This window comes from Paenibacillus typhae, from assembly GCF_900099765.1.
GTDB classification, from domain to species: domain Bacteria; phylum Bacillota; class Bacilli; order Paenibacillales; family Paenibacillaceae; genus Paenibacillus_AQ; species Paenibacillus_AQ typhae.
Genome location: NZ_FNDX01000009.1, coordinates 1 through 115,343 on the forward strand (window position 1 = coordinate 1; position 115,343 = coordinate 115,343).

The window sequence follows — 115,343 nt, forward strand, 5'->3', positions numbered from 1 at the left end:
GTTCACTGCATTATCTTTCAAACCATGCCGTTCCCTCTACGCCGGAGGGTTCTTCGCTGTTGTACCAAGTTCTTTACAGCTTCCATGGCCTTCGTCCAGTTTAGCGAGACTCGGCTCCCTCTTTTCCCCTTTGCAGGGCCTTTTTGACGACGCGGCAGGATTCACTTGATGTTGCGGCCTGGGTTGTTGCTCGCCCGGTCTCTGACCGGTACTTTTGTCGATGCGCTTTTACACACAGATTTCGCCATGCGCAAGCATCCTAGCTACAAGAGTGGCTTGGCCCCTCTCTTGGTTGGACTTGCACCAACTAGATAATGCGTGCCTCTGGGCACGCCCAAACAAAAAAGCCCCCGGAAAGCCCGGGAGCCTGTAGCTAAAATAATATTAGTGCACATCATTAGTTATTGCACATCATTAGTTATCCATGTTGCAGCATTGATTTAATAACATCCGTCTGTTTTCAGACATCAGTGTTCATACGTCGCTTACATTCCTCATTCACCGTACATCAGTTAACCGACTTATCATACTGCAGGTACACAACCTGAGTCTGCAGATACTCATTCAAGCCGTGTTTGCCGTCGGCACCGCCGATGCCGGATTTGCGCCAGCCGGCGTGAAAGCCCTGCATCGCTTCAAAGTTCTCGCGGTTGATGTAGGTTTCCCCGTACTTCAGCCGTTTGATTACCTTCATCGCCACATTCAGGTTCTGCGTATACAGGGATGAAGTCAGGCCGAATTCGCTGTCATTCGCCAGCTCGATCGCTTCATCCAGGGTTGCGAATGTTACAATCGGGATAACCGGCCCAAAGATCTCTTCCTGCACGATCTCCATCTTGTTGGTAGCATCGGCAATGACCGTTGGCTCAAAGAAGCTACCGGTGCCCTCAACCTTTTTACCGCCGAGCAGAACCTTTGCGCCCTCTTCAACTGCCCGGTCCACTTTCTGCTGTACGGAATCCTGGGCGGCCTTGTTGATTAGAGGTCCCATCTGGATGCCTGTATCCACTAAAGGATTACCGTACTTCACAGCCTTCATGGCTTCAACCAGACGGGAGGTGAATTCATCCTTAATCGATTCATGAACATACACGCGCTCGGCACAGTTACATACCTGGCCTGTATTGATGACGCGGGAATCAACGATCGCTTTAACCGCCAGATCCAGATCCGCATCAGCCATTACTATCGCCGGTGCTTTACCGCCAAGCTCAAGACTGACCTTGATAATGTTCTCGGCTGCGGCCTCCATGACCTTTTGCCCGGCCGGAACGCTGCCTGTCAGGCTGACCATGCCGACCTTCGGGTTGCTGGCCAGCTCATTGCCGACCTCGCCGCCTCTGCCTGTAACCAGGTTGTATACGCCCTTTGGCAGACCGACTTTATCTACAATTTTGGTAAAAGCTATCGCATTATTAGGTGACTCCACACTCGGCTTTACTACAATCGTATTACCGGTAATCAAGGCCGGTGCCATTTTTCTGGCAATCAGGAAAAACGGGAAGTTCCAGGGCAGAATCCCTGTGGTAACTCCGATGGCCCGCTTGAATACAAAAATATTCTCGTTATCGCGGTCACTCTGGACAATTTCACCCTCGTAGCGGCGTGCCCATTCAGCCATGTAATCCAGGTAGTCTGCGGTAAAATGGACTTCCACCGTGGATAGCTCCAGCGTTTTGCCTACTTCCTCAGAAATAAGTCTGGCAATACTGTCCGCCTCAGCACGGATTCCGTCTGCAATCGCATGCAGATACTTTCCTCTTTCTACTGCAGGGGTTTCTTCCCAGGCTGACTGTGCTGCATCGGCAGCATCGATCGCACGCACGACATCATTTTTGGTCGCTTTGGGTACCTGTGAAATGACTTCATCGGTTGACGGGTTGGTGACATCCATCCACTCTTGGGTTTCTGATTCGGTAAATTGGCCGTTGATGTACATCAAATGCTTTTCCACTGTTAATCCCCCTCAAGATAAATTATTCCATCACTTCCCTCCTAGTGTAAACGCTAACAACATTTTATGTCAACAACATACACATTTATCGTGTGTTTTTGTGTTGTTTTTCATTGACTTCTTGAGTTAAGCTATAACTATCAACATTGCGATTGGAGGAACAGGAATGAAAGTAAGCATCTTTTCGACTTGTTTAGTAGACCTTATGACCCCCTCAGCGGGAAAAGCAATGGTTGAAGTCCTTGAAAGGCTTGGCTGTGAGCTTGATTTTCCGGCTTCGCAGGTCTGCTGCGGCCAGCCCACCTATAACAGCGGGTATCTGGAGGATTCCAAGCTTGCCATGAAAAATATGATGCTCGCCTTTGAGCACTCTGATTATGTTGTCGGTCCCTCCGGCTCCTGCATAGCCATGTTCCATGAGTACCCGAAGATTTTCAAAGGTGATCCGGACTGGGAATTGAAAGCGGTTGCCTTAAAAGAGAAATCGTATGAATTCACCCAATTTATCGTCAGAGTGCTGGGAATCACGGATGTCGGGGCAAGGCTTGAAGGCACGGCAACCTATCACCGTTCCTGCCATATGACAAGATTGCTTGGTGAAAAGGAAACCCCTTATCTGCTGCTGGAGCAGGTCCGCGGACTGCAGCTTGAGCCGCTGAAGAACAGCGACAACTGCTGCGGCTTTGGCGGTACCTTTTCGGTGAAAATGCCGGACATCTCCAGCCAGATGGTGGATGAAAAATGCGAAAGTGTGGTTGAAACCGGAGCGGATATACTGATCAGCGCGGATATGGGCTGCCTGCTCAATATCGGCGGCCGTCTGTCCCGTAAAGGAGTTCCAGTAAAAATTATGCATATTGCAGAAGTGCTGAACCATACCGGCGAGACAGCCGCAGCCAAAGGAGGTATCCCCTCATGAGCCTGAAGACAGATAAAAGGGAGTTCGGGGAGCGGACAGCGGACGGCATCGGCAATACATTTATGCGCAGTGCCGTAAGCTCTGCACAGGACAGTCTCAAGACCAGACGGCTTACAGCCGCTACGGCACTCGGTGACTGGGAAGCATGGCGGCTTGTCGGCCAGACCATACGCCAGCATACCCTGAAGAATCTGGATTTTTATCTGAATCAGCTGGCAGATAATATTGAAGCCAGAGGCGGCCATATCTATTTTGCCGCAACCAAGGAAGAGGCCAGCAGCTATATTCGGGACGTTGTCGTCTCGAAGCAGGCCCGGAAAATCGTCAAATCAAAGTCCATGGTCACTGAGGAAATTGAAATGAACAAGGTGCTGATTGAAGCCGGCTGTGATCTGATCGAGACTGACCTTGGCGAATATATATTACAGATCGATGATTGGGACCCGCCGTCACATATTGTGGCTCCTGCCCTGCATAAGGACCGCAACCAGATTAAGCGCGTATTCACAGAAAAGCTTGGCTATACAGGGGATGAAAGCCCGGAGAAGCTGGCCCGCCACGCCCGAGCAGTGCTGCGCCAGAAGTTTCTGGAGGCGGATGTCGGGATTACCGGCTGCAACTTCGCTGTAGCCAATATGGGGGCGATCAATCTGGTGACCAATGAAGGCAACGGTGACCTGACAGCCGCTATTCCCAAGACTCAGATCGCTGTGATGGGGATGGAACGGATCGTTCCGACTATGGAGGAAATGGAGGTGCTGGACAATCTGCTCTGCCGGAGTGCTGTCGGACAGAAGCTGACCAGTTACATCACCGTCATGGGGCCCAAAGCCCCGGGAGAAAGCGATGGCCCTGATGAATTCCACCTCGTTGTCGTCGATAACGGGCGCTCCGAGATTCTGGGAAGCGAATTCAACGAGGCTCTGCAGTGCATTCGCTGCGGCGCCTGCCTGAACGTCTGCCCTATCTACAGGCATATCGGCGGGCATGCTTACGGCTCCATCTATCCGGGCCCGATCGGAGCGGTCATTACGCCGCTGCTCGGCGGATATGATGATTATAAGGAGCTGCCCTTTGCCTCCAGTCTATGCGGGGCTTGTACAGATGTATGTCCGGTCAAAATCCCGCTGCACGAGCAGCTGATCATGCACCGGCAGAATATCGTGAAGGAGAAGCGGACCGGTGCTGCCGACCGCTTCCAGATGAAAGCGGCAAGCCGCCTGCTCTCCTCCCCTTCGCTGTTCGGTAAGGTACTGCGTCTGGCCAATCCGGGCAGCCGGATGATGAGCAAGCATGGCCGGATTGTCAGAGGACCGGGACTGATCCAGGGCTGGGTCGGCGTCCGTGATTTGAATCAGCCGGTCAAGCAAGCGGACAGCTTCCGTACCTGGATGAAGGAACGTCAGGGAGGTACAAAACAATGACTACCAAAAATAAAAACAACAACAGGGAATCCTTTCTGAACCGGGTGGCTTCCAGTCTCGGCCGGGAGCGGCCCTACAACGTTCAGCGTCCGGATATCAAGAGTATGATGCCCGATAGTTATGGGACGCTTACGGGTGCCGATCTGATTGATATTCTGAAGGAGCAGTGCTTCTTCATCCATACCCAGCTGATTGAATCCACACCTGAGATTCTGCAGCAGACGCTTGATGATCTGATCGCCGCCAACGGCGGCGGTTCGGTAATAACTTCGGGTGATTCGAGGTTTGCCTGCTATGATCTGAGCTTTCAGGGTTCAACGGAATGGTCGGAAGCTGCCGGCCGCGAGGAGAATATCAGCCGTTCAGAAACGGCCAATACCGTAGTCGTATTCGCAGATTATGTACTGGCTGAATCTGGAACGATTGTCGTGGAAAGCCGGCCGGATCAGGGACGTGCCCTCCACTTTCTGCCTGAGCATTATATCGCCATAATTGAAAGAGAACGGATCGTGCTGCGTTCCACACAGGCAGCGGCAGCATTGAACCGGCGGATTGAAGCAGGCGAGCCGGTCGGCTCCTCCATCAACTTCATCTCCGGACCTTCCAATTCCGCGGATATTGAAATGCAGCTTGTTGTCGGTGTCCACGGCCCACTCAGAGCCACCTATGTCCTTATTTAACGATACTTAAAAAGAAATAACAGAGCAGAGTTCCTCCATAAGCGGAAGAATCTCTGCTCTGTTTTATTTTTACTGAAGCCGATTGTTAGGTAGGTTCCCTGTCATAGCCGGCTGAATGGGAGCAGGAGCGTAACCGTTCGCCATTTGCTGCATATCCTGCTGGGCCAGCTGCGGCACCTGGTAATAGCCGTTTTTATTCTGATAAACGGATATTTCATAAGCCATCTCTATACAGTTCGGCAAGGAATCAGCTAATACACGGCGCACAACCGGATTCGTTGTTTCGAGCGCTGCTGTCGTTTTGACTACTGCACCCTGCTTCAGCACATTCAGCATACTGAGCGAGATCGTCTGATCGTTAATCTCCACAGCCGTTTGCATAGGCATCATTGGAGAGCTTGGTTTCATGCCGTAGGTAAAATCATTCCCTTGTGTCATGGTATATCTTTCCGTATGTTTGGATGGATTCTGCCCTGTTTTGAAGCACTCCAGCGTGAGGTTGTATTCATCTGTAATGAACTGCTTCTGTCTCTGCAGAATGGCTTGGAGCTTCTATTCTGAATATTACTGCCAGAAATGCTTCAACCGCGTAAAACTCGTAAACCATAACGTGCAACTGGATGGTTTGGGTTGAACTATGTTATACTCTTTCGTATATCTTATGGAGGGGGGCGAACAATAATGGGAAGGCGATATTGCAAATGGATTGTGCTCCTACATTGATCCGCTTCTACGGCTGTATGAGTATCCCGGTGTTTATGTTTGAATCACAAATACGTCCTTAATTCAACTTGGAGGTGAATCCCTCTTTTGAGGGAAAGGATTGGATTTAATAACCTTAACTAACCTAATTATCCTTGCCATATTAATTGTAATGACGGCTTTTTTTGTAGCTTCAGAATTTGCAGCCGTAAAAATGCGGATGTCACGGATTGAACAGCTGATCGATGAAGGCAACAAAAAGGCAGTAATCGCTAAAAAAGTGGTTGGAGACCTGGACTACTATCTGTCCGCCTGCCAGCTCGGGATTACAGTAACTGCACTCGGTCTGGGTGCCATCGGTAAGCCGGCGGTAGAACGTATTCTCTACCCTGTTTTTGATTATTTCAATGTATCTGAATCTTCTGCTTCAGTAGCGTCTTATGCAATCGCATTTATATTTGTAACCTTTCTGCACGTAGTTGTCGGAGAGATGGCACCGAAGACACTGGCGATCCAGTTTTCTGAAAAGCTTACACTTCTCCTCTCCCCGCCCCTGTATTGGTTCGGCAAAATCATGCACCCGTTTATAGTGGCGCTGAACGGAACCTCCCGGGTCGTCCTGCGCATGTTCGGTGTCAAGCCTGCAGGCCATGAAGAGCATTACTCGGAAGAAGAGCTCCGGATCATTATGGCCCAGAGCTTTGAAGGCGGCGAGATTAATGAACAGAAGCTGGAGTATCTGGAAAATGTATTTTCCTTCGATGAGCGTATAGCCAAGGATATTATGATACCTCGGACCGGAATGGTCGCCCTGGACTATGATATGTCGAATGAAGATATCGTCAGCATACTCGACACCAATAACTATACCCGCTATCCGGTCATCGAGACTGGTAATAAGGACCGTGTTCTTGGCGTAGTTAACGTGAAGAAGATGCTTCCGCACATTATTGCGGGCCGAGACCCACATCTTAAGGAATTTGTACGGAGTCTCCCTACTGTATCTTCTGTAACGCCTATTAAGGAAGCGATGCTCAAAATGCAGCAGGAACAGATGCATATGGCTCTGGTTATTGACGAATACGGCGGTACCGCCGGAATTCTCACTTTGGAGGATATCCTGGAGGAGCTGGTCGGAGAGATCCGCGATGAATTCGATGCAGATGAGGTATCGGAGATTCAGCAGATTGATGAACAGACTTATGTTATCAGCGGACGAGTGCTGCTGGAGGATATTGAGGAGCAGTTCGGCTTTACGTTTGAGGACAGTGATGAAATTGACACGATCGGCGGCTGGATTCAATTCCGTGAAGGTACGTCTGTTGAAGCGGGATATGAATTCAAGGCCGGCGGACAAAACTGGACGATTATGGAAATGGATAATTTCCAGATCAAGCAGGTCATTCTGCACTACAAACAGCCGCAGTTACAGCAATAAAACAGCAATAAAACAGCAATAAGAATGTCTTATCTATTACTTTGGAGGTGAATCCCTCACGCTGAGGGAAAACTTTGGACGGAGTTATTACGATAAATTTAATTATGGTTGCGATCTTTATCGGTCTTACCGCTTTTTTTGTCGGAGCCGAGTTTGCGATTCTAAAAGTACGTATGTCACGGATTGATCAATTAATCAGTGAAGGCAATAAAAAAGCGGTCATCGCCAAAAAAGTGGCACATGATCTCGATTACTATTTATCCGCCTGTCAGCTTGGCATTACGATTACTGCCCTCGTCCTGGGGGCGCTCGGTGAGCCGACGGTAGAACGGATTCTGCATCCGCTGTTTGACCAGATGGGTGTACCGGCCGCGTTATCGACGCTGCTCTCCTATCTGATTGCCCTGTCGATCATTACCTTCCTGCATGTGGTTATCGGTGAGCTTGCACCAAAGACGCTGGCTATCCAGTTCGCTGAACGGATGACTCTGCTGCTTGCCCCTCCGCTGTACTGGTTCGGTAAAATCACATACCCGTTCATTGTAGCCCTGAACGGTTCCGCCCGCCTGCTGCTCCGTATCTTCGGGGTTAAGCCTGCCGGGCACGAAACGGTCCATTCCGAAGAAGAGCTGAAATGGATCGTTGACCAGAGCTACGAGAGCGGAGAAATCAACAAAACGGAGCTTGTCTATCTGAACAACATCTTTGCCTTTGATGAGCGCACACTTGGTGAAATCATCGTACCGGTATCGAATGTTGTAACATTACAGCATGATATGGCTGTAGAAAAGCTTATTGAAATCCTGGGCAGACATGATTATACACGTTACCCTGTAGTAGCTGCTGACGGCACCGGCCGGTATACCGGTTACGTCAATACCAAAGAGATGCTTACGAGCATCGCCGCCGGCCGGACAGCCAGCTGGCAGACGTTTATTCACGATATTCCGAAGTTTGCGTCCGGCAAGAACCTGCGCGATGTCCTGCTGCGGATGCAGCAGACCCGTGTACACATGGCTGCCGTTACGGACACATCAGGAGCTATCATCGGGATTGTAACGATGGAAGACCTTCTGGAGGAAATCGTCGGCGACATCCGGGATGAGAGCCTTAACGTGAACATGAATGTTTCCCCGAATTAATTGAACAGCTGCTTCTATAGGGCATAAAAGGAGCCTGCACATTACGTGCAGGCTCCTTTTTTAATCCCGAAGTCGTACATTCATCCGGCATGTATAAAGTGTCTATCCGGACTGGCGGTCTGCCCTTCCTGCCTTCACATGTTTAAGCTGGGCAACAATAATGACGCTGATGATAACCAGCAGAAACCAGGAGCTGATTTTGCCGAAGCCAACCATCTGCCATGTCTGATGCTGATCCGGATACTTCCAGGCATTAAAGAATGTCGCAATGTTCTCAGCCAGCCAGATAAAAAAACCGACGATTACAAACGCCAGCGTCAGCGGCATCCGGTATGTAACATTCCGGACCCGGTAGAGGATCCAGGTCCGCCAAAATACAATAAGCACGAGCCCGGTCAGCCACCAGCGGAAATCCGGAATGAAATGATGGGTAAAAAAGTTCAGGTAGATGGCTCCGCCCAGGAGCCCTGCAGGAAGCAGACCCGGCCAGCCGGTCATATCCATGCTCAGCCTGCGCCAGATCTGGCACATAAAGCTTGCGACACTGGCATACATAAATCCGCTGTACAGCGGTACGCCGAATATTTTGCTGAAGCCCGGTTCAGGGTAAGCCCATGACCCCATGCTTACTTTGTAAATCTCCAGCAGCAGGCCAATAATGTGAAAGACACAGATCACTTTGATTTCATCCATTGTCTCCAGTCCGCTGCGGTACATCAGGTACTGAACGGTTAGCAGGACGAGCAGAATGGCATCATAACGGTGGATAAAAGGGAGATTTACCGCCCCGGACAAAGCTAGCGTACCAAAGATAGCTACGGGGAAAATACAGCTCATCGCCTGATGATACCCGAAATGGAACAGCTGGGTAAAACCGTTTCTCACCTTTCTGTTCATTGCGGAGTTCACCCCGGATAATGAGTTCATGCGTAACACCTCGTTTATTTTTGTTGTCAGTATCATATCATTACATTTATCGTTATTCAATAAAATAATGTTTTATATAAATATATTATTATTGTAAATATTTTAAGACATATAAAAAAACCGCCATACAGGCGGTTTGAAGAGACTGTTTCTTACCGGGCCATTCCGGTCTCCGACAATCGCGTTGCTTTGACTACATACCTGGCCAGCCCCGGGAAAACCCGCGCCAGACCGGGGTACAGCCTGTTGGTTCTGGAAAAGGCCAACCCTTGAATTCTCCGTGCCCGTCTTAGAAGCCGGGTAAAGGTCTGGTCTGCTTCCGCTGAATATCCGTTTTGCCATTCCTCATATCCGATCATTCCTTTAAGGTAACGGTCAGTCCAGCCTGAGCAGATCAGCGCGGAACGCAGGGCGATCGACATTCCGTCGCCGCAGAGCGGCGGGATCATCAGCATGGCATCACCGATATGCGGAAATTCCGACCACGGCTCGGGAGTATCCGACAAACGTACCGGTGCAATGGATACCTGGGTACCGGCCACCGGTTTTCCTTCTGACAGTCGGTCTGCCAGCCGGCGGTTACTCCGTGCGGCCGTCTGCAGAATCTCCTGCACCGATTTCCCGCTGCCCTGGACGGAATCCAGAGTCAGCAGCGCCGCAACATTTACTTTCCCCTCTTCAATCGGGGAAATCCCGATATAGCCTCCTTCACAGAAGTACAGCTCCACCTGATCCGGTATGGTGATCCCGCTGTAATGGGATTTGATACCGATATAGACGGTATCGTCTCTTGTATCTTCAGCTGAGGCAGCCACACCGCGCGGCTTCTTGGTTCCGTAGGCACCGATCACAGCGCGGGCCTGATATGAGACCTTGTTGTCTCCCTCCCTGGTTTCCACCTCGTAACGGTTATCATCCAGCTTACGGATTCCTGTAACTACAGCTTTGGTTATAATTTCTGCCCCTGCCGACTGTGCCTTCTCATGGAGAATCCGGTCAAGCTCATACCGGCTTATTCCGGTTGCATTCCCAGGCAGCGGCGCCCCGATTTCCCCGCCGTGGGGCAGTATAATGCGGGCTTTGTCCATCCTCCCTAGGGCCGGTGTATGCTCCCCGAGATTAATGCCCAGCACCTGCAGCATTTCCTTCGTCTCGGGAGACATGAACTCCCCGCAGGTTTTGTGCCGGGGGAATTCCTGCCGGTCCAGCAGAATCGTCCGGTGACCCAGACGGGCCAGCTGAAGGGCACTGCTGCTTCCGGCAATCCCCGCACCGGCTACTATGACATCCGTCTGCTTCATCATCGGCTGATCACCTGCTTCGGGATTACTACTGAATAACGGAACAGCGGCTTCCAGGTATAGGTCATAGCATCGGCCTGAAGCCTTTGCTTCAGCTCCTGCCAGTCACTCCCCTTAAAGCCTTTCGCTACCGACAACGGCCCGTCATGCCGGATATACCGGTTGCGCGAGATCATCCGGGTCATAACCCATACTGCGGTGTAGGATACCGGATGACGGTGGATATCATTGATCACCACACCGTACCTTGACGCTCTCCGCATATGGTCCACCATATCCACCAGCTGCTGCCCGTCAAAATGATGTACAAACTGGGAGCCGGTTACAATATCAGCTGAGGCATCGGCAATCTCCTGCAGATCAGCCCGCATTACCCTTACTCTTGGTTCGTGCCGGAACAGCTGCCTGGCTTCTTCGCAGGCCTCCTCCGTCATATCGACCAGCATAATATCAAGCTCGATTCCTTTCCGGTCCGCCCACTCCAGCAGCTTCATATTAACATCCCCCGAGCCGGCGCCGACATCGAGGATACTGAGCTTCCGGGGCTGTCCGATCGCCTGCCAGAGCTTCTCTACCCCGTCCCTTGTAGGGCCGGGTGCAGCGAAAATCCGGTTCAGCCGCCGCAGATGCTTCAAGGCTTCACTGAGCTCCGCTCCGCCCATGGAAAAGTCATCCATCAGCTCATCCTCTTTGGCACGCACCGACAAGGTTCTAAAAAACGGCATGGCCTGCCTCCTGATAGGAAGGTGAATACGCCGGAACATAAGTGAAGGACATCAGCTCGGCGGTCAGGCCCGGCCCAAAGGCCATTGCGACTCCTTCCTTCGTCTGTTCGTTACGGGCTTCCATGTCCCGGCGCATGGACTCAAGCACAAACAGAATGGTGGCGGAGGACAAATTACCTGCGGTTCTCAGAATTTCCCTGCTGTACCGTGTCTGCTCGTCACTTAGCTTCATAACCTCCTGTACGGAATCGACAATGCCCCGTCCGCCCGGATGAATGGCCCACAGCTCCGGAAGCGGGCTGTCTCCCAGGAGCTGGCCAAGCTCTGCTTCGAGGTGGGCCCCCAGCAGTTTAGGGATCCGCGGAGATAAATATAGATCGAACCCGGTATTGCCTACCTCCCAGGTCATATCCTCTGTGGAATCCGGTAGCAATACTGAGTAACCCTTGCCCAGGCTGAGGCAATGCTTATGTTTAACCCCCGGTTCGCCTATCACACAGGCAGCAGAAGCATCGCCGAAAAAGGAGGCTGCAAACAAAGCTTCGCGTTCTTTTACCGGCTGAAAATGAAGCGTACACAGTTCAACGCAGACGACAAGCACCTTGGAGCCGGGAGCACCAAGCACCACATCCCGGGCCATCTGGATTGCTTTTAGTCCGGCTGCGCAGCCCTGAAACATTAACGGAAGCCGGTTCACACGCGGCGATAGCCCAAGCTCATTTATCAGCATGACATCCAGGCCCGGCAGATACTGGCCGGTACAGCTGACAGTAATCAGATGTGTGATTTCAGCTGGAGCCTGATTCGCGTCCTGCAGGGATCTCTTGGCGGCTTCCAGAGCAAGCGGAGGTGCTTCCTGCTGATATTTCTTCATCCGCTCCTCTGTCGTAGGAATATCCGTCCGGTCACCGGAGGGGAGATACCGGCACGTTTCAGCCGTTCCAAGGTAGCTGTCATCGCAGGTATAACGGTTCTCGACACCGCAGGATTTGAAGATTCTCCTGGCAAAGCGGGCCAGATCCGGATTGTCCTGCAGCGATGAAGCGATTAGCTCGGCTACATCTGCCTGTGCTATAGAATAAAGCGGCAGAGCTGTACCCATTCCGAGAATCGCCGCTCCGGTATTACTGTTCAGTTGTGTCATATCTCAGCCTCCGTTAATGAATTTTGGGTTGCGTTTGAGTTAACAATGTTTACCCTGATCAGGCCTGTTGTAATCCGGAATCATGCCGGACACCTGAATCAGGCTTGTAAGTTTTACAGTTTTCGTTTATCATGGTTTACACGTTGTAAATATTATCACCGTGTAAACCTTGAAGGAGGCAACCCTATGAGCAGCTTATCCAAATCTGCCAAATTCCCGTTATTCATTCTTATGCTGAATCTGTTTATTGCTTTGCTTGGTCAAGGCATGGTTATCCCCATCCTGCCTGAATACCTGAAGCAGTTCAACGCAGCCGGAGCCGCGGCCGGATACCTCATCGCCGCATTTGGGGCCGCGCAATTTATTTTCTCTCCAATCGGCGGTCAGCTCTCGGACCGTCTGGGCCGGAAGCCGATGCTGATAGCCGGTCTGCTTCTGACCGTCATTTCCGACCTTATGTTTGCAGTTGGTGATACACTCTCGATCTTATACATAGCCCGCTTTATCGGGGGAATCGGAGTCGGAATCATGGTTCCGGCCAATATGGCTTACGTTGCGGATATGACTACTCCGGATACCCGTGCCAAGGGCATGGGTTATCTGGGGGCATCGATGAACCTGGGGATGGTGCTGGGCCCCGGGTTAGGCGGGCTGATCGCGGAACTGGGTATCCGTATTCCCTATTTTTTTGCCGGAGGACTGGGCTTTGTCGCCATGCTGCTGTGCTTCTTCATGCCTGAAACGCTGCCGCAGGAGATGCGCGCCGCTGCCAGAGCTAGAGATCAGCGGGAACCGGTTACCGGCATGATCCGGAATTCCTTCCGCACCTCCTATTTCCAGTACCTGCTGCTTATCTTAATCATTACCTTCGGCCTGATGAATTATGAAACTGTGTATGCCCTTTTTGTAGAACAGAAATATGGCTATGATGCGGCGCAAATCTCGGTGCTGATAACGGTCGGCGCGGTGATCGGAATTATAGTGCAGGTGTGGCTGCTGGACCGTGTTATCAAAAGGCTCGGCGAAATGAAGCTGATCCGCATCTCACTCGTGATGACCGCAGCAGCTCTGTTGTTAATGCTCGTTACAGTTAATCTCGGGTATCTGCTGCTGGTGTCGGGTTTATTTTTCGCCTTTAATGCTTTTTTGCGGCCAACCCTGAGCACCATTATTGCCAACGCCGCCGGCGACCGTCAGGGATATGCAGCGGGTTTAAGCACAACTTATACGAGTATAGGAAGCATTCTGGGCCCGGTTATTGCAGGTCAGCTGTTTGACTGGCATATCCATATGCCTTACATTTTAGGGGCAGGCATTCTAGCCTCTGCACTCTTCTTAACGGTTCACGCTCCGAAAACCCACCAGAAACGGACGGCGGCCCATGACTGAAACCTGGCATAACAACCTCAAAACCCGAAACCGGGAAGACCTGATTGCTGCCGCAAAGGAGCTGTTTATCAGGGAAAGCTTTCTCAAAGTAAATGTAAAGGAAATTTGCAGTCTGGCAGGGATAAGCCGGGTGACCTTTTATAAGCATTTTCAGTCCATCGACGAGCTGGTCTTTGAAGTTCAGATTGAAATTCTGGAGAGCATGACCGGATATGTCAAAAAAGCAGCATCAGCCGGTATGAGCGGCAGGGAAATGCTTGTCTCCATGCTGAATGCATGGATTGAGTATGGTATTGCGCATCCGGGCTGCATCCGGTTCATTCTTCTGTTTGACCTGCATTACGAGGCTTATGAAGCGGGAACAGTACTGAAAGCACAATACGAGGCATTTATCGGGCGAGAAAAGGAACAGCATTTCTTAATGCATGCGCTGGAAACCGGTATGAAGGACGGATCTCTGCTGCAGGACCCGGAGCCGCTGGAGACCGCCCAATTTATTTTCACCTCGATGATGGCCCTGCTTCAGAAAATGTGCATGAGTGCAGGACAAGACGCCCAGACGGGGCAGCCGGAAATACGGATTGCCCGCCGTTTTGCGGGGATACTGATTGAGCATTTGAGTGCAGACTATTAAAAGTAACAGAATTCAGCAAAAACAGCTGCTTCCCGGACCTGTTCCCCGTCCTGGTCTGCAGCTGTTTTTGTGCAATCCTAGTACATCCGCTCTTCACCGGTAACCGGATTTTTGAAGGCCGATTCGATATCGCTGGTTGAAAGCTCGTCTGCAAACTCCGTTTCCTTCTTATTAGAAGGAATGGCTGAGGCCGAAGCTGTCTTGTTCGGATTATCCTTGGTAACCGGTGTCGCTTTCGTCTGTTTTCCCATTGTATGCACATCTCCTTTGAGGCATCATTTTGCCCCTATAGGGTACTGCGGTTTCAGGGTTTTTATACAGCCGCTTGTTCAAAGCAAAATAAAGATGATACGATGGCACTGTACCTTTAATCAGCTTAATCCCGATATGGAGTGAACCCTAGACATGATCAGTATACTCGTAGTGGAAGATGACAAGCATGTCAGAAGACTGCTTGAAGCAGTGTTGAAGCGCGAAGGCTATGACGTTTTTACAGCTGAGGACGGCCTTAAAGCCCTGGAAATGCTTGATATACAGCATATTGATCTAATCATTCTTGATATTATGATGCCGGGCATGGACGGCTACGAATTTGCCGCAGAAGTCAGGGCCGCGAACAGCCAGATTCCAATCCTGATGGCGACTGCCAAGCATCTTCCGGAGGATAAGAAGAAAGGCTTCCGGCTGGGAACCGATGATTATATGACCAAGCCGGTCGACACGGAAGAAATGCTGCTGCGGATTCAGGCCCTGCTGCGGCGTTCCCAGATTGCCACTGCCCGCAAGCTTGTGATCGGCAAGGTTATTCTCGATTATGAATCACTCACTGTAACCCGCGAGGATGAACGGCAAACCCTGCCGCAGAAGGAATTTTATCTGCTGTACAAGCTGCTGTCCTACCCGGACCGGATTTTTACCCGCATCCAGCTGATGGATGAAATCTGGGGTATGGATAATGAAAGTGCGGATACCACAGTAAATGTGCATATTAACCGGCTGCGGAAGCGTTTTGAAGCCTATCCGGAATTCGAGCTGGTATCGGTGCGCGGTCTCGGGTATAAGGCGGTGAATAAAGCTTGATTAAACTAGGCAGTACAATAGGCAAAAAGCTAGGCAGCAGGCTCAGCCTGCCGCTCCTCTTTTCGCTTGCGGTCTTCTTCATCTTTCTGATAACGGTCATTGTTACGGGACTGCTGTTCTATCTGGCCGATGTCTTCGGCCTGATCAATGAGGGGATTATCAGGGACAGGACTGTTCTCCCTCTGCTCATTCTGATTGCCTGCATTATCATCGGCACGGCTATATCGGCTGTAACCAGCCGCCGGATGGTCAAATCCATCCGAATCTTTATAGATGCAACAGACCGGCTGGCCAGCGGTGACTTCTCCATGCGGCTGAAGCTCACACGGCCGCCGGAATTCCGGATTCTATCCGAGAATTTCAACCGGATGGCTGAGGAGCTGGGCGGGATCGAGATTCTGCGCACCGATTTTGTAAACAATTTCTCGCATGAATTCAAAACCCCGATTGTCTCGATCAAAGGCTTTGCCGAAATGCTCAAGCATGACGACCTTCCCAAAGAGGAACGGGATGAATACCTGGATATCGTCATTGAGGAATCGGCCAGGCTGGCTTCGCTCGCTTCAAACGTCCTGGAGCTGTCCAAGATCGAAACCCAGACCATTCTGACCGACAAAAAAAGCTTCAACGCCGGGGAGCAGCTCCGCCAGTGCTTACTGCTGCTGACGGCCAAATTTGAGAAAAAGCAGCTTGCCCTGAATGTGGACCTGCATGATTATGAGCTTGAAGGCAATAAGGAGCTGCTCAATCAGGTCTGGCTGAATCTGCTGGATAATGCCATCAAGTTCACGCCGGAGGGCGGCGAAATCGGGATAAGCATGAACAGGAAGAATGGCCGTATCACTTTCGGATTCCGGGATAATGGCCCCGGTATTTCACCCGAGGCTCTGCCGAAGATATTCGATAAATTTTATCAGCAGGATACCTCCCACTCTACTGCAGGCAATGGCCTCGGCCTGACCATTGTCAGCAAGATCGTACAGCTGCACGGCGGAACCATTACATGTGATAGCTTCCTCTCCCAGGGGACATTGTTTACCGTAACGTTGCCCGCAGAACACCTTCAGCCCTGAAACAACAGCCCTGCTGCTTCAGGGCTTTTTTGCTGTTCTCAGCATAGTTAATGTTCAGTTTATCTTCCTCCGCTATGCTACTAGCAACATCCCATATTGTCTAAAGGAGTCACGCTTATGATTAAACTGCTTAAACATCTTGAGCCGAGGGAATGGGCCTTATTCGCTTTCAGCGTCTTGTTCATCGTTGCTCAGGTCTGGCTCGATCTGGAGCTGCCTGATTATATGAGCGATATCACCCGGCTAATCCAGACACCCGGAAGTAAGATGTCCGAGATAGCCGCCACCGGGGGCTGGATGCTGCTCTGTGCACTGGGAAGTCTGGCCACCTCCATCATTGTCGCAGGGATTGCGGCGAAAATTGCCGCGAACTTTTCTGCCAGAGTTCGTTCCAGACTGTTTAACAAGGTGCAGTCCTTCTCGATGGAGGAAATCAACAGCTTCTCAACCGCTAGTCTGATAACCCGTTCAACCAATGACATTACCCAGGTACAGATGCTGATTGTTATTGGCCTGCAGCTGCTGATTAAGGCTCCACTGCTTGCCGTTTGGGCCATTCTCAAAATTACCGGAAAAAGCTGGCAATGGTCGCTCGCCACAGGCACAGCCGTCGGTGTCCTGATCGTCATTGTCGGCATCTGTGTGGTACTGGTGCTGCCGAAATTCCAGAAGCTGCAGGTACTGACGGATAATCTGAACCGTGTAGCCAGAGAGAATCTTACAGGAATTCGGGTAATCCGTGCTTATAATGCCGAAAAATATCAGGAGGACAAATTTGGCACAGCGAACGATGAGCTGACCCGGACCAATCTGTTCGCAAACAATGTATTATCTGCCATGATGCCGAGCATTACCCTGATTATGAGCGGCCTTAGCCTGGCGATTTACTGGATCGGCGCAGTGATGATCCAATCTGCCGATGCCGGCGCCAAAATGGGCCTGTTCTCCGATATGATTGTCTTTTCTTCTTATGCGATGCAGGTCGTTATGGCCTTTATGATGCTGATCATCATCTTTATTCTCATGCCCCGTGCACATGTCTCGGCCAAGCGGATTAACGAGGTGCTGGAGACCCGGCCGAGCCTGACAGACGGTTCACTAACGGCCGCTCCTTCAAGCCACTCCGGCGAGGTGGAATTCCGGAATGTCAGCTTCAAATACCCGGATGCCGAGGATTATGTACTCAAGAACATCAGCTTTACGGCCAAGAAGGGGGAAACGGTGGCGTTTATCGGTTCAACCGGGTGCGGCAAAAGCACTGTCGTCAACCTGATTCCACGCTTCTACGATGCTACATCCGGTGAAGTGCTTGTCGGCGGCATTAACGTAAATCAGTATGAACAGAGCGCATTGCGTAATAAAATGGGCTATGTCTCGCAAAAAGCAGTATTGTTCGGCGGCACGGTAACCTCCAATATTGCCTTCGGTGATAACGGCCGTGATCTGAATTCCGATGTGGTGGATGCTGTCTATACCTCACAGGCCGCAGATTTCGTAGAGAAAATGGACGGCAGCTACGATGCCCATATCGCCCAGGGCGGAACCAATCTGTCCGGCGGCCAGAAGCAGCGGCTGTCCATTGCACGGGCCATCGCCCGCCGTCCGGAAATTCTGATCTTTGACGACTCCTTCTCGGCGCTGGATTACAAGACAGACCGTAAACTGCGCAGCGAGCTGAAGAAGGAATCCCGGGGCACAACCATGCTGATTGTGGCACAGCGGATCGGTACGATCAAGGATGCGGACAAGATCATCGTCCTGGAAGCCGGGCAGATCGCCGGTATGGGAACACATGAAGAACTGATGGAATCCTGCAGCATTTATCAGGAAATCGCCTATTCACAGCTGTCGAAGGAGGAGCTTGCCTAATGAAAAAGAAATCGGATCAGCCAAGCACCTGGAGCCGGCTACTCCAATATTGCCGTTCGCATATTCCTGTCATTTTGATTGCGGTCATAAGCGCAGCTGCGGGTACCATCCTCACTCTGCTTGGACCGGACCAGCTCTCGGAGCTGACCGATCTGATCACCGCAGGCATCGCTACCGGCATTGATCTGGATGCTGTTACTTCAATCGGATTTTTCCTGATCTTCATTTATGCGCTTAGCGCTGTGCTGTCTCTGGGTCAAGGCCTTATCATGTCAATGGTCACGCAAAAAGTGTCCAGGAGCCTCAGAAGCGACCTGTCCCGTAAAATGAACCGTCTGCCGATCTCTTACTATAATAAGTCTGCAACCGGCGATATTCTGTCCCGGGTTACCAACGACGTGGATACCATCGGGCAGGCGCTGAACCAGAGCGTCGGTACCCTGGTTACAGCAATCGCACTGTTCGCCGGCTCCATGATCATGATGTTCAAGACCAATGTGATTATGACCCTCACGGGAATTGCCGCAACACTGATCGGCTTTGGCCTCATGTCCGTCTTAATGAAGAAATCACAGAAATATTTTCAGAGCCAGCAGGAATTCCTGGGTAAAATCAACGGGCATGTCGAGGAGGTCTATACCGGACATACCGTTGTAAAAGCCTACAATGGGGAAGCGCAGATGCGCGAAACCTTCGATTCCCTGAACCAGTCGCTGAAGCAGAGCGTCTTCAAAGCGCAGTTTCTCTCCGGGCTGATGATGCCGCTGATGACCTTTATCGGGAATCTCGGGTATGTGGCCGTCTGTGTGGTCGGTGCTGTACTGGCGATCAACGGTTCCATCTCCTTTGGCGTCATTGTCGCTTTCATTATGTACGTCCGTTTCTTCACCCAGCCGCTTGCCCAGATGGCGCAGGCCGCACAAAATCTGCAGGCCGCTTCCGCTGCAAGCCGGCGTGTATTTGAATTTCTGGACGCAGAGGAAATGGATAATGAAGATCACAAGAAGACCAGGCTGGTTACGGCAAAGGGCCATGTTACCTTTGAGCATGTGCAGTTTGCTTATGAAGAATCGGAGAATCCGGTTATTAAAGATTTCTCAACCGAGGTACAGCCCGGCCAGAAGATCGCCATCGTCGGCCCGACCGGTGCAGGCAAAACCACACTGATTAACCTGCTGATCCGTTTCAACGAGCTGACTGGCGGGGAAATCTACATCGACGGTTCACCGATCAGCAGCCTGACCAGAGAGAACATTCACGATCTCTTCTGTATGGTGCTGCAGGATACCTGGATGTTTGAAGGAACGGTAAGAGAGAACCTGGTGTATAACAAAACAGGCGTAACCGATGCCGAGATCGAAGCCGCCTGCCGCTCTGTCGGCCTGCACCATTTCATTCAGACCCTGAGCCACGGCTACGATACGGTCTTGAGCGATAAGGTCAATCTCTCAGCCGGCCAGAAGCAGCAGTTGACGATTGCCCGGGCGATGCTGAAAAATGCGCCGATGCTCATTCTGGATGAGGCTACCAGCTCGGTCGATACGCGGACCGAGCTGCTGATCCAGCAGGCAATGGATAAGCTGATGGAAGGCAGAACCTCCTTCGTTATTGCCCACCGCCTGTCGACGATCAAGAATGCCGACGTCATTCTGGTACTGAAGGACGGCGATATACTGGAGAGCGGCAGCCACAGCGAGCTGCTGGCGAAGAACGGCTTCTATGCAGAGCTGTATAACAGCCAGTTTGAACAAGCCTCATAATTCTTGGATTCACGTAAAAAATAGGGTGTCCCGTCTGGGGACACCCTTTTGTTATGCTAAAGAATCGGTGACAGCAGCCTCGCTACCGCCTCTTTAAACTTCAGCAGCTTCGGACGGGCCTCATATCGTTCGAGTGTCAGCTCCGTACAGGACATGCTGTCCTTCAGGAACAGCTCATGAAGCTCGCTGGCAATACCTTCATCGCAGACAAGCGCGTTAACCTCGAAATTCAGACGGAAGCTGCGGGTATCAATGTTCGTCGTGCCGACCGAAGCAATTTCCTCATCGACAACGATGGTTTTGGCGTGCATGAATCCCTTCTCATACTGCAGGATTTTGACTCCGTACGGCAGCAGCTCACCGGCATGCGACAGCGTTGCCGGATATACAAACATATGGTCAGGCTTGTTCGGGATCATTATGCGCACATCTACCCCGGAGAGCAGCGCTATTTTGCAGGCATCCATAAAGCTGGCATCAGGTATGAAATAGGGGGTCTGGATGTAAATGCTCTTTTTGGCAGAGGCAATCAGCTTGAGGTACATATTCTTGAGATGCTCTGTCTGTGAATTGGGTCCGCTGGAGATAATCTGTACCACACTGCTGCCTGTGTGTTTCTCCATCGGGAGCGGGAGCTGCTCGGATTCTTCCTCGCCCCGGGGAGCTGCCTTGTTCCAATCCAGCAGAAACCGGCCGAGAATCTGATTGACCGCACTGCCTTTCATCCGGAAGTGGGTATCACGCCAATACCCCATTTTCTTGTCCAGTCCCAGGTATTCATCCCCGACATTAAATCCGCCGATATAGGCAATCTCTCCGTCAATGATACACAGCTTGCGGTGATTGCGGTTGTTGATCCGCAGATTGATGAGCCGGAACAGTGACGGGAAGAATACCTCTACCTTGCCCCCATGTGCGATCAGGTCTTTAAAAAATGCACGTGATGTCTGCCGCGAGCCGATCTCATCATACAGCAGCCTTACCGTTACGCCTGCTTTGGCCTTGGCGGTCAGCTCGTCCCGCAGTCTGCGGCCCAGCGCATCCGGCTGAATGATATAATACTGCACATTGATTTCCTTGGTTGCATTCCGGATATCCTGGAACATGGCATTGAATTTGGCTTCCCCGTCATCGAAGATTTCAATTTCATTGTCGGATGTTATAAGCGCGTTGGAGGAGCGCAGATTCATTTTGAGCAAATCTGCATATTTGGCAGTAAGCCCCCCCTGGTAATCAACCGTCATGACCTGCTCATCAATGGCCGCCTGCAGATAGATCCGTTCTTCTGCGCTGAGCGCATAGAAGTTGCGCTTCTTGAGCTGTCTTCCGAAAAACACATAGAAGAGAAAGCCGCCCACCGGAATGAAAAACAGGACCATGAGCCAGGCCCAGGTAGACCCGATGTCCCTGCGCTCAATAAAAACGACGACTCCGGCCAGAATAATATTAAGTACGGTGATAATAGATACAATTAGAGTGAAGATGCTGCTCCAATCCATTGCCGCCTGAACCCCTTTCTGCTGCATGTTGTGTCATTTCAAATTGTAGATATCATTGCTGTGCGGGTCAATAACATTTTGTGATAGCTATTTATAACCAAACAACCCCCTGCTCTAAGCATCGGCCTAGCAGGGGGTTCTATAATGAAGGTTTGATTCTCATTTAATCTATAAACCTAAATATTATTGTCCTGATAAACCTTCTACCACCTTGTCGATATTCCACTGCATCATCCCAAGGTAAGTATCCCCCTCTTCGCCGTCTTTGGCGACTGAATCCGTGAAAATTCTGGAATGAATCGGCACCCCAGTCTCCGCAGAAACCGTCTCCATCGTCTTAGGGTTTACACTCGTCTCGAGGAACAGCGCCGGAATGCTGTTATCTTCGATAATTCCGATAATCCGGCTCATCTGCTCCGGTGTTCCCTGGCTATCGGTGTTAATCTCCCAGATAAAAGCGGACTCCAGTCCATAGGCCTGCGAAAAGTATTTAAATGCCCCTTCGCTCGTTACCAGAATACGTTTATCTTCAGGAAGCTGCTGCACAGCATCCTTTGCATATTGATCCAGACTGTTCAGCTCAGCAACATATTTTTCCTGATTGCTGCGGTAATATGCTTCGTTGTCAGGGTCCTGCTTAATTACTTGTTCAGTTATGACAGATACATATTTAACAGCATTCTGGATGTCCAGCCAGGCATGGGGATCAACCTGTGATTCCTTGCCCTTTTCCGTCAGATAGATCGGAGTCACAGCTTCGGTCAGAGCAAACGCGGCACCGTTTTTATTGGTTACATCGAGCAGATCCTGGAACCAACCTTTACCAGTCTCCAGATTCATGCCGTTATAAAAGATCAGGTCTGCCCCGGATACCTTGCTTGTGTCCGCAGGCAGCGGATCATACATATGCGGATCGGTTCCGACAGGGACAAGGCTGTAGACCTCCGCCTTATCGCCGGCAATATTCTCAGCCATATCCGCGATGATGGAATAGGTTGCTACAATCTGGAGCTTATCCTTATCTCCTCTTCCGGCGGTAGTATTGGAGCAGGCAGCAAGCAGCAGGAGCAGCAGAGAAAGCGGCAGCAGCAATATTTTCTTCATCGTGTCTTCAATCCTTTCCCGAGGAAATTGTTTTTGGGCGATAAGATAAAGGAAACCGCAAACAGTGCCATGCCCACCAGTACAATTGTGGCACTTGTCGGCAGATTATACCGGAAGCTCACGATAACTCCAGCTATCCCGGATACGGCGCCAACCGCCGAGGCCAGCATAATCATGTGAAACAGCGTCTTGGTCCACAAGTACGAGGTAGCTGCCGGGATAACCAGCATTGCTATAACCAGAACGATGCCGACCTGTGACAACGAGGATACGGTAACTACAGAGAGCAGCATCATCAGCAGATAATGATAGAAGCCTGTCTTCAGCCCGTAAGCTTTGGCCACCACCGGATCAAATGAGCTGATCAGCAGCTCCTTATATAACAAAGTGATAATGGCAATGACAACAAGCATGATAATAAAAGATTGGGTAAGCTCGGATTGCGGAACCGCCAGAATGTTGCCGAACAGGATATGTGTCAGGTCAAGCCCGCTCCGCGCAAAGGTAATCAGAACGATGCCTAGTGCGAAAAAAGAGCTAAGAATGATGCCGATGGACGTATCGCTTTTGATATTGCTGCGGCTGGTTATAAATTGAATCAGTATGGCTGCCAGCAGTCCGAACAGGGATGCACCCAGCAGAATGTTGATGCCCAGTATATAAGATAGCGCAACCCCGGGCAGAACAGCATGGGATAAGGCATCGCCCATCAGCGACATTTTGCGGAGTACGATAAAGCTGCCCAGCGCGCCGGACACAATGCCGAGGATAACCGCCGACAGTCCGGCGTTAAGGGCATACACGGGAATGTCCAGTAAGTCGGATAAAAGATTAATCATGCGCCTCACCCCCCGCCCCTCGGATGATCACATTGCCCAAGGAAGCTCCATACGCTCTGCGGATATTACCGGTGGTGAACGTATCGCCAACATCGCCAAAGGCAATCAGCTTTTTATTGAGAATGATGATTTTGTCAAAATAGTCCTCGACCTCATGCAGGTCATGATGAACGATGAGGATGGTCTTGCCCTCAGCCCGCAGCTGCTTGAGCAGCTTGACGATAATCGTCTCGCTGACCAGATCAATGCCGACAAACGGCTCGTCGAGGAAAAAAACCTCCGCCTGCTGGGCGAGCGCCCTTGCTATAAACACCCGCTGCAGCTGTCCCCCTGACAGATTACTGATCTGCCGGTTCGCGAGATCCCCGATATCCACCATTGCCATGCAGCGCTCGGCGATCTCCTGCTCCTTTTTACCGGGACGCCGGAACAGCTTCAGGCCTGGGTAGGTTCCTGTTAAAACCGTATTGCGTACTGTAATCGGGAACGACAGGTCAATATCATTCTTTTGCGGTACATAGGCAATTCGCCGCTTCCAGCCGGATATATCTGTCCCGTTAATATTTACGGAGCCGCTCCGTTTTTTGACGACCTCAAGCAGTGCCTTGATAAAGGTTGATTTACCTGCGCCGTTCGGCCCGATAATGCCGACAGAATAACCCAAAGGGATGTTCAGATCAATGCTCTCCAGCACCGGGTTGCCGAAATAGTCCACATTCAGGTCTTTAATTTCGATCACAGTATTCTCTCCTGTCCGATGAACTTTTTCACGCACAACTATTTTATAGTGGGGTAAAATTATTTCTCTGTACAATATTTGTTTCCTTCAGGAAACTTATATTCTTAAGTACAATATATTTAACCCAGAGAAAATTGTCAATATTATTTTAAATTTTTCGGATCTCTGAGAATGAGAATATCGTTATGTTTGCAGCGCAAAAAAGCCCGGCCCGTCAAATCGACGGACTGGGCTTTAAGATGTATCAAATAATTATCAGTGCAGAGTTATCCCATTTTGATGACGGCCTTGACGACCTCTTCTTTGTTATCGATGACAAAATCAAACGCCTTTTGGGATTCTTCAAAGCTGAATTCGTGCGTAACGATGCCCTTAACATCGATTTTGCCGCCTGAAATCGCACCAATTGCAGCCGGATACAGGTTGCGGTAACGGAAGACCGATTTGATGTCAGCCTCTTTGAACATAATCTGCATGAAATCAAAGTCAATGATATCCTTGGCCGCCAGGCCCACAAGTACAATGCTGCCGCCCCGTTTGACCAGATAAGGCGTCTGTTTGACCGTATGCTCACTGCCGGCAGTTTCGATTACTTTATCCATGCCTGCCCCATCCGTCAGTGCAGCGACTACCCCGAGCACATCTTCCTGTCTGGCGTTGATGACTTGCGTAGCACCGAGGCGCTTGGCTGCTTCCAGCCGCTTCTCGATAATGTCGACCACTACGATGTCGGTTGCACCAAAGGCTTTGCAGGCCAGCAGCGTGACAAGCCCGATGCAGCCTGCGCCCAGAATAACGACACGATCGCCAAGCCTGATACCGCCTTGCGCTGCTGCATGGAGTCCCACCGACAGCGGCTCAACCAGTGCGCCTTCTTCCGAGGAGACGTTGTCCGGCAGCTTGAACGCCATATTTTCCGGGAATGCGATATAATCCATAAGGCAGCCGTGATAAGGCGGGGTCGCGAGAAATTGTACATCAGGACACAGATTATACTTTCCGCTCTTGCAGAACTCGCATTGGCCGCAGGTAATTCCAGGCTCCAGCGCTACCCGGTCACCAACCTGCAGATGCTTCACCCCGGAGCCAAGCTGAACCACCTTGCCCGCACACTCATGACCCAGGATAAAATCTCCCTCGACTACAAAATCACCGATCCGGCCATGCTCCAGATAATGTACATCCGAGCCGCAGATCCCCACATATTCCAGCTTGACTATAACCTCACCTTCAGCCGGCACCGGCATCTCGATTTCTCTCATTTCCATTTTCTTGAGTTCGGTCATATAAAAAGCCCTGTTCTTCATTATGGTCTCTCCTTCCGTAATTAGCCAGGTTGCGGGCCTGTATAGGACTCCCGATCCTGACGTGCTGTTAGTATATAAAGATCTATCCGCCGTCCGGCTGGTGAATGCCGTTGATGATCTTCATCAGGGTGGATTTGCCTGCACCGTTCTAGCCGCACAGCACATGCACCGACCTTTTTTCACAGTAAAGTTGATTTTGTCTAATACCTTGACCCCCGGAAAGGACTTTTCAATCTGTGACACCCGAAGCTTAATCTCTTGTTCCATTCCCTTGCCTCCATCGTTATGATACGTGTTGAGATAAGGTTTTCAATTAATCCAATCTTTACAAATGTACTTTTATAAAACATCCTAAAGAAGATTATAGCCAGAATTGTTTTGCTGTCAACAGAAATCAGCATGAGGTGTAAGCGGAATCATTTTTGTCATTTAATCAGACACAAAAAAGCCCCAACCGATAGCGGACTGCACCGTTATTCCGGCGCATTTCCGCTATGTCTGGGACCTGATTATGAAAATATACTGCAAACGATGCTTGTTCCCGCTTATCAGATGGTGTCAATGAACCCGGCAACAAGCTCCAGAGCTGCACCTACCGCAGTTGCCTCCAGCTTGTATTTGCAGACCCGCAGATAGGAGCCGTCTGCCTCGAAGGTATTCTTACTTGCTACGCGCTCCTGAAGAAGGTCGATGTATTCCTCCATGTACGCTCCGGCGTATCCGCCAAGGATCACATCGCAATCATAGAGCATCCGCAGATTGTTGATCGTCACCACAAGATAGACAAGGTACTCTTCCCAGAGTGCTTTCTGCGGCTCTTGACCGGTGCGCAGCAGCCGGAAGAATTCTGAGATGCTGCCTTGTGTACTGTCCGAGAGAATGCGGGCCGAGCAATAAGCATCGACACAGCCCTTCTGCCCGCAGTAGCAGGTATGGCCGCCGGGAACGATGGTCATATGGCCAAACTCCCCGCTGCGGTGATTCTGGCCGGTGTAAATCTGGTTATCGACAATAATGGAGCCGCCTACACTGTTGTTCAGCGAGAGGTAGACGACATTATTCAGGTCCTGCTCCCCCCACAATTCGGCGAATCCTGCTGCATTGGCATCATTGCTAAGGACGCAGGTGTATGGGATATGCTCCGCGAACTGCCGGACATTGCCGCCTTTAAAGTCGATGACTGTAGCATAGCTGACCGTCTGGCGGTCAGCTTCGAGAATCGCGGGCAGTGCTATGCCTACACCGAGGATTTTGCTGCTGTCTATGGCGCAATCAGCTACAAAATCGTCCACCAGCCTGCCCACTCCCTGAAAATAAGTCTCTGAATTGGCAAAAGGAAACTGATGACGGACATTCTTCACCATTTTTCCGCTGAGATCTATGGCGACTATTCCGACGTGATTCCGCGTTACATCCAGACCGATGCTGTATTTTGCCACACTGTTGCAAGCGATGGCCTTTGCCTTCCGTCCTCCTGTAGATTCGAACAACCCGGTCTCTATAATCAGATCACGTTCCTGCAGTTCTTTGAGATTCTGGGTAACCGTCGGAAGGCTCAGGTTAACTGCCGAAGCAATCTCCTGAATGGAAGTCGATGGATGGTAGTTCAGGTAACGGTAGATCGCGTTCCGGTTCATTTTTTTGACATCCATACTGTTTAAGCGTTGTGCTGCCATTGTGCAAACCCTCCGACTTTTATAAATGTATTTCTATTATCTGTTCTATTCATCATAATCTATGTTCATCCGGATTTGCAATGATTCGGGGCTTGTTTTGTGAATATTTTCACTATATTGATTCTATTGAACTGATCATCGTTATGCCGGCGCAAAATAGCCCGACCTGAGCCGCCATTGGAAGCAGACGGTTCAGAATCGGGCTATCCGGTCCATCTTAACTCAAGTATTTACCGGTAATGGATTCGGCCGCTTCCCTAATCCGGTCAGGCGTACCTTCGTACACGACCTGTCCTCCCCGGCTGCCGCCGTCCGGCCCCATGTCGATGATCCAGTCAGCCTGGCTGATGACCTCCAGATTATGCTCGATGACGATCACCGTGTTACCGCCGTCCACGAGCCGGTCCATGATCTCCAGCAGATGACCGATATCGGACATGTGCAGCCCGGTCGTCGGCTCGTCCATCACATAGATGCTGCCCTGCTTGTGCAGCTCGCTGGCCAGCTTGATCCGCTGGCACTCCCCGCCTGACAGGGTGCTGAGCGGCTGGCCGAGCGTAATGTAGGTCAGCCCGACATCGCTCAGCGCCTGGAGCTTGCGCCGGACCTCCTTCAGCTCGAAGAATTCCAGTGCCTGCTCCACTGTCATCTCGAGCACTTCAGCAATGGATTTGCCGTTCAGCTTGTAAGCCAGTACCTCTTCCTTGAAGCGTCTCCCGCCGCATACCTCACATGGCAGCTTTATCGTATCCAGAATGGCCATTTCGGCATAGACCACACCTAGACCCTGGCAATTCTCGCAGGCTCCTTTGGAGTTGAAGCTGAACAAGCCGGGACTGACCTTGTTGGCACTGGCAAACGCCTTGCGCACATCATCCATGATGCCGATATAGGTTGCCGGATTGGACCGGGTGGATACGCCGATAGCCGACTGGTCAATTACGATAGCCTCCGGGTGGCTGCTGAGAAAGACATCATTTATCAGTGTACTTTTACCTGAACCGGCAACCCCGGTCACTACCGTCAAAACCCCTGCGGGGATATCCACGGAGACCTTGTGCAGATTATGCAGGGAAGCCTCTCTCACCGGCAGCTTGCCGGTAGCCTGCCTGTACTTTTGCTTCAATTGCAGCCGGCGTTTCAGATGCGCACCCGTTAACGTTCCTGACTCCAGCAGACCCTCGTAGCTGCCTTCGTAGACAATGCTGCCGCCGCGGCTTCCGGCATTCGGCCCGACATCCACGATATGATCTGCCACCTTGATGACATCCGGATCATGCTCGACGACGATGACCGTATTCCCTTTATCGCGCAGCTTCTGCAGCAGCTCATTAAGGCGGTGTACGTCACGGGGATGCAATCCGACACTCGGCTCATCAAAGATATAGGTAACATCCACCAGACTGCCGCTGAGATGCTTCACCATCTTGACCCGCTGGGACTCTCCGCCGGAGAGGGTATCTGTCTCACGGTCCAGTGTCAGATAATCAAGCCCGATATCTACCAGATGCTGAAGCCGTTCGGTCAACGATTTGACAGCCGGAGCTGCCGCTGGATCACTGATCTCCTGTATAGTTCGGATCAGCCTGCCGACCTCCATTGATGACAGCTCGGCAATATTGTAACCGTTGATCCGGCAGCCGAGTGCCGCCTGGCTCAGTCTTGCTCCGTGACAGCTTGGACACGGGCCTTCGGTAATGAAGGGGGCGACCATCTTCTGGGTGCGCTCGGATTTCATTTTGACATCCTGTCTGATGTATTTGCCTGAGAATTTCTCAATGACGCCTTCTACGGTAATGTTGGTCGCTTTGCCTGCGAAATCCATTTTTACTTTTCTCGCTTTGGCGTACAGCAGCTGGTTCAGCTCCGCTTCCGTGTAGTCGCTCAGCCGCTTATCCAGATCAAAATCTCCGGCCTGGACGATCATATTCCACTCCCAGCCGCCTACTGAATAATCGGGCAGGAGAATAGCGCCCTCGTTCAGTGATTTTGACAGATCCAGCGCCTTGTCCATATCGACCCCAAGCCTGCGGCCAATCCCGCTGCATTCAGGGCACATCCCCTGAGGATCATTGAAGGAGAACATATTCGCCCCTCCGATATTCGGCTGGCCTACCCGGGAGAACAGCAAACGCAGAATCGGAGAAATATCAGTGATCGTACCCATGGTGGAATGGGAGCCTCCGCCCAGCCGTTTCTGATCCACAATGACAGCCATGCTCAGATTCTCGATTGCATCGGTATCCGGCTGCGGGAATTTGGCCAGAAAGGTGCGCACGAACATACTGAAGTTCTCATTCAGCAGACGCGAAGATTCCGCAGCAATCGTATCAAAGACAATCGAGGATTTGCCGGAGCCCGAGACACCGGTGAAAATCGTAATCCTCCGCTTGGGGATGCGCAATGAAACATTTTTGAGGTTATTTTCCCTCGCACCCGTAATGACGATAAATTCCTGGTCAGACCTGCCCATGTTAAGCATCCCTCCGGTTGGTGTTAGTATAAGCTGACATTGCTATTGTACCATCTAGAGCCAGACAAAACCGTTCACATTCAATCCACGGGATTTAAAATAGCGAGCACCTGATGGTCCTCCCACACGCCGTTAATTTTCACATTACGGACAGCAAGACCCTCCTTGTGAAACCCGGCCTTTTCCAGAACCCGGATCGAGCCTGGATTCTTGGGTGACGCCTCGCCGGTAATCCGGTGAAACTTCAGCTCCTCAAACGCATACTGCACGACGATTTTAACCGCTTCAGTCATGTATCCCCGCCCGTTAAACTCCTGATCCAGGCTGTAGCCGATCATACAGCTCTGCAGCGCTCCTCTTACCACAAATGACAGGCCAACACTACCGATAATCCGGCCGTCCTCCCGGCGGCATACTACAAAATCATACCTCCGGTCCGTTTCACGGTCTGACCTGCTGTTCGCTATCAGCTGACGCTGATACTCCTCAGTGTAGAATTCGTCGATGGCACTTGGTGAAAACTGCTCAAAAAATGACCGGTTACGCTTATAAATATCTGTTAACGCTGCAGCATCCGCCTCTTGCGGGAACCGGACGTAAATCCGCTGATCCGCTGCTGTTGTCTTGTCCACTGCCAGCACCACCCTGCAAAAGATAATAGTTATACTAACTGATTCACACGTCCTTACTCTAGTCCGGCAAAATATCCGATCACAGCCTCGCGGAACTCGCAGGCTGCCGGTGAAAGATAGCGCCCCTTATTCCACAGCAGAGCTATCTCCCGTACCAGCTTGTCGTTATCAACCTGCAGATAGCTGACCGCGCCTCGTGAATCCTTCGCTGTTCCGGGAATAAAGGCAATCCCGATTTCTGCTTCCACCAGCTGGATCAGCCTCGAAGGCTCATCCCCTTCATACACATAATTCGGGGTAAAGCCCACTTCGGTGCATACGGAATCAGCCAGATCCCGGGTTCCGTATCCCTTTTTGACACCTACAAACCATTCATCCTTCAGTTCAGCCAGAGAAATGACGGACTGGCCTGCCAGTCGGTGCCCTTTCGGTACAGCAAGCAGAAGCGGATCAATGTATACAATCCGGGTTTCAATCTCCTCCGCTTCAAAGGATGGCGAAGACAGACAGAAATCTACTTCTCCCCTCAACAGGCAGTCCGTCATCTCCCGGGTTGTCAGCATCTGTACATGAAAATGAATGTCCGGCCGCTTGTGCCGGTAGGCACGCAGAATATTGGGGAGTGCGCTTGCCGCGGTTACAGCCAGCTCCAGGGTAGCGGGCTCCTGATTGGCTAGTTGCTGCAGCTCCTGCTTACCCTGTGCCAGCTCAAACAGTGCACGCTCTGCACGCAACAGAAATTTGCTGCCGTAATTATTCAGCTTCAGCCGCCGCCCGTTCCGGTCAAAAAGCGGGACACCAAGATCCTCCTCCAGCCGGGCGATGGTTCTGCTTAGTGAGGATTGCGTAACGTGAAGGCTGTGCGCAGCCTCTGTTACATGTTCAAGCCGGGCTACCGTCACGAAATATTGCAGTTGCAGAAGCTCCATAGCGCCTCCCTTCATTCCTTATAGTCAATGAAATCATAACATAAAATGCATTGGAGTAAATATCGAATTTCCTTTACGATAACATTACTTTCACAACAAGGAGGACACTGAAATGAAGAACCGTAACAGGTTGTTATTAATAGCGGTAGGATTGGGGGTCCTGCTGAATCCGCTGAATTCTTCCATGATTTCGATTGCTTTAGCCAGACTCCAGGAAGTCTACCGGCTGGATTATACTGCTGTATCCTGGGTGGTTTTTGCTTTTTATATTGCCAGCAGTGTCGCCCAGCCGGTCATGGGCAAAGCCAGCGATCTGTTCGGCCGGCGGCGCATTTTTCTTGCCGGACTGGTGGTTGCCTTCGCAGCCTCCATGCTTGCTCCCTTTTCGCCGGGGTTTGGCTGGCTGATCGTTTGCCGTATTATCCAGTCCATCGGGACAAGCATGATGGTTGCGGTTGGTATGGCCATTGTGCGGATACATATTAAGGAGAACCAGGCCGCTGCCCTGTCTGTACTGTCCGTCTTTTTATCTGGCGCTGCGGCAGTAGGACCTTTTATCGGAGGCGTTATTATTGGGCGGTGGGATTGGGAGTCGGTGTTTTGGGTCAATATTCCATTCACGGCTGCCGGCTTTGTGCTGGCCTGGAGGAGCATTCCTGCGGATCGCCCGGAGGGGTTTGCGGTGAATAGCAGACCACTCTTACATTGGCTGGTAATTATGGACGTTAAAGGAATTATACTGTTTGCAGCCGGTCTGACAGCCTTGCTTCTTGGTGTGCTGTCCTTTGAGTCCTCCGAAACCGCAGCGTCCTGGCAGATCCTTACGGCTCTATGCGGACTTACGCTGCTTGCCGGTTTTGTAATACATGAGCTGAGAACAGCTTCGCCCTTTATTCCCCTGCGCACCTTTGCCCGCTACCCGGCAATGACCCGGGTTAATGTAGAATACATGCTGGTTAACGTGCTGTATTATGCGCTCTTCTTCGGGCTGCCCTCTTATCTGCAGACGGTACGGGAAGTCAGTGTCTTTGAGACAGGCATTCTTATGCTGAGTCTCGGACTGTGCTCGCTAGCAGCCGCCCCGCTTGCAGGACGCTGGGTAGACCGCTCTGGTCCGGGGCCGGCCCTCTTGCTGTCTGCCCTGCTGATGACGTTCGGTTCACTGTGGCTGGTAATGCTGAACGGAAGCTGGCCGGTTGCCAGCATATGTATAGCTTTGGCCGCATTCGGAATAAGCAACGGGCTAAGCGGTGTCGGACTGCAGGCCGCCCTGTTTCAAAGCTCTCCCAAGGAAATCATCGGTGTTGCTTCAGGTGTGTTCAATACCTCAAGATATTTCGGGACCATCCTGTCCTCTCTGCTGACTGGCCTTATTATGGGCGGACAGCTCAGCTCCGGCGGCTTACGGCGGCTTGCCGTTGTTCTTACTGCAATCGCGCTTCTGCTGATATTTCTGAACCGGCAGCGCCTGCGCGCAGGGTTCCGATAAAGTTCACCGCAGCTTTGCTGAGGAACGGCTGCTTCAGCCAGATTACGGCCGAGCTGGATACAGCATAGGGATCATCGATCCGGGAATAACGGAGGCTCCGGCCGGTATGCCTGCCAAGGGAAGTCTCAGGAAGGATTGACGCACCGAACCCGGAGGATACCAGCTCAATAAGCATTCCGATGTCAGAACATTCGCCAATAATAATCGGGGATAATCCGCGGGAGCGGAAATGCTCAAGGATCAGGTTATAGAGCCCCAGCCCTTCCGTACTTGGAAGAAGCAGCGGGTATCCGGCAATTGCTTCGTAAGATACGCTTTCATGCTTACAGGTCAGCGTACCGGGTTCTGCATCACCCGTAACAAAATAGAGCGGCTCATCACCAAGCATCAGGCAGTCAAAATCCTCCAGATCTATCGGCAGGCGGACAATAGCCAGATCGAGCGTCTTATCACGGACCAGCTGAATCAGCGTATTCGTTTCGTTCTGCTGGATTTTGAATGTTACCTTCGGGTACTTTTCCCGGAACAGGCTGAGTGCACCGGGCAGCCGGGAATCGGACAAGGTATTAACCCCGATTGACAGTTTTCCGCGGATACCAAGTCCGCTCTCACGGGTTTCAGCCTTCGCTTCATCCATCAGGCGGGTTATCGTGAGGGCATGCTCAAATAGCGTCCTGCCAGGAGCGGTCAGTTCCAGCTGCCGGCCGTTACGGTGAAACAGTTGCACGCCAAGCTCCGTCTCCATCAACTTAAGCTGCTGGCTTAACGGAGGCTGGGACATATGCAGCTTCAGCGCGGCAGAGGTAACCTGCCGTTCCTCCGCAAGGGCAATAAAATAACGCAGCTGCCTGATATCCATAATCTCGGCTCCTTTAACACAAAAGTATATGATAATCATATACTTTTGCTACAATCTTAATATTATTCATATAGTTTACTTCATGTTACCATGCTTATGTAAGATTAACGCAGAAAGCTGGTAATATACCTATGCATTGGAACAAGTACAAGAGTAACCTGAGCTTATTGCCCACAGGCGTGCAGTGGCTTTTCTTTTTGTTTACCAATACAGTGCTGGTCCCGCTGTCAGTGGGCCATGCGCTGGGAATGAACGCAGCTGACATTACCGCTTCAATGCAGCGTTCCTTCATTCTGACCGGCCTGTTATGTATTGTCCAAGCCGTGTGGGGACACCGTTACGCCCTTATGGACGGTCCTGCCGGCATTTGGTGGGGACTGGTTCTCGGAATCATCTCCTCCGCTCCTGCGATGGGCATGAATCCCGCGTCCGTAGCAGCGAGTCTGACCGGCGGTTTTCTGCTGGCCGCTATTATTGGAAGCCTCCTGGCTCTGCTAGGCTTCCTTAAGCTGCTGCAGCGCATATTTACTCCAGTTGTAATGGGCATCTATCTGCTGCTGCTTACCTTTCAGCTGGCGAATACGTTCTTCAAAGGGATGATCGGCTATAATGCCGGCGGCACATGGGATTTAAAGCTTGCCGGCCTGTCGCTTGTCATCATCCTGTTTGTTTCCTTTATTCATTTGAAGGCGAAAGGCAAGCTCAGCCAGTTCTCTCTGCTGCTTGGCATCATAGCAGGCTGGATCGCCTACGCAATCTGCTTCGGCAGTTCCGGAAGCATGGGAGCAGCATCAGCTGATAACACTGCTGTCTGGCAATGGATGCCATGGGGCAGGCCAACCTTTGTGCCGGGCATCGTCATGGTCGGTCTGCTTGCCGGGCTGGTTAATATGACCAACACCTTAACCAGCCTGCTGGCTGCAGATAAGCTGTATCAACAGCAGGCTACAGAGAAGCAGTATATCCGCTCGCTGCTGTTCACCAATCTGTTCTCGGTTGCCGGCGCCTGCTTCGGGCTGATTCCGTTCGGCACGTTCGCTTCCTCAATAGGATTTCTAGAGAATACGAAGGTGGTGCGACGGTCTGCACTGATAACCGGTGCTGCACTGCTCATGCTTGTCGGCCTCATACCGGCTTTGAGCGGCTGGCTGGCGCTGCTTCCGATGTCTGTCGGCAGCACAGTGCTGATTGTCGCCTACCTGCAAATGTTCGGCACGGCGCTGAATCCCCTGGGCCGCACCGCACTTAATTCCAAAACGATTTACCGTGTTGCACTCCCTGTATTGACCGGTATCGGAATCATGAATATTCCCGCCTCCGCCTTTGCCGGCTTCCCGCCGCTGCTGACTCCGCTCGCTTCCAACAGGCTGGTCGTTGGTGTCATACTGGCTTTGGGAATGGAGAACCTTGTCCCTTGGAGCCAATTCGAGCCCAAGGCTACCAGCCTGCCGGCATCCAAATAAGCTTAACTAAACCGGTAAGTCCAAAACTGTTCAATGCCGTAACGGCTGCGGATTTCCTCATCGGTTAGAACCCGGCTGCCCACAAGCTCCGCTGCCTGGAACTGTGAACGGTGCGACTGAATGGATGCCATTTTTGAAGACAGGAATGCGGTAACATCTACGGTTACGTCCGCTTTTCCGATCATCTGTTCATGATTGCTGGAGAAAGCACTGCATAGAACAACCGGCCGTTCTTCCGCAGGAAGCCGCCCGATGGTTCTTACGACAGCAGCTCCGGTCGCATCATGATCGGGGTGAACGCTGTAGCCGGGATAGAATGTTATCACGATCGAAGGTTTCAGCTCCAGCAGCATGTCCAGAATGGTTCCATCCAGCAGTTCCTGGTCCTCGAACTCTATCATCTTGTCATGGAAGCCAAGCATTCTGAGGTCCTGGATGCCAATTGCCCGGCAGGAGTCTTCCAGCTCCCGCTTACGGATGCCCGGAAGAGTAACCCGGTTAGCAAAGGGCGGAATGCCCATATTCCGGCCCATTTCGCCAAGAGTAAGGCAGGCAAAGGTCACCTGAGCGCCTCCTGCTATGTATTTGGCCAAAGTGCCCGCTGCAACAAAGGACTCGTCATCCGGGTGCGGGAACACGGCCAGAATGCGCAAAGCATCAGCTTGATTATTGCTCATATTCATAACTTCATCCATATTCATCAGAACGCCTCCAGACTCAGCTGCAGGGCGATAACCAGCTTGCCCATGCTGTCATGTCCGGCCAGAATAAGACGCTGCGTATCCTGCTCATCTATATGGGTAAGCCCTTCGGCGTAAATCCAGCCCTGTTCGGTTTTTAACCCGACCCGGTACGGACCGGTGCCGGAGATGGAGCCCTGGGTGTAACGGATAACCGCATTGCTGATAAAAGCGGAGGCCGAATGACGGCTGCTGTCCAGATGGTTGGCATATGCCCCTGAAGTAAGTTCAAGATGGAGATATAACTCCCTGCCGGATAATTCATTTATCCGTGACTGTATATGTTGTGGTTGTATCGGCTGCATAGTATACTCCTTCATTAGTAATAAGGCCTCGGTGACTGCACTTCATAATTATCCTTCTACAATATCTGCCTGAAGATCGGTGGCAATCTCAATCATTAAAGGAACGACCGCCTCTGCGGATACCGCCACATAGAGATCTCCGGAATACAGACGAAAAGGAATTTCCGTTTCACCGTAAGTCCACATGAAGAAATCCCCCTCAATGGTCATAATGCTCTCAGGTCCTTTAACGGTAAAAGTCTGCGAATAAGCAAAATCAGCCCGCTGTGCGAAGTACTGCTTGCATTCCTCCAGAGTGATCGCCTGTGCCGCGTTGTCCTCCTGCATGGAACGGGTAATACGAAAACGCTGATTCATGTTATGCCTCCAAAAGAACAAATTTCTGCAGCGGTAGAGGGCCTTTATGCCTTACATCCCGCTGTCCCGAAACCCCATTTTCTCATTCCCTGTGCTCCCTGTCAAAACAATGCATGTTCATTCATGCAGATAATGACAAATTATCTTCGCATATATCCTTTCTGATATATCAAAAAAGTGCATAGCCGCCGCTACACACTCTTTCAAATCCTCTTCTGTTTACTCCTGATTCAAAAAAGTCCGGGTCCGCTCCAGCTGCGGATTGCCGAAGATTTGCTCCGGTGTTCCGGATTCAGCTATCTCCCCGTTGTCCATAAAGAATACCCGGTCTGCCACATCACGGGCAAAGTTCATCTCATGGGTTACGATGATCATCGTCATGTTCTCCTCGGCCAGCTGGCGGATTACACGGAGCACCTCGCCGGTCAGCTCGGGATCGAGTGCAGATGTCGGCTCGTCAAACAGCAGAATGTCCGGATTCAGCATCAGCGCTCTGGCGATAGCTACCCGCTGCTTCTGCCCGCCGGACAGCATGGACGGATATACATCCGCCTTGTCAGCCAGACCGACCTTAGTCAGCAGCTCCGTGCTTCTCGCAGCAATGACCTGGCTGCTCTCCCGCTTCAGCGTTCTGGGGGCCAGCTCCAAATTTCCCCGTACCGTCAGGTGCGGGAACAGGTTGAAGTGCTGGAATACCATGCCCATTGTGGCGGTAATGTCCCTGATCGCCGCGCTGCCGGCGTATTTCCCGTTCTCGGCCAGCGTTTTACCGTGGATGAAGATGCTCCCGCCGGTAATTTCCTCCAGATGCACAAGACTGCGCAGCATGGTGCTTTTACCGGAGCCGGAAGGTCCAATGACGGCCACAACCTCACCGGGTTTCACTTCAAAGGTAATTTGCTTCAGCACATCCAGGCTGCCGAAGGATTTCTGTAATTGTTTTACTTCTATAATACTGCTCATAATCGGACAGCCCTTCTACTCAAATTTGAAACGTTTCTCCAGCAGTTTGAAGAACAGCGTCAGCACAAGTGTCATCAGCAGATAGATGATGCCTGCCACAACAAACGGCGTCACCGTAAAGTCACGGTTCACTGCGGTCTTGGCATAATTCAGCAGCTCCGGTACGGCTACGGCATAGAGCAGTGCAGTGTCTTTGACCAGGGTGATCGACTCATTCGCTACTGCCGGCAGCGCCACCCGGAACATCTGGGCGAGAATAACCTTGCGCAGTGTCTGCCATTTGCTGAGTCCCAGCACCTTGGCAGCCTCATGCTGTCCTTTGTCAATGGACAGCAGGCCCCCGCGGAATATTTCCGCGAAGTAGGCTCCATAGTTCAGGATAAAGCCGAGGGCAGCGGCAGCAAAACGGTCCATGACCAGATACTCTCCGATGACCGGAATCTGCGGCAGTCCAAAGCAGAAGAACAGCAGCTGCAGCAGCAGCGGAGTGCCGCGCATCACGTAGATATAGGTGTGGGCCAGCCAGGCTAACGGCTTAATCCGGCTTTTGGCCACCAGGGTGACCAGCATCCCGAGCGGGATGGACAGGACGATAACGATCAGGAACAGCAGCACCGTTGTGCGTGCCCCCTCCAGCATCGGCCCGGCAATCTGGATAATATAATCAATACTCATTTCTGTAACCGACTCCTAAAGGAAGCTATCTAGTTCAATACTTTGTTTTCGCCAAACCATTTGGTAGAAATTTCGGCGGCTGTGCCGTCACTGCTGAGCTCATCCAGCGCCTTCTGCAGCTCATCGAGCAAAGCCTGATTGTCCTTCTTGATGCCAACACCATATTGCTCAGGGGCGAGGGATTCATCCAGCAGCTTGTATGTGTTCTGCTCAAGGGACATATAGTATCTGGCAACTACTTCATCAATAACTACGCCGTCAAGACGGCCCGATTTCAGGTCAGTCAGGGCCAGCACGTTATCCGGGAACTCGGATACACCGGCAACCTCAGCCTTGATTGGGCTTGCATCCAGTGCGTCAGCGGCGGACGACAGGCTCTGAAGCCCCAGCTCTTTGCCGGCAAGATCCGCAAGGGTGGCCAGCGGAGAATCAGCAAGCACGACTACTACCTGGCTGTTTTCAAGATAGGGTCTGGTGAACAGCACCTTTTCCTTGCGCTCATCAGTGATCGTGTATCCGTTCCAGATCATATCGATACGTCCGCTGTTCAGCTCGGACTCTTTAGCTGACCAGTCGATTGGCTGGAAAGTAACCTTTTTGCCCATTTTCTCGGCGGCAGCCTTGGCATAGTCAATATCGAAGCCGACAATTTCATTGTTCTCGTCACGGAAGCCCATTGGTGCGAACTTGTCATCAATCCCGATAACCAGCTTGTTATCATCATTTCCTGATCCGGAGCAGCCTGCAATCACTGCAATAATCATTACCGTTAAAAGAATCCATACTCCCTTGCGTCTCATCTCTCTAATCCCCCTAGTAAAATTAAAATGTCCACACGCGCTTTAGTTCGTTAACACGTTATCAGGCTATCATAATAACATAGGATGTGAATTGCGTCGATAAAGGAGTGATCGGTTTCGTTGTCAATGGATAAATTGCAAACAATTAATTACAGCAAAATATAGCTGTGTTCCGGGTCACTATAGCGCTGTCATTTCAGCAGGTATAATGGAATAAGGCTGATATTACATACCCGTGTAACGATACCTTGTTGTAGGAGGAGAAAATGCTATGAGGAAGTATATACCCAACCAGCACGGCGCCTGGGCCATGCTGATCCTTCCCTTTCTGTTCGGAATTGCTTCATCGGCGGGAAAAGCCATACATATCCCGCTGTTTATCTGCTGGCTGCTGATCTATCTGTTCAGCTTCCCGCTGCTGCAGGGAGTGAAGACCGGGAAACTCCAGCGATACGCCAAACCGCTCAAGCTGTACGGGCTTCTGCTGGTGCCGTTTGTTATCTATCTGATTATCGCCGAGCCAGCTCTGATCTGGTTTGTGCTTCCGCTGCTGCCGCTCTTTGCAGTCAATCTCTATTTTGCCAAAACAAAAAATGAACGCGCATTGGTGAACGATATTTCAGCGATCATTGCTTTTTCCCTGATTATATATCCGGTCTTCTACGTCGGACAGGGAGAGAGCTGGCGGTCAGCCACAGAGCTGTTCCTCTTGTCGGCCCTGTACTTTACCGGTACTGCCCTGTATGTCAAAACAATCATCCGTGAGCGGAACAATGCCCGGTATTATTACATATCCGTCGCTTATCATCTGCTGTTTGCGGCAGCAGGCCTGGTGCTCTTCCCTCCGCTGTTTGTGCCCCTTCTGATCCTGCTGCTCCGGGCAGCCATCCTGCCCAAGACGGGGATTACAGCTAAACGTACCGGCATCACAGAAATCGGTTTTTCAGTCATGTTATACGCTGCCGTGCTGATTCTTTACTTTTAGAGAGTACAGAAGAACAATAAAAAAGGATGCTTCCCTATCGGCCATTCGATAGAAAAGCATCCTTTTTTAATGTAAGCATTAAATGTCTATTCCACAATCATATCCTGATTGCTCGATCCCGGCGGAACGATCGGATACACATTTGTCTCCTCGGTAATGTCGAACTCCATAATCACGAGGCCATCTGTATGCAGCGCCAGATCAATCATCTGCTCCGCTTCATCCATTGTACGTGCCCTGAAGCCGTGAGCGCCGAAGGATTTGGCCAAGGCAACGAAGTCCGGTGAGCTGATCTTAACTGAAGAGTAGCGCTTGCCGAGGAACAGCTGCTGCCACTGTCTTACCATCCCAAGATAGCCGTTTTTGAAAATGGCCACCTTGACATTCAGGCCCAGATCAACTGCTGTCATCATTTCCTGCATGTTCATCTGAATGCTTCCGTCTCCTGTAATACAGACGACAGGGCGGTCAGGATACGCAACCGCTGCGCCGATTGCAGCCGGCAGGCCGAACCCCATCGTGCCCAGCCCGCCCGATGTCAGGAAGGAACGCGGCCGGGTGAACTGATAATGCCTTGCTGTCCAGATCTGATGCTGTCCAACATCTGTAGCGATAATGGCGTCGCCTGCAGAGGCATTTTGCAGACATGCTATCACATCCTGCGGGGCCAGCTTCTGCTCAGCTTTGCGTTTCACTTTCGCAGAACGGCTGCGCCAGTCCTGGATTTGACGCTCCCAGTCCATCCGCTCTGCTGTATGTACATTACCTGTTAACCGTTCGAGCATTTCGCCGCATGAACCGGTAATGGCAAGGTCAATATGTATGTTTTTGTTCAGCTCGGAGGTGTCAATATCGACCTGGATTTTGAAGGAGTCCGGCGAGAAGGCTTTGCGGTTGCCGGTTACACGGTCACTGAACCGGACACCAAGGCACAGCACCACATCTGCGCTCTGCAGCGCACGGTTGGCAGCTACACTGCCGTGCATCCCGACCATGCCCAAATGCAGGGGATGTCCGGAAGGGAAAGCCCCCAGACCCATCAGGGTGCTGGCAACAGGCAGGTGGTAACGCTCGGCAAACACACGTACCAGCTCCGGTGTATTATCGGGAATACATCCGCCGCCTATCAGAACAAGCGGGCGCTTGGCCCTGCTGAGCTGCTCCGCGGCCAGCTGAATATCAGTCTGGGCAATGGAATGGTCGGGCTGATACCCACGGATATAGGGGAGGTTCATCGTTTCAGCAGTATACAGGTTATCCGGAACTTCCGCATTCATCACATTCTTGGGAAGGTCAATCAGTACCGGGCCTGGCCGTCCAGTTGCCGCTACATAGAAGGCTTCATGTATAATCCTCGGCAGGTCAGCGATTTCCCTTACAATATAATTATGTTTGGTAATCGGCATCGTCATCCCGTAAATATCTACTTCCTGAAAGCTGTCGAGACCGATGAGCTCCGTCGAAACCTGGCCAGTAAAGACAACTAGCGGAACAGAGTCCATAAAAGCCGTGGCGATTCCGGTCACTGCATTGGTAGCACCCGGTCCGCTGGTAACCAGCGCTACACCTGTCAGTCCGGTTGCCCGGGCGTAACCATCTGCGGCATGCACAGCAGCCTGCTCGTGCCGGACCAGAATATGCTGTATCCTGTCACAATCATATAACGCATCATACAAGGGCAATACGGCTCCGCCCGGGTATCCGAATATCGTCTCCACATCTTTTTCGATCAGCATTTGAATCAGCAGCTGGGCTCCGTTCATAGGTACAATTCGTCTCCTGTCTCATTAAATATGTTTTAGGGATATCAGATTATGGGTAACATGTTGTGATAGATTATACTGAGAGGATGATCTCCATTGGCAAAAGATAGCGAACAGCAGGTTCCCCTTACGCGTGAAGAACGCGAGCAAATCGGCCGCAGAACGAATGCCGGCTTCGCCAGAGTCGAGCGGGCAGCAGTGGATGAAGGCACGGAAGCCATCCCGACCGGATCCATCGGCCAGCCGCTCACCGAAGAAGAAATCCGCCGCCGGGTTGGTTCGGGTAATTTCGAATCAGCGAAGAATGATCTCCAGTCCGGTTCCATTAACAGCTGATCTCGTAGCCTATAGCCTAGCCTCCGATATAGGACATGCCTATCTTCGTTCTGCTGCGGGCAGTCTGCTCTGTCCGCTCATCGGAGTAACGGTCGCTCCGCTGCTCCCATACCGCCCGGATTGCCTTCAGCAGGCTGGCATCATCTGCGCCGCCCCGGAGCAACGCTCTGAGATCCAGTCCGCTGGAAGCAAATAGACAGGTGTAGAATTTCCCGTCGGAGGACAGCCTTGCCCGCGTACAAGAGGAACAAAACGATTCTGAGACAGAGGTAATAAAGCCCACCTCTGCCCCGTTGTCCTTATATCTGTAACGTTCGGCAACTTCCCCGAAGTAACTATGGCCAAGCGCCTCCATTTCAAAGCTGCTTTGGAGGCGCTCCAGAATTTCTTTTTTGGTGACAACCTTTTTAAAGCTCCAGCCGTTGTCATTGCCCACATCCATGAACTCAATGAACCGCAGGGTGATCCGCTTTTCCTTGAAATACCGGGCCATCGGCTCAATCTCCGATTCATTGACTCCCCGCTGCACCACCATATTCACCTTAACCTCAAAGCCTGTGTTTACGGCATGGTCAATGTTCTGCAGGATAATCCCTGATTTTAAGCCGCGCCCGTTCATTTTCCCGAATAATTCCGGGTCCAGTGCATCCAGGCTGACATTGAGTCTGCGCAGCCCGGCAGCATATAACGGCTCCGCCTGCTGTCCCAGCAGCACTCCATTCGTGGTCAACCCCATATCCTCTACCCCGCCCATTGCACTGATACCTTGAACAAGTACTGGAAGCTCACGTCTCAGAAGCGGTTCTCCGCCGGTAAGACGGATTTTGGTTACGCCTAAGGAGACGAACAGCCGGGTAAGCCGGCGGATTTCATCAAAGGTCAGCAGCTCACTGCCGGGAAGAAACGCATAATCATCCCCGAACAGCTCTTTGGGCATGCAGTAGGAGCACCTGAAATTGCACCGGTCTGTTACGGATATCCGCAAATCGCGCATTGGACGATGCAATTGATCTTGTATGAGTAATGTTGTCATCTGTCGGGTCCTCCCCTTTCTGCAGGCTTACAGCAGCCATTCATCCGTTCCTTCTTCGACGCCCAGAAGCAGCACATCTACAGCAGTACCTGCCGAGTATCCCCTGGTCCCTCCCGGCAGCACAATCAGGGAATTCCCCCGTGCGATCGAGGATACGGCGTTGGATTTGTTAAATCCGGCCGGGCGCACCGAGAAGCCGTCGTACACCGCCCTGATAAACCGGGTGAACGGATTGGCTTTGGAGAAATCCTCAGCAAGCACTGCCTTGGTGTAAGGCAGATATACCTTATCCGCTCCGGTCATTTGCAGGAGTGCCGGCCGGACAAACAGCTCGAAGCCCGTGAAGCAGGCTGAAGGATTGCCGGAGAGGCCAAACAGGAATTTGTTGCCCGAGACGGCAACCGTTGTTACGCTGCCTGGACGCATCGCGACCTTGTTGAACAGCACTTCAGCCCCGATCCGGGAATAGATTTCAGGCAGATAATCATAATCACCGACGGATACCCCTCCGGTAGTTATCAGGCAATCTGTTTCCAATAGTGCCTGCTGTACAGTCAGAAGGCTTTCCTCCAGCTGATCTGCGGCAGTTTCGTACATTTTGAACGGAATGCCCATCCGGGCTAACTGGGCAGCGATCATCGGACCGTTACTGTTGCGGATCTTGCCGGGTTCCAGCGGAGTAGCAACGTCAAGCAGCTCTGTTCCGATGGACAGGATGCCGACAACCGGCCGCCTTGCCACCTTGACCTGCGCATAACCAAACGTGGCCAGCAGTGCTATCGTACCGGGCTGGATGAAGCTGCCTGCCGGGATTATCTGCTCCCCGGCCTGCATGTCCTCACCCTGCAAGGACAGATTCTCTCCAGACGCAAAGGCTTTACGGATCGTGAATCCCAGCGGACCGGCTTCAGCCGTCTGCTCGAACATCACCACCGCATCCGCACCTGCCGGAAGCGCCGCTCCCGTCATCAGCCGGACTGCTTCATAAGCGCCGACTGTTACTCTCGAGACCTGCCCTGCACCGATATGATCCACGACAGTGAATGTTACACGGTTGCCGCCGAATGCTTCAGCAGAATCAGCCGAACGGATCGCGTAGCCGTCATAGGGTGAGCGGGTGAAATGCGGCACATCATGAGTCGCAGTCAGCGGCTCCGCCAGAATGCGGCCATAGCTTTCGGCAAGCGGTACACTTTCCGTGCCTGTGCGGACAGCTTTTGCAATAACTCTGGCCACTGCTTCTGCCACACTGACCGGATTTCTCGTCTTCTCCACCTTCATCTGCTCCTAACTTCGCTTTACTGGAATCCGGCACTTCCGCCGGCTATTTATTCGTAATATCGCTGAATGTGCCCACATAACGCACATCCTCACCGGTCTCATCCTTCACCGCGCTGATGTTGAGCCATTGCAGATACTCCTGACCGTTCTTGCGCTTATTCCAGATTTCGCCCTGCCACATCCCTTTAGCCTTGATTTCACTCCACATGGAGCCGTAGAATTCCTTGGATTGCCGGCCAGATTTCAGGATGCTCGGCTGCTTGCCGAGGACTTCCTCTTCCGAATAGCCTGTAAGCTTGGAGAAGGCCGGATTAACCGACTTGATCAGTCCGGTTACATCTGTGACCATAATCCCTTGCCCGGTTGAATTAAAAACTTCTGAAGTAAGAGCCAATTTGTCATTAAAATACAGCCATACCACCAGCACCAGACTGGCCAGTGCAACCTGGGAGAGCAGCATAAAGCCGATTGAATACTGGCCGGTTGCCGCATGGATGATGGACAGCATAATTGGAGGGAAGAATCCGCCCAGGCCGCCCATCATCGACACGATCCCGTTGGCAATCCCCGCCTGCTTGTTGAAATACAGCGGAACTAATTTGAAAATAACCCCGTTGCCGATCCCCGCACTCACAGCAATAGCAAGGCAGCCAACGGTATAAAGCCCCATAGAAGGCATAAACGCAAGGATAATAGCTGCCACCGTATAGATGCTGAACGTGCCGATCAGCAGAAACAGCGGCTGGAACTTGTCTGCAAGCCATCCGCCTACCGGACGGAAGAATGTTGCTACCGCGATGAAACCGGCGGTACGCATCCCTGCATCCACTTTTTCCAGTCCAAAGTTGGAAACAAGGAAATTGGGCAGATAAATCGTAAACGCTACAAAGGAACCAAAGGTAATGAAGTAGAACAGCGAGAACAGCCAGAGCTTTTCATTTTTCGCTACCCCTTTAATCTGTTCAATGATCGGTGTCTTCAGCTTGGGCTCATGACGATCCCCGAAGAAGAAATTCAGGGCAATGAAGATAAGCAGCAGAATCAGATACAGCTTTACTGCAGGTCCCCAGCCGATCTGTGCTGCGATCATCGGAGCCGAAAAAGTGGTGACTGCCGTTCCGAGATTGCCGATCCCGTAGATCCCGTTCACCAGCCCATGCTTATCCTTGGTGTAATATTTAGGCAGTGAGGTTACCCCTACCGAGAATACCGCGCCCCCTATTCCAAGGAACGTTCCTCCGATAATCAGGTGCGCCATCGTGGTTGCTTCACTGATGAAGTAGACCGGGAACAGGAGCAGAATGAAGCTGCACATAAATATGATGCGTGCCCCCAAAATGTTGGCATAATAGCCAAGCGGTATCCGCAGGATCGAGCCGAGTACAACCGGTATGGCAGTGACCATGGCCAGTTTGCCTGACGGGATACTGATGTCCTCGGAAATAAAAGGCATCAGTGAAGAGATAATCACCCATACCATAAATCCGGTAACCAAGTTTAGTGTTTGAAGCGGTAACTGCATTTTTTTGATCATTCAAATCTCACCTTTTTCGCCAATTATTCTCCTGATTGTCTATGTGAATATTTCCTGTTCTCATTGTATCTGCCGATCCCCCGGCTCAGATATAGGGGAGTACCCTGTCCCTGACAGGGTAAACCCTGAAAATAGAGTAAGGCGGTATTTCTGTTGCCTCCCGCCAAGAAAACAGCCACGCAAGTTAAGGGATTCCACTATTTAGTACATTCAGAGCAACAGCAAAACAGCTGCTCCTAATGGAGCAGCTGCCTGGTTCAGGTGATCAGTGTATTCAGTTTACCGGACAGCCGCTCCCGGTCTCGGGGGCTCAGCAGAGTCTCTGCCATAGGGAACACTACCGTCTCCTCTTTGACAAAATGCACGGTCAAAACCTCGAACGCCTCCCCCGCATCCCTTGCAGCTGCACGGATATCCTCCACTGAGTTCAGCTGGGTACCCTCGGCGGTGTGATGCAGGAAGTGTCCGATATACCCGTCGATCTCACGGTGCTCTTCCTGAATACCGACGAGCGGCCCCTGCTCAAAGCCGATGTACTGGCCCAGCAGCGGGAAGAAATGCTCCTCTTCCTTCGCGGTATGCTTATTGAGCGGTATGATAAAATCCATGATTGCCCCGCGCAGCTCCTGAAGTCTGGCCCTGCCTTCATCCAGGCTGATGTTGTCCTGCTCGAACCAGAGCACGGCAGTATGCCATTGCCCCATCAGATAGGATAAATAGCGGTGCTCATTCTCAAGAATACGCATGGCGGGTGTTGAAAACTTCAGGCCAGTATCATTAGACACGGGCTCCCCCTCCATTCGCCGTTCAGAAATCCAGCATTTTTTTACGCAACGCATATTCAACCAGCTCGGGCCGGCTCTTCAGGTTCAGCTTCTCCATGATCTTGGCCTTATGCGCTTCGACTGTCTTTACGGAAATAAACAGCTTTTCGGCAATTTCCTTGTTTCCGTAGCCCTTCGCAATCAGCGGCAGAATCTCCAGCTCCCGCTTGGATAACAGCTCAAACAGATCCTCGGTTGTGACAGTCTTATCCTTCTTAATGAATTCACGGACAAGTGAGGTCGCCATCTTGGGGTGAATATAGGTCCCGCCTTCATAGATCGTCCGGATCGCCAGCAGCAGCTCCTCATCCGGAGCGCTTTTGAGCACATAGCCGGATGCCCCGTTCTTCAGCACATGAAACAGGTATTCCTCGTCATCATGCATAGTCAGGATCAGAATTCTTGTATCGGGATAATCCTCCTTGATCTTCCCGGTCGCGATCAGCCCGCTCTCCCCCGGAGGCATGCTCAGATCCATAATCAGAATATCCGGCCGGTGCTTGGCAACCAGAGCATACGCTTCCCTGCCGTCTGCCGCCGTTCCGATTACTTCAATGTCATCCTGAAAATTAAGGATCATCGCAAACCCGCTGCGTACGATGGCATGATCGTCTGCAATAACAATCTTCATTCAGCCGCTCATTCCTTCCCTTATAACTTTTCTGCAGGTACCAGCAGCAGAATTCTCGTCCCTTTACCCCGCTGTGATTCCACGCTGAACGTGCCACCGACCAGCTCTGCGCGTTCCTGCATGCCAAAGAGGCCCAGCCCGGTTCCGCCGGGCTCATCTCCGGGATGGAAGCCTATGCCTTCATCTTCGACCTGCAGGCGCAGGATACCGTCCTTTTCGGTCAGCATAACTTTGACCGTGTCCACCTGGGCATATTTGAGCGCATTCAGCACAGCCTCCTGGCATACCCGGTAAACGACGGTTTCAATCTCGCTGCCATAACGCTTCTCGGACAGGCGGGAATCGAAATCAATCGCAAGGCCGTAGCTCTGCTCCATCCGCTTGAAGTGGGAACGAAAGGCTGCCTCCAGGCCGAAATCATCAAGCGCAGCCGGCCGCAGCTCCACCGAGAGATTGCGGATATCACTGAGCAGCCGGGTCATGGATACCTCGGTCTGCTTCACCTTCCGCAGCAGCTTCTCGTCATCGGTCATATATTTGAGTACACGCAGGTCAATGACCGCACTCATCAATTCCTGGGCTACACTGTCATGCAGCTCGCGGGATATCCGTTTGCGCTCCTTCTCCTGGGCTTCAATAACATGCTTCATCATTTTATTCTGATAGAATTTCTCCTGGGTTTTGAACTGCCGTGTCAAATCCCTCAGCATGAAAACACGGATTCCCTGCTCGGCATCAATCGTATGAAAAGTGGCTGCATAAGGGACGATTCCCTTATCCCTTGTTTCAAGGTAAACCTGATAAGAGGTGAAGTCCTCAGTGCCCGGTGTATTGAAATAGCAGTTCAGACAGGTCCGCAGCTCAGTCTCGCTGGTATATCCCCGGCAGGTTCCGCATAAAGCCAGGGGATTTCCCTGATACAGCTGGTTCAGAATATTCTGGTCAACAATATTTTCAGCAGCCGGATTCATCGCGAGTGCCTTGCCTTCCCGGTCAAAAAAGAACATGGCCTCGGTGCTGTTCTCGAACAGCCTGCTCATCAGAAGATTTGTCAGATCTTTTCCGGGTGTAATCAACTCAGCAACAATTCCTTCCCGTTCAAGTCTCCAATCCCGTTTCGCGCCGTGGCTTCCAGAGCCTGCACCATCTCAAGGGTAACCTGCCGTTCACCTCTGAATCCTCCCAGCAGCACACCGGCTACACGGGCATCACTCCAGATAGGTACAGCGGCGATGCTGCGCAGATTCTCCATTTTGGTAATAGGATAAGTAAATAAGGAATCAGGCTGTACGTCTTTCTCTACAGAAGGCAGCAGAAACGGTTTTCCGGTCTTGAACACGATTCCGGCTATCCCTCTGCCTGATTGCAGAACGATCCGTTTGTACCGTTCATTCGTGTTCCCTGAGGCGTACTTCCAGCGGATCACATAATCATATTCCGCTGGTTCAGCAAGCGCCAGTGAGATGAAGTCGTAACCGAGCGCCATACGGATCCGGTCGAGCTCCCCCTGGTAATCCACCTTCTTTTTCATCGTTCCCACTCCTAATTGAACAGGGAAAGAACCAGCGGCTTCTTTCCATTAATTCGTTTTATTTCTTCTGTATAGAATATAACTTCTGCCTATATAATTCAACGGAACACTCCAGACATGGACAAGGCGCGTAAACGGCCAGAAGGCAAAGATAGCAAAGCCCGACAGGATATGCAGCTTGAACGAAAACGGCACATCCGCCATCAGCGCAGGGTCGGGACGGAACATGAACAGTCCGCGGAACCAGACGGAAATCGTATCCCGGTAGTCAAACTCAGGCTGTACAGCATTCGTCACAATAGTGGAGTACATCCCCATAAACACTATAAATAGAAGCAACGAGTTGACAATCAGGTCAGATGCGCTGCTGAGCCTGCGGACATTCTTGATCGTAAAGCGCCGAGAAGTGAGAATCAGCATACCGGCCAGTGTAGCAAAACCGAAGATTCCGCCGATATACACCGCCCCGATATGGTACATGTGATCGCTCACACCAACGGCCTCCAGCCACGATTTGGGAACGGCAAGACCGCCGATATGGCCGAGAATAACCGGCATAATCCCGAGGTGGAACAGGATGCTGCCGAATTTCAGCTGCTTTTTCTCAATAAATTCACTGGATTTGGCTGTCCAGTTAAACTGATCCTTGCGGTACCGGAAAATATGCCCGAATATAAAGACCACCAGACACATATAGGGGAAAATGACCCATAAAAACTGACCGTACATATTCATTGACTCAGGGCCTCCTGTTCAGCACAAGCTTTAAATGTTTCGCGCAGCCCCTTGATAAGATGAAAATAGGGACTGTTATTTTTCTCAAGCGCCTTGAGGAGATGGTAAGTGCCGTCCTCCAGAATCGCTATCAGCATCCTGAAGTTTTCCGGCGCATCCGGATTATCCAGCCACTCTGCTGCGTAGAGAAACTCACACATCAGCGGCAGGAAATCGGGCAGCTCCCCTTCCGGCATTTCCAGCCCGAACATTTCATAGAGGAGCTTCAGCTTAGCGAGCATTTGTCCGCGTTCCTTGGCATCCTCAAACTTGAAATAAGTCATATATAAGGCGCAATCCTTCTGAAAATCAAAGGTCGCCGCATAGCTCTCCTGAATCTCTTCCAGACTAAAGCTCTGCATCAGTGTCCAGTATGTGTGCACATGGTTGTAGCCGGGATGATCCGGGCTGAACGCCTCCTCCAGAAAAGCCGGATGAAAATCCAGCTTCTCGGGATACATGAGCTGCAGGGCGAAATATCCGAAGGAGTCTTTATAACTGTACAATTTGGTCAGATCAATCACGCCAAATCCCCCCGTAGAAATTCTCCTCGTACATGTCTTTACCGGTCTTCAGGCTTTCGGTGATCGAGCTGGCGGCACCACAGCCGTCACAGCCGGAGCCGGTACCCATATCGCCCATTCCATTGCCGTAGCCGGCTGAGCCTTGAGCGCGGTAAGGATTCATGTGCTGCTCTTTGTGTGAGGTCGGGATGACGAACCGGTCCTCGTATTTGGCGATCGCCAGCAGCCGGTACATCTGTTCCATCTGCTGGGCAGTCATTCCGACACGGTCCAGACGGCTCTGATCAAATTCCTGGCCGGAGGATTGGGCGCGCATGTAAGAGCGCATCATCGCCATCCGCTGCAGGGCTTCTTTGACGGTCTGTGTATCACCGGCGGTCAGCATATTGGCCAGGTATTGGATCGGTGTGCGCATTTCTTCAATCGCCGGGAAAATCATATCCGGATTCTTCAGCGAATCCTTGCCTTCAAAGTAGTTCATGATTGGGCTAAGCGGCGGTACATACCAGACCATCGGCAGCGTCCGGTATTCCGGATGCAGCGGGAAAGCCAGCTTGTGCTCGATCGCCAGCTTGTATACCGGTGAGTTCTGGGCGGCTTCCAGCCAGTCCTCGGAAATGCCGTCTTTTCTGGCCTGAGCAATGACCTCCGGATCATGCGGATTCATAAACAAATCGCATTGCGCCTTGTACAGATCCTGCACATCAGGTGTGGAAGCTGCTTCAAGCACCTTGTCGGCGTCGTACAGCAGAACACCCAGATAGCGGATACGGCCGGTACAGGTCTCCGAGCAGACTGTCGGCAGGCCTGCTTCCACGCGCGGGAAGCAGAAGGTGCATTTCTCCGCCTTGTTGGTCTGCCAGTTGAAGTAGACCTTCTTGTACGGACAGCCGGTCATGCAGTATCTCCAGCCGCGGCAGGCTTCCTGGTCAACCAGGACGATCCCGTCCTCTTCCCGTTTGTACATCGCTCCTGAAGGACAGGAGGCGACGCAGCTCGGGTTCAGACAGTGTTCGCAGAGGCGGGGCAGATAGACCATAAACGATTTCTCGAAGTTGAATTTAATCTCTTCCTCGATTTTCTGGATGTTCGGGTCGAGCGGACCGGTGACATGCGCACCGGCCAGATCGTCTTCCCAGTTCGGGCCCCATTCCAGGTCCATCTTTTCACCGGTAACGGCCGAATGGGCCCGTGCTACCGGTGAATGCTTCTGTTCCCCTGCATTGGTCAGATGCTCGTAATTGTATGTCCACGGTTCGTAGTAATCCTTCATTTCCGGCATATCCGGGTTATAAAAGATTTTACCGAGCGCGATCTTGGACAGCTTGTTGCCGGACTTCAGCTCAAGCTTGCCTTTGCGCAGCTGCCAGCCGCCCTTGTAGAGCTCCTGGTCTTCCCAGCGTTTCGGATATCCGATCCCCGGCTTCGTTTCCACATTGTTGAACCACATGTATTCCGCACCCTTGCGGTTCGTCCAGGTTGTTTTGCAGGTAACGCTGCAGGTATGACAGCCGATGCATTTATCCAGATTCATTACCATTGCAACTTGCGCTTTAATTTTCAAGCCAGTTAACCTCCTTCATTTTGCGTACGGCTACGTAGACATCGCGCTGGTTGCCGATCGGGCCATAGTAGTTGAAACCGTAGCTGAGCTGTGCGTATCCGCCGACCATCTGGGTAGGCTTCAGGTGAATCCGTGTTGGCGCATTATGGCTTCCGCCGCGGGTATCGTTAATCTCCGACCCCGGAACCTGAATATGTTTGTCCTGGGCATGGTACATGAACATGGTGCCTCTCGGCATCCGGTGGCTGACTACCGCCCGAGCAGTAACAACACCGTTACGGTTGTATACTTCCAGCCAGTCATTATCCGCAATGTTATGGGCTGCAGCATCCTCATTGTTAATCCATACGGTCGGGCCTCCGCGGAACAGGGTCAGCATATGCTGGTTATCCTGATAGGTGGAGTGAATGTTCCATTTGCCGTGCGGTGTCAAATATCTCAGCACCAGCGAATCCTGGCCGCCCTTGACTGCCTTGTCGCGCGGTCCGAAGACCATCGGCGGCAGTGTCGGCTTAAATACCGGCAGGGATTCCCCGTACTGCAGGAAAATTTCATGGTCAATATAGAAATGCTGTCTTCCGGTCAGCGTTCGGAACGGCACGAGACGTTCGATATTCGTAGTAAACGGAGAATACCGGCGTCCCTGCTTGTTCGAGCCGCTGAATACCGGCGTCGGAATGACCTCACGCGGCTGTGCAGTGATGCTCTGGAAGGTAATCTTCTCTGCTGCACGGTCTGCTGAAATATCCTTCAGCGGAACTCCGTGATCCTTCTCGGCCGATTCATAGGCCTTCTGGGATACACGGCCGTTGGTTGCCGAGGACAGATGCAGAATCGTATCCGCCGCCTGGCGGGCTGTTTGCAGCTTCGGCAGGCCGTTTTTGATCGACTCGTCAAAGTACACGCCGCTAAGCTTCTTCAATTCCTCATATTCCTCGGCAACCGAGAAGCTGACGCCGTGTGCGCCGGCTTTGCCGACTGCCAGATTTGGTCCAAGGGAAATGTATTTATCATGAATTTTGGTATAATCCCGTTCCACAATGCTCAGGTTCGGCATTGTTTTACCCGGAATGGCCTCCACTTCACCTTTGGCCCAGTCTTTGACCAGACCCATCGGCTGGGAGATTTCGCTGATCGAGTCATGACCAAGCGGTGAAGCAACGATGTCCTTGTATACGCCCGGCAGATGAGTTTTCGCCATCTCGGAGAAGACCTCCGACAGCTGTCGGTAAATATCCCAGTCCGAACGCGATTCCCACAACGGATTGACCGCCGGGTTGAACGGGTGAACGAACGGATGCATGTCGGTCGATGAAAGATCTGTTTTCTCGTACCAGGTTGCCGCCGGCAGTACAATATCTGCATAGAGCGGAGTTGTGGTCATCCGGAAATCCATCGCAACCATCAGATCCAGCTTACCTTCCACATCCTCGCGCCAGATGATTTCCTCCGGCTTCTGCTCCTCATTCGGCTCGGCAAGCAGGCCGTCGGAAGCGCCGAGCAGATGCTTCATGAAGTATTCCTGGCCTTTAGCCGAGCTTGAGATCAGATTGGAACGCCAGATAAAGAGCGAACGCGGGAAGTTCTCCGGTGCGCCCGGATCTTCCACCGCAAAGCGGGTTTTGCGCGATTTGATCTCCTCCAGCGCATGGCCGATGATCTCGCTGTTGGATTTCTTGCCTTCCCGGGCCGCTTCTTCCGCGAACAGCAGGCTGTTCTTGTTGAACTGCGGGAAGGACGGCAGCCAGCCGAGGCGTGCAGCCAGCACGTTGTAATCGGCCGGATGCTGGTAAGCGAGCTCGCCGCCGGTCGGAGATTTAAGCGAATCAGTGCCGCTCTCTTCATACCGCCACTGCTCGGTGGCGAAATAGAAGAACGAGGTCGCATTCTGCTGCCGCGCCGGACCCTGCCAGTCCTTGGCGAATGCCACGGTGGACCAGCCTTCGATCGGACGGCATTTCTCCTGGCCGACATAATGCGCCCAGCCGCCGCCGTTAACGCCTTGCGATGCAGTCAAGACCACCAGGTTCAGAATCGAACGATAGATGGTATCACTGTTGAACCAGTGATTAATCCCGGCGCCCATGATGATCATGGAACGGCCGCCCGTATCAATGGCATTTTGGGCGAATTCGCGGGCGATCTGCACCACGACGCTGGCTTTCACCGTCGTAATCTTTTCCTGCCATGCCGGAGTGTAATGGGAAGACTCGTCATAATAGTCTTTGGCGTTAAGCGGGCTGGCGGTACGGGCAATCCCGTACTGGCTAAGCATCAGATCGTAGACAGTAGCTACATAGCGCTCCGTTCCGTCAGCCAGCCGCATTTTGCGGGCCGGAATCATCCGCCGGAATGTGCCGTTGCCGGAGTTGTCAAAGAACGGGAATACGATTTCCGTCCACTCTTCGCCATGGCCTTCAATACTAAGTGCCGGTTCAACCTTGCTGCCGTCTTCATTCTCAAGAATCAGGTTCCACTTCTTGCCTTCCTCCCAGCGCTGGCCCATCGTGCCGTTAGGGACAATCACCTTACCGGCTGCCTCATCATAGATAACTGGCTTCCAGTCGGAATGCGGCGTGCTGTCCCCGAGGTCGCTTGCCCGCAGGAAGCGTCCGCCTTTCCAGGCGTCCTCATGCGGATCGAGCAGAATCAGGAACGGCATATCTGTATATTGCTTGGCATAGTTCAGGAACATCGGCTCCTGCCGCTCCTGGTAGAATTCATTCAGAATGACATGGGTCATGGCCTGGGCCACTGCCGCATCTGTTCCCGGATTCGGAGCCAGCCAGTTGTCGGCGAATTTCACATTCTCCGCAAGGTCAGGTGCAACAGAAACCACCTTGGTTCCTTTATAACGGACCTCAGTCATAAAGTGCGCATCCGGTGTCCGTGTCAGCGGGACATTCGAGCCCCACATGATCAGATAGCCGGAATTGTACCAGTCCGAGGACTCCGGCACATCCGTCTGCTCGCCCCAGATTTGCGGGGAAGCCGGCGGCAGATCGGCATACCAGTCATAGAAGCTCAGCATCTGGCCGCCGAGCAGCGAGATAAAGCGTGCACCGGACGCATAGCTGACCATCGACATGGCCGGAATTGGTGTAAAGCCGGCGATCCGGTCCGGTCCGTATTTGCGGATCGTGTAGATCAGCTGTGCCGAGATCAGATGCAGCGCATCATCCCAGTTAACGCGGATATGGCCGCCTTTGCCGCGCGCTTTTTTATACTGGCTGGCTTTCTCGGGATCTTCCACAATACTTGCCCAGGCATCAACATAATTGCCGTGCTCCTGCAGGGCCGCTTGCCACAGCCGCCACAACTTGCCGCGTACATATGGATATTTCACACGCAGCGGGCTGTACTCATACCACGAAAAGGTCGCACCGCGCGGACAGCCGCGGGGTTCAAACTCCGGCATGTCCGGTCCGCAGGAAGGGTAGTCAATCTGCTGATTTTCCCAGGTGATAATTCCGTTCTTCACGAATACCTTCCAGCTGCAGGAGCCGGTACAGTTAACGCCGTGAGTAGTGCGGACGACTTTATCATGAGACCAGCGCTGGCGGTACATATTTTCCCAATCTCTATTTTTCTCTTCAAGAATGGACCATTTTCCGGAATAGCTCTCAATCGGTTTAAAAAAGTTAAGGCCGAATTTCTTCTTCATCGGTTACGAACACTCCTTTGCAGAATGAAGGACATGGTAGCGCAAATCTATTCAATCATTCAATTAATACCATTATGGATCCGGAGGCCGGCAGTTCCCATTAGGGAAACACCTATTGCGCCGCGGGAAATCCCTTGATCTGCTTAAACGGCAAATACGCCCTCCCCAAAACCGGGAAAAGCGCTGCTATAGCCCTCTTTCTTCACTGCCGGAAGCCCGCATAGGGAGTTCCCTCTTTGTTGTACGGGGAATACCTTACCGGGGATTTCACTACCAGCCAATATGCTATACTGATCAAAAATACGGAGAGGATGAACGACATGGGAGGACCTTCATTACGCCAGCTGCATGCCCATCATGCCATTCATGAGGGCGGTCTGTCCGGTGCAATCGGCAAAACCGAAGAAGTAGAGGAGCTGCTTGAGGCTAAGGAATTCGAGGTGGCCCGCCAGGCGGCCGAGCATCTGCTTGAATACTGGGAGACGCGGATTCTAAGTCACGCCGATGCGGAGGAAGACGGCTTCTATCAGGAAATGGAAGAGAAACAGCCGGACCTGCATAACGCAGTAATCCGGCTGACCCGTGATCATGAAATATTGAGGATTATTGTTAGAGACACCAAAGCCCGGCTGGCCCGGGAAGGGCTCACACCGGAAGTGCTTCACCAGTTTCACGCCCTGCTGGTTGTTAATGCTGTTCATAGCCGGGATGAGGAGCGTCTGCTGTTCGGGGAGGCATAACCTGCTCCGGCTGCACCAGAAGAGCCCGCAAATCATCTTTGTTGATAAGCAAATCCTGCAGCGTATATTCATCCAGTACCTGCAGATAAGCTTTGAGCGCCTTGCCCAGCACGCCTTTCAGCCCGCACACCGGAGAGATCGGACAATGGCCGCCTGAAGGATGGAAGCATTCGACGAGATACAGATCGTCTTCCATCCGCCGGACGACCTCCCCGATGTTAATGTCTCCGGGTGCCAGTGCGAGGCGAATCCCGCCTCCCCTTCCCCTAACCGTTTCGATGTAACCCGCCTTCCCCAGTTCATGGGAAACCTTCATCAGATGATTTTTGGAGATTTGATAAGCATCCGAAATCCCTTGAATCGTTGACAGCTCATCCCGCTCCTTCGCTCCAAGATATAGAAGAATCCGCAAAGAGTAATCTGTATATAAAGTCAGCCTCATAACCAGCCTCCAAACCGCATGCATAGTAAGTGATATTTATTACAAATAATATTAATAAAATTGTCTATTTTGTTAAAGTGGTATTCTAAATATATCTTTTAATTAAAATTAGGTATATATTAATTTTGGATTAATTGAGAGGGGATGAACATTATTTTATCACAACACACACGTGACATTGTTAAGTCGACAGCGCCAGTATTGGCAGAGCACGGGACAACCATAACAACCGTTTTTTACCGGAATTTGTTCGAAGCCCACCCGGAACTATTGAATGTATTTAACCATGCCAACCAGGCACAAGGCCGTCAGCAGGCCGCACTCGCGAACGCAGTGTATGCCGCAGCCGTACACATCGATAACCTGGAGAACATTCTGCCGGCGGTAGTCCAGATTGCCCACAAGCATGTAAGTCTTGGCATTAAGCCTGAGCATTATCCGATTGTCGGTGAATTTTTGCTGAAAGCGATCAAGGAAGTGCTTGGCGATGCCGCTACACCTGAAATTCTGCAGGCTTGGGAAGAAGCTTACGGTGTTATCGCTGATGCTTTCATCGGTGTTGAGGACAGCATGTATAAAGAAGCCCGTGAGCAGGAAAACGGCTGGAACTTCTTCAAACCCTTCACCGTTGCCCGTAAAGTACAGGAGAGCGGGAATATTACCTCCTTCTATCTGAAGCCTGCGGATGGCTCGAACGTTCCGGACTACAAGCCGGGCCAGTATATTTCTGTACGCGTGTTAATTCCAGGCGAGAAATACACCATGATCCGTCAGTACAGTCTGTCCCAGGCGCCAAAAGCGGACGAATTCCGCATCTCCGTAAAACGCGAGGAAGCGAACGATCCGAATGGGGTTGTGTCCGTATACCTGCACAATCAGGTCAACGAAGGCGACACTGTTGAGGTTAGCGCCCCTGCAGGTGAATTCATGCTTGATGTCTCCAAAACCACACCTGTAGCGTTCATCTCCGGCGGCGTAGGCATTACCCCGATGATGAGCATGCTGGAAACTGTAGCCAATGTCACACCTGACCGCCCGGTAGTCTTCCTGCATTCCGCGCGCAATGAAGCACTTGCCGCTTTCCGCCAGGATGTTGAGAAATACGCAGCGGCCATGAGCAACGCCAAGACCAAGACCTTCCTGTCCGGCGGACCTGACGGTGTGATTACAGGCGAAATCCTGAAAAGCTATGTGGATGTGACTGGTGACGCCTATGTGTGCGGACCCGTTCCTTTCATGGAAGCCATGATCCGGGAGCTGATTGCGCTCGGGATGAAGGAAGAGCAGATTCACTACGAGTTCTTTGGTCCGGCTCTGCAACTGGAGAACAGCTAGGCCTGTGCGTCTGGTCACCCTTGCTCCTTTCCGGCTTGCGCTATCCTTTGGTATAGAAGCCGCTTGAGCGGTATATATATTCAGGAGGATTGCACAAATGGAAAAAGTAGCTGTTGATTATGAGAAAATGTACTACGGGTTCCCGGTTATCCTGGTCAGCTTTTATGATGCGGACGGCAAGCCGAATGTGACGCCTATCTCCTCTTCCTATTCACTGAAGGACATGATGATGCTGGGCTTCAGCAGCAAAGGCTTTGCTGTCAGCCAGATCAAAGCGGTGCGGGATTTCGTCATTAATATTCCCGGCCGCTCGCTGATGGACGAGGTCACCTATTGCGGAGCACATTCTGGACAAGAGCTTAGCAAATTTGACCATGTAGCTTTGACGCATGAGCAGGCGCACACCGTCAATGCACCCGTTATCCGGGAATGTCCGGTTGCCATCGAATGCACTTTAATTGATGTCATTGAGCATGACCAGTTCAAGGGAATTACCAACATTCTGGCCAAGATCAAGGGCCGTTATGTTGCCGGAAATGTGCTGAATGAGGAAGGCGGCCTGCAGGCCTCGGAGCTCGACAATATTCTCTATTTCGGAGACGGCCGGCAAAAGAGCTTCCGTTTTATGCAATAGGCTGCCCATCAGGCTGCACATACAGCGGCGGCACCATCCCAAATGTATTGTTCCAGCGCACAGCAGCGCTTCCCCGGTTGCCGGAGAAGCGCTGTTTGTTTGTTATTTTTCAATTAAAAATAATCCGTTCCAGCCTCACTGTCCCTGACTTAACAGCAACTTTTAAGCGGGAACTGCCGGCAGCCGCCAAGCCTACCGCAGAAGTAGTCTGCATATGCCCCCCTGATTGAAGCGTTAATGAAGCTATTTCCCGATCATCCTGAAAAAGAGCCACAACCGCCGGCCCATTACAACTATAGGTGAATGAGATACTGCTGTCCTCCCGTGTATCGTTGATCGTATAAGCAGCGAACTCCCCTGTCTCCAGCTCGAGCAGAAACCGGTCCCACAAAATATCGAAGAAGAAACGCTTAGTCAAGTCGCCCCGTTGTATCCCCTCTACTATATGCATGCCGGTTCCTGACCGGTATTTGAACGGGTTACCTTGATGGCGCAGCCCGCTGAAGGACTGCCCTTTGCCCGGCAGCTGATCAAAATCCGTTGCACGGACGGTACAGCCCGGTGTCCTGAATACTGCGTCCGTTACTTCAGCGTTATACCGGCAGTTTTCAACCCGGATATTCTCAAGATACTGCTCCAGAATTGCAACTGCCTGCTCATAACCGGGATGAACGCCCCCTCTGGTGTAATCCATAAGCAGATTCCAGTCTTCCGGCAGATTAACGGAATACGGAGAGTTGGTGTTGTCCATCTTTTTCCACGGCCACAGATTGTAGCCTATATTCAGTTCCGCAGCCAGCGGATAAATGGCGGTATACCATTCATTCAGATTCTCACCGCTCTCCCCCAGCCACAGCGGCGCATTCAATCTCTCGGACACTTCAAGGAATTCCGTGAAGGAGCTGAGATCCGGGTAGCAGGCGTACCTGTGGAAATGAATGATCATGTTGTCATCATATTTTTTGTGAAAAATGCTGGTGTCCGTCGCCCAGTGATGCCCTTCAATAGACAGCATATGCTTATCATCGACTCCCCGGATGGCCGCAACCGCTTCTTCATAAAACCGGACAAGCTGCGGAACCAGATGGTCAAAATCCTGTCCGGCCGAAGGAGTCTTGATCGGTTCGTTCAGCAGGTCATAGCCGCCGACAATCCAGCGGTCCTTATACCGTTCAGCGAGCTGTCTCCACAGCGCAATCCCCTTATTCCAGTTGTCCTCATCCGTGAAGAGCCGCGGCACATCATCAACAGAATCGTCGATATTTGCACCCGTCTGGCCACCGGGAGCACCGTGCAGATCCAGAAAGGCATACAGCTTGAACTCCTCACACCAGTCCAGGCAGCGGTCAATGAGCCGAAACCCGTCCTCCTTCCAGACAATTCCCGGCTCATCCTCCATCAGAATACGCCAGTTGAACGGAATCCGCACGGAATTGTATCCCTGCGCAGCCATCAGCCGGATGTCTTCCCTTGTGATGTAGCTGCTGCGGAATGTCCTCCAGAACCGCTCCGCGAACTTTGATCCTGCAAGTTCACGGATCACAGCCTCAATCCTTGACGGCCGGTCAAACCGGCTGTTTCCGTCCGTAGTCCACATATACCCTTCCGGAAGCAGCCAATTGCCAAGTCCCCAGCCGCTTAGCAATACCTCTTCACCCTTGCCGTTTACAACCGTCCTGCCCTCAGCCCTAAGAAATCCGCTAACCCTAGATCTGCTCATTTTCTCATTCATCTGTAAGGTCGTCCTCCTGCAGCAATATATGAAGCGGTTACAACATTCGCATCCGGAGCTAATTTTCTATGTAATATGCGAATACGGTCTCAACCGGCTTGAAGTACAAATATCCGTCGTCCTCCCAGGGCTGGAAATGCAGATCCATCCGCGAATCCTCCCACGGCACCGGGGTTCCTTTGGTGCTCAGCCGTCCCGGAACTACAGGCTCTTCCACAACAGACGGAAATTCCTGATAGCCGAACAGCAGATTCTCATGCATGGCGATAATATCGTATTTATTGCCGTGGAACGCCCGTTCCTCCTGAAGCTGGTAGTGATAATAAATATAGCTGGCCACCTTCTCGCGCTTCAGGTGAGCAACTCTGCCCCCGCGCCGCTCTACTGCCGCTTTGCGCAGCCAGTGCTCATAGCCGGCCGGTTCATTGAAATGAAATACATCTATCATCTCGATCCACTTCCGCGGAGCCGCTTCGCCTTCCCAGTCTATCAGATATTGCCCGGCGGCACCGGCCACATTCACCGGTTCAACCTGTTCGCTGATGCACTCGTAATAAAGAAAGACATTATTTTGCCAGGAAAAAGCCGCTGCCGTCATTAGCACTCCGTCCTGTACGAGCTGTTTAGCCCGGATGTCTTCCTGCAATGCCTGCAGTCCGGCTGCTGCCTGTCCCTCTTTCCAGATTCCCCGGTAAATCTTGCGTGAAATCGTCAATTAAACTCACCTCTGTTATGAATGTAACTTGTTCTATTCCTGAAGGTTCCCAAACATTACTATAACATAGCTCGTTGTCAGCAGGTGGAATCAGAATATGCAGCGCCAGCCTCTTTATTCTTTAATCAGCCCTGATCAATCTGACTGCCATATAGGACCTGCCGGGAAGGTTGATCCGGAATGCACCCTCAAATGTGCCGGGCTGCTTTTCGACTGACATATTCCAGGTGTCAATCACTTCAGCCGTATAACGCACACCGGGCTCAAGCTCGAAATTCCGGAACCGCGGACGGTTAAAACCGAAATAGTACAAATAATACTGGCCTTCTACACCGGCACAGGGCACATCCCAGGCGGAAGGAAGCGGATCAAGCCTGCTGCCCGGACTTTCTTCCACAATCTTCCGGAGAAAGCCGATCCGTTCAGGACTGGTCCCGTTCAGTCTGCCGCCTTTGGACCACCACAATATCTCCTCAGGATCCAGATATGTCTCCCCGTGTCCCACGTATCCGCCGCGGACAGCCCCTTCCCAGAAACGCCGGGTCAGCTCTTCCCCGCTAATATTGCCCCAGCCCTGATCCACATCCCCTTCATATGCACATTCATCAATTACAACCGGCTTATTCCACCGGTTACGCCATTCTGTTGTCGATTCGGAGGTCTTATAGACATCCACCCGCTGAATACTGCAATGAGTAACCCAGGGTTTGCTGTAATCATAAAAGGCTCCGCAGTTATGGTTGGAGATCAGGTGACCGGACGGATCGCCGGCCGTAATGATTGCCGCGTAGCGTTCCCAGTCTTCCGGCTGCTTGCTCCGCATCAGATCGTATTCGTTAGCAAGGGACCACCAGACATTGTGAAAGGCCGACAAGCGCGAGATAACATAACGGAGATACAAGTCATCGGCTTCCGGCGGCATTTCAGCATAACCCCAGCGGTCATAAGGATGGAACAGGATCAGATCCGCCTCAATGCCCAGCCTGCCGAGATCGGCAATACGCTCTTCAAGATGGCGGAAGAACAGCGGATTCAGGCTGAAATAATCCCAGCCTTCTTCTAATGAGCCTGCGAACGGATACACCTCAGGTTCATTACTGTTGTACAAGTACGATTTCGGAAAGACACACATGCGTATTTTATTGAAAGGGGAGGATTTCAGCGTCTCCAGCGTCTGTTCTTCCAGCTCTCTCCCCTGGTGAGTCCAGGCATAGCAGGTTGTTCCTACAGGGACATAAGGCGCGCCGTCCGCATAGCTGAAATGAAAGGTGTCCTTTACCGATACCGGCCCGCGGTTACCCGGAACAGGTTCAACACACAGAAAGCTGCCTGTTATTCCATCCATTTCCTTCACGCTGCTGAACGTTCTGAAGCTCCATTGCCCTTGCATATCCGGCATAAAACGGATGTAATAATTCCCCCCGCCGTCATAGAAGCCAGCCATGCTCACCGTTCGGTCAGCAGACATAAACTCTGCACCCAGCGAAATTTCTGTAAACGGATTTCCGGATGACGGCCCCTGAAGACTAATCTCAAACAATCCCCATTGTCCGGTCTCTCCGTACACCTTAATATTTGCGTTTGCGTTGTCGTTGAATGTCATAATGCCATTCCTCCCTAGAGAATCTTCAACCCGCATAATTTCATTGTAATGATTTTTGTTTAGATTAGTTTATATAAACTTTCCCGAACACATCCTGTATAAGCGCTTACAAGAGGATATTAGCACTCATTTTTTTGTAGGTCAACGAAAATATGATTCTCTTCGCAACTAAACTAATATTTCACTTTAGTTTAGTTTTAGTGATTTTTTTCTACCTCCATGCTATACTTTAGCCAATCCTTTTTGTTGGAGTGATCCCTATGAAAATTGACGATATCGCCAGACTTGCCGGTGTATCCAAATCAGCCGTATCTCTTGCCTTTAACAATAAGCCGGGAATCAGCGAAGCAACCCGCCGTCATATTCTCGATATCTCCCGCAGCCATGGATATATTCCAAGAACGATGAGCGGAAATAAAGCCCCGCAGCCAAAAAACAATAACGTGCTGCGGTTTGTTGCCTGCAAAAACACCGGCATCGTAACGGAACACTACGAGTCCCAGCCCTTCTTCAACGAACTGATTCATCATGTTACGGATGCCGCGATACAAGCAGGGTATAGCCTTGTCATCTCAGCCCTGGAAATGCAGCAGCTGCAGCCGGAAATTGAAAAAATGGAAAAAGAGCAGCCCTCTGCCGGACTGTTGCTGCTTGGAACCAATCTGCCTGCCGGCTTCATTGAGAGCCTCAAATCCATCCATCCCTGCACGGTAATTTTGGATACCAGCTTCAGGCAGGTTAATGCCAGCTTCGTCTCGATTAACAATTATATGGGCGGCTATCAGGCCGCCAGGCATCTGCTTGCCTCCGGTCACCGCAGTATTGGGTATGTAGAATCAATAATCCGGGTAGTGAATTTCGAGCAGCGTAAGGAAGGATTTCTCGCCGGCCTGCAGGAGGGGGGGCTTTCTCCTGGAAACATGCCAACAGTGGCAGTTGATCCAACGCTGGTTGTCTCCCAGGAGCCGTTCATGGAGGCGGTAACCGCTATGCCCGCATTGCCGGCTGCACTGTTTTGCGAGAATGACTATATTGCGATCAGTGTCATTAAGTCGCTTCAGGAATTGCAGATCCGGGTTCCGGAGCAGGTGGCGGTTATCGGGTTTGATGATATCACTGAGGCGAGAATCATTAGTCCTGAGCTGACAACAATTCATGTTAGAAAAGACATACTTGCCAAATCAGCGATTGATCTGCTGCTGAAGAAAATAAGCGGTGACGGGCTAGATCATGTTCAGATACAGGTCAACACTGAGCTGGTCGTCCGTAAATCCTGTTGAACTGCTATACAAAAACGGCTGCATGATCCTGTAGATAGGACAAATGCAGCCGATTATGTTAAACCCTTACCTGCAGGATCGCCTGACGCATATCGCCGGTACTCACACTGATGACTCTTGAGGCTTCGTATACCTCCCTGATCTTCTCCAGCTGAAGATCGGTAAGCTCGCGGATCTGGCGGGTCTGCTCGGTAACGCCGCCGGCAATCATAGCCATGCTGCCAACAGTGGCGGCTACCTCCTCTGAACCAGCAGACAACTCCTCTGCTGTCGCAGATACATCAACGATCTGTTCCGCCACTTCCCGGAATGCGGCAGCTGCAAGCACCAGGGCTTCCTCTGCCCCTTTGGACATTCGAACCCCTTCTCCTACCTCTCTTGAAGCCTCCGTCATCTGCGTGCTTATGCCAGAAGACACTGTTCCGATATGTATCAGCAAATCTGCAACGCGCTCCACTGCCGAGGCAGAGCCTTCCGCCAGCTTGCGCACCTCGCCGGCAACGACGGTGAATCCCCGTCCGTGTTCTCCCGCCCGGGCTGCTTCTATCGAAGCATTGAGAGCCAGAAGCTTCGTCTGGTCGGCGAACTGCCTGATTGCCGCCAGAGCGCCTTCAATTTCTGCAGTATAGCCCTGAAGAAGGACAGCCATATTCATCGTCTCATCTGTTGATTCAGCAATGGATTCCATTTGCCGGCTCATCCGGGACATAGCGGTCTGGGAGGTATTTACCTTATCCAGCGCCTGGACGGCAGTCTCCGATACAGAAGCAGAGGCTGCCGAAATCCTTGCGATTCCCTGCGCCATCTCATCCATCGCCAGCGCGCTGCTCTGCGCCTCTTCCGTCTGCGTGCTTGCTCCGGAGTAAATATCTCCGATCTTTACGTTCACCGTTTCACTCATCCGCAGCACATCATCCGCATTACGGGCAAAAGTCTCTGAGGTACCGTACAGGTAATCAGATGCTGTTGATACATTCGAGACCATCCCTTTAACCCGGATATTCAATTCGCCTGACATTTTGAGCATAGCCTGATAGGCGGTTCCGATCTCATCCCGGGATTTGACCGGCCGTCCGTGCAGAATCCGGGAAGCCTCCGCCAGATCACCGCCGGCCATCGCCCCCGCACCTGCAGTTATCGTATGCAGCGGACGCAAGGAACGGGTTATAAACCAGGCGATAATGCCAAGCGCAACCAGAGAGACTGCAAGAATAATACTGTAGAGCGGCAGGCTCTGGAGCAGCACATCCCGGGTCAGTGAACTGACCACGGTAACATCCGTATCGATTCCCAGCGCTCCGATTAGTGCACCCTGTTCATTTTTGACCGGTACAAAGGCTGAAATGTAATCACCGTATTCAGGATTCTTGATCAGCTCAGAGCTGGCATTTTCTCCTGCGAGAACGGACTTGACAGCGGTATCCGGCATATCCGTCTGCTCATTGATCGGGGATGCCAGCGGGTCGCCAGGCGGTCTGCCGTCAATCATCAGCAGCGGCTGACCAGCTTCATCAATTTTCACGAAATAGACATACCGGGCTCCGATGGATGTACGGAACTGGTCCAGTTCATCCCGCAGCGACCAGTAGAGCTCCGACTCCTGCGGGTCTGCCAGAAACTCACTGTAGCGTCCGGCATCAAGCTGCGTTACATAATGGCTGGCGATGTTCATGTTGTAGCTGCTGATGGTTCCTTGAACGGCTGTCCCGGTATTCACCCATTGGATGGCGAGATTACCGGCCGTGATACCCAGGATAACTGCTGTGGTCACACAGAGAATCCGGGCTATCAGACTTTTTCGGATAAAAGCAAACATAGAAGCCTTTCCTTTCGCGCATGTCAGTTGCGTTTGTTATAGTGGGGATTTATTGAGTTGGCAATGACAAAAGTCCCTCTAACGGAAATTTTCGACAACTTTTATGAAAATCCTTTTTTTCCATTCAGAAATTGCCGCATCTACTCTGGAAAAAACGGAATGCTGCCGCTATACTTAAAATAACCCGACTATTCGACTTGGAAATGGAGAATGAATACATATGATTACTCATTCAGCTCCTTCTATAAAAAAACAGGTATATGACCGGATTTTCGAGCATGGTACCGTTTCGAAGGCTGATTTATTACAGCATTTTGCCGTGGCCAGCAGCAGTCTGACCAGGCTGCTGGAAGACATGATTTCACAGGGCCTGATTATCGCCTCCGGCTTCGGCAGCTCTACCGGCGGAAGGAAGCCGGTTCTGTTCCAGACCAACCCCGGCCACCGCTATCTGCTGGGGCTTGAAATATCCAGACTGTACTCCAAGCTTGGGCTGTATGATCTGCATCTCAAAACTTTATCTCTGACACGCTGGGAGATGGATGCCGGGATGACCCCGGAACGTCTGGTGGAGCTTGTCGGTAAAGCTGCGGATGCCTTTATGGCCAAGGAGGGGATTTCATCACAGCAGGTGCTGGGGATCGGCGTTGGTGCGGTGGGTCCGCTGGATCAGAAGAACGGGGTGATTCTGGAGCCGGAGCTCTTTCCTTCCCCTTCATGGAAGAACGTACCGGTATGTGAGATGCTGACTGCTCGGCTGGGAATTCCGGCCAAGCTGGACAATGGCGCCAACACGGCGTTAATCGGCGAACACTGGGCCTTCCGCGGGGAAAATGTCGAGCATGCGCTCTATGTCCATGCCGGAGCCAACATCCGTTCCGGGATGATGTCCGGCGGCAAAATCATCCGCGGTGCCGTTGACACGGAAGGAGCGGTCGGACAGATGATCATCCGGACTGAAGGGCCGCGGCTGAGGGATAAGGGGAACTATGGTGCACTTGAAGCCTTTGTATCTGTACCTTCGCTTGAGGAGCGGGTCCGCAGCGAGCTAAGCAACGGCCGGAGCAGCCTCCTGTCGTCGCTTGTCCCGGAGCGCGTCAATTTCACAGTATTGGTTGATGCCCTGTCAAAGGGTGATCCGCTCGTTAAGGAGCAGTTTACCGAAACGGCCCGTTATCTGGGCATCGGACTGGCCAACCTGATCAATACCTTCCATCCCGAATATGTCATTCTCGGCGGTCCACTGGTCAGTGCTGACCCGCTGGTGTTCCAGACAGCCGTAGAAGTTGCTAAGAAGAATACGTACCGCTACCCGGAGTACAGTCCCGTCTTCACACAGGGTGCACTTACGGATGAAGCAGTGGCAACCGGGGCAGCAATCATGCTGCTTCACGAATGGGAACTGAACTAAAAGCTGCGGTGACCTCTGCAAGTACATCATAAATGGATTTGTGATTTCATTAGCCGCTGACGCTTCATAAAAAAACAGCCTGCACCGGATTATTGATCCGGTGCAGGCTGTTTGGCATTAATTCAGGCAGTTAAACTATAAATCATCTGTTATTTAGTGAGTCTTTGTCTGATCAACACAGCCAGCTCCTCTGCCGTATCCCAGACCAGCGGACGGATGTCGTGCAGCTGGACATCAAGCTGGGCGGCTCCGCTGCTGTGTACGGTCCAGATTACTGGAATGCCCAGTCCAAGCGCATAGCCTGCTGCGAAATATACACCTGCTGAGCGGCCTGTTAAATCAGCTATGATCAATTTGCTCTCGGCAAGCTGCTCCAGCGGATACTGCCCGCTGTCATTCGCCGCCGGATGAGTAAGCACAGACGGCAGATAACCGTATTGGCCGATTGTGGACAATAAGTTTTCCTGCCACAAGGCAGTAAGCTCATCATTAGCGGAAAGAAGCACGGAGCAGGGCTTTAATTTCTTGCCGCCCGCACTTGCGGCAGCTTCATTCCATCCCTGCTGCGTAAGCTGAAAATTCATCCCTTCCCGGATGAGCAGCTGCTCGCTTCCAAGCTTGTCTATGATATATACCAATTCCTGCAGGTTAGGGGAATAGGTCAGGTTATAGCTGGCAGACAGCGGATGAATCATAACAGGGTCCCCCGGAGACTCAGAATGCCGGTACAGGAACTGCAGCAGCCGGTTTCCTTTGTCCTCAATCGTTACCGGGGTTTTGGGACTGCCTGCTATTGAATCCAGATCACCGGAAGAAAGATGGACGTGCTCGCCACAATCGGTCTTTTCCCTGATGTAGCCTGAAACAACATGCAGCAGATCCCGTTTGGCAGCGTGCGACAGTGCATTAATCGCATCATAGCTGTCCTTATGGAGGAAATAGAACCCGCCCGGAGAGCAGGAGCAATCCAGATAACGGTCATATTCCCCCTCCCGTTCGATCGGAACAATAGCATCACAGAACAAACAGTGTTTCTTAGTCATACAACTTATCACCTCGTATCCATTGCTACCCTCTACCATAACACTATTTTGCCGGCAGAAGACTGGTAAATGGCACCAGGGCAATGAGAGCGGACTACAACACCTTATCGGAACTGCATCTGAGGAGCTTCGGACAATTATCGAATAATCCGCTGCAGCTCGTCAATGGTTACCTCTGCCTCCGGATTAAATGCCTCAGAGCGCATGTAGCCGGTAAGACTGGACAGGAATTGTCTGCCCTCCGGAGTCTCAGCAGCCTTATCTGCATGGAGCGGACAAATCAGCAGCCTGCTTTCACCAACGCGGCATTCCAGCAGGAAGCCCAGCTTGTGATTACGCTCGAAGTTGTCGATGGTCTGGACAATCGGACTCCAATTTTGATCCGTACCATCCAGAATAAGTGATTTTGAATGCTCGATAATGTTCCACCAAGGATAAGTGGAATGCTCTTCACTCGGGAAGCTTCCGAGCGCAGGATGAGTATTATCAATCAGCAGACCCATCGTGCCGACCGGCACAGGACGGTTCATGCTCTCGGAGATGGAACGGAACATCGGATAACACCAGAAATCGGTGCTGTAAAAGCCTTGGACCGCATTCTTCAGTGAATTCGGGTCCGGCATCAGCAGGAGATCTGCCCCCTGCTCCAGCAGCGCCCGCGCTTCATCATCAAGCTCATGGCAAACATGCACGTCTTCAAGTCCGGTGCTGCCTGTATCGGGATAAATCCAAAGATCATAGCTCTTGCGGATATCTGTGCCGGTAATCTGCAGATTCAGCTTAACGGAGGTCATTGCCTTAACAACCGGAAGGTCGAGCTTAAGCTGGTATAGTTGAAAATAATTAGCATCTGCCGGAATCTCTGCAATCCCATTTCCTTCACTTAATGTTCCGCTGTCTGCCGTTAAGGACCAATCGAGTTCAAGCGTATCCGGAGTGCTGCTGCGGAACCAGCTGAGCTCAATATCCGCCTGGAACGGTTCCCCGGAAACGTAGTTATATTTCGGGAACCGCGCGAGCAGTACTGCATCATTACAGAAGGTGCGCCATTCCTCCGGTGTAATCATGCCCTTGGAGTCCATAAAAGCATCCAGGATACCGACTAGCGCAGTGCCCTGGCCGCTGAAATCCTGCAGATCCAGCAGCTGGAACCCCGCAAGCCGCTTCGTGCGGAAGGCGGCCTCCAGCTCTTCCTTGTAGCAGGCAGCCGCCAGCTTGCCGGAAGCTGCAAAATATTTGGCAGCAAGATGGCCAAGGCCGTTCTTTTCCAGGCGTTCACGGAAGACCTCGAAATTTTTGGCCTTGAGCGGTCCGCTGTATTTGGCTATTTCCTCGAAATCAGGGTAGGTCGCATATTGGCCGATCTCATGCGAGATGACCGGGATGTGCGGAATCCATTCTCCGGAAGCATCATCAGCCTGTACCGTTTTGGCTTCGGTGCCGTACTGGATCTGAATTTCACCTCCGGTTCCTGTTCCTCCATCCGCACCCGTTGCCATTGCAGGAGGTACGAACTGGTCGTCGTAATCCTTCATGGTTCCCGGCACAGCAGTCTGAACATGGCCCAGCGGCGCATCACACATTGCATAAGAGCCTCTGAACAGCCGGCTTCTGGAGAACCGCACTCCGCAGAAAAAGTCCTCGTGCTCCAGAATTTCCGGCACCCATTGGTGATTATTGGAACCCTGTGTATAAAGCGGTCTGCTGTCAAATTCCTTGTATTCCTTTAGAATGGAATCTATTTTGGCCCTGCTGCCCCACAGCTCATTGCCGAGCGACATCATAACGAAGGACGGATGGTTGCCGAAAGCCTGCAGAATGGCATAGCCTTCGCTCACCAGATAATCCTGCTCCGCCTGATTATGGTTATCGTCGGTCGGTTCAGTGACGGTGCCCCAGAAGGGCAGTTCCGGCTCCATATAGATGCCCAGCAAATCTGCCGCTGTAAAAGCCGCCTCAGGCGGACAGCAGGTGTGGAACCGGTAATGGTTGATGCCGTAGGATTTGGAAATCCCGAGGATTCTGACCCATTCTTCCACATCGGTCGGCGCATAGCCGGTCAGCGGAAAGATCAGTCCGTCATGCTTGCCGCGCAGAAAGGTCTTCTGTCCGTTTATAGCAAATTTATCGCCGTCCGCCTTGAACTCCCGCAAGCCGAAGACAAGCTCGTTGCGGTCAGCTACAACACCTTCTCCAGTACTTAGGGCAAGGCTCACATTGTACAGATTGGGTGCGAATTCACTCCACAGCAGCGCATCAGGGCCAAGGCTGTATTCTAAGTCAAAATCCCCCGGTGTGAGCACATACGTCTGTGCAGCCGCCACATGTCCGGCTGCATTCACAGCATCACCGTTGAAGCTTGCAGCGGATACAGTCAGCACTGCTTCTGCGCTGCCTTCAAGCTTAGCTGTGATGCGGAGCGAGCGGCTTGCCATATCCGGAGTAAGCCGGATTCCGCTCAAATACGATTCAGCGAAGAACTGCAGCTCCATCCGGCCGGTGATGCCATTCCAGTTCGTCTGGGTATCCGGGGAGGTCATATGTCCGCCTTTGGTAGGGTATCCGGTGTTGCTGACACAGACTGTAACGTTATGGCTGCCTGCCGTCAGGCGGCCCAAATCGTACACATGTGCTGTATTCAGGCTGTCCCGGCTGCCGATTTCCTTCCCGTCAATATAAAGCGTTGTCATCCGCGTGCGCTCCAGATACAACCGGCATGACAGATCAGCGGCCTCCTCAGTGATCTCAATCTCCTTTGAATACCAAGCCTGGCCTTCGAACAGATATTCGTCAGTCAGCGCGCTGATCAGAACCTCCTCGTTCTTGGGTCCTTTTCGGGCGTAAGAGGTCGTGCCCGGTAATTGAATAGTATCAGTGTAAGGCAATACAAGCCCCTTTTTGTCTCCATCCAGCTGCAGCTTCCATTCGCCTTCCAGCTTGATCATTGTCTGCAAGAATCCCACTCCCAATCGCATATTTCTGCTAATTCAATATAAAGGATGAATAGTATAGTCCTGTTGTTAATTATAGTCCTATATTTACATGTTATCAATTTATATAATTTTTATAATAACAATAATAACATGCGTGTAGAAATCCTAATAAGCCGTACGGTGATCCGTACGGCTTGCAGTCCTAAGTTATTCATTTTGTTCTCGCCTTAATACCACACTCATTTTACTCTAACTGCACTTCATACAACTATAACTGCTATTTTCTTCGTTCGACTCCTTTACGCGCCACGCCGGCCGGAACCAAACACCAGCCCGGCCGATTGCTTTGCCTGTTCAACGACCTGCATAACCTTGCCGCTGTGCTCCAGCATCTTGTTCACTGTGTTCAGGTCCCCTTCCCGGATGATCCGTTCAAATGCCTTGAATTCATCATACATCCGGTGAGGATGATTCTTCCGGTCTATCTTCACGGGCGGCTGTTTGCCCTGTACATATTCAAAGCTGTCAATCCCGTTTGCGGGCCCGGACATATGGATATATCCGCGGGTCCCCTGAATGTTCACTCCATTCTGCCCGGTGCTGTCCTTGGCCCCGATACAGACGCATTTGAATTCACCGTAATCCAGCAGCAGGATGCCGGAGGTATCAATGCCGCGGTCCATATTGGCATGATAGAGCACCTTCTCCGGACTCCCGAAGCAGCCGACTGCAAAATGGATATTATAAATATTGATATCCATCAGTGCCCCTCCTGCCAGCTCCGGATTAAAGGCAGGCAGCACCTCTCCGGCCAAAAAGGCATCGTACCTGGACGAATATTGGGAGTAATTGCATTCTACGATTTTGAGCGGGCCCAGCTTGGGCAAATGCTCCTTCAGAAGCAGGTAATTGTTAAGATACTGGTTGGAAATAGCCTCGGCCAGAACCAGCCTGTTCTGAAGAGCTAGCCGCTGCAGCTCCAGGAATTCCTCCAGATTCGAGGTGAACGGCTTCTCGCAGATCACGTGTTTGCCTCTGAGCAACGCCTCCCTTGCGTATGTGAAGTGCAGATGATTCGGAAGTCCGATGTAGACTGTATCGACATCCGTATCCGCGAGCATTGCATCATAGCTGTGGTAAATCTGCGGGATTCTGTGTTTCTTTTGCAGCAAAAGCAGCTTCTCCTGATGTTCGGGCTTGGAACAGATCGCCTGTATAGCAATCCCCGGTATTTCCTGCACAAAGCTGAGCAGATCCAGGACTATGTTCCCCGCTCCGGCAATTCCGAGCTTCATCAGCTGCACCCCTCGATCCCGCGTTCCAAAATTTCCATGACGGCAACCGTTTCATCATCCCTGATTGTTTTTTCCCGGCCGTTGACAATCGCCTCATAGATGTCGTCATAGACCCGGGCATAATCTCCTTTGGCGGATACAATCTTTTCTTCATGGTAGTTGCCCTCATCATTCAGATAGGTCAGCGTCCCGTAATGTTCAGGCGTATCCACCCCGAAATCGGCATGTCCCTGCGGCAGGTAAAATAATTTGAGATGCTCTTCCTGGCGGTCGATCGAATGCTTGACGAATACTCCCTTTTTACCGTAGACCACAAAGCTCGGCCGGGCCTTCAGACGGAAAAAGCTCGATTTGACCGATACCTTCAGCGTGGAATAATAAAAGTCGAGATCAAAATAATCGTTCATTCTGCCTGATCCGAGCAGCTGCCGCACATCATAATGCACCCGGTCCGGTGTCCCGAAGTAAGAGATCACCTGATCAATCGTATGAACGCCATGTCCGAACAGGTAGCTGCCATACCGGGAAAACTGCGTAACCGAATTCGGAGTCTCCGGCCGGTAATAGTCATAATTCATCTCAACCTCCAGCAGCTCGCCAAGCTTGCCCGATTCAATTACTGCTCTCGTAGTGAGGAAGTCTGAATCATAACGTCTGTTCTGGTAACACTGGATAATCAGCTTCTTTTCCCGGGCATACTCAAAGATCGACTTTGCCTCTTCGGCGCTCATCATAAAAGGCTTCTCTACCAGCACATGTTTGCCGTGGTCAAGCGCCAGCTTGGCATATGAATAATGCGAATCGATATGTGTGCATACGACGACCAGTTGGATCTCGGCATCGTTCATTACGGCTTGGATATCATCTGTATACAGAACACCGGGAAGCTTGTCCCATTCTGCTTTGTACGGATTGCGGGCGTAAATGGTTTTTACCTTCAGATAGTCCCGGTTCAGGGCAAACGGCAAGTGATAGCGGTTGGTGCTTTTGCCGTTTCCAATATAAGCGATGGTCAGCATGTGCATTCCCCCTGTGGTCTTTTTCGTTTATTATAAAGGAACTTGTACAGGCGTAAAGAATCTGGAGGCAAAACGGTACAAACGACCAAATCACAGCACCATCTGCCCTTCATGATTGAACAAAATGTTTATCGAGGTGAAAAGCTTTGAAGCTGCTGCGGCAATTATCAGAAATGCCCCATTTTACAACTAATGAGCAGAGCATCGCAGCCTATATCCTGCACCACAGGGAAAATATGCTGCAGCTTAACATACAGGAGCTTGCCAAAGCTACCTATACGTCCCACTCGGCAATCAACCGGCTGACCCGTAAGCTCGGTTTATCCGGGTTCAAGGAGTTCACGCTCCAGCTTGCCCGCGAATTTCAGCAGCAAACCCAGATTCCCTCCAGTGTCGATCCGAATTATCCGTTTGGCTATGGGGAGACCGCGCTGCAGGTAGCAGGGGAAATAGCCGGACTAATGAAAGAAACGGTCAGCAGAGCCTATGCCTATCTGGACGATGAAGTCCTTGCACAGACAGCGGGCATGCTGGATCAGGCGAAAAGAATCTTTATGTATGCCTTGGGGGATTCCCAGATCCGAGCCAGGAGCTTTCAGAACAAGCTGATCAAAATCAACAAATATGCTGTAATTGCAACAGAGCTGCATGAATGGGCATACCATACCGTTAATCTGACGCCGGAGGACTGTGCAGTCTTTGTTACATATCACGGGAATTCACCGGTTTATTTAAAAGCAGCCCGCCACCTCAGACGGCAGGGAGTCCCTGTTATTACCATTACCGCGGCCGCTCAAAGTGAGCTGGCACAGCTCAGTACGCATTGTATCTGTGTTCCTGATGACGAAGTCAAGCATGCCAAGATCGGAACCTTCTCCTCGCAGATGGCGTTTGAATATGTGCTGAATGTCATCTTTTCCTGTATCTATAAGATATCCTACAAGCATAACAAAGAGTCTGCCGAGCAGACGCTGAACAGCCGTTACATTAATGAGCTAATGGACAGTGAGTAGTACGGTCCACAGCATTCATTCTATACAAAAACAGCAGCTTGCGGCTGCTGTCCCTGTATTACAGGATACTCAGCCTTAGGCAGGCAGTGTAACACTTAGCCTTCATCCAGCGCAGACAGGGAGACGCGGTACAGCTTGTCATCCTCCTCCTGAGGAGTACCCCGCCCGTCGGTATTATTGCTGACAAAATAAAGCATGTCATCTGCAATCAGCACATCACGGACCCGGCCATATCCGGTTACAACTTCCCGTTCCCCGCCAGTTTCCAGATTAAATGCCAGTATGGCACTGCCCCGCAGAGCCGCTGCATACAGCCTGCCGTCAGCATAAGCCATGCCTGACGGCGCCCAGGTCGTATCACCGCCTGATGTGAATAAAGGCGTCACCATACCTTCCCTTTGTTCTTCCCCTTCGATAACCGGCCAGCCGTAATTCAGACCCGGTTCAATTTCGTTGATCTCATCATGGCTGCGGTTGCCATGCTCACTTGCATACAATACCCCGTCCTCCGTCCAGGCAAGACCCTGAGCATTCCGGTGGCCGTAGCTGTAGACATAGGAATCTGCAAACGGATTATCCTCCGGCACTGACCCATCGAGGTTCAGCCGCAGAATTTTGCCGCCCAGACTTCCGCGTTCCTGGGCAATCTCCGCATCACCGGCATCACCTGCCGTGGCATACAGCTTGCCGTCAGGTCCGATCCCAAGCCTTCCGCCATGATGCACAGAGCCGGCTGGAAGATTGTCAAGCAGCAGGTCTTCTTCCTTCCAGGCATCCTTCTCCAATCTGAGCGTTACGATGCGGTTAAAAATTTCCGGGCCTTCATCATAAGTGTAATAGGTATAAGCCAGTCCGGTCTCCGCAAAATCCGGATCAAGCGCAAGTCCCAGGAGGCCGGCCTCGGAAACGCCCGCCAGCTCCTTCTTCAGCTCAACCCGCTGTTTTACCGCAGTCCCGTCTTCAATTTTCACGATGCTTCCGGTCCGCTCTGTTATATACAAGACATCGCCGTCCTTGGCTATTGACCAAGGCACTTCAAGATTAGCGGCAAGAACCTCCGGTTCCGGTACTGCGTCTGTTTCAGGAGCTGCTGTCTGTACAGGCAGCGCTGATACTCGCGGAGCTGAAGCCGCAGGCTGTTCCTGAACCTGATTCTCCTGCGCTGCCGGCAGGGACAGCGGCGGCTCTTCTGCTGCGGACGAGCAACCGGCGGTTATAAAAGCTGTCAGTAACGATAACATCCAGATTTTTTTCAATACGATGCACCTCTGCTCTCCTGTTTATGGGCTTCCTCCTGTCAGCTGTCTGTATATGTATTTATAAACGGATGCAGGTACCCTAACTCAGGGAGCATTGCAGAGCTGCCGCCATCCTATTCTTCCAAAAGGATATCGCGCCGGCTTCTTGGAAGCTCGGCGACAACCAGATTATAGGAATGGTCGATCATGTCATAAATCTCAGCCAGTGATAAGGAACCGTCGACGATAACGGTATTCCAGTGCTTTTTGTTCATATGATAGCCCGGTTTGACGGCCTCGAGCTGTTCACGCAGGTTCCCGGCAATTACAGGGTCGCATTTCAGATTGATCCGGAATTCATCCCTGGTTCCCCTAAAGATCAGCGCAAACATTTTACCTCCGACTTTAATGACTTCCGATCCGGGTCCGAAGGGCTGCTCCAACCCCGCCCCCCGCTTGCTCAGGCAGTAAGCCGTAATCTTCTGCTTCATCTCAGTACCTCTCCCTTTAGCAGCAAGCTGCTTAATGCTTCTAATTATAAGAACTGGCGTTCTGCCAGGCAAGCCTGGAATTACGGTATTAAGGATAATAATCCGCGCGGCTATACATAATACCAGTAAACCTACAATAAAGGAGGCACGTATAATGCCAGAGAACCGGCTTTGGATTGGTGCACTGGGCGGCGTAACGGAGATCGGCAAAAATATGTATTTCATTCAGTACGGTGATGATATTATCGTGGTTGACTGCGGCTCCAAGTTCCCCGATGAAAGCCTGCTGGGTATTGACCTGATCATTCCGGATATTTCGTATCTGCTGGCTCATCCCGATAAAGTGAAGGCCCTGATCGTCACCCACGGCCATGAGGATCATATCGGAGGTATTCCGTATCTGCTGAAGCAGCTCAATCTTCCGCTGTATGCCTCCAGTCTCACGCTTGGTTTAATTGAAAGCAAGCTTAAAGAACACGGACTGCTCCGCCAGACCAGTCTGCACCGCATAGATTCGGAGTCCATTCTTGATTTTGGCAGCATTAAAGTGAGCTTTTTCAGAACCAACCACAGTATTCCCGATTGCCTTGGCGTTGTATTCGATACACCGGAAGGCACCGTTGTGCACACAGGCGACTTCAAGTTTGATATGACCCCTGTCAACAGACAGTATCCGGACATACATAAAATGGCCGACATCGGTAAAAAAGGCGTCCGTTTTCTGCTATCTGAAAGCACCAATGCCGAACGGCCCGGATTCACTCCGTCTGAGAGACTGGTGGGTACACACATTGAAGAAGCTTTTCAAAAAGCGGACCGCAGAATCTTCATCTCCACTTTTGCCTCGAATGTCCACCGCCTGCAGCAGATCGTTGATGCCGCCAGCCTGACCGGACGCAAGCTCGCCCTGCTTGGCCGGAGCATGGTGAACGTTGTAGGTGTATCCCAGGAGCTGGGATATTTGAATGTGCCGGATGGGATGCTGGTCGAACCCGCCGAAGCGGCCAAGCTGCCGCCGCATGAGATCGCCGTCCTGTGTACAGGGAGCCAGGGTGAGCCGATGGCCGCTTTGTCCCGGCTGGCAAATTCCAGCAACCGGCAGATGGAGATCAGTACCGGGGACACCGTGCTGCTCGCAGCCAATCCGATTCCCGGCAATGAACGCAATGTAGCCCGGATTATTGATAACCTCTACGTTCTGGGCGCCAAGGTCATCTATGGTTCGCGAAGCGAGCTTCATGTATCCGGGCATGGCAGCCAGGAGGAGCTGAAGCTGATGCTGACACTGATGAAGCCGGAATATTTCATCCCGATTCACGGGGAATACCGGATGCTCCATCATCACCGCCTGCTGGCTGAGGCTGTAGGGGTTGAAGGGGACAAGATCTTCCTGCTGAAAAACGGCGAGCTGGTCGAATCCGCAGGCGGCGTTGTCAGACAGTCGGGACGCGTACCCGCCGGGCAAATCTATGTTGACGGCCTTGGCATCGGCGACATCGGCAACGTGGTTCTGCGGGACCGCCGCCAGTTGTCTGCAGACGGTATTCTGATCACGGTGATCACCCTGAGCCAGTCAGACGGACGGCTGCTGAATGAACCGGATACCATTTCCCGCGGATTCATTTACGTCCGCAATTCGGACAAGCTGATCGAGGAGATTAATCAGCTTGTCGTAGCGACCCTCGAGAAATTGAACCAGGCAGACCTGGGCCAGTGGAATGTCATCAAACAGACCCTCAGAGAGGCTCTCGGGAAATTTCTGTACGAGAAAACCAAGCGCCGTCCAATGATCCTGCCGATTATTATTGAAGTGTAATATACTGAAGGCCCGCGAAATTTCGCGGGCCTTCAAATTGGTTGTCCTACCTCCTCCTTTTTGCGAATAGGCTAGTACTGGCCAGTACCCTAAAAAGGAGGAGAACAACATTCATTCGTTTGTCTCTTATATGCTTCTGGGTTTATCCCTTTCCGCACCCATCGGACCCATAAACGCGGCTCAGCTGGACAAGGGTCTGCGCGGGGGATTCCTTCATGCCTGGTCACTCGGGCTTGGTGCCGTCAGTGCAGACATCATCTATATGCTGCTCGTCTATTTCGGCATGATTCATTTACTGGATGCACCGTTTGTCAAAGCATTTTTGTGGCTCTTCGGGTTTTTTGTCCTTGTCTATACGGGCATAGACGGAATCAGGAGTTCACGGGAAGTATCAACAGCCGGTTTAAGAGGCGGCAGTGACACCTCTCTGTTCAGGTCCTTTCTGTCCGGCTTCCTGATGTCCCTGTTCAACCCCTTGTCCATTCTGTTCTGGTTCGGAATTTACGGCTCTGTGCTTGCCAAAGCAGCCAGCGAATTCCCCATGCAGCAGCTGCTCATTTACAGCGGAGGAATTGTACTTGGCATCCTGCTGTGGGATTTTTCGATGGCTGCCGCTTCAAGCGTATTCCGCAGACTGCTGACCACCCGTGTGCTGCAGGCTATTTCCGTCTTGTCAGGCCTCTCACTTATCGGCTTCGGCCTGTATTTCGGAGTACAGGCTGCCCGGCTGCTGTTCCTTCACTAAACCTTGCTTTTACGCAGCCGGATTCCCTTAATTCTGAATTCAGAGCCCAGGAGAGTCTGATGCCCGGAAATTTCAATGTCCTGCTGTTCCTGTTCCTGTTCCGCCGAGGCAGTTCCCTGTTTGCGCTTCACACGCTGGACAATAAAGTCACTTAGTGCGATTAAAGCAACAATCAGCAGGCTGATGAAGAAGCCCGGACGGCTTATTTTATGGAAAAGGGTGCCTGCAACCGCAGCTCCAATCAGAATAAGTCCGCTCCAGCGCTTCAGTCCGCCCAGCTTGCCGGATTTAAGCAGCTTGCCGGAAGATAGCAGAATCCATGACCAGTTATACAGAATCATGAGGCCTGCAGCAGTCGTGATGTATTCGTATACCCTGTCCGGCAGCCACAGCGACATCATAATGGCTCCGGTTAATCCGGCCGCAATCAGACAGAGCGCCAGAAACGGATACTTGTCCTTCCATTTCTTTGCGAACATCCGGGGGGCATCCCCCTCTTGGGCCAGGGTAATCATCATGGAGGTAATCGCATACAGGGATGCGGTCATGGTCGAGAAGCCGGCTATAATCAGCACCCCGTTAAAGATGTGAGGGACAAAAGCCAGCCGGTCGCTGCTCAGCGCCAGCATAAACGGGCTTTCTTTAGGATTAAACGCACTGAGCGGAACCATAATAACGGCGAGACCGATGGATAATACATAGACCGTAGCCAGCGACAGCAGCATGACCTTGCCGGCCTTGGGCGCTTCCTCCGGATTCTCCAGCCTGTTCGCCATAATGCCCAGCACTTCGATGCCGCCATAAGCATAGAAGGCAAAAATAAAAGCAGACCACAGGCCAATTCCTCCGGAAGGAAGCCAGCCCTTGAAGCCGTTCGGCATATCGGGCGCATACTTGGCGCCTCCAATCCATCCGGCCAGAAAAGCCGCTGCCAGTATCAGAAACATCAGGATCGCTGACACTTTGATAACGGCCAGCACATTTTCCACCCGGTCAAACCCCTTGTTCCCGAAAAAGACGATGAGCAGACTAAGAACGGCATAGCCCGCTGCAAAGGTCCACATCGGCACCACCGGGAACCAGAACCGGGAGAAAATGGACAGCGCCGTAAGCTGGCTGCCCATAATCAGCAGCTCAGAGAACCAGTATACCCAGCCGCTGCCGAATCCGGCCCAGCTTCCGAATGCTTTTTTGGCATAGGACCGGAAGGAGCCCTGTTCAGGATGCTGGGCAGTCATTTGCGCCAGCGCATCAAAGACAACATATGTACCGGCAGCTGCCAGCAAATAAACAAGCAGCACGGCCGGGCCTCCAATGGAAATGGCCAGTCCTGAACCGAGAAAATATCCTGTGCCGATCGTTCCGGCAACCCCAAGCAAACTTAACTGCCACCATTTCAGTTTCTTTTCCTGTGTTTTCTCTTTACCCGAAGCCTGATTCATGAATACCGTCCTCATTCTCTCTAGAATTTGAGCGTTTCCTCAAATTCTAGAGTTCCCGTTCAGCGGCATATTCATGAAACCAATTATTATCCTTTAGGCGGAAAAGGATCATTTCCATAGCTGACCGAGTCTGAAATTTTTCCGTCTTTATTATGGATCTTCAGCTCGGTGCGGGCTCTCTTCGCTTCTTCACGGCCGGCCTGCTCGGCCTCCTCCTTGGTGCGGTGATGGCTGAGCTTCCCGCCGCCGCTCTGATTATCCCAGCCTCCGTCAGGATTCGGTGTCGTATGAATGTTGTGTTTGCGCTGATCTGCCACTGGAAATCCTCCTTTGCTGATAAGTCTGCCAATCATTAACCGTATAAGGTCACCGGCAATCAGAGTCTTTCCGGTTCGAACGTATCACGCATTACAATACAAAAGCCGCGCTAGGGCGCGGCTGATCTTTTTAAGGACGGTAACTGATCTTGGAGGTTACAGGCGTTCTCTGCTTGAGCAGCGGAAGTTCATCCGGATAGCCGATGCCAAAAACACCGATAACATCGTAATCCTCCGGTACACCGATGATATGACGGTTATGAGGAAGTGCACCTAATGAAGCCCAATAGGCAGCTGCGCCTGCTTCATGTGCGGCCAGCAGAAAGTTCTGGGCAAAACAGGAAACCGCCATTACGTTCTCGTCACGCTCAAACGGGGTTGCTGCAGATTTGGATAATAACGCAAGGACAACCGGCGCTCCGCCAAAGTCCGTCTTATGCTTCAGCTCTGCCCTTGTCTCCGCTCCGAGGATTACAACCTCCCACGGTTCATTCATCCGGTGGTTCGGCGCATAGCTCGCAGCCTCAAGCCACGATAACAGGTCTGCTTCGCTGACAGGATCCGGCTTGAATTGTTTAACGCTTCTCCGGGTTTTGATGATATCGACGATACTCATTGCTGAATCCCCCTTCTAGTTGTTGTATTAAATCTGCTGCTCTATGGCTAAGCCAAGATCATAATCCAGCAGCTCTATGTCCGGGTTTAGTCCCAGAGCCAGCTTCGCCAGCTGGCTTCCGATAAACGGCCCCATCGTTAATCCTGAGGCTCCGAGCCCGTTGGCAGCAAGCAAGCCCTCCCAGCCCGGCACTGCACCGATCACCGGGAGAAAGCCGGGGGTAAACGGACGGAAGCCTACCCGTACCTCTTCAACTGTACTGTCTGCCAGTCCGGGAGCCAGCTCCAGCCCTTTGTTAAGAACCTCCTGTATCCCGCCGGCTGTTACACTAGTATCATAGCCTTCAATATCATTGTCATGTGTTGCCCCAATCACGATCCTGCCCCCGCCAAAGGACAGGAGGTACTGATCCGTAGGAGGGATAACTACCGGCCATGAGCCTGTATCCGCTTGATCCGCTGCCTTCAGGTGCATGATCTGACCCTTCTGATAGCTTACCTTAAATCTGATGCCGAGCGGTAGCAATAGCGGCCCTGCCCACGCACCGGCGCAGACGATTACACTATCTGCGGCGAAAATCTGCCCGTCAGCGACCGCTCCGGTAACACGGTTTCCGGTAAACTGCAGCGACGCATCCCCGTTCAGCAGCCGGGCTCCGCTGTGCCGGGCAGACCGCAGCAGCGCATCACGCAGCGCCCGGCCGTCCACCCGCGCAGCACCGCTGACCTGCAGGGAATGATAGCCTTCAGCCAGCAGCGGAACCTGTTCAAGTGTCTCCTGACTAGTCAGCATGTTTAATTCGCCAATCTCCGGCGCATCCTCCAGCCGCTTTCTTGCACGTTCTTCCTGCTGCTTGAGTTTATCCGTGTCCACATGGACACTGAGCGCACCAACCCGGGCATAGCCGGTTTCGGTCTCCCCCTCCTGCTCAAGCTCGTTGATCAAACCGGGATAAAAGCGGGCTCCCGCTTTGGCTAGCCTGTACCAGGCCTGATTACGCCGCTGCGACAGCCAGGGGCAGATGATTCCGGCAGCGGCATCAGTAGCCTGCCCCGGGTCCTTGCGGTCGATAATCAGCACCTCAGCCCCCAGCTTCGCCAGCTGGTATGCCGTTGAAGCACCTAGAATTCCTGCACCGATGACGATGACTTTTCTCATGATGACTTTCCTCTCCCTGGCAGACTTTCTATACAACTGCCGGATTATTTCAGTTTGTGGATCAGCTGCTCCAGCTTGGGAAAAACCCGCAGCGCATTTATGTAGAAGACATCTTCCCAGTGTACTTCAGGAATGAGGTGCTTCACAAATGTAATATAGGCCTCCAGCGGAATAAGCGGCCAGTCGGTACCGAACACCAGCCGGTCATACTTCTCGGCAAAGACAATGGCGCGTCGGAAATGATCGGTATACGTCTGCTCGCCCAGCAGCCTGTTTACCTTGGCAGAATCACCGACAATCCAGCCGGACAGGTCGCTGTACAGGTTCGGATTTTTCTCCAGGAGGGCTGCAGTATCCATTACCCAGGGATCTCCAAGATGGCAGAGCATAAAGGTAAGGTCACGGTGCTTCAGGAAGGTCTCCTCCATTGACAGCGGGTGGGAATACTTCAACAGCCCTTTATCCGCATAGGTAAGCCCTCCATGAATGACGACGGGCATATTGTATTGCGATGCCAGCCTGTAGACAGGAGCATAGATTTCGTCGCCTACATTGAAGTGATAGTAGCCTGCGTAAAGCTTGATGCCGACAACATGCTCTTCTTGCAGAGACTGCTCCAGTGCCTCCAGCTGTCCGTCCAGGTGCAGGGTAAGCGGGTTAATGCCCACACAGGTATACAGATTGTCCGGCAGCGTCTCAGCCAGATCAAGCCGCATCGGATTCAGGGACGCAGAATCGGGAAAAGCGCCTGGCAGTGTCTCTGTCACGCCCATTCCCACACCTGCTATGACACCGGATCGCCGGAATTCTTCGAGCAGCCCCTTTTCCGAATAATCAATATGCGCCAGCGTCTGCGCCGTTTCGTGAAAAGCTTCAATATTGGAATAATGGACATGTGCATCAATGATTTTCATAGATAAGTCCTTTCCTGGAATCTAAAGATTGAATTTGATGTTGAACAGGTCCCGGAAGGCCTCATCCGGAATATCCAGATCAGAGAGTATATAAAACTGCGGTGTGCTGAACCGGGTCTCCCCGTCTTTCAGGTACAGCTGCTCTGCCACATAAGAAGAAATGACATGGGTATTAACCATCAGCTCAGGTGTTGCTTTGTCCGGACAGGAAACCTGACTCATCCGCTGTTTCCGCTCATCTGAGCTAAACTGAATGATGCCGCTAGAGCTTTTAGTTTCATTTTGAACTCTCCCGGCCTTGTATGTGATTCTTTCACCAGCCGCATTCTTCACCGTCCCCCTGCTGCTCTTCAGCACGCTGCCGGTTTTATAAAAACCTAGGGTGTGCAATGTCATGGGTTGAAGCGGTGCACCAGTATTCTGCACGATTTGAACCACAGAAGCAAGCACCGGTACACCAGGCAGCAGCAGAAAGTAATGATTAAGCGTAAGCCCTTGTAATTTGCGATTATGAGTACCCTTGATGCTAACCCGGATACCAGACCATCCATTGCCCTTGCTGTCAGTCAACTCGGCAAAAGCAGCTTCCCTCGGCTCCTCCTGAAGGCTGAGGCGTGACAGACCCTCAACTCCGGTAAATACACCGCCGGTCCACGGATTCCACCAGGACTTGGGCTGCGGTAACGGATAGGAGGAATCGAGCCATTCCTGGCCCTGATATTGCAGGGAAAACAGAGCCGGTGCAAAGCTGCCGTCAGCCTTAATCTGCAGCACACCATTGTCTGCAGTAAGGACTTCACCCTGTTCTGTACGGCTCACCTGCCGCTTCACTTCACCCCCGGATACCGGGATCACCAGAAAGCTTTCAGTCGAATGATGAGTTTCCATATCAAGCTGCAGCTGAAGCATATCGGCCTCCCCCTGTCTGCCGGAAAGAAGCGGAAGGCTGATCTCTGCCAGCTGCTCAGCGGCACGGATCACCCGGCTATGCGGCACAATGCTGCCAGCAGCAGCAGACAAGGAGATTTCCCCTTCCAGGAAGCTCATTTTCTGCTCCCGCAGCTGCAGCTCAGACGCCGCGCTGATAAACGGATTTCCGCCGTTCAAGCTAATCTTCAGCTGAGCGGATGTATCCGGTTTCCGGGAAGGGGAATGCCCTTGCTGCAGTGCATAGGACCGGAAATCCTGCCAACTGCTCCAGGTGCCCAGCGCGATCCGCAGTGCCCCTGTCTCTAAGGTGCCGCCTGCCGCTAGGTGTTCAAACGGATGCTCCACTGCATATAGCCAGTGATCCCTTATTAAGGTGCGGTCAGCCGGCCAGGCAATGCCCCGGGTCATGTTACCGTCATCAGCATACAGCCAGTTTTCCGTCAGCTTCTGCACATCCCAGTAGTCAGGACTCGCGGCATTGACCCCATGCTTCAGATCAATATATTGCCCGCTGTAAGGAATGACGGCTCCTTCCAGACTGAAGCCAAAGCTTTCCTTGAGGTGCAGCGGTTCTCTAAAATCTGCACCCGACTGGTTATGAAGCTGGTGATACCGTTCAATAATACCATTCCTGTGAAGCCTGATCACCGTCGTTAAAAGCAGGCCTTCCCGTGTGGAATCCAGTTTATAACGAGCTTCCAGCACCATTGCTTCGCCATCCGGGTAAGTAGTCACCTGCTCTGCCGGAGACTTTTTGAATTCGTTTGTATACGGCAGGCCGAACTTCGGAAACATCAGCCCCAGCGCTTTTTGCCGGTCTTCATACAACTCCAGTGTATTACTGGATCTGTCCAGATGCGCCGAATACCGGCCGCTGCGGATAAGCCAGCCCTTGTCTGTCTTGCCGCCGAAGGCAGCCTCCGTTCCCGGAAATACCAGACTGACCTCCTGCTCAATTACAGCAGCTTCCAGACTTCCGGTATGGGCAGTAATGGCCAGCTTCTGGTTCCAGATCCCGCACTCCTTAAGCTGCGCGGATAGAGTCAGCGTCTTGCGGGCTTTTGCCGGAACCGTGATTTGGACAGCAGGCTGATCAAATGCCAGTATGGCATCCTCCTGCAGGCTGAAGCTGAACGATGCCTCCGTAGCGTATTCATTCTCGGCTGTGATATCCAGCTCAAAGAATTCTCCTTTATAAATCATAGTGCGGTCAGGCAGCGTAAGTCTGAGTTTAACCGGATATTTCGGCTCGATCCCAAGCTTGAACACTGCAGGCTGTTCATTAATGAGCAGTTCTGCTTCTACAACCGGGTGTGTCTGAAACGCATTCTGCTCTTCTTCCACCGGATGCACCCGGAACTGCCCCTCAACCCGCTCAGCTGCTTCAACAATCCTTGTCTCCTCCAGCTCGAAGCAGATTTTCGGATTGCTGATCCCCTTGATCTGCAGGGTAAGCGGCTTGCCGCTTTTGTTCACAGCCTCATAGATTACCGGATAGCTGCTTCCGAAGGGAAGCTGATGCTGCAGCGGTATGGAGGCCTGAATCAGATAATCAACCGTTTCAATCAGCCGTAACCCGCGTCCCGTGCGTTCATATTCCATTTTCAGCTTAAGCCCGTCTTTTTCCCAGGCATATGTAAAATAATCAAACCCGTTCTCCTTACGGCCATCCGGCGAAACAGATATTTCCCGCACACTGTCTCTATACCAGTCCAGCTGTTCAAAGAACGGCTTCACCGCAGCGGTCTGCAGAACAGACGGGATAAAGTTCATCAGATGCGTGGTATCATCGCGTTTTTCCCAGAAAAAACCGCTTTTCTTATAAGCCGGCACAGCCTTGGTATTACCCGGCCAGGTATACAGATCCAGACGGGGCCAGCCCCGTTTAATCGTTTCCTCCAGTGCGCGGAGGATGAGCATCTTGCCGACCTTGCGGCCATGGTAATCGGGCCGTACATTCAGCAGCGGGATATATAAGGCCCCGGTGTCTTCCTTGTAATGGGAAAAGCTGCAGTATCCGATAACCTCACCGGCGGCAACGGCAAGAAACAGCTTGAGGTGGGTTCCGTTCTGATGCTCCTCAATTACACTCTGTTCCGTCTGATACGAATTATCTCCTCCCCAGCTTTCATAACTTCTGTTCCACATTTCAGCGATAGATTTGGCGTGCCTGCTGGGTTCGTACTCTTCGATCACAATTTCAGGTGCTTGCAGCATGTAGTAATGTACCTCCTTCAAGGGCTGTATACTCCTTGCTCTCTGGCAAGGGAATGGATAATCTTGTATATTTCTTTTCCAGTATATATCAGAAAGCTCAGCTGGCGAAAGCGCGAGTCTTTTTTATAAAGAATATTTACTGTTTACTCTCCAGCTGTTAAATTGCGATAAGTTTACAGGCTGCATCAAAAACAAATGAGTTCGTGTCACTAAATTTAACATTGACAAATACAAGTCCGATGATTTAGTATTATTTATATGATAAATGTCACATTAAATAACATTGTCATTCTTGTATAAGCCCATTAATTGGAGTGGGCGTCTCGACCAGGCAACCGTAAATTGCCCCAGGCTACAAGAGGATGCATGAGCTGTTGCGGCTTGTATTTTGAACTTTTAAATACTGCCCTTCTTCCCTCTGCGCCTCTTTAACCTGGGGTTTATTGCATTTCCAAAACCTACAACCAAAAGGAGAGAACCTACCATGACAAAAACCAATGCGCTTGCCGAATCTCAGATGCAGCTTCCCCGTGACTGTACTTTTACACCGGGTGACTGGCAGGTTCTGTCCCAGTACTGGTATCCGGTTGCCATTGCTGAAGAAATCAAAGATAAACCGGTATCCGTCAAGCTGCTGGATGTTAAGCTGGTCTGCTACCGCAGTCACGGCAAGGTTGTGATCGCCCGGGATCTTTGCTTCCACCGCGGGGCCCCGCTCAGTCTCGGATGGGTCGAAAATGAAGAAATCGTCTGCCCGTATCACGGCTTCCGTTATAACTGCGAAGGTGCCTGCACCTCCGTTCCGGCACACCCAAATGCGAAAATCTCTCCGAAGCTGAAGCTCATCATGTATCCGGCCGTGGAGCGCTACGGGTTAATCTGGACCTCGCTGGCAGGAACGGAAGAGCAGCTTCCGGAATTCAGCGGCTGGGATGATCCGGACTTTATTAATATTTTGCCGCCCAGCTTCGATATTGCCGGCTCTTCCGGGCGCCAGATGGAAGGCTTTCTCGATGTTTCCCATTTTGCCTACGTTCATGCTGATTCATTTGCCGACCCCGAAAACACGGAGGTCCCGCAGTACAAAGTCAGACGGGAAGGCAACGAGCTGTTCGCCGATTACTGGAGCACGGTCAGCAACTACGGTAAAGGCCAGGAGAATCCGGCGCCGGAAGGCTTCATGTGGCTGCGGGCTTTCCGGGTATTCGCCCCTTTTGCGGCATCGCTCACGGTTCATTTTCCGGAGGACGGCAAGCTGATGATCTTAAACTGCGCTTCTCCTGTATCTGCCCGTTATACCCGGCTCTTCTGTCCGATCTCACGGAATTTTGACAAATCTGTACCGGTGGAAGACACGATCAAATTCAATCTTCAGGTGTTTTCGGAGGACCGGGAGATGGTTGAAGCCCAGACACCGGAGGATCTGCCGCTGGATTTGACCGCCGAGGCGCATATTCCTGCAGACCGGACCTCGATCGCCTATAGACAGCTGTTGACTGAACTGGGTCTTGGCCGCGATTATACTTCATAAGACGCATATCCGCTTTTCAGAAATGATAAGGGCGGCTGCATATGTTCTTCTTTTACAGAACATGCGCAGCCGCCCTTTTACTTGAATGCCGTTATATTAACTTTCCAGTATAAACCGGTTCCACTTTTGCTGCCAGGCAATATCGTCCCAGAACGGATGATGCGGCGCGCAGTTGGAGCACAGCGTCATGCCCCAGAAGCCTAGTGCCATTCCTTTGCGGATCGCGTATTCAGCGATGAATTTACCTACAGGCCCTTCCTCGAAGCCGGCCAGAAGCGGCGTGTAGCCGACATAGCCTTCCCCGATAACAATAGGTAATCCAGCCTGGTCTGCCCATTCATGAATTTCATCAAAGGACTTGTCGGCCTTCTGGAGCATCGCGATCTTATGCGCCCCGTATCTGTCATACAGGAACAAATCCCACTTGTCCGGGTCCGCCCAGTCGTGCAGGTAGATCAGCCGCATGCCCACCGGATTCCCTTCCATCCGCCATTCCTGGCCCGGAGGCAGGTTCCATTCTTCAAAAGGCGGTGCATCCTCCCTGAGCAGAGACTGAACGAATTCTCCCGGAAAAGGTACCTTATCATCATCAATTCCGGCATTACGCATCAGCTCATTCAGCACACCTTTGATATACAGGTGATAGTGGCCTACCTGCATATTGCGGGCGACGTAGGCTTTCGGATACTCTTCATTCACGGTATAGCTTGCCGTCATCAGCGTATCCGGATGCTGTTCGCGCAGATAGGCAACCGCTTCTTCAATATACGGCTGCATAATTCTGAGGTTGGCTGGCACATTCTCGAACGCCACCCCCTGGGCTGCCCCAACGGCTGTCAGCTGACCGAATTCCACTTCGTTGTGCAGCTCCGCGTAGACAATCTGCTTGCCGTAGCCGGCTTCTTTTACATAACGGATCAGCTGGCTCATCGATTTGGCAAGCGCCATGAACCGGTCCTCAGGCGCAATGGCTGCCAGCTCGTCGCGCAGCTGCGGATGGGCCAGAAAGCTCGGGCTCTGCTGATATTCCCAGGAGGACAGCATGATGTAACAGTTATGTGCCTCAGCCTGTCTGAACAGCTCCAGCAGATGGGCATGTCCGTCGAGCTCGGCACCGCCGATGCAATTGTACCATCTGGTCCGCTGGCCGACTTTGCCCAGGCTGCCGAATTTCAGCGGACCGGGCCTCGGGCCGTCAGCGGTAAACAGCAGGAACGGCATGGCGCAGATGCGGATCGTATTGTAGCCGCGCTCTACCGCTTCCGCGAACCGCGCAGCCAGATCATGATAGGGCTCCCCGGGCAGAGTCATGGTATACCAGGAGAAGTCCCACATGGTAATGGTCAGTTTAGCTGGAAGCTGATTATCCGGATTATAGATCATATACGAATCCTTCCCTACTGCGAAATTGAATCACAGGGATGCCTTCCCGGTGATTGTCCAGTAGAAGTCTACAGGATATCCGGCGGACTGACAATTGAGGATAAACGGATTGTGATGGACGATATTCTTATGCCAGCTGGTATACCTGCTTTCTATCTCTTAAAGCAAGACTGTCTTGGTGGCAATATTCCGGCAAAACTCCCGGTCGTGCTCTACAAACAGCAGCGTCGGCGCGGAATCAATCAGCAGCTCCTCAATCTGCATACGGGAAAGGATATCAATGTAGTTCAGCGGCTCATCCCAGATATACAAATGGGCCTGCTCGCTGAGGCTCCGGGCAATCAGCACCTTTTTCTTCTGCCCTCCGCTGAAGGACGCCATATCCTTTTCAAACTGCACCCTGGAAAAATCAAGCTTGCGCAGAATCGCCTTAAACAGGCTTTCATCCACCTCATGCGCCCGGGCGTATTCCGTTAAGCTGCCTTGCAGAAATGAAGTGTCCTGCGATACATAGGATATTTTCAGCTGGCTTCCGGTCCGCAGTGTTCCAGTATAGCTGATATCCTCACCGGTCAGCAGCTTGAGCAGACTGGACTTGCCGGAACCGTTTTTACCGGAGATGGCGATCCGCTCCCCCTGTCCGATAACGAAGCTGACGTCACTGCACACGGTCCTTTCCCCGTACTTGATAGAGATATGATCAAATTCGGCTAGCTGGTTTTTGTGATATGGAAGAGCAGTGATTTTCAGGCTGTCTGAGCTCTCGATATTCTTCAGCAGCTTCGATTTGTCTTCTATCGCACTATGCTGCCGCTGCTCAATGGATTTGGAGCGCTTCATCATCTTCGCAGCCTTATGTCCGACATAACCCTTGTCAAGCTTGGAGCCGGAGTTGCGAGTACCGTTTTTCGATTTTTCCACTTCATCCGACCAGCCCCCTGTACGCTTGGCAGCGTCTGACAACCGCCGGATGTCTGCTTTCAGCCTATCGTTCTCCGCGAGCTCATAGGCATCCTGCCTCTGTTTATTTTCCCACCATTCGGAAAAGCTGCCCTTTTGAATATCGATGCCGGTTTTATTGATCGACAGGATATGATCGACACAATTATCGAGAAACGCACGGTCATGGGAGACGAGAATGAAGCCCTTTTTAGTGTTAAGATATTCGCTGACCAGCTGCCTGGCCTCCATGTCGAGATGATTGGTAGGCTCGTCGATCAGCAGAAAGCGGTCTTCCTTCAAAAATAAGGCTGCTAGCATCACCTTTGTCTGTTCTCCGCTAGACAACGAATCAAACGGCCGGTAGAGCACATCATCCGCTTCAACCTTCAGCAGGGACAATTCACGTACAAACTGCCACTGCTCCGCACCTGGACAAACCTCCTCCAGGACATCCATGGTCAAATATTCCGGATGCTGAGCCGTGAACGGGAAATATTCGAAGCCAACCTTTGCCGAAATGGTCCCGCTGTATTCATATTTGCCCAGCAGGAGATTCAGAAAGGTTGTCTTGCCCCGGCCGTTCCTCCCTGTAAAGCCCAGCTTCCAGTCCGTATCCAGCTGAAAGCTTGCTTTCTCAAATATATTATCGTAGCTGCCGTCATAGGCAAATGTAAGATTCGACACATTGATTAATGACATACAAGTAACCCCCTGTACAAATAAAATGAGCTGCAAGAAGGCAGGCCTCCGCAGCTCAAATAAATACAGCAAACCCGGCCCCCTGCATAAGGGGCGGATCAGGCTATTATTCTGAGTGAAAGGATGCAGAACCTTCTTGCACATAAAGCATAAAACACGCAAAGCCAAGGCGGCCCTGCGGAAAGCTGTTTTATTGATTTATATAAGCGCAAGAAATCCTACATTATCCTGTCAGCTCCTGTCATTAGTATAGTCTTGTTTATTATACACATTAGTGTGAATTAAAAACAGGTGTACGTATGAGTAATTTACATCAAGCAATTAGATACTCTCAGGTATAACTGTCTTTCAAGTCATGGTACATAATGAGCAGTTCTCATAAGGAATGCTTTTAAACCCATTCAAATTAAAGAATACTGAATATTCTAATATTCTATTTAATCAGATCCTATTTAGGCGAAGCAATTGGTATTACAGGAGCTACAGGTATGACCGGGGCTACCGGGTTAACGGGGGATTCACACCAGCATACGGATCAATTTTCGGCTTGAGTGTTAACTACAGCCCGGTCGCAGTTGGTTTTGTAGATTTTGTATCTGTTTTTCAATAATCAGTAATAGGATAAAAGCACTTATGATGACAGATAATTAGGCTCTCCAGCCAATGATGCTAATTGAAAATAAAAGCCCGCCAGCCTTAAAGACAGTCCCCTGATCAGGTTGACGGGCTCGAGTTTTAACGGAATGCATGGCATTAAGATTTACCTGAGGAGAGGGCCTGGACCGCTTCCTCGGCTTTCCGGACAGCCTCATCGTCCTCTGCTTCAGCCAGCTTCCGCAGATCACGCAGCTTGAACAACCGTTCGGCAGAAAAAAGCAGCACCAGGATCATCGCGGCTACACCCGTTGTTTGCAATACATCATTCATCATTATTAGCTCCCCTTTTGTGTTAGTATCGTGAAGTAATCTTCATGCTTCCAGCGTACTACTCCCGCCGTTAGTTCTGGATTAAAGTAACCGCCGGAAAATATAGATTCCATTAAAAATGAAACGGAATTCTCCCATTAGTCTGCCCCGCCTGTCCCGGACAATAACAAAAAAAACCATACTCATAGGAGTATGGCCTTGTTGCCCATCATCAGTTGGAATGATTAAGTTGGTTATATTCTCAGCCCGATTTGATGTCCTCACCGCTCTGCAGCATCCTGTACCCTACTCCGATATGAGTCTGGATAATTTTGGACTGTGCCGACTGCGGCTTTTCGATCTTTTTGCGCAGGGTTGCCATAAACACACGCAGCGCCGGTACATCGTAGGTCAGACTGCCCCAGATTTCTCGCAAAATATAATTATGTGTCAGGACCTTCCCTGCATTCTTGGCGAGCAGGCAGAGCAGCTTGTATTCAATCGGGGTCAGATGAATTTCTTCCTGGCCCATCCATACGCAGCCGGCGGCGTAATCAATCTTCAGGCTGCCGTTGGTAAAAACGGACGCATCCTTCTGCAGCTTCTCGCTGTCATAGCGGATCCGGCGCAGGCTGACCCGCAGTCTGGCCAGCAGCTCCTCGACACTAAACGGCTTGGTCAGATAATCATCGGCCCCGGCATCCAGCGCATCGATCTTGTCTCTGTCCTCGCTGCGGGCGCTCACCACGATGATCGGCAGGTTGGACCATGACCGCACTTTGCGGATAATGTCCACACCGTCCATATCCGGTAGTCCAAGATCCAGAATCATCAGATCAGGCTGATTCGAAACAGCCTCAAGGATAGAGGCCTCCCCGGTTTCCGCCGTATGGTATTTGTAGCCCTGTGTTTCCAGTGTTGTGGTAATCAGCTTGCGGATTGGCTTGTCATCCTCAACGACAAGAATCAAAGGTTTATTCATGAACGTTCACCTCCTCAGCCTGCAGGGTAAAGCTGAAAACAGCCCCCTGCGGAATATTGTCCGTAACCTCAATCGTCCCTCCATGGGCATGCACAATGGATTTACATAAGGATAATCCGAGACCCAAGCCCCGGCGTCCGTCACCGCGCAGATTATCGGCTGTATAGAACATATCGAACAGCTTGGTCTTGGCCTCCTCCGGTATGCCTGGGCCGTTGTCGGATACAGTGACCCGTACCAAATCCCGCTCCCGTTTCGCCGATACTGTAATGGTGGAGCCCGCTTGTGTATACTTGATCGCATTGTCCACCAGGTTGATCAGCACCTGCATAATCAGCCGCGAATCCATCCGGGCCATAAGAAGCTCATCCTCCAGCTTTGTCCGGATAATATGCTCTGCGCTGCTGCGGTTTACATGCAGCAGTGCTTCAGCGATAACTTCTTCCAGCAGCTCGGCCTGAAAATACAGATTCAGGCTGCCGTTATCGATCCTTGTAATGGACAGCAGATTCTCTACAAGATTGATCAGCCACATCGAATCATCGTAGATATCGGTATAGAGTCCGATCTTCTGAGCTTCACTGAGAACACCCGGGTTGGCCAGCAGGATACCGGCATTTCCGGAGATGCTGGTGAGCGGTGTCCGCAGATCATGAGAAATCCCGCGAAGCAGATTCGCACGCAGCTGCTCCTGCCTGATCTGGATTGAGATTTCCTTTTGCCTGCTGCTGAGCAGCTCCTTCTCCAGTGCAAGGGCACATTCGCCGAGCATGGCAATCATCAGGCTTTTCTCAAAGATGCCGAGCGGCTCTTCCCGGTCCATCACGATACCGGCGACCGCGAACACCGTATCCCCTGCACGGACTGCGTGATACAGGCAGCTGGCTGCAGAGAAGGTATCCGTAGTTGTTCCGGCCCGCTTGTTATTTTTGTACACCCAGTCGGCGACAGCCCATTCATTCACTCCGGTATACTCTGATGCTGCTACTGCGGCCTCAGGCTTGGAGTAGATCAGCGGATCTTTAAGCCCCTCCGGACCGGCCGGATAAAAAATCACAGTCCGGTCCACCAGCTTGACCATTTGAACAGCCGTTTCCTTTATAATCGCCTCCGAGCCTTCTGCCTGCTGTAATTTGCGGCTGGTTTCCAGCAGAACTTCTGTCCGGTAGGCCTTTTGAGCAGACTGGCGGGCCTGCTCTTTAATCCGCATCGTCAGCGTACTGCTGATGAAGGAAGCTGTCAGCATAACCAGAAACGTTACCGGATAACCCGTGTCCGCTGTAATCAGCGAGTAGTAAGGTTCTGTAAACAGATAATTGAAGACGAGCACGCTCAGGATGGAATTCGCCGCGCTGTACAGCCTTCCGCTTGTTGCTATGGCATTCAGCAGAACTCCCAGAATATACACAGTGATAATATTGGCTTCACGAAAACCGAGATGCCGGAACCAAAGGCCGATCAGAGTACATGCTATCAATATGATAAGGGACTTCAGCGCATCTTCCGTAGAGAAGCCCTTGGGCTTCAAATGGGAAGGAAACTTGTTATAACGTGCCGGCTGGGTATCCGGAATAATATGAACATCAATATTCGGTGCCAGCTCTGTCAGTTTATCCACGATATTGGTTTTGGCTATCCATCTTTTTTTGCTGCTTCGCGGGCGGCCAATGACGATCTTGGTTACCCGGCTGGAGACGGCGTATTCGGCAATTTGTCCGGGTATATCGTCGCCGTAGACAGTCGCCGGCTGGGCACCCAGCTGTTCGGCCAGCCGCAGGTTTTCCCGGAGCTCAGCCTTGCTCTTGTGAGTCAGCTCTTTGCTTCTAGGCGTCTCCACGTATAATGCTGTAAAAGCCCCCCGGAACGCCTCGGCCATTCTCGCGGCTGTACGGATCACTTTTTTGCTGGAAGCAGCAGAGGAGATACAGACCAGAATATGGTCTGCCGTATGATAGGCCTCCTCAGCAGCCCTGTCACCGGATCGCCGCGTAATCCGCCCCAGCTGATCCGCGGTATAACGCAGGGCGATTTCCCGCAGGGCAATCAGCTTGCTTTTGACAAAGACCTGCGAAAGGCTTTCGTGCTGCTCCTGCCCGTCTGTGACTAGCTTCCCTTTGTTCAGACGGTCCAGCAGATCATCCGGGGGAATATCAACCAGCTCAATCTGATCGGCCCCTTCAAACACACTGTCGGGAATCCGCTCGTGTACGCTCAGGCCGGTGATGGCTGCGACAATGTCATGCAGACTTTCCAGGTGCTGTACATTAACTGTTGTATATACATTGATTCCTGCACGCAGCAGCTCCTCAATATCCTGATACCGCTTCTTGTGCCGGCAGTCAGCACCGTTATGGTGGGCCAGCTCATCCACCAGGATCAGGTCAGGCCGCCTGTGCAGGGCTTTATCCAGATCAAATTCCCGGGAAGGAAACGCAAGCCTTGGCAGCACCTCCAGCCCCTCGATCATCGCTTCCGTCTCCGGACGCTGGTGCGTTTCAATGTATCCCGCAACTACGTCCTTCCCGTCTCTTTGTTCATCATGCGCAGCATTCAGCATGGCACATGTCTTGCCGACCCCTTCCGCGTATCCGAAAAAGATTTTGAGCGTGCCGCGTTTTTTCCCCTGAGAGCTGTCTAAACCCTGCTCTTGGAATGGAACAGCGCTGTTCCGGTGATGTGCCATATCGATTCCCTTTCCGGCATGTAGTTGCTGTTAGCTAGTATAGCATGTGCAAAATCAGCGTAGTATTACAACTTCGCCCCCTGCATTAAGATTACATTAAGATGGGGGCCGCACACAAAAAAGGGATACCTCCTGCCAGCCTTTATCCGGCCCCTTGGTATCCCTTAATCTTATTCTGTTATTGAATAATAGAGGAAATAAATCTGGTCATTTCACCGCTGGTTTCGTTCAATCGTTCTATAACATCGCTAAACTGCGTAACGAGTTCAGCCTGCGCAGCGGAGGAAGCGGCGATAGCTTCAATCTCCTGCTCCATTTGACGGATCGAGCGCTGCACCAGGGCCAGTGAATCCTCAATCGTTTTGGTCGCTTCTCTGGTGTTGACGGACAGCTTGCGTACTTCGGTAGCCACTACGCCAAAGCCTGCCCCCTGCTCGCCGACCCGGGCGGCTTCAATGGCAGCATTCAATCCCAGCAGATTGGTCTGCTCGGAGATTTCCCGGATGAAGCCGGCGACCTTATTCACCTGCTTGGATTCCTCTACGGTCTGCCGTGAATTATCCAGAATCTGCGCTGTCGTTGCCGACAGCTCCTCAGACTGGGCTGCCACATTCTGGACCATGTCGACCAGCTGGCCGCTGATTCTGTTAATGCTCTCTGTCAGCTGCTCCATCTTATCTTCATTTTCCAGTGTGTACGCAATCGCAAATGCTCCGATGATCTCGCCTTCCGGCCCATATACCGGTACAGCCGAGGAGATGACAGTCGCTCCGTAAAGCTCTGCAGGCAGGCGGTTCGTCGTGGCACGTCCGGCCAGCGCGTTCCCGAGTGACGGGTCATCCGGCGGAACGGGACTTCCTTTGGTCAGGCCGAAATCCAGTGCCTTGCTTGGTGCGTAGTAATGAAAAATCTCTCTGTCTGTAACACCAATCATAATATCCTGTGCATGAATCTGTTTGAACAGTGGTGCTGCCAATACTAATGCGGTAAGGTTATCCATGGCTCTCTCCTAAATGTGTATGATCTGTGTCTATTTATGTATCGTCACTTTTGCCGGATTCATAAATAGATTTGATCTGGAAATCACCATCTTTCACAATCAGGCAGCTGCAGCCTGCGCTTTACGCGATACAGATTTCTGCTTAAGCCTGTAGCTGATTGCCGTAACCGCGAACGCAGCCACCGCAATACCTGCTGCAGTCCACGACAAAGCGCCCAGTCCGCCCGTTCCCACAACCAGGCCGCCAAGGGCCGATCCGCCGGCGATACCGGTGTTGGCAGCGACCGGATTCAGCGAAGCGGCGAAATCCCTGGAGCCCGGCGAATGCTCAACCGCCAGTTCGATCAGATATAGCTGGGCTGTTACGTTCAGTATATTGGATACACAGGCGCTCAAAATCAGAAAGATAAGCCCCAGAACAGGGACAGGCGCTGCGAAGAAAAAGAGAACATAGATTGCTGCCTGGACCAGAAATACCACTCTTAGTCTGCCCAGCGCATTGCCGGATGCGACAATCCCGCCCAGCCAGGTGCTGAAGATGGTGGCCAGGCCATAGGCGAGCAGCACCCAGCTGACCGAAGCGGCAGGGATATTCATTACCGAATCCATTAGCGGTCTAATATAAGTGTAGATGCTGAATACAGCCCCCGTCCCGAATACCGGTATCAGAAAAGCCAATATCATACGACGGTCTGCGAGCAGGCTGAGCTGATCCTTCAAGGAAGCTTTGGTGTTAGTCAGGTTAGATGGAATAACAATCAGGTTAAGCACAAAGGCTGCGGCTCCCATCACAGCTGTCAGGACAAAGGCTGCCTGCCACTCGAAATGCTGCCCTACAAAAGTGCCGATCGGCACGCCCAGCACATTCGCGATCCCAAACCCGCCCAGAATGTAAGAGACAGATTTCCCCTGCCTGGCCGGAGCAACAACCTCACTGACCGCTGAGAGCGACAGCGAAATAGCCAGCCCGCACAAGACTGCTGTTGCAATCCTCGTAAATAACATCAATCCGTATGTGCCTGACACGGCACTGAACAGGTTAAACGCCACAATCAGGGCAATTGTACCCAGAATAGTCTGCTTTTTGGGCAGTCTGCTGACCAATGTCATTAATACCGGTGTCCCAAGCGCATAAGCTATCGCAAAACCGGAGACAAGACTTCCCGCTAATGCAAGGGTAATCTGCAGGGAAGCAGCGATTTCCGACAGCAGTCCGACAATAATATACTCCGTAGTTCCCAGCAGAAAGGCCATAAAGGTAAAAGAAAATACAAGGCCGCGTTCATTAACTTTTTTCATAGTTCCCCCCGGCTGCTGTTCAGATTCAAATCATCCAATCCTCACGCAAAAATGTTATATATATTGCTGGGCGCTTCCAACTAAGGCTCGGCCTCATTTGGTTCCGCTTTCAGCGGCTACAAATCAGCCCGCAGTTACATTCATTGTTTCTCCCGGAAATGTCCGGTCACCACCCTGCAAGGCCCATCATCTTCTGCCCCAATAAAGTCAGATTTACCGGGGCAATCTGGTCATTGCAGAATTCCTTCTGCCTTTGGCCAAGCAGTTCAGCATTGTTAGGCTGCGCCGGGGAATAATCGAGAGTAAGCCAGTCGCACCCGGAAAAGCCGGTGATGCTCATGCGCTGCGGATCTGTCATAATCAGGTCAGCCATTTGGGCTTCCAGTGTAAAATATTGCCCGCCTTCCTCCACAGCCGTTAAGCTGCTTCCGTTCCTGTTAACCGCCAGAAATCCTTTTATTACAGCACATTCCGGCTCATTAATCACTGCCCAGACTGCAGGAGTGTCAAGAATTTCAGCGGCGGCGGCGTAAACGGCAGACATAGAGCGGATATCCCATACAGACTGATGGTGGCTGAGGAGCTCTGCCGGAACCCGGGTCACGGACTGGCGCCAGTCTACATACCTCAGCACATAGAATAACGGAACCGCCTTAGGTATCCTGACATACCCCTGCTTCTCCCAAACCATTCGAAGACTACCTGGACCAGATGTCTGCATATCGTCACATCCATTCACTTGAGCTCTGCCCTTCTACTGAGCTTCATTGTACAAATGAACCGGAAATGGAACAATAAAGGTTATTGTTGTTTTTCTCAAAAAGATGATATATCTTGTCATTAGAATAAATGAACGAAAGCAGGATAAGGAATGGATGATAATGATGATTTGCTGATGGATATGAACAACGGGGCATTTAACGGCGAATTGATTTATGCCGGCAAAATGAGTGCCAACCCGGAATGGAAGTTTGCGCTTCACAAGCATGAGGATATGCATGAGGTCATTTATATTGAAGACGGAGTGGGCTCGTATGTTATCGACGGTAAAGCCTATACGGCCCAAAAAGGCGACGTGCTTGTCTATAACCGGGGTACACTGCATCAGGAACAGTCCGATCCAGATCGGCCGCTTTCTACCTGCTTTTTTAATTTCCGTTTTCTTTCACCTGTTGATCAGCAGCGCGATTGGGTGGTTCCTCCCGGATGGGAGCCGGTTATCCGTTCCAACCATTACACAAGTGAGCTGGCCATGCTGATACAGGCGCTGGTCAATGAATTTTCACTGCGGGGCAGAGGCTATGAACGGATCTCACAGCATTTATTAGAAGCGATTCTGCTGCTGCTTGAACGGATGATTCTTTTGCAGAACAGGACTTCCAAGGAAGAAAAAGCTTCGCTCGCCAATCAGATTAAAGCTTATCTGGATACGAATTACCGGCGCAAGCTGACGCTTGCCGATCTGGCACAGCTTTATCACATTGACTCCTATTACCTGGTTCATTTGTACAAAAATAATTTCGGCATTTCACCGATCAACTATTTAATCCAGCGGCGGATGGGTGAAGCGATGCGCCTGATGGCCATCACGGAAAAAAAGATCTGGGAAATTGCCAAAATGGTGGGTTACGACAACGCCAACTATTTCTCTATCCTGTTTACGAGAGTAATCGGCATATCTCCCCGTAAGTTCCGTGAAGGCAATCAGCGTGATTTGCATAAAGATTGAATTGCTATAACATTTGTCAAGAACAATTTGTTTAAAATTTTGTCATCATTTCTTCATAAAAGCCTCTAAACCCTTGCGGGCGCAGACAAATCGCATAGGGAGGTAAATGCTGTTATTTTTAGATGTGTTAGAGTGGGTTCAGAAGCTTACCAGACAACAACTGAGGAGGTAACTTATGAATACAGCTAATACAACTAACCGTACAAAACGTTTTCGCAGCATGGTCATTGGGGTAAGCCTGGGTACCGCCCTGCTGACTGCCGTAACAGGCTTCATTGATACCAATAATAAAGCCTATGCCGCAACTGCTGACAGCACTGTAAGTGCTACTGTAAATTCCAGTCTTGCTGACAAGATCATTGCCACTGGCATGAAATATAAAGGAGTCCGTTATGAATACGGGGCTGAGGCCGGGAATACCAGCAGCTTTGACTGCTCCTCTTTCACCCAGTACATCTTCGGGCAGCATGGAATAACGCTTTCCCGTTCGTCCAAGCAGCAGTCAACGGACGGTACATCCATTTCTAGAGACCAGCTGCAGCCGGGTGATCTTGTGTTCTTCTATTCCCCTATTCACCACGTCGCAGTTTATATCGGCGACGGTAAAATCCTGCATACCTACGGGGAAGGCGGCGTAACGGTTACTGATCTGAACAGCGGCTGGTGGGATGAGCATTACACTTCTGCCCGTCGTGTGCTGCCGGCAAATGGACAAGACACCAGCAAAGCGGGGTCTGATTCAACGGCCGGTACTGCAAAACCACAGCCTACAAAAGACACTGCACCACAGACGTCAGCAGACACTTCTTCTGACAAATCATCCGATACTACTTCACCAGCTTCATCCGGCAGTGCTTCTCAGGACCAGTCTTCAGGCTTTGACTGGAGCTGGTTCAGCAACTTCCGTTAAGCCAACCGGCATGACAGTTCAGTTAAAGTGATACAAGCCGATTCTGTAATGAACAGGATCGGCTTGTTTTTGGTTTGCTTTTTGATCAAGTTTACTTTTGTACACGTAGAAGTTCCACTGACTGCGTATCCAATACCGGATGCCAGTAGCGCTCTATCTCTACAGTCAGCGGCTGCGGATAACCGATAGCCTGCAACCCGAAGTTGTAATCATATTCCTCTTCGAATTCAACGGCTCCGCGTGACAACGATTGAGTAAAGACCTCTTCCCCTTCCGGCCTTGTATACACTTTACCGTCAGCAGCTGTATAATTTCCTGCCAGACGCATATTGAAGCTGCCCTGTGTGTCTATGTTTTCTCTCTTATTAAGGAAAGTAACCACACCCGGCTTTGCCGGTTCACCCTGATTTTTTATTGAAAAGCCGTCTGGAGCTTCAATGATCTTCCGTTTTTTCAGATCAACAACGATTTTCATCTGATCCTTATTAACGGCTGCAGCGCCAAAGGTTTTGAGCACCAAGGTGTCCAGATCCAGGTAATCTTTACTGGTGTATACAAGTGTAAAGTGAGACTGATCCTCCCAAAGCTTTGAATTGTCGGCCGTGATAACCGTTGGATAGTAGGATTTTATGATCCTGTCTCCGCTCTTGCCGATAAGCACAGGATTTATGAGTCCATTAACCTGCATCGTATTATGCTCATCCGCTTCCAAATCGACATAAGTGCTTAGTGGTGTAAACAGTACCTTGTTCACTTGAAGCTTTTGACCGGCTACAATCAGCTCCTGACTGGCAGTCCAGATCCGGTTACGGTCCTTGAGCATCTCCGAATCCAGTCTAAAAGATACCTCGATACTTGTACGGTATTTATTGCTGCTGGAGCTTAGGGCTTCATCAGAGATTTGAGTCAGGACGACACCATATTTTACCTCTTCCGGATAATCCATGTCAGGTGTAAGAGTATTGGAATAGACAAAATACAGGGTCTGTCCAGCCTCGATCTGGCTGTTCGTTCCCAGCATATCCAATTTGGCGCCTATATTTGCCGCTTCAAACGATCCGAAATCCAGTCCAAAATCAGCATGGACCACCGTCTGATCTGTGTTATTCTGCACGCTGTATATAATATATACCTGCCGTCCGTCACTCACAGCGTTCTTGATTTCCACCTTAAAGCCATCTTTTTCGGCACCTTTGTTTATTGGCCGGAGGAGATTCTGATTCAGCGCATTCAGCAGGGTCTTGTCTCTGATCAGCGAAGCATCGAACGGATATGAAAGGGTCCCGGTATTAGCCGGACCTGGAGTGAGGACCGTGTATTCCACAGCTTTTTCACGAGTATTAAAAAAAACAAACATCAGCAGGACGGCAACGGAGACAGCAATAGCAGCTTTCAGGCCTGACACCGCCATTTTCTTACGGGATTGCTGCCTTCCTTTATGGATGCCGCTCTGCATTGCCTGAACAATTTTCATTTCCGGCATAGCCTCCGTCTGCTGTTTCACTTCCTCTGCATTTCTGTGCAGCAGCTGCTCTTCTAATTCTTTCATCGTTTCGCCTCCCTTATTTCTGAATATAGGAACGCAACTGCTTCAGCCCGTCACGGAGCCAGGTTTTGACCGTACCTTCCGGCTTCTTCAGCACTTCCGCCATTTGCGGCACTGTCATGTCCTGGTAATATTTCAGAACAATGACATGCCGGTATTTCGGCTTCAGCCGGTGTATCGCCCGCTCCAGATCAATACGCTCGTTACTCTGCATCTCCTGAGCCGCTTCCTCTGCGGGCTTTTCGGCCGGGAAGACCCGCTTTGTGCGCCTTAGCTCATCCATGCAGCAATTGATGGTGATTCGGATCAGCCACGGTGTGAAGGCCTGTCCGTCTTTCAGCTTTTTGCGCTTGATCCATGCCCGGCAGGACACCTCCTGCACTACTTCCAGGGCATCCGCTTCATTTCGCATATAGCTGAAGGCGATAGCATACAATTTGCGGTGCTCGACATACAGCCGTTTGAAAAAAGTCTCTTCATCCAAATATGCTAAATCCGCCGATCGGACCTCTTTCATTGTGTGCTCCATCATATTTCAGTCCCCCTCTCTTTTTGGAATACAGCTTTTATATAGGGGCCCCTATATTGCGTATCTACAAGTAAGACGCCGTTCACGTGAAAAACGATTGATTTCTGGTATCTTTTTCATCATTTCTATTTATGATAAGCTGACATTGACTCATTAAGCTATTCGAATGGTTTACATTCCCGCAAATGGAGGAATAAGCGTATGAGGAAAATCGTGTGGAGCAGCGTAATCGGATTAATCGCAGTTATAGTAGCAGGCTGCTTCTTGATCCGGCCGCAGTTATGGGCACGATCTACCGATCTCTCCGCAGAGTCGGTAGGAGGCGTGAAAATCGGGGAAAATATCGGCAGCAGATCATTCACCGGCAAATACCAGCAAACGCTGAATAAGCAGGATAATACTATGTACGACTACTATGAATGGGATGGCGGATTACGGACGGCTTCCATTATCTCAGGTCCAGAACAGGGGACCATTATGCGGCTGATCATCTCCGGCCAAGAAAACCCGCTCACAACAGCCAAAGGCATACATATTGGTGATTCCAAAGAAAAGGTCATGTCGCTCTACGGCAAAAAATATTACAAATCGGGTGAGCAGGGTGCTGATATTGTTGGCTATATCGATCGTGAACAGAACCTGACGCTGGAATTCTGGTGCGTGAACAGCACCGGTGAGGTGGCTGAGATCCGGCTGGATGATGCTGGGGTCAAATGAGGTAAACGGCTGCAACTCTGATGGGCTATGCTAGTGGCCTGAATTGGTGATACCAACTGCATTTTTGCCTCTCATTTCGTCCATCCAGCTGCTTTAAGCCGAATTCAAGGGCACTTTTGTTGTTGATTACCCCCACCTTGCTTCAACAAACAAGACCAGCCCCGGATTGGAGGCTGGTCTTACTGTTTAGATAATGAGCGGCGGGTAGCGGTCACGATTCAACGGTACGTTTTCTGTCCGCAGCGCACGCCTCCTGCCAGGCAAGCCGGGCAAGCGGAAACGGGGAGATCGCCCGTTCCAGTATCCCCTGGACATGGGCAATGGCTACCCCATAATTCACAATCGGTACCCCGCTGGCTGCCGGCTGCTCCATCCGCCAGAGCATCTGCCGGCGGTTGATCATGCAGCCGCCGCAATGGACAATGAGTGCATAGTCCTGCACATTGTCAGGAAAGCTCATTCCATTCGCATGATGGAACTCCAGCGTCCGGCCGGTAGCCTGCCTAATCCAGCGGGGCAGCTTGACGCTGCCGATATCATCCGCTTGGGTATGGTGGGTACAGGGCTCGGCAATCAGCACCTTGTCACCGTCCCGCAGCCGGTCAATCGCCCTTGCTCCCCGGACCAGCTCCTCCAGATCGCCCTTATGGCGGGCAAACAAAATAGAAAAAGAGGTTAACGGAACATCCGGCGGCGTATCAGCGGCTGCCTTCAGGAATACCTGGGAGTCGGTTACAACCAGACGCGGCTTACGCCCGAGACTCTCCAGTGTCAGCTTCAGCTCATGTTCCTTTGTCACAACGGCAACCGCATCGCTCTCCAGAATATCCCGGATGGTCTGCTGCTGGGGAAGGATCAGTCTTCCTTTAGGTGCCGCCTTATCGATTGGCGTAACCAGTACAACCAAATCTCCCGGTGCTAGCAGATCGCCGATGATCCGGAATTTATCCTCCTCCGCAGGCACTGCAGCAGAGAGAGTCTGTCTGAGATGATTAATTCCCTTCTGCGCAGCAGCAGATACAGGCATGAACCGGAATCCGAACAGCTCACGGCACGTATCAGCCTGCACAGCAGCAGCCCGGTCTGCATTTTCCACCGGCAGCAAATCCGTTTTATTTAATACCCCGATGACAGGGATATTCCGTTCCTTGAGCAAGCCGGCAATCTGCTCGTCATACGCTGTAACGCCTTCAAGTGCGTCTATTACAAGCAGAGCCACATCGGTTTTGTATAGTACTTCCATCGTTTTCTTCTTCCGCTGCCCGCCAAGCTCGCCTTCATCATCCAGCCCTGCGGTATCAATCAGCACCACCGGTCCAACCGGAAGCAGCTCCATTGATTTATAGACCGGATCCGTTGTTGTCCCCTGAACCGGCGATACCACGGAGACCTCCTGTCTGGCCAGTGCGTTGATGAGGCTGGATTTGCCGGCGTTGCGCCTGCCGAATACGGCAATATGCAGGCGGCTTGCCCGCGGAGATTCGTTCAGGCTCACTTTATTCACTCCTTTTTCCGGGCACACCGGGCGCAGTGAGCTGTTCGGGATGCAAGATTCCGTCAATCTGTTCGGCAGTGAGCAGCCCCCTATCCAGCAGCACCTGCCGGATAGACTTCCCTTCCGCCCTGGCCTGAATGGCAACCTCTGCACTGCGCTCATAACCGATAGGCCCGACAAAAGCGGCGGCGAGTCCCGTGGAACGCTCCAGCAGTTCCCTGCAGCGCTGTGCGCAGACCCTGATTCCTTTCACACAGCGCTCGTTGAACAAATGGACTGCCTGTTCCAGCAGCTCAAGGGAATCCAGCAGGGCATCCGCTATAAGGGGCATGAAGGCGTTCAGCTCCAGCTGCCCGCTGCCGGCAGCCAGTGTAACCGCTGAATCGTTGGCAATCACCCGCATGGCGGCTGTACCAAGCATTTCCGCCATCACCGGATTGACCTTTCCGGGCATAATGGAAGATCCGGCCTGCACCGCAGGCAGCTCCAGCTCACCGAAGCCGCCTGCGGGCCCGCTCGCCAGCAGGCGCAAATCGCCTGAGATTTTGAGCAGATTCACTGCCGCTGCCTTCAGCAGCCCGGATACTTCAACAAATACATCCATATTCTGCGTAGGGTCCATCGGATATTCACTGCGGGCCAGCCCGTAACCGGTCAGCTCCTGCAGCAGTCCGGTGATATAAAAGGTATACCGGAGCGGCGCATTGATGCCGGTGCCGATAGCCGTCCCTCCGATATGCATCTCCCTGAGCCGTTCCTCAGCCTTGTACAGGCGCCAGCGGTCACGCTGGATCGCTTTGGCATATGCTCCAAAGCCCTGGCCGGCAGTCATCGGAACAGCGTCCATCAGCTCCGTGCGGCCCAGCTTCAGCACATCTGCGAACTCCAGCTCCTTCCCCTGCAGCGATTCCTGCAGGGACGCAAAAGCATCACTTAGCCTGCGGACCAGACCAATCGCGGCGATCCGCAGCGCTGTCGGGTAGACATCATTGGTGGACTGGCAGCAATTCACATGGTCCAGCGGGTGGACCACGGTATAATCGCCCCGTGTTCCGCCCAGCAGCTGGGTCGCCCGGTTCGCCAATACTTCATTGATGTTCATATTGGTTGACGTACCGGCCCCGCCCTGTAGTGCAGACACAGGGAACTGGTCTTCGTAGCCTCCAGCGTGAATCTCGTCACAAGCCTGAACAATCGCCATCGCGATCCCTGGCGGATAGCTGTTCAGCTTCAGGTGGGCCAGTGCTGCCGCTTTTTTCACTGTTATCATTGCCTTGATCAGATGAGGATTGACCCTGCGGCCGCCCACCGCAAAGTTTTCCATCGCCCGGGCCGTATGAATACCGTAATAGGCAGACGACGGTACCTCCACTGTTCCAAGCGCATCCCTTTCAAGGCGGAATCCGCCGCCTGTCTCCACAAAAATCTCCCCTTATGATTTCACTTGCATAATCTCCAGCACACGCGGCAGGATGCCTTTGAAGTATGCAAAGGCAATGCCGTAATTCGTGATCGGCACACCCTGGGCACCGGAATCCGCCAGTCTTGTCATCAGCTGCTTGCGGTTAAATATACAGCCACCGCAGTGCACGACCAGCTTATACGTTGACAAGTCTGCCGGAAAGTCAGGCCCGACACTGGACTCGATCTCAAGACCGCTGCCGGCTGTTTCCTGCAGCTTCTTTTTTACCAGGTCGCGGTCGATTTCACCGTTATGCGGATGATGGATGCACGCTTCGGACAACAGTACCTTGTCGCCCGGCTTCAGTGTGGAAATCGCTTCTGCGCCCTTTACAAAGGTGGTCAGATCCCCCTTAAACCGGGCCATCAGGATTGCGAAGGTAGTCAGCGGAACATTGGCCGGAAGAATCTCGTTCACACTGTCGTACACCTGAGAGTCTGTAATGACCAGATCGGGCATACCCTTCAGATTCATCAGCAGCGTAGGCAGCTCCACCTCTGTAACGGACAGAGCCATCACATGATGATCGAGCAAATCCCGCAAAATCTGCTGCTGGGAAGCCACCAGCCTGTATTTGGGTGCCGGAATCGTATCCGGCATGACCATTACGACGACTTCCCCCGGATGGACCAGATCGCCAAGAATGGTCGGACGCTCAAATTCGGCAGGGGCAAATTCACGGATCGCATGGCGCAGACTGCCAAAGTTGATGTTTCTGCGGGAGCTGACTTTGACGAAGGGGATGTTCAGCTCGCTTTTCAACTGGTCGAGATCCACATAATGATCATCCACCTTGGCAATTACGCCAATGACCGGAATGTGGCGCTTGGCAAGCTCCTGGTACCACTCCTTCTCCAGCTTGTAATCATCCTCCTCCCCGGAGAAAATCAGGAGGCTGAGATCGGTCAGATCCATAACCTCGCGAGTCTTCTGGACCCGGAAAGCTCCTGTCTCTTCATCTTCATCTATGCCAGCCGTATCAATTATGATGACGGAGCCGATTTTGGGCAGCTCATAAGCCTGAAACACCGGTTCAGTCGTTGTGCCCGGCTGATCGCCGACCACCTGATAAGGGATGCCGGTCAGCGCATTGATCAGACTGGACTTCCCGGAGTTGCGCAGGCCGAAGACTGCGATGTGCATCTTGCCCGGCTGCGGTGTAGTTTGCATGGCCAATCTCTCCTTATGGGTCTATTAAAAGCGCAGATCCCGTTCCCCGTTCTCCAGCCGCTGCAGCCGTTCCCTGGTAATTTTGCGTGCAGCTTCCTTGGGAATGTCTTCAAGCCCTTTACGGATGATTTCTTCACCCAGAGCCCGGGTTTCAACATCCGCATAATCCAGCAGATACTCCTTGAAGGTCAAAAGCGAATTCGGCTGGCATACGTTATGGATCTGCCCCGATTTGGCCAGCCGCATAAACCGGTCGCCGGTACGCCCTTCCCGGTAACAGGCTGTGCAATAGCTGGGAACATAGCCGTCCCGGCACAGCCCGCGGATAATCTCTTCCGGAGAACGGTGGTCGCCCACCTCGAATTGCGGTTTTTCTTTTGAAAACCCTGCTGTGCCCTGCTTCGCTTCCATATACCCGCCGACCCCGGTGCTTGATCCGGCGCTGACCTGGGAAATACCGAGGCGGATGACCTCATCCCGGAATGCCGGCTCCTCCCGCGTGGACAAAATCATGCCCGCATAGGGCACCGCCAGCCGCAGGACGGCAACCAGCTGCTTGAATTCATCATCCTTCACCAGGTATGGATACGTTTTCAGACTTACATTTGCCGCTTCCCGCAGCCGCGGGACGGAGACAGTATGCGGGCCCACACCGAACCGCTCCTCCAGATGCTCGGCATGCATCAGCATGGCCACTGTATCGTATTTGTAGTCATATAATCCGTACAATACACCGACACCAACGTCATCGATTCCGCCGAGCTGTGCCCGGTCCATCGCGGTAGTATGCCAGTCATAGTCGTGCTTGGGCCCGTTCGGATGCAGCCCGGCATAAGTCGGCCTGTGATAGGTCTCCTGGAAAAGTATATATGTCCCGATCTCCGCATCCCGCAGCTTCCGGTAATCCTCGACTGAAGTTGCGGCAATGTTGATATTGACCCGGCGGATGCTGCCGTTATCCACCTTGACGGAATAAACCGTTTTGATAGCATCAACCACATAATCAATATCACAATGAGTAGGGTCTTCTCCCGCTTCGATCACCAGCCGTTTGTGACCCAGCTCCTGCAGCACCCGGACTTCATCCGCCAGCTCTTCTTTGCCCAGCTTCCGCCGTACAAAATCCTGATTTGAGTGCTTATAGCCGCAATATTCGCAGTTATTGACACAGTAGTTGCTGATATACAGTGGCGCGAACAGGACGATGCGGTTGCCGTAGATTTTCTCCTTAATGACTTTCGCTGACTTGTAAATGTCCTGGAGGATGTCTTCATCCCTGACCTCCAGCAGCACTGCCGCTTCCCGGTGGCTTAACCCCTTGCAGCCTCTCGCTTTATCTAAAATAGACTGGACTATGCTCCTGTTCCCGGCCATCCGCCTGGCTTCCTGCAGGCTGGCTGTAATCTCCGCGTCGTCGATGAAGTCCGCCGGTTCCCAATCCTTGCGCAAATGTGCCATCCTCCTTAATCATCTTAATACTCAGTATTTCGTCCGCGCCGTATAATGCGTGTGCAGCAGCTCATGGGCCAGATGGCTGTTCGGCTCGCCGAGGAACTCGGCGTAGAGCTGCTTGATGAACGGATTGTGATGGGATTTGCGGACGGTCTGGGCTTCATCCTCGGAATAAATCGCCTTGGCGCGCAGTGCTTTGACATCCAGCCGGCTGCTGTCAGCAGCGTTTAGAATCGGCTGTCCTCCGCCTGTAATACAGCCCCCGGCGCAGGCCATGACTTCCATGAAGTCATAGCTTTTCTCCCCGCGCTGCATAGCTTCCATTAACCTGCGGGCATTGCCGAGCCCGTGGACAACAGCTGTCCGGATCGTGCGGCCGTCGGGCAGCTCGACCGTGTTCTCTTTAATGCCATCCATCCCGCGCACAGCGGTATACTCAATCGTATCGAGCGGCTGTCCTGAGACCAGCTCAAAGACAGTGCGCAGAGCCGCTTCGGACACACCGCCTGTCGCGCCGAAGATCGTACCGGCTCCGGAGCCTACGCCGAGCGGATTATCGAATTCCTCGTCCTTCAGATTAACAAAATCAATCCCCGCTTCCTTAATCATCGCGGCCAGCTCGCGGGTCGTGAGCACCCAGTCCACATCCTGCATATCTTTATTGGACAGCTCCTCACGTGCGCCTTCAAACTTCTTGGCCGTGCAGGGCATGATGGACACCACGGTAATCTTTTGCGGATCTATGCCAAGCTTGCCGGCAAAATAGGATTTAACCATCGCCCCTTCCATCTCATGCGGCGACTTGCAGGTGGACAGGTTATCGAGCATATCTGGAAAGTTATGCTCCATGAACTTCACCCAGCCAGGACAGCAGGAGGTCATCAACGGCAGGTTCTGTCCGCTGGACAGCCGGGAGAGCAGCTCGGTGCCTTCCTCCATTATGGTCAGATCCGCCCCGAAGACGGTGTCGAACACTTTATTGAAGCCGAGCCGGCGCAGCGCGGCAGCCATTTTACCGGTTGTACGGGTACCGACAGGCAGGCCGAACTCTTCACCAAGGGCCACTCTTACAGCCGGGGCCGTCTGCACTACGACATACTGGTCCGGGTCAGCGATGGCATCCCATACATCGCGGATATTCTCATGCTCGGTCAGGGCGCCGACCGGACAGGCCATAATACACTGGCCGCAGTTGACACAGGTTGACTCTGCCAGTGGACGTCCAAAGGCTGTAGAGATAACGGTGTCAAAGCCCCGCTTGGCGAAACCGATCGCACCAACGGTCTGAACCGTTCCGCAAGCGCCGACACAGCGGCCGCAGAGGATGCATTTGGAGGCATCCCGTACAATTGCCGGGGACGAATAATCCTTTTCCCGGCTGGAATGCTCACCGGTATAAGTCACTTCACGGATGTTAAGCGAATTCGATACACTCTGCAGCTCGCAATTGCCGCCGCGTGAACAGCTGAGGCATTCCCGGTCATGATCGGAGAGCAGCAGCTGGGCCGATGTCCTCCGGGCATCGCGGACCTTTTTCGTATTCGTCTGGATCTTCATGCCGTCCTCGGCGATCAGCGTACAGGAGGCGATAAGCCGCGGTCCGACCTCGACCACACAGACACGGCAGCTGGAGGAATGATTAACTCCCTGCAGATAACAAAGGGAAGGGATATTTATACCTTGATCCCGGGCGGCTTCAAGCACCGTGGTGCCTTTGACGATTTCCGTCTCCACCCCGTCGATCATGATTTTGACCGTGTTCAAGCTGATCACTCCTATCGTCAGACTATCGCTACCGCCTTGAACTTGCATACATCGTAGCAGACGCCGCACTTGATGCAGGCTGCCTTATCAATCACATATGGCTCCTTCACCTTGCCGGAAATGGCATCACTTGGGCATTTGCGCGCACAGAGGCTGCAGCCTTTGCACAGCTCCGCATCAATTTCATAGGATATAAGCGCTTTACATACGCCGGCCGGGCATTTGCTGTCCGTTATGTGAGCGAGATATTCCTCGCGGAAGTATTTTAAAGTCGACAGCACCGGGTTCGGAGCCGTCTGCCCGAGTGCACACAGGGATGCATTCTTGATCTGCAGGGACAGCTGCTCCATATGTTCAAGATCCTCAAGTGTGCCTTTGCCGGAAGTGACTTTATCCAGCATCTCCAGCAGCCGCTTCGTTCCAATCCGGCACGGGGTACATTTGCCGCATGATTCATCCCTGGTGAAATCCAGATAAAAACGCGCCACATCGACCATGCACGTATCTTCATCCATAATGATCATCCCGCCCGAGCCCATCATCGAGCCAAGGCTGGTCAGCGTATCGAAATCAATCGTACAGTCCAGATGCTCCTCAGTCAGACAGCCGCCGGACGGTCCGCCGGTCTGGACAGCCTTGAATTTTTTGCCTCCGGGGATACCGCCGCCGATCTCAAAAATAACCTCACGCAGCGTAATACCCATTGGGACCTCTACCAGACCGGTGTTCACCACCTTGCCGCCAAGCGCGAACACTTTGGTACCCTTTGACTTTTCGGTGCCGATTGCGGCGTACCACTCTGCCCCATTCAGAATAATCTGGCCGATGTTGGCGAGCGTCTCCACATTGTTGATAATGGTCGGCTGGCCCCACAGCCCTTCAACAGCCGGGAACGGCGGCTTCGGCGTCGGCATCCCCCGGTGTCCTTCAATCGAGTGGATCAGCGCGGTTTCTTCACCGCAGACAAACGCACCTGCACCCAGACGAACCTCTATGTTAAAAGCAAATCCCGTTCCGAAAATATCATCGCCCAGCAAGCCGTATTCCCTGGCCTGATCCAGCGCTTTCGAGAACCGCTGGACAGCAATTGGATACTCTGCCCGCACATAGATAAATCCCTGGTTGGCACCTATGGCATATCCGGCTATCGCCATTGCTTCAATAACAGAATGCGGATTGCCTTCAAGGATCGAACGGTCCATGAACGCCCCCGGATCGCCCTCATCTGCATTACAGATGACATATTTTTGCGGTTTGTTCTGCTGGGCTGCGAACTCCCACTTTAGTCCGGTCAGGAAGCCGCCGCCCCCCCGGCCGCGAAGGCCGGATCTTTTTACGGTGTCAATGACCTGCTCGGCGCTCATCGTTGTAAGCACTTGGGCAAGCGCCCGGTACCCGTCACTGGCAATATACTCATCTATCACTTCAGGGTCGATCACACCGCAGTTGTGCAGTGCGATCCGTACCTGTTTTTTATAGAAATCCGTTTCTTCAAAATTGAGCAGCTCATCGCCCTGGCGGGTCTTCTCATAAATCTTTTTGTCATACGGCTTGCCGTTGACCAAATGCTGTTCGACTAGCGCCGGAATATCCTTGACCTCCACCCGGCTGTAAAAAATCCCCTCAGGATAGACGATCACAACCGGGCCCAGCTCACACAGCCCAAAACAGCCGGTGCGGACGATCTCCACCTGAGTCTGAATGCCGCGGCCGGCGACTTCCTGCTCCAGTGCAGCGATTATTTTATTCGAATCCGATGATGTGCAGCCTGTGCCGCCGCACACCATCACTGATCTGAACGAAATTGATTCTCCTGATGCCCCGCTAATCCTCCGGTTATCCAGCCGTCCCTGGGTAAGCGTGCGGATGGCATCAAGATCCGTTAACAGCTTCATGCCGATACCTCCCGTTAACAATTTGCGTGTACTGCCGGAACTAGTTATATTCCTTAAGCATTTTAGGCACGGCGTTCGGCGTCAGGCGTCCATGCACCTTTTCCCCGATAGTCAGTACAGGCGCCAGCCCGCAGGCTCCGAGACAGCGCGTCGCTTCCAGGGTGAATTTATTGTCCTCTGTCGTACCCTGAACCGGAACCTTCAGCTCTGTGCTGAGCCGGTCCAGTATGCCTTGAGCCCCCTTAATGTAACAGGCGGTCCCCATGCAGACATGGATCACATGCTCCCCCTTTGGAGTAAGTGAAAAGAAATGATAGAATGACGCAACCCCGTAGATTTCGCTCATGGGTAAATCAAGCTCTGCCGACACCACCTGAAGCACAGGCTCAGGCAAAAACCCGTACACATCCTGAACCTCATGCAATATAGGAATTAATGCACCCTTCATCTGCTTATACTGGTCGATAGCCAGCTTAATCTGCTCCAGCTTCCGGTCGGCTTCGGCAATGGTGCTGTTGCTGCAAGGTTGATGTTGTTCCACTCAGACGGCTCCCTTCCATCCCGATTTAGAGCAGCTCATGCTCATGTCTAAGCTTCAGGCGGCTCCAGCGGCGTTCAATTTCATTTTCAAAATCCCGCAGCAGCTCCGCGTCCTTCACCAGATGTTTTGTTTTGCCCATACGCTTCAGCCAGTCGACGGCAGGAATGCGTTTTCCTTTATCCTCAGGATTATAAGTAATGCGGGTGATGCCCTGTTCAATTTCATACAGCGGGAAAAAGCAGGAATCCACCGCCGCCTTCACCAGCTCATTGCCCTGATCATCCGGCGTTTTCCAGTTGAGCGGACAGGCGCACAGTATTTTTCCGTATGCGGTTCCGACGTTGTTGGCGTACCACTGTGCTTTGGCCGCTTTTTGCAGCAGGTCCTGGGGATTGCTCTCCGCTCCGGTGAACACATATGGAATGTTGCAGGCAGCGAGAATTTGGGCGGTATCCTTGTGATGGCCCTTCTTGCCTTTTTGCGCTACGCCGACTCCTGAAGTGCTGGTCATGTGACCCACCGGTGTACTGTATGACAGCTGCGATCCGGTATTCATATAACCTTCGTTGTCATATTCCAGAATGATCATTTTATGATTGCGCAGAGCCGCACCAACGGTGGCCCCCATCCCGATATCCATGCCGCCGTCCCCGGAGACCATGACAAAGGTGACATCATCCGCAACCTTAATCTCTCCGCGCCGCTTCAGTTCATAGAACGCATCCACCATGCCGGCCAGCGTAGCTGCCCCGTTCTGGAACAGATTGTGCACGAAGGTCTGCTTATGCGAAGAATAAGGGTAGCTTGCAGTAACCACATAAGCGCAGCCGGTCTGGAAGAGCACAACCATATCCCCTTCGATTCCTTTAAAAAAGAGCTCCAGCGCAGACAGCGCCCCACAGCCGGGACACGCACCATGTCCGGGAGCGAGCCGGTGCGGCTTCACGGTCAATTGCCGGAGCGGCGGCAGCTTCACCTTGAGCAGTCCGGTTTCTTCACTCTGTGTAACTTGTATCAGCCCGGTCTTATAGGCATTGCCGTGAAGCGGCTCCATTACGGGGGTGAGAGCATCCTTTTCCTCGCCCGGATAGTAGCCGTAGTAGTCAAAAGGCTTCTCTGCATAGCCTTTTTCGGCCGCATCGATTGCCAGCCGGAAAAAAGCTGCCGCATCGTCGGCATAAAAATCCTTGCCGCCCAGCCCAAAGATACGGGAGAGGACAATCGTCCTGTTATCAGGATCAACCTGCAGCGCCGAACGGATTTCATGGGTGAGATTGCCGCCTTGGGCGCCGTAGGAATCGGCACGTTCACCCACAAGCAGCGCTTTGACGTTCTTAAGTGCAGCGCGCAGCTGTTCTGCCGGGAACGGGCGGATGATGTTTGGCCGGATCAGCCCGGCCTTAATGCCTTGGGCACGCAGCTGATCCACGGTATCTTTGGCCGTCTCTCCGGCGGAATTCAGCAGGAATACAGCGTATTCAGCATCCTCCATCCGGTACAGGTCGAGCACCTTGTATTCCCGGCCGGACAACAGCGCATAGTCTCTGGCAACCTCGCTGTACACCTCGCCCGCTTTCTCCAGGGCTTCAGACAGCTGATAATGGTTGTTCAGCAGATCATCGCCGCCCATGTGAGCCCCGATCGTTACCGGACGGGACGGATCAGACACATTCGGATAGCTGTGATTCGGGTTCGGTCCGACAAAGCCCTGAACGACGCTATTATCCTTAAAATATTTCACCTTACGCTTCTGATGCGAGGTGAAAAATCCGTCATATGCCACAATAACCGGCAGCCGTACCTCTGAGTGCTCGGCGATTCGCAGCGCCATAATGTTCATGTCATAAACCGCCTGCGGCGTGCTTGCCGTCAGGATAACCCAGCCGGTGTTCAGGCCGTAGTAGAGGTCGGAATGGTCGCCGCGGATATCCAGGGGGCCGCTTACTGCCCGGGTTACGAGATTCAGTACCATCGGAAACCGCGTCCCCGACTGGGTGGGCAGCTGCTCCAGCATATACAGGAAGCCTTGTGAGCTGGTGGCGTTAATTACCCGAGCACCCGCCATCGCGGCCCCATAGCAGATTCCCGCGGAGCCATGCTCACCGTCTGCGGCAACGAGCTGAATATCATGCTGGCCGCGTGCTTTCATCTGGTCGAGATATTGGGCAACCTCAGTCGAGGGGGTAATCGGAAAATAGCCCATCATATGATAGTTAATTTGCGCAGCAGCGGTTGCCGCCATTTCATTGCCTGATTCGAAGCAGGTGACCTGCTCAGCCGGCACCGCTTCAGATAATTGATTTTCACTAACAGCCATTGTTCGGTTCCTCCCTCTTCAATTAAGAAAACACTTGGGCAA

At 52.0% G+C, this 115,343-nt stretch carries 96 protein-coding genes, 2 pseudogenes and 1 riboswitch (1 of these 99 running past the window's edge); of the genes and pseudogenes, 27 read left to right on the forward strand and 71 right to left on the reverse strand.

Annotated features, from left to right (window positions below):
• Positions 1-508: 508 nt before the first annotated feature.
• On the reverse strand, positions 509-1,954 hold the full coding sequence (gene aldA, locus BLR64_RS10065; RefSeq protein ID WP_279615460.1) for an aldehyde dehydrogenase: 1,446 nt from the start codon (positions 1,952-1,954) through the stop codon (positions 509-511).
• 166 nt (positions 1,955-2,120) lie between these two features.
• Here aldA and BLR64_RS10070 point away from each other — a divergent pair, with 166 nt between their 5' ends.
• Genes BLR64_RS10070 through BLR64_RS10080 form a run of 3 tightly spaced genes read left to right on the forward strand, consistent with a single transcriptional unit; the run spans position 2,121 to position 4,977 of the window.
• On the forward strand, positions 2,121-2,873 hold the full coding sequence (locus tag BLR64_RS10070) for a (Fe-S)-binding protein (protein ID WP_090713991.1): 753 nt from the start codon (positions 2,121-2,123) through the stop codon (positions 2,871-2,873).
• Entirely contained in the window at positions 2,870-4,297 is a 1,428-nt protein-coding gene (locus BLR64_RS10075; protein ID WP_090713992.1) for a LutB/LldF family L-lactate oxidation iron-sulfur protein, read from the forward strand. The genes BLR64_RS10070 and BLR64_RS10075 overlap by 4 nt, the downstream gene beginning before the upstream one ends.
• Entirely contained in the window at positions 4,294-4,977 is a 684-nt protein-coding gene (locus BLR64_RS10080; RefSeq protein WP_090713993.1) for a LutC/YkgG family protein, read from the forward strand. The genes BLR64_RS10075 and BLR64_RS10080 overlap by 4 nt, the downstream gene beginning before the upstream one ends.
• Before the next feature lie 69 nt (positions 4,978-5,046).
• On the opposite strand, the pseudogene BLR64_RS10085 reads toward BLR64_RS10080, so the two are convergent.
• Positions 5,047-5,529, reverse strand: a pseudogene (locus tag BLR64_RS10085) (spore coat protein); the annotation flags it as partial.
• A gap of 271 nt (positions 5,530-5,800) precedes the next feature.
• Here BLR64_RS10085 and BLR64_RS10090 point away from each other — a divergent pair.
• Together BLR64_RS10090 and BLR64_RS10095 are read left to right on the forward strand one after the other, a co-directional pair.
• On the forward strand, positions 5,801-7,117 hold the full coding sequence (locus BLR64_RS10090; RefSeq protein WP_090713995.1) for a hemolysin family protein: 1,317 nt from the start codon (positions 5,801-5,803) through the stop codon (positions 7,115-7,117).
• Positions 7,118-7,191: 74 nt separating this feature from the next.
• The gene (locus BLR64_RS10095) at positions 7,192-8,259 is read left to right on the forward strand and encodes a hemolysin family protein (protein WP_090713996.1); all 1,068 of its coding nucleotides are present in this window, start codon (positions 7,192-7,194) and stop codon (positions 8,257-8,259) included.
• Positions 8,260-8,361: 102 nt separating this feature from the next.
• On the opposite strand, the gene BLR64_RS10100 is transcribed toward BLR64_RS10095, so the two are convergent.
• The 4 genes from BLR64_RS10100 to BLR64_RS10115 form a co-directional block, all read right to left on the reverse strand.
• Positions 8,362-9,156: a DUF817 domain-containing protein gene (locus BLR64_RS10100; protein WP_090713997.1), complete on the reverse strand. Its 795-nt coding sequence runs from the start codon at positions 9,154-9,156 to the stop codon at positions 8,362-8,364.
• Positions 9,157-9,338: 182 nt separating this feature from the next.
• The gene (locus tag BLR64_RS10105; protein ID WP_090713998.1) at positions 9,339-10,490 is read right to left on the reverse strand and encodes an NAD(P)/FAD-dependent oxidoreductase; all 1,152 of its coding nucleotides are present in this window, start codon (positions 10,488-10,490) and stop codon (positions 9,339-9,341) included.
• Positions 10,487-11,212 carry an SAM-dependent methyltransferase gene (locus tag BLR64_RS10110; protein WP_090713999.1) on the reverse strand — a complete coding sequence of 242 codons (726 nt, stop codon included), beginning with the start codon at positions 11,210-11,212 and terminating at the stop codon, positions 10,487-10,489. The genes BLR64_RS10105 and BLR64_RS10110 overlap by 4 nt, the downstream gene beginning before the upstream one ends.
• Entirely contained in the window at positions 11,199-12,356 is a 1,158-nt protein-coding gene (locus BLR64_RS10115) for a type III polyketide synthase (RefSeq protein WP_090714000.1), read from the reverse strand. The genes BLR64_RS10110 and BLR64_RS10115 overlap by 14 nt, the downstream gene beginning before the upstream one ends.
• Positions 12,357-12,542: 186 nt before the next feature.
• On the opposite strand from BLR64_RS10115, the gene BLR64_RS10120 reads away from it, so the two are divergent.
• Both BLR64_RS10120 and BLR64_RS10125 read left to right on the forward strand, forming a co-directional pair.
• Complete coding sequence (locus tag BLR64_RS10120) at positions 12,543-13,745, forward strand: MFS transporter (RefSeq protein WP_090714001.1); 1,203 nt, start codon at positions 12,543-12,545, stop codon at positions 13,743-13,745.
• Positions 13,738-14,379, forward strand: coding sequence for a TetR/AcrR family transcriptional regulator (locus BLR64_RS10125; RefSeq protein WP_090714002.1), 642 nt, complete (start codon positions 13,738-13,740; stop codon positions 14,377-14,379). The genes BLR64_RS10120 and BLR64_RS10125 overlap by 8 nt, the downstream gene beginning before the upstream one ends.
• Positions 14,380-14,456: 77 nt before the next feature.
• Here the strand turns inward: BLR64_RS10125 and BLR64_RS30270 are convergent, their stop codons facing one another.
• Positions 14,457-14,630, reverse strand: a complete 174-nt coding sequence (locus tag BLR64_RS30270; RefSeq protein WP_167360643.1) for a hypothetical protein — start codon at positions 14,628-14,630, stop codon at positions 14,457-14,459.
• Positions 14,631-14,784: 154 nt separating this feature from the next.
• Here BLR64_RS30270 and BLR64_RS10130 point away from each other — a divergent pair, with 154 nt between their 5' ends.
• The 4 genes from BLR64_RS10130 to BLR64_RS10145 all read left to right on the forward strand — a co-directional run bounded on the left by BLR64_RS10130 (position 14,785) and on the right by BLR64_RS10145 (position 20,161).
• Positions 14,785-15,459, forward strand: coding sequence for a response regulator transcription factor (locus BLR64_RS10130; protein ID WP_090714003.1), 675 nt, complete (start codon positions 14,785-14,787; stop codon positions 15,457-15,459).
• A complete protein-coding gene (locus BLR64_RS10135) occupies positions 15,456-16,532 on the forward strand; it encodes a sensor histidine kinase (protein ID WP_244157660.1) in 1,077 nt (358 codons plus the stop codon). Before BLR64_RS10130 ends, BLR64_RS10135 begins: the two co-directional genes overlap by 4 nt.
• 117 nt (positions 16,533-16,649) lie before the next feature.
• Positions 16,650-18,401 carry an ABC transporter ATP-binding protein gene (locus BLR64_RS10140; RefSeq protein ID WP_090714004.1) on the forward strand — a complete coding sequence of 584 codons (1,752 nt, stop codon included), beginning with the start codon at positions 16,650-16,652 and terminating at the stop codon, positions 18,399-18,401.
• Complete coding sequence (locus tag BLR64_RS10145; RefSeq protein WP_090714005.1) at positions 18,401-20,161, forward strand: ABC transporter ATP-binding protein; 1,761 nt, start codon at positions 18,401-18,403, stop codon at positions 20,159-20,161. Before BLR64_RS10140 ends, BLR64_RS10145 begins: the two co-directional genes overlap by 1 nt.
• A gap of 56 nt (positions 20,162-20,217) precedes the next feature.
• Here BLR64_RS10145 and cls read toward each other — a convergent pair whose 3' ends face one another.
• From cls to BLR64_RS10195, 9 genes are all read right to left on the reverse strand, one after another.
• Positions 20,218-21,660 (reverse strand): cardiolipin synthase, encoded by a 1,443-nt coding sequence (gene cls, locus BLR64_RS10150; protein WP_090714006.1) that lies wholly within the window; start codon positions 21,658-21,660, stop codon positions 20,218-20,220.
• A 183-nt stretch (positions 21,661-21,843) separates the two neighbouring features.
• Positions 21,844-22,764, reverse strand: a complete 921-nt coding sequence (locus BLR64_RS10155) for a metal ABC transporter substrate-binding protein (RefSeq protein ID WP_090714007.1) — start codon at positions 22,762-22,764, stop codon at positions 21,844-21,846.
• Positions 22,761-23,603, reverse strand: a complete 843-nt coding sequence (locus BLR64_RS10160) for a metal ABC transporter permease (protein WP_090714008.1) — start codon at positions 23,601-23,603, stop codon at positions 22,761-22,763. The genes BLR64_RS10155 and BLR64_RS10160 overlap by 4 nt, the downstream gene beginning before the upstream one ends.
• The gene (locus BLR64_RS10165) at positions 23,596-24,339 is read right to left on the reverse strand and encodes a metal ABC transporter ATP-binding protein (protein WP_208607164.1); all 744 of its coding nucleotides are present in this window, start codon (positions 24,337-24,339) and stop codon (positions 23,596-23,598) included. Before BLR64_RS10165 ends, BLR64_RS10160 begins: the two co-directional genes overlap by 8 nt.
• 269 nt (positions 24,340-24,608) lie before the next feature.
• Positions 24,609-25,649: an NAD(P)-dependent alcohol dehydrogenase gene (locus BLR64_RS10170; protein WP_090714010.1), complete on the reverse strand. Its 1,041-nt coding sequence runs from the start codon at positions 25,647-25,649 to the stop codon at positions 24,609-24,611.
• A 548-nt stretch (positions 25,650-26,197) separates the two neighbouring features.
• Positions 26,198-27,325 carry an ROK family transcriptional regulator gene (locus BLR64_RS10180; protein ID WP_090714011.1) on the reverse strand — a complete coding sequence of 376 codons (1,128 nt, stop codon included), beginning with the start codon at positions 27,323-27,325 and terminating at the stop codon, positions 26,198-26,200.
• Positions 27,326-27,542: 217 nt separating this feature from the next.
• Positions 27,543-29,798 carry an ATP-binding cassette domain-containing protein gene (locus tag BLR64_RS10185; RefSeq protein ID WP_090714012.1) on the reverse strand — a complete coding sequence of 752 codons (2,256 nt, stop codon included), beginning with the start codon at positions 29,796-29,798 and terminating at the stop codon, positions 27,543-27,545.
• Positions 29,799-29,878: 80 nt separating this feature from the next.
• A complete protein-coding gene (locus BLR64_RS10190) occupies positions 29,879-30,430 on the reverse strand; it encodes a GNAT family N-acetyltransferase (protein ID WP_090714013.1) in 552 nt (183 codons plus the stop codon).
• Positions 30,431-30,483: 53 nt separating this feature from the next.
• Complete coding sequence (locus tag BLR64_RS10195; RefSeq protein WP_090714014.1) at positions 30,484-31,359, reverse strand: LysR family transcriptional regulator; 876 nt, start codon at positions 31,357-31,359, stop codon at positions 30,484-30,486.
• 112 nt (positions 31,360-31,471) lie between these two features.
• Here BLR64_RS10195 and BLR64_RS10200 point away from each other — a divergent pair, with 112 nt between their 5' ends.
• A complete protein-coding gene (locus BLR64_RS10200) occupies positions 31,472-32,848 on the forward strand; it encodes an MFS transporter (RefSeq protein WP_090714015.1) in 1,377 nt (458 codons plus the stop codon).
• Here BLR64_RS10200 and BLR64_RS10205 read toward each other — a convergent pair.
• The gene (locus BLR64_RS10205; RefSeq protein ID WP_090714016.1) at positions 32,784-33,707 is read right to left on the reverse strand and encodes a LysR family transcriptional regulator; all 924 of its coding nucleotides are present in this window, start codon (positions 33,705-33,707) and stop codon (positions 32,784-32,786) included. The two genes, BLR64_RS10200 and BLR64_RS10205, sit on opposite strands and share 65 nt — an antisense overlap.
• Positions 33,708-33,838: 131 nt before the next feature.
• Here BLR64_RS10205 and BLR64_RS10210 point away from each other — a divergent pair, with 131 nt between their 5' ends.
• Positions 33,839-35,170: a uracil/xanthine transporter gene (locus BLR64_RS10210; RefSeq protein ID WP_090714017.1), complete on the forward strand. Its 1,332-nt coding sequence runs from the start codon at positions 33,839-33,841 to the stop codon at positions 35,168-35,170.
• A 2-nt stretch (positions 35,171-35,172) separates the two neighbouring features.
• On the opposite strand, the gene bshB2 is transcribed toward BLR64_RS10210, so the two are convergent.
• The 6 genes from bshB2 to BLR64_RS10240 all read right to left on the reverse strand — a co-directional run bounded on the left by bshB2 (position 35,173) and on the right by BLR64_RS10240 (position 39,010).
• On the reverse strand, positions 35,173-35,871 hold the full coding sequence (gene bshB2 / locus BLR64_RS10215) for a bacillithiol biosynthesis deacetylase BshB2 (RefSeq protein ID WP_244157661.1): 699 nt from the start codon (positions 35,869-35,871) through the stop codon (positions 35,173-35,175).
• Positions 35,871-36,215, reverse strand: a complete 345-nt coding sequence (locus BLR64_RS10220) for a YojF family protein (protein WP_090714018.1) — start codon at positions 36,213-36,215, stop codon at positions 35,871-35,873. Before BLR64_RS10220 ends, bshB2 begins: the two co-directional genes overlap by 1 nt.
• A 48-nt stretch (positions 36,216-36,263) precedes the next feature.
• Positions 36,264-36,572, reverse strand: a complete 309-nt coding sequence (locus tag BLR64_RS10225; RefSeq protein ID WP_068724345.1) for a hypothetical protein — start codon at positions 36,570-36,572, stop codon at positions 36,264-36,266.
• A 219-nt stretch (positions 36,573-36,791) separates the two neighbouring features.
• Positions 36,792-37,535: an amino acid ABC transporter ATP-binding protein gene (locus tag BLR64_RS10230; protein WP_415841033.1), complete on the reverse strand. Its 744-nt coding sequence runs from the start codon at positions 37,533-37,535 to the stop codon at positions 36,792-36,794.
• Positions 37,536-37,550: 15 nt separating this feature from the next.
• A complete protein-coding gene (locus BLR64_RS10235) occupies positions 37,551-38,210 on the reverse strand; it encodes an amino acid ABC transporter permease (RefSeq protein ID WP_090714020.1) in 660 nt (219 codons plus the stop codon).
• 29 nt (positions 38,211-38,239) lie between these two features.
• On the reverse strand, positions 38,240-39,010 hold the full coding sequence (locus BLR64_RS10240) for an amino acid ABC transporter substrate-binding protein (protein ID WP_090714021.1): 771 nt from the start codon (positions 39,008-39,010) through the stop codon (positions 38,240-38,242).
• A gap of 271 nt (positions 39,011-39,281) precedes the next feature.
• Between BLR64_RS10240 and BLR64_RS10245 the strand changes: the two genes are divergently transcribed.
• Complete coding sequence (locus BLR64_RS10245; protein WP_090714022.1) at positions 39,282-39,995, forward strand: YwiC-like family protein; 714 nt, start codon at positions 39,282-39,284, stop codon at positions 39,993-39,995.
• A gap of 86 nt (positions 39,996-40,081) precedes the next feature.
• Here BLR64_RS10245 and ilvB read toward each other — a convergent pair whose 3' ends face one another.
• Positions 40,082-41,758 (reverse strand): biosynthetic-type acetolactate synthase large subunit, encoded by a 1,677-nt coding sequence (gene ilvB, locus BLR64_RS10250; RefSeq protein WP_090714023.1) that lies wholly within the window; start codon positions 41,756-41,758, stop codon positions 40,082-40,084.
• Positions 41,759-41,854: 96 nt separating this feature from the next.
• On the opposite strand from ilvB, the gene BLR64_RS10255 reads away from it, so the two are divergent.
• Positions 41,855-42,094, forward strand: coding sequence for a hypothetical protein (locus tag BLR64_RS10255; RefSeq protein WP_090714024.1), 240 nt, complete (start codon positions 41,855-41,857; stop codon positions 42,092-42,094).
• 16 nt (positions 42,095-42,110) lie between these two features.
• Here BLR64_RS10255 and moaA read toward each other — a convergent pair whose 3' ends face one another.
• The 11 genes from moaA to BLR64_RS10310 form a co-directional block, all read right to left on the reverse strand.
• The gene (gene moaA, locus BLR64_RS10260; RefSeq protein ID WP_090714025.1) at positions 42,111-43,127 is read right to left on the reverse strand and encodes a GTP 3',8-cyclase MoaA; all 1,017 of its coding nucleotides are present in this window, start codon (positions 43,125-43,127) and stop codon (positions 42,111-42,113) included.
• 27 nt (positions 43,128-43,154) lie between these two features.
• Complete coding sequence (locus tag BLR64_RS10265; RefSeq protein ID WP_090714026.1) at positions 43,155-44,408, reverse strand: molybdopterin molybdotransferase MoeA; 1,254 nt, start codon at positions 44,406-44,408, stop codon at positions 43,155-43,157.
• 43 nt (positions 44,409-44,451) lie between these two features.
• Positions 44,452-45,942 carry a nitrate/nitrite transporter gene (locus tag BLR64_RS10270; protein WP_090714027.1) on the reverse strand — a complete coding sequence of 497 codons (1,491 nt, stop codon included), beginning with the start codon at positions 45,940-45,942 and terminating at the stop codon, positions 44,452-44,454.
• A 257-nt stretch (positions 45,943-46,199) separates the two neighbouring features.
• A complete protein-coding gene (locus BLR64_RS10275) occupies positions 46,200-46,727 on the reverse strand; it encodes a hemerythrin domain-containing protein (RefSeq protein ID WP_244157662.1) in 528 nt (175 codons plus the stop codon).
• A gap of 22 nt (positions 46,728-46,749) precedes the next feature.
• Positions 46,750-47,397 (reverse strand): response regulator transcription factor, encoded by a 648-nt coding sequence (locus BLR64_RS10280; protein ID WP_090714029.1) that lies wholly within the window; start codon positions 47,395-47,397, stop codon positions 46,750-46,752.
• Between the two features lie 20 nt (positions 47,398-47,417).
• Entirely contained in the window at positions 47,418-48,437 is a 1,020-nt protein-coding gene (locus tag BLR64_RS10285) for a sensor histidine kinase (RefSeq protein WP_090714143.1), read from the reverse strand.
• A gap of 32 nt (positions 48,438-48,469) precedes the next feature.
• Positions 48,470-48,928 carry a GAF domain-containing protein gene (locus tag BLR64_RS10290; protein ID WP_090714030.1) on the reverse strand — a complete coding sequence of 153 codons (459 nt, stop codon included), beginning with the start codon at positions 48,926-48,928 and terminating at the stop codon, positions 48,470-48,472.
• 48 nt (positions 48,929-48,976) lie between these two features.
• Positions 48,977-49,663 carry a respiratory nitrate reductase subunit gamma gene (narI, locus tag BLR64_RS10295; protein ID WP_090714031.1) on the reverse strand — a complete coding sequence of 229 codons (687 nt, stop codon included), beginning with the start codon at positions 49,661-49,663 and terminating at the stop codon, positions 48,977-48,979.
• Positions 49,660-50,226, reverse strand: coding sequence for a nitrate reductase molybdenum cofactor assembly chaperone (gene narJ, locus BLR64_RS10300; protein WP_090714032.1), 567 nt, complete (start codon positions 50,224-50,226; stop codon positions 49,660-49,662). The genes narI and narJ overlap by 4 nt, the downstream gene beginning before the upstream one ends.
• Complete coding sequence (gene narH, locus BLR64_RS10305) at positions 50,219-51,790, reverse strand: nitrate reductase subunit beta (protein WP_090714033.1); 1,572 nt, start codon at positions 51,788-51,790, stop codon at positions 50,219-50,221. Before narH ends, narJ begins: the two co-directional genes overlap by 8 nt.
• On the reverse strand, positions 51,780-55,454 hold the full coding sequence (locus BLR64_RS10310; protein WP_090714034.1) for a nitrate reductase subunit alpha: 3,675 nt from the start codon (positions 55,452-55,454) through the stop codon (positions 51,780-51,782). The genes narH and BLR64_RS10310 overlap by 11 nt, the downstream gene beginning before the upstream one ends.
• A gap of 320 nt (positions 55,455-55,774) precedes the next feature.
• Between BLR64_RS10310 and BLR64_RS10315 the strand changes: the two genes are divergently transcribed.
• Positions 55,775-56,194: a hypothetical protein gene (locus tag BLR64_RS10315; protein ID WP_090714144.1), complete on the forward strand. Its 420-nt coding sequence runs from the start codon at positions 55,775-55,777 to the stop codon at positions 56,192-56,194.
• Here BLR64_RS10315 and BLR64_RS10320 read toward each other — a convergent pair.
• Positions 56,142-56,636 carry an RrF2 family transcriptional regulator gene (locus BLR64_RS10320; protein ID WP_090714035.1) on the reverse strand — a complete coding sequence of 165 codons (495 nt, stop codon included), beginning with the start codon at positions 56,634-56,636 and terminating at the stop codon, positions 56,142-56,144. The genes BLR64_RS10315 and BLR64_RS10320 overlap by 53 nt on opposite strands.
• Before the next feature lie 153 nt (positions 56,637-56,789).
• Between BLR64_RS10320 and hmpA the strand changes: the two genes are divergently transcribed.
• Together hmpA and BLR64_RS10330 are read left to right on the forward strand one after the other, a co-directional pair.
• Positions 56,790-57,971 (forward strand): NO-inducible flavohemoprotein, encoded by a 1,182-nt coding sequence (hmpA, locus tag BLR64_RS10325; protein ID WP_090714145.1) that lies wholly within the window; start codon positions 56,790-56,792, stop codon positions 57,969-57,971.
• A gap of 97 nt (positions 57,972-58,068) precedes the next feature.
• Positions 58,069-58,605, forward strand: coding sequence for a flavin reductase family protein (locus tag BLR64_RS10330; RefSeq protein ID WP_090714036.1), 537 nt, complete (start codon positions 58,069-58,071; stop codon positions 58,603-58,605).
• Positions 58,606-58,714: 109 nt separating this feature from the next.
• Here BLR64_RS10330 and BLR64_RS10335 read toward each other — a convergent pair whose 3' ends face one another.
• The 3 genes from BLR64_RS10335 to BLR64_RS10345 form a co-directional block, all read right to left on the reverse strand.
• A complete protein-coding gene (locus BLR64_RS10335; protein ID WP_090714037.1) occupies positions 58,715-60,337 on the reverse strand; it encodes a glycoside hydrolase family 5 protein in 1,623 nt (540 codons plus the stop codon).
• Positions 60,338-60,395: 58 nt separating this feature from the next.
• Positions 60,396-61,052: a hypothetical protein gene (locus tag BLR64_RS10340; protein WP_090714038.1), complete on the reverse strand. Its 657-nt coding sequence runs from the start codon at positions 61,050-61,052 to the stop codon at positions 60,396-60,398.
• A gap of 121 nt (positions 61,053-61,173) precedes the next feature.
• Positions 61,174-62,655: a DUF5605 domain-containing protein gene (locus BLR64_RS10345; protein ID WP_244157663.1), complete on the reverse strand. Its 1,482-nt coding sequence runs from the start codon at positions 62,653-62,655 to the stop codon at positions 61,174-61,176.
• 260 nt (positions 62,656-62,915) lie between these two features.
• Between BLR64_RS10345 and BLR64_RS10350 the strand changes: the two genes are divergently transcribed.
• Positions 62,916-63,935: a LacI family DNA-binding transcriptional regulator gene (locus tag BLR64_RS10350; protein WP_090714040.1), complete on the forward strand. Its 1,020-nt coding sequence runs from the start codon at positions 62,916-62,918 to the stop codon at positions 63,933-63,935.
• Positions 63,936-63,993: 58 nt separating this feature from the next.
• Here the strand turns inward: BLR64_RS10350 and BLR64_RS10355 are convergent, their stop codons facing one another.
• Positions 63,994-65,751 carry a methyl-accepting chemotaxis protein gene (locus tag BLR64_RS10355; RefSeq protein WP_090714041.1) on the reverse strand — a complete coding sequence of 586 codons (1,758 nt, stop codon included), beginning with the start codon at positions 65,749-65,751 and terminating at the stop codon, positions 63,994-63,996.
• Positions 65,752-65,971: 220 nt separating this feature from the next.
• On the opposite strand from BLR64_RS10355, the gene BLR64_RS10360 reads away from it, so the two are divergent.
• The gene (locus BLR64_RS10360) at positions 65,972-67,162 is read left to right on the forward strand and encodes an ROK family protein (RefSeq protein ID WP_090714042.1); all 1,191 of its coding nucleotides are present in this window, start codon (positions 65,972-65,974) and stop codon (positions 67,160-67,162) included.
• A gap of 149 nt (positions 67,163-67,311) precedes the next feature.
• Here the strand turns inward: BLR64_RS10360 and BLR64_RS10365 are convergent, their stop codons facing one another.
• The 4 genes from BLR64_RS10365 to BLR64_RS10380 form a co-directional block, all read right to left on the reverse strand.
• Entirely contained in the window at positions 67,312-68,205 is an 894-nt protein-coding gene (locus tag BLR64_RS10365; protein ID WP_090714043.1) for a hypothetical protein, read from the reverse strand.
• Positions 68,206-68,342: 137 nt separating this feature from the next.
• Complete coding sequence (locus BLR64_RS10370) at positions 68,343-71,150, reverse strand: glycoside hydrolase family 2 TIM barrel-domain containing protein (protein WP_090714146.1); 2,808 nt, start codon at positions 71,148-71,150, stop codon at positions 68,343-68,345.
• Between the two features lie 287 nt (positions 71,151-71,437).
• Complete coding sequence (locus BLR64_RS10375) at positions 71,438-72,433, reverse strand: Gfo/Idh/MocA family protein (RefSeq protein WP_090714044.1); 996 nt, start codon at positions 72,431-72,433, stop codon at positions 71,438-71,440.
• Complete coding sequence (locus tag BLR64_RS10380) at positions 72,433-73,452, reverse strand: Gfo/Idh/MocA family oxidoreductase (protein ID WP_090714045.1); 1,020 nt, start codon at positions 73,450-73,452, stop codon at positions 72,433-72,435. The genes BLR64_RS10375 and BLR64_RS10380 overlap by 1 nt, the downstream gene beginning before the upstream one ends.
• A gap of 146 nt (positions 73,453-73,598) precedes the next feature.
• Here BLR64_RS10380 and BLR64_RS10385 point away from each other — a divergent pair, with 146 nt between their 5' ends.
• Complete coding sequence (locus BLR64_RS10385) at positions 73,599-74,465, forward strand: MurR/RpiR family transcriptional regulator (protein ID WP_090714046.1); 867 nt, start codon at positions 73,599-73,601, stop codon at positions 74,463-74,465.
• A gap of 95 nt (positions 74,466-74,560) precedes the next feature.
• Here the strand turns inward: BLR64_RS10385 and BLR64_RS10390 are convergent, their stop codons facing one another.
• Entirely contained in the window at positions 74,561-75,721 is a 1,161-nt protein-coding gene (locus BLR64_RS10390) for a PQQ-dependent sugar dehydrogenase (RefSeq protein WP_244157664.1), read from the reverse strand.
• 116 nt (positions 75,722-75,837) lie between these two features.
• Complete coding sequence (locus BLR64_RS10395; protein ID WP_090714047.1) at positions 75,838-76,194, reverse strand: MmcQ/YjbR family DNA-binding protein; 357 nt, start codon at positions 76,192-76,194, stop codon at positions 75,838-75,840.
• 154 nt (positions 76,195-76,348) lie between these two features.
• Between BLR64_RS10395 and BLR64_RS10400 the strand changes: the two genes are divergently transcribed.
• Positions 76,349-78,010, forward strand: a complete 1,662-nt coding sequence (locus BLR64_RS10400) for a ribonuclease J (protein WP_090714048.1) — start codon at positions 76,349-76,351, stop codon at positions 78,008-78,010.
• A gap of 130 nt (positions 78,011-78,140) precedes the next feature.
• Positions 78,141-78,755 carry a LysE family transporter gene (locus tag BLR64_RS10405; RefSeq protein ID WP_415841035.1) on the forward strand — a complete coding sequence of 205 codons (615 nt, stop codon included), beginning with the start codon at positions 78,141-78,143 and terminating at the stop codon, positions 78,753-78,755.
• Here BLR64_RS10405 and BLR64_RS10410 read toward each other — a convergent pair.
• The 6 genes from BLR64_RS10410 to BLR64_RS10435 all read right to left on the reverse strand — a co-directional run bounded on the left by BLR64_RS10410 (position 78,752) and on the right by BLR64_RS10435 (position 86,349).
• Positions 78,752-80,197 carry an amino acid permease gene (locus BLR64_RS10410; protein ID WP_090714050.1) on the reverse strand — a complete coding sequence of 482 codons (1,446 nt, stop codon included), beginning with the start codon at positions 80,195-80,197 and terminating at the stop codon, positions 78,752-78,754. The genes BLR64_RS10405 and BLR64_RS10410 overlap by 4 nt on opposite strands.
• An 86-nt stretch (positions 80,198-80,283) precedes the next feature.
• Positions 80,284-80,514 carry a DUF2188 domain-containing protein gene (locus tag BLR64_RS10415; RefSeq protein WP_244157665.1) on the reverse strand — a complete coding sequence of 77 codons (231 nt, stop codon included), beginning with the start codon at positions 80,512-80,514 and terminating at the stop codon, positions 80,284-80,286.
• Between the two features lie 130 nt (positions 80,515-80,644).
• Positions 80,645-81,130, reverse strand: a complete 486-nt coding sequence (locus BLR64_RS10420) for a nitroreductase family protein (protein ID WP_090714052.1) — start codon at positions 81,128-81,130, stop codon at positions 80,645-80,647.
• A gap of 27 nt (positions 81,131-81,157) precedes the next feature.
• Positions 81,158-82,288, reverse strand: coding sequence for an NAD(P)/FAD-dependent oxidoreductase (locus tag BLR64_RS10425; protein WP_090714053.1), 1,131 nt, complete (start codon positions 82,286-82,288; stop codon positions 81,158-81,160).
• Between the two features lie 44 nt (positions 82,289-82,332).
• Complete coding sequence (locus tag BLR64_RS10430; protein ID WP_090714054.1) at positions 82,333-83,202, reverse strand: amidohydrolase family protein; 870 nt, start codon at positions 83,200-83,202, stop codon at positions 82,333-82,335.
• A 21-nt stretch (positions 83,203-83,223) separates the two neighbouring features.
• Positions 83,224-86,349, reverse strand: coding sequence for a GNAT family N-acetyltransferase (locus BLR64_RS10435; RefSeq protein ID WP_090714055.1), 3,126 nt, complete (start codon positions 86,347-86,349; stop codon positions 83,224-83,226).
• Between the two features lie 272 nt (positions 86,350-86,621).
• Positions 86,622-86,724, forward strand: a riboswitch (purine riboswitch).
• A 109-nt stretch (positions 86,725-86,833) separates the two neighbouring features.
• Here BLR64_RS10435 and BLR64_RS10440 point away from each other — a divergent pair.
• A complete protein-coding gene (locus BLR64_RS10440) occupies positions 86,834-87,880 on the forward strand; it encodes an aromatic ring-hydroxylating oxygenase subunit alpha (RefSeq protein ID WP_090714056.1) in 1,047 nt (348 codons plus the stop codon).
• 96 nt (positions 87,881-87,976) lie between these two features.
• Here the strand turns inward: BLR64_RS10440 and BLR64_RS10445 are convergent, their stop codons facing one another.
• From BLR64_RS10445 to BLR64_RS10475, 8 genes are all read right to left on the reverse strand, one after another.
• Positions 87,977-89,263, reverse strand: a complete 1,287-nt coding sequence (locus tag BLR64_RS10445) for a cellulase-like family protein (protein ID WP_090714057.1) — start codon at positions 89,261-89,263, stop codon at positions 87,977-87,979.
• A gap of 159 nt (positions 89,264-89,422) precedes the next feature.
• The gene (locus BLR64_RS10450) at positions 89,423-90,904 is read right to left on the reverse strand and encodes an Lsa family ABC-F type ribosomal protection protein (protein WP_090714058.1); all 1,482 of its coding nucleotides are present in this window, start codon (positions 90,902-90,904) and stop codon (positions 89,423-89,425) included.
• Between the two features lie 753 nt (positions 90,905-91,657).
• The gene (locus tag BLR64_RS30275; RefSeq protein ID WP_167360644.1) at positions 91,658-91,834 is read right to left on the reverse strand and encodes a hypothetical protein; all 177 of its coding nucleotides are present in this window, start codon (positions 91,832-91,834) and stop codon (positions 91,658-91,660) included.
• A 238-nt stretch (positions 91,835-92,072) separates the two neighbouring features.
• Positions 92,073-92,792 (reverse strand): response regulator, encoded by a 720-nt coding sequence (locus BLR64_RS10455; protein ID WP_090714059.1) that lies wholly within the window; start codon positions 92,790-92,792, stop codon positions 92,073-92,075.
• Positions 92,785-95,475 (reverse strand): sensor histidine kinase, encoded by a 2,691-nt coding sequence (locus BLR64_RS10460; RefSeq protein ID WP_090714060.1) that lies wholly within the window; start codon positions 95,473-95,475, stop codon positions 92,785-92,787. Before BLR64_RS10460 ends, BLR64_RS10455 begins: the two co-directional genes overlap by 8 nt.
• A gap of 178 nt (positions 95,476-95,653) precedes the next feature.
• A complete protein-coding gene (locus BLR64_RS30995; protein WP_090714061.1) occupies positions 95,654-96,475 on the reverse strand; it encodes a methyl-accepting chemotaxis protein in 822 nt (273 codons plus the stop codon).
• Positions 96,476-96,574: 99 nt separating this feature from the next.
• Entirely contained in the window at positions 96,575-97,774 is a 1,200-nt protein-coding gene (locus tag BLR64_RS10470) for an MFS transporter (protein WP_090714062.1), read from the reverse strand.
• A gap of 166 nt (positions 97,775-97,940) precedes the next feature.
• Complete coding sequence (locus BLR64_RS10475) at positions 97,941-98,465, reverse strand: hypothetical protein (RefSeq protein WP_090714063.1); 525 nt, start codon at positions 98,463-98,465, stop codon at positions 97,941-97,943.
• 180 nt (positions 98,466-98,645) lie between these two features.
• On the opposite strand from BLR64_RS10475, the gene BLR64_RS10480 reads away from it, so the two are divergent.
• Both BLR64_RS10480 and BLR64_RS10485 read left to right on the forward strand, forming a co-directional pair.
• Positions 98,646-99,503, forward strand: coding sequence for a helix-turn-helix transcriptional regulator (locus BLR64_RS10480; RefSeq protein ID WP_090714064.1), 858 nt, complete (start codon positions 98,646-98,648; stop codon positions 99,501-99,503).
• A 175-nt stretch (positions 99,504-99,678) separates the two neighbouring features.
• Positions 99,679-100,203: pseudogene (locus tag BLR64_RS10485) on the forward strand (C40 family peptidase); the annotation flags it as partial.
• 301 nt (positions 100,204-100,504) lie between these two features.
• Here the strand turns inward: BLR64_RS10485 and BLR64_RS10490 are convergent.
• Both BLR64_RS10490 and BLR64_RS10495 read right to left on the reverse strand, forming a co-directional pair.
• Positions 100,505-101,962 (reverse strand): DUF4179 domain-containing protein, encoded by a 1,458-nt coding sequence (locus BLR64_RS10490; RefSeq protein WP_090714065.1) that lies wholly within the window; start codon positions 101,960-101,962, stop codon positions 100,505-100,507.
• 13 nt (positions 101,963-101,975) lie between these two features.
• Complete coding sequence (locus BLR64_RS10495) at positions 101,976-102,488, reverse strand: sigma-70 family RNA polymerase sigma factor (RefSeq protein ID WP_415841039.1); 513 nt, start codon at positions 102,486-102,488, stop codon at positions 101,976-101,978.
• A gap of 201 nt (positions 102,489-102,689) precedes the next feature.
• On the opposite strand from BLR64_RS10495, the gene BLR64_RS10500 reads away from it, so the two are divergent.
• Complete coding sequence (locus tag BLR64_RS10500) at positions 102,690-103,205, forward strand: hypothetical protein (RefSeq protein WP_090714067.1); 516 nt, start codon at positions 102,690-102,692, stop codon at positions 103,203-103,205.
• A gap of 211 nt (positions 103,206-103,416) precedes the next feature.
• Here the strand turns inward: BLR64_RS10500 and hydF (BLR64_RS10505) are convergent, their stop codons facing one another.
• The 9 genes in view from hydF (BLR64_RS10505) to BLR64_RS10545 are tightly spaced (at most 40 nt apart) and all read right to left on the reverse strand, a layout consistent with a single transcriptional unit that may run on beyond the window.
• Positions 103,417-104,700 carry a [FeFe] hydrogenase H-cluster maturation GTPase HydF gene (gene hydF, locus BLR64_RS10505; RefSeq protein ID WP_090714068.1) on the reverse strand — a complete coding sequence of 428 codons (1,284 nt, stop codon included), beginning with the start codon at positions 104,698-104,700 and terminating at the stop codon, positions 103,417-103,419.
• A gap of 1 nt (position 104,701) precedes the next feature.
• Positions 104,702-106,120 carry an aspartate ammonia-lyase gene (locus BLR64_RS10510; protein ID WP_090714069.1) on the reverse strand — a complete coding sequence of 473 codons (1,419 nt, stop codon included), beginning with the start codon at positions 106,118-106,120 and terminating at the stop codon, positions 104,702-104,704.
• A 12-nt stretch (positions 106,121-106,132) separates the two neighbouring features.
• Positions 106,133-107,332 carry a [FeFe] hydrogenase H-cluster maturation GTPase HydF gene (gene hydF / locus BLR64_RS10515; protein ID WP_090714070.1) on the reverse strand — a complete coding sequence of 400 codons (1,200 nt, stop codon included), beginning with the start codon at positions 107,330-107,332 and terminating at the stop codon, positions 106,133-106,135.
• Positions 107,333-107,356: 24 nt separating this feature from the next.
• The gene (gene hydG, locus BLR64_RS10520) at positions 107,357-108,781 is read right to left on the reverse strand and encodes a [FeFe] hydrogenase H-cluster radical SAM maturase HydG (RefSeq protein ID WP_415841037.1); all 1,425 of its coding nucleotides are present in this window, start codon (positions 108,779-108,781) and stop codon (positions 107,357-107,359) included.
• Positions 108,782-108,811: 30 nt separating this feature from the next.
• Positions 108,812-110,548, reverse strand: coding sequence for an NADH-dependent [FeFe] hydrogenase, group A6 (locus BLR64_RS10525; RefSeq protein WP_167360645.1), 1,737 nt, complete (start codon positions 110,546-110,548; stop codon positions 108,812-108,814).
• 17 nt (positions 110,549-110,565) lie between these two features.
• Positions 110,566-112,443 (reverse strand): NADH-quinone oxidoreductase subunit NuoF, encoded by a 1,878-nt coding sequence (gene nuoF, locus BLR64_RS10530; protein ID WP_208607161.1) that lies wholly within the window; start codon positions 112,441-112,443, stop codon positions 110,566-110,568.
• A 40-nt stretch (positions 112,444-112,483) separates the two neighbouring features.
• Entirely contained in the window at positions 112,484-112,984 is a 501-nt protein-coding gene (nuoE, locus tag BLR64_RS10535; protein WP_244157666.1) for an NADH-quinone oxidoreductase subunit NuoE, read from the reverse strand.
• Positions 112,985-113,009: 25 nt separating this feature from the next.
• Positions 113,010-115,301: a thiamine pyrophosphate-dependent enzyme gene (locus BLR64_RS10540; RefSeq protein WP_090714072.1), complete on the reverse strand. Its 2,292-nt coding sequence runs from the start codon at positions 115,299-115,301 to the stop codon at positions 113,010-113,012.
• A 22-nt stretch (positions 115,302-115,323) separates the two neighbouring features.
• Positions 115,324-115,343, reverse strand: the final stretch of a protein-coding gene (locus BLR64_RS10545) for a 2-oxoacid:acceptor oxidoreductase family protein (protein WP_090714073.1). 973 nt of this gene lie beyond the right edge of the window; only the last 20 of its 993 coding nucleotides appear in the window; its start codon lies beyond the right edge, outside the window; it ends in the stop codon at positions 115,324-115,326.

Excerpts from the sequence above, each read along its gene's own strand:
- BLR64_RS10070 (WP_090713991.1), top strand. The coding sequence starts at position 2,121 with ATGAAAGTAAGCATCTTTTCGACTTGTTTAGTAGACCTTATGACCCCC.
- BLR64_RS10075 (WP_090713992.1), top strand. The coding sequence starts at position 2,870 with ATGAGCCTGAAGACAGATAAAAGGGAGTTCGGGGAGCGGACAGCGGAC.
- BLR64_RS10080 (WP_090713993.1), top strand. The coding sequence starts at position 4,294 with ATGACTACCAAAAATAAAAACAACAACAGGGAATCCTTTCTGAACCGG.
- BLR64_RS10100 (WP_090713997.1), bottom strand. The coding sequence starts at position 9,156 with ATGAACAGAAAGGTGAGAAACGGTTTTACCCAGCTGTTCCATTTCGGG.
- BLR64_RS10105 (WP_090713998.1), bottom strand. The coding sequence starts at position 10,490 with ATGATGAAGCAGACGGATGTCATAGTAGCCGGTGCGGGGATTGCCGGA.
- BLR64_RS10110 (WP_090713999.1), bottom strand. The coding sequence starts at position 11,212 with ATGCCGTTTTTTAGAACCTTGTCGGTGCGTGCCAAAGAGGATGAGCTG.
- BLR64_RS10115 (WP_090714000.1), bottom strand. The coding sequence starts at position 12,356 with ATGACACAACTGAACAGTAATACCGGAGCGGCGATTCTCGGAATGGGT.
- BLR64_RS10120 (WP_090714001.1), top strand. The coding sequence starts at position 12,543 with ATGAGCAGCTTATCCAAATCTGCCAAATTCCCGTTATTCATTCTTATG.
- BLR64_RS10125 (WP_090714002.1), top strand. The coding sequence starts at position 13,738 with ATGACTGAAACCTGGCATAACAACCTCAAAACCCGAAACCGGGAAGAC.
- BLR64_RS30270 (WP_167360643.1), bottom strand. The coding sequence starts at position 14,630 with ATGGGAAAACAGACGAAAGCGACACCGGTTACCAAGGATAATCCGAAC.
- BLR64_RS10130 (WP_090714003.1), top strand. The coding sequence starts at position 14,785 with ATGATCAGTATACTCGTAGTGGAAGATGACAAGCATGTCAGAAGACTG.
- BLR64_RS10140 (WP_090714004.1), top strand. The coding sequence starts at position 16,650 with ATGATTAAACTGCTTAAACATCTTGAGCCGAGGGAATGGGCCTTATTC.
- BLR64_RS10145 (WP_090714005.1), top strand. The coding sequence starts at position 18,401 with ATGAAAAAGAAATCGGATCAGCCAAGCACCTGGAGCCGGCTACTCCAA.
- cls (WP_090714006.1), bottom strand. The coding sequence starts at position 21,660 with ATGGATTGGAGCAGCATCTTCACTCTAATTGTATCTATTATCACCGTA.
- BLR64_RS10155 (WP_090714007.1), bottom strand. The coding sequence starts at position 22,764 with ATGAAGAAAATATTGCTGCTGCCGCTTTCTCTGCTGCTCCTGCTGCTT.
- BLR64_RS10160 (WP_090714008.1), bottom strand. The coding sequence starts at position 23,603 with ATGATTAATCTTTTATCCGACTTACTGGACATTCCCGTGTATGCCCTT.
- BLR64_RS10170 (WP_090714010.1), bottom strand. The coding sequence starts at position 25,649 with ATGAAGAACAGGGCTTTTTATATGACCGAACTCAAGAAAATGGAAATG.
- BLR64_RS10180 (WP_090714011.1), bottom strand. The coding sequence starts at position 27,325 with ATGGCAGCACAACGCTTAAACAGTATGGATGTCAAAAAAATGAACCGG.
- BLR64_RS10185 (WP_090714012.1), bottom strand. The coding sequence starts at position 29,798 with ATGGGCAGGTCTGACCAGGAATTTATCGTCATTACGGGTGCGAGGGAA.
- BLR64_RS10195 (WP_090714014.1), bottom strand. The coding sequence starts at position 31,359 with ATGGAGCTTCTGCAACTGCAATATTTCGTGACGGTAGCCCGGCTTGAA.
- BLR64_RS10200 (WP_090714015.1), top strand. The coding sequence starts at position 31,472 with ATGAAGAACCGTAACAGGTTGTTATTAATAGCGGTAGGATTGGGGGTC.
- BLR64_RS10205 (WP_090714016.1), bottom strand. The coding sequence starts at position 33,707 with ATGGATATCAGGCAGCTGCGTTATTTTATTGCCCTTGCGGAGGAACGG.
- BLR64_RS10210 (WP_090714017.1), top strand. The coding sequence starts at position 33,839 with ATGCATTGGAACAAGTACAAGAGTAACCTGAGCTTATTGCCCACAGGC.
- bshB2 (WP_244157661.1), bottom strand. The coding sequence starts at position 35,871 with ATGAATATGGATGAAGTTATGAATATGAGCAATAATCAAGCTGATGCT.
- BLR64_RS10220 (WP_090714018.1), bottom strand. The coding sequence starts at position 36,215 with ATGCAGCCGATACAACCACAACATATACAGTCACGGATAAATGAATTA.
- BLR64_RS10225 (WP_068724345.1), bottom strand. The coding sequence starts at position 36,572 with ATGAATCAGCGTTTTCGTATTACCCGTTCCATGCAGGAGGACAACGCG.
- BLR64_RS10230 (WP_415841033.1), bottom strand. The coding sequence starts at position 37,535 with ATGAGCAGTATTATAGAAGTAAAACAATTACAGAAATCCTTCGGCAGC.
- BLR64_RS10235 (WP_090714020.1), bottom strand. The coding sequence starts at position 38,210 with ATGAGTATTGATTATATTATCCAGATTGCCGGGCCGATGCTGGAGGGG.
- BLR64_RS10240 (WP_090714021.1), bottom strand. The coding sequence starts at position 39,010 with ATGAGACGCAAGGGAGTATGGATTCTTTTAACGGTAATGATTATTGCA.
- BLR64_RS10245 (WP_090714022.1), top strand. The coding sequence starts at position 39,282 with ATGAGGAAGTATATACCCAACCAGCACGGCGCCTGGGCCATGCTGATC.
- ilvB (WP_090714023.1), bottom strand. The coding sequence starts at position 41,758 with ATGAACGGAGCCCAGCTGCTGATTCAAATGCTGATCGAAAAAGATGTG.
- moaA (WP_090714025.1), bottom strand. The coding sequence starts at position 43,127 with ATGACAACATTACTCATACAAGATCAATTGCATCGTCCAATGCGCGAT.
- BLR64_RS10265 (WP_090714026.1), bottom strand. The coding sequence starts at position 44,408 with ATGAAGGTGGAGAAGACGAGAAATCCGGTCAGTGTGGCAGAAGCAGTG.
- BLR64_RS10270 (WP_090714027.1), bottom strand. The coding sequence starts at position 45,942 with ATGATCAAAAAAATGCAGTTACCGCTTCAAACACTAAACTTGGTTACC.
- BLR64_RS10280 (WP_090714029.1), bottom strand. The coding sequence starts at position 47,397 with ATGAAGATTGTTATTGCAGACGATCATGCCATCGTACGCAGCGGGTTT.
- BLR64_RS10285 (WP_090714143.1), bottom strand. The coding sequence starts at position 48,437 with ATGAGCAGGCTGTTCGAGAACAGCACCGAGGCCATGTTCTTTTTTGAC.
- BLR64_RS10290 (WP_090714030.1), bottom strand. The coding sequence starts at position 48,928 with ATGAAAAAGAAGGTGGATTACCAGGGGGAGCTCGACCGGATCCGTATG.
- narI (WP_090714031.1), bottom strand. The coding sequence starts at position 49,663 with ATGAATATGTACGGTCAGTTTTTATGGGTCATTTTCCCCTATATGTGT.
- BLR64_RS10310 (WP_090714034.1), bottom strand. The coding sequence starts at position 55,454 with ATGAAGAAGAAATTCGGCCTTAACTTTTTTAAACCGATTGAGAGCTAT.
- BLR64_RS10315 (WP_090714144.1), top strand. The coding sequence starts at position 55,775 with ATGGGAGGACCTTCATTACGCCAGCTGCATGCCCATCATGCCATTCAT.
- BLR64_RS10320 (WP_090714035.1), bottom strand. The coding sequence starts at position 56,636 with ATGAGGCTGACTTTATATACAGATTACTCTTTGCGGATTCTTCTATAT.
- BLR64_RS10330 (WP_090714036.1), top strand. The coding sequence starts at position 58,069 with ATGGAAAAAGTAGCTGTTGATTATGAGAAAATGTACTACGGGTTCCCG.
- BLR64_RS10335 (WP_090714037.1), bottom strand. The coding sequence starts at position 60,337 with ATGAATGAGAAAATGAGCAGATCTAGGGTTAGCGGATTTCTTAGGGCT.
- BLR64_RS10345 (WP_244157663.1), bottom strand. The coding sequence starts at position 62,655 with ATGACATTCAACGACAACGCAAACGCAAATATTAAGGTGTACGGAGAG.
- BLR64_RS10350 (WP_090714040.1), top strand. The coding sequence starts at position 62,916 with ATGAAAATTGACGATATCGCCAGACTTGCCGGTGTATCCAAATCAGCC.
- BLR64_RS10355 (WP_090714041.1), bottom strand. The coding sequence starts at position 65,751 with ATGTTTGCTTTTATCCGAAAAAGTCTGATAGCCCGGATTCTCTGTGTG.
- BLR64_RS10360 (WP_090714042.1), top strand. The coding sequence starts at position 65,972 with ATGATTACTCATTCAGCTCCTTCTATAAAAAAACAGGTATATGACCGG.
- BLR64_RS10365 (WP_090714043.1), bottom strand. The coding sequence starts at position 68,205 with ATGACTAAGAAACACTGTTTGTTCTGTGATGCTATTGTTCCGATCGAA.
- BLR64_RS10370 (WP_090714146.1), bottom strand. The coding sequence starts at position 71,150 with ATGATCAAGCTGGAAGGCGAATGGAAGCTGCAGCTGGATGGAGACAAA.
- BLR64_RS10375 (WP_090714044.1), bottom strand. The coding sequence starts at position 72,433 with ATGAAGCTCGGAATTGCCGGAGCGGGGAACATAGTCCTGGATCTGCTC.
- BLR64_RS10380 (WP_090714045.1), bottom strand. The coding sequence starts at position 73,452 with ATGCTGACCATCGCTTATATTGGAAACGGCAAAAGCACCAACCGCTAT.
- BLR64_RS10395 (WP_090714047.1), bottom strand. The coding sequence starts at position 76,194 with ATGAAGCAGAAGATTACGGCTTACTGCCTGAGCAAGCGGGGGGCGGGG.
- BLR64_RS10400 (WP_090714048.1), top strand. The coding sequence starts at position 76,349 with ATGCCAGAGAACCGGCTTTGGATTGGTGCACTGGGCGGCGTAACGGAG.
- BLR64_RS10405 (WP_415841035.1), top strand. The coding sequence starts at position 78,141 with ATGCTTCTGGGTTTATCCCTTTCCGCACCCATCGGACCCATAAACGCG.
- BLR64_RS10410 (WP_090714050.1), bottom strand. The coding sequence starts at position 80,197 with ATGAATCAGGCTTCGGGTAAAGAGAAAACACAGGAAAAGAAACTGAAA.
- BLR64_RS10420 (WP_090714052.1), bottom strand. The coding sequence starts at position 81,130 with ATGAGTATCGTCGATATCATCAAAACCCGGAGAAGCGTTAAACAATTC.
- BLR64_RS10425 (WP_090714053.1), bottom strand. The coding sequence starts at position 82,288 with ATGAGAAAAGTCATCGTCATCGGTGCAGGAATTCTAGGTGCTTCAACG.
- BLR64_RS10430 (WP_090714054.1), bottom strand. The coding sequence starts at position 83,202 with ATGAAAATCATTGATGCACATGTCCATTATTCCAATATTGAAGCTTTT.
- BLR64_RS10435 (WP_090714055.1), bottom strand. The coding sequence starts at position 86,349 with ATGCTGCAAGCACCTGAAATTGTGATCGAAGAGTACGAACCCAGCAGG.
- BLR64_RS10440 (WP_090714056.1), top strand. The coding sequence starts at position 86,834 with ATGACAAAAACCAATGCGCTTGCCGAATCTCAGATGCAGCTTCCCCGT.
- BLR64_RS10445 (WP_090714057.1), bottom strand. The coding sequence starts at position 89,263 with ATGATCTATAATCCGGATAATCAGCTTCCAGCTAAACTGACCATTACC.
- BLR64_RS10450 (WP_090714058.1), bottom strand. The coding sequence starts at position 90,904 with ATGTCATTAATCAATGTGTCGAATCTTACATTTGCCTATGACGGCAGC.
- BLR64_RS30275 (WP_167360644.1), bottom strand. The coding sequence starts at position 91,834 with ATGATGAATGATGTATTGCAAACAACGGGTGTAGCCGCGATGATCCTG.
- BLR64_RS10455 (WP_090714059.1), bottom strand. The coding sequence starts at position 92,792 with ATGAATAAACCTTTGATTCTTGTCGTTGAGGATGACAAGCCAATCCGC.
- BLR64_RS10460 (WP_090714060.1), bottom strand. The coding sequence starts at position 95,475 with ATGGCACATCACCGGAACAGCGCTGTTCCATTCCAAGAGCAGGGTTTA.
- BLR64_RS30995 (WP_090714061.1), bottom strand. The coding sequence starts at position 96,475 with ATGGATAACCTTACCGCATTAGTATTGGCAGCACCACTGTTCAAACAG.
- BLR64_RS10470 (WP_090714062.1), bottom strand. The coding sequence starts at position 97,774 with ATGAAAAAAGTTAATGAACGCGGCCTTGTATTTTCTTTTACCTTTATG.
- BLR64_RS10475 (WP_090714063.1), bottom strand. The coding sequence starts at position 98,465 with ATGGTTTGGGAGAAGCAGGGGTATGTCAGGATACCTAAGGCGGTTCCG.
- BLR64_RS10480 (WP_090714064.1), top strand. The coding sequence starts at position 98,646 with ATGGATGATAATGATGATTTGCTGATGGATATGAACAACGGGGCATTT.
- BLR64_RS10490 (WP_090714065.1), bottom strand. The coding sequence starts at position 101,962 with ATGAAAGAATTAGAAGAGCAGCTGCTGCACAGAAATGCAGAGGAAGTG.
- BLR64_RS10495 (WP_415841039.1), bottom strand. The coding sequence starts at position 102,488 with ATGGAGCACACAATGAAAGAGGTCCGATCGGCGGATTTAGCATATTTG.
- BLR64_RS10500 (WP_090714067.1), top strand. The coding sequence starts at position 102,690 with ATGAGGAAAATCGTGTGGAGCAGCGTAATCGGATTAATCGCAGTTATA.
- hydF (WP_090714070.1), bottom strand. The coding sequence starts at position 107,332 with ATGCAAACTACACCGCAGCCGGGCAAGATGCACATCGCAGTCTTCGGC.
- nuoF (WP_208607161.1), bottom strand. The coding sequence starts at position 112,443 with ATGAAGCTGTTAACGGATCTTGATGCCATCCGCACGCTTACCCAGGGA.
- BLR64_RS10540 (WP_090714072.1), bottom strand. The coding sequence starts at position 115,301 with ATGGCTGTTAGTGAAAATCAATTATCTGAAGCGGTGCCGGCTGAGCAG.